The sequence below is a fragment of the Variovorax sp. Soil_C_26 genome, from assembly GCF_057657075.1.
This window is the reverse complement of the sequence record NZ_JBDGJC010000009.1, coordinates 1-115,343: the sequence shown is the minus strand read 5'-3', so window position 1 is coordinate 115,343 and position 115,343 is coordinate 1. Positions and strand designations below refer to the sequence as shown.

91 protein-coding genes, 2 tRNA genes and 2 riboswitches (1 of these 95 running past the window's edge) are annotated in these 115,343 nt (G+C 67.9%); of the genes, 43 read left to right on the top strand and 50 right to left on the bottom strand.

All coding sequences use genetic code 11. The features are described 5' to 3' along the window. Positions 1 to 3,638, top strand: partial view of a class I SAM-dependent methyltransferase gene (locus AC3A6G_RS22685; protein ID WP_487874622.1) — the 3' portion only. It extends 757 nt beyond the left edge of the window; the window shows 3,638 of its 4,395 coding nt (coding positions 758–4,395); the start codon falls outside the window, past its left edge; it ends in the stop codon at positions 3,636 to 3,638. 27 nt (positions 3,639 to 3,665) lie between these two features. Here the strand turns inward: AC3A6G_RS22685 and argB are convergent, their stop codons facing one another. Together argB and AC3A6G_RS22675 are read right to left on the bottom strand one after the other, a co-directional pair. Continuing rightward, on the bottom strand, positions 3,666 to 4,559 hold the full coding sequence (gene argB, locus AC3A6G_RS22680) for an acetylglutamate kinase (RefSeq protein WP_487861807.1): 894 nt from the start codon (positions 4,557 to 4,559) through the stop codon (positions 3,666 to 3,668). A 101-nt stretch (positions 4,560 to 4,660) separates the two neighbouring features. After that, a complete protein-coding gene (locus AC3A6G_RS22675) occupies positions 4,661 to 5,758 on the bottom strand; it encodes a glycosyltransferase family 4 protein (protein WP_487861808.1) in 1,098 nt (365 codons plus the stop codon). 44 nt (positions 5,759 to 5,802) lie between these two features. Between AC3A6G_RS22675 and AC3A6G_RS22670 the strand changes: the two genes are divergently transcribed. Continuing rightward, positions 5,803 to 6,561: a glycosyltransferase family 2 protein gene (locus tag AC3A6G_RS22670; RefSeq protein WP_487874621.1), complete on the top strand. Its 759-nt coding sequence runs from the start codon at positions 5,803 to 5,805 to the stop codon at positions 6,559 to 6,561. 85 nt (positions 6,562 to 6,646) lie between these two features. Then, entirely contained in the window at positions 6,647 to 8,692 is a 2,046-nt protein-coding gene (locus AC3A6G_RS22665) for an acyltransferase family protein (RefSeq protein ID WP_487861810.1), read from the top strand. Here AC3A6G_RS22665 and AC3A6G_RS22660 read toward each other — a convergent pair. The 3 genes from AC3A6G_RS22660 to AC3A6G_RS22650 form a co-directional block, all read right to left on the bottom strand. Further along, on the bottom strand, positions 8,689 to 9,687 hold the full coding sequence (locus tag AC3A6G_RS22660; protein ID WP_487861896.1) for a glycosyltransferase family 2 protein: 999 nt from the start codon (positions 9,685 to 9,687) through the stop codon (positions 8,689 to 8,691). The two genes, AC3A6G_RS22665 and AC3A6G_RS22660, sit on opposite strands and share 4 nt — an antisense overlap. Before the next feature lie 92 nt (positions 9,688 to 9,779). Further along, positions 9,780 to 10,784, bottom strand: a complete 1,005-nt coding sequence (locus AC3A6G_RS22655) for a glycosyltransferase family 2 protein (protein ID WP_487874620.1) — start codon at positions 10,782 to 10,784, stop codon at positions 9,780 to 9,782. Continuing rightward, positions 10,781 to 12,640, bottom strand: a complete 1,860-nt coding sequence (locus AC3A6G_RS22650) for a glycosyltransferase family 2 protein (RefSeq protein WP_487874619.1) — start codon at positions 12,638 to 12,640, stop codon at positions 10,781 to 10,783. Before AC3A6G_RS22650 ends, AC3A6G_RS22655 begins: the two co-directional genes overlap by 4 nt. 88 nt (positions 12,641 to 12,728) lie before the next feature. Between AC3A6G_RS22650 and AC3A6G_RS22645 the strand changes: the two genes are divergently transcribed. From AC3A6G_RS22645 to AC3A6G_RS22635, 3 genes are read left to right on the top strand one after another with little or no spacing between them, the layout of a single operon-like run. Continuing rightward, positions 12,729 to 14,153 carry a mannose-1-phosphate guanylyltransferase/mannose-6-phosphate isomerase gene (locus AC3A6G_RS22645; protein WP_487874618.1) on the top strand — a complete coding sequence of 475 codons (1,425 nt, stop codon included), beginning with the start codon at positions 12,729 to 12,731 and terminating at the stop codon, positions 14,151 to 14,153. Beyond that, positions 14,150 to 14,953 (top strand): ABC transporter permease, encoded by an 804-nt coding sequence (locus AC3A6G_RS22640; RefSeq protein WP_487874617.1) that lies wholly within the window; start codon positions 14,150 to 14,152, stop codon positions 14,951 to 14,953. Before AC3A6G_RS22645 ends, AC3A6G_RS22640 begins: the two co-directional genes overlap by 4 nt. A 3-nt stretch (positions 14,954 to 14,956) precedes the next feature. Beyond that, positions 14,957 to 15,673 carry an ABC transporter ATP-binding protein gene (locus AC3A6G_RS22635; protein WP_487874616.1) on the top strand — a complete coding sequence of 239 codons (717 nt, stop codon included), beginning with the start codon at positions 14,957 to 14,959 and terminating at the stop codon, positions 15,671 to 15,673. Here AC3A6G_RS22635 and AC3A6G_RS22630 read toward each other — a convergent pair. After that, positions 15,670 to 17,679, bottom strand: a complete 2,010-nt coding sequence (locus AC3A6G_RS22630; protein ID WP_487874615.1) for a glycosyltransferase family 4 protein — start codon at positions 17,677 to 17,679, stop codon at positions 15,670 to 15,672. The two genes, AC3A6G_RS22635 and AC3A6G_RS22630, sit on opposite strands and share 4 nt — an antisense overlap. A 426-nt stretch (positions 17,680 to 18,105) precedes the next feature. Here AC3A6G_RS22630 and AC3A6G_RS22625 point away from each other — a divergent pair, with 426 nt between their 5' ends. The 7 genes from AC3A6G_RS22625 (at position 18,106) to AC3A6G_RS22595 (ending at position 28,743) form a co-directional block, all read left to right on the top strand. Continuing rightward, positions 18,106 to 18,822 carry a class I SAM-dependent methyltransferase gene (locus tag AC3A6G_RS22625; RefSeq protein ID WP_487874614.1) on the top strand — a complete coding sequence of 239 codons (717 nt, stop codon included), beginning with the start codon at positions 18,106 to 18,108 and terminating at the stop codon, positions 18,820 to 18,822. Continuing rightward, complete coding sequence (locus AC3A6G_RS22620; RefSeq protein ID WP_487874613.1) at positions 18,819 to 21,077, top strand: glycosyltransferase; 2,259 nt, start codon at positions 18,819 to 18,821, stop codon at positions 21,075 to 21,077. Before AC3A6G_RS22625 ends, AC3A6G_RS22620 begins: the two co-directional genes overlap by 4 nt. Further along, a complete protein-coding gene (locus AC3A6G_RS22615; RefSeq protein WP_487874612.1) occupies positions 21,074 to 22,198 on the top strand; it encodes a glycosyltransferase family 4 protein in 1,125 nt (374 codons plus the stop codon). Before AC3A6G_RS22620 ends, AC3A6G_RS22615 begins: the two co-directional genes overlap by 4 nt. Before the next feature lie 65 nt (positions 22,199 to 22,263). Beyond that, a complete protein-coding gene (locus AC3A6G_RS22610) occupies positions 22,264 to 23,589 on the top strand; it encodes an FkbM family methyltransferase (protein ID WP_487874611.1) in 1,326 nt (441 codons plus the stop codon). Next, the gene (locus AC3A6G_RS22605; RefSeq protein ID WP_487874610.1) at positions 23,589 to 26,684 is read left to right on the top strand and encodes a glycosyltransferase; all 3,096 of its coding nucleotides are present in this window, start codon (positions 23,589 to 23,591) and stop codon (positions 26,682 to 26,684) included. Before AC3A6G_RS22610 ends, AC3A6G_RS22605 begins: the two co-directional genes overlap by 1 nt. 131 nt (positions 26,685 to 26,815) lie before the next feature. Next, entirely contained in the window at positions 26,816 to 27,856 is a 1,041-nt protein-coding gene (gene gmd, locus AC3A6G_RS22600; protein ID WP_487874609.1) for a GDP-mannose 4,6-dehydratase, read from the top strand. Then, positions 27,853 to 28,743, top strand: a complete 891-nt coding sequence (locus AC3A6G_RS22595) for a GDP-mannose 4,6-dehydratase (RefSeq protein WP_487874608.1) — start codon at positions 27,853 to 27,855, stop codon at positions 28,741 to 28,743. Before gmd ends, AC3A6G_RS22595 begins: the two co-directional genes overlap by 4 nt. Here the strand turns inward: AC3A6G_RS22595 and rfbC are convergent. Genes rfbC through rfbB form a run of 4 tightly spaced genes read right to left on the bottom strand, consistent with a single transcriptional unit; the run spans position 28,736 to position 32,165 of the window. Further along, positions 28,736 to 29,284 carry a dTDP-4-dehydrorhamnose 3,5-epimerase gene (rfbC, locus tag AC3A6G_RS22590; RefSeq protein WP_487861821.1) on the bottom strand — a complete coding sequence of 183 codons (549 nt, stop codon included), beginning with the start codon at positions 29,282 to 29,284 and terminating at the stop codon, positions 28,736 to 28,738. The genes AC3A6G_RS22595 and rfbC overlap by 8 nt on opposite strands. Further along, on the bottom strand, positions 29,281 to 30,177 hold the full coding sequence (gene rfbA / locus AC3A6G_RS22585; RefSeq protein WP_487874607.1) for a glucose-1-phosphate thymidylyltransferase RfbA: 897 nt from the start codon (positions 30,175 to 30,177) through the stop codon (positions 29,281 to 29,283). The genes rfbC and rfbA overlap by 4 nt, the downstream gene beginning before the upstream one ends. A gap of 30 nt (positions 30,178 to 30,207) precedes the next feature. After that, complete coding sequence (rfbD, locus tag AC3A6G_RS22580) at positions 30,208 to 31,098, bottom strand: dTDP-4-dehydrorhamnose reductase (protein ID WP_487874606.1); 891 nt, start codon at positions 31,096 to 31,098, stop codon at positions 30,208 to 30,210. Beyond that, positions 31,095 to 32,165 carry a dTDP-glucose 4,6-dehydratase gene (rfbB, locus tag AC3A6G_RS22575; protein WP_487874605.1) on the bottom strand — a complete coding sequence of 357 codons (1,071 nt, stop codon included), beginning with the start codon at positions 32,163 to 32,165 and terminating at the stop codon, positions 31,095 to 31,097. The genes rfbD and rfbB overlap by 4 nt, the downstream gene beginning before the upstream one ends. A 93-nt stretch (positions 32,166 to 32,258) precedes the next feature. Next, a riboswitch (glycine riboswitch) is annotated at positions 32,259 to 32,355 on the top strand. Positions 32,356 to 32,358: 3 nt separating this feature from the next. Then, positions 32,359 to 32,464: riboswitch (glycine riboswitch) on the top strand. Positions 32,465 to 32,552: 88 nt separating this feature from the next. Between rfbB and AC3A6G_RS22570 the strand changes: the two genes are divergently transcribed. Beyond that, positions 32,553 to 33,869 (top strand): D-amino acid dehydrogenase, encoded by a 1,317-nt coding sequence (locus AC3A6G_RS22570; RefSeq protein WP_487874604.1) that lies wholly within the window; start codon positions 32,553 to 32,555, stop codon positions 33,867 to 33,869. Positions 33,870 to 33,900: 31 nt separating this feature from the next. Here AC3A6G_RS22570 and AC3A6G_RS22565 read toward each other — a convergent pair whose 3' ends face one another. From AC3A6G_RS22565 to AC3A6G_RS22555, 3 genes are all read right to left on the bottom strand, one after another. After that, positions 33,901 to 35,181 (bottom strand): FIST signal transduction protein, encoded by a 1,281-nt coding sequence (locus tag AC3A6G_RS22565; protein ID WP_487865344.1) that lies wholly within the window; start codon positions 35,179 to 35,181, stop codon positions 33,901 to 33,903. Between the two features lie 46 nt (positions 35,182 to 35,227). Beyond that, positions 35,228 to 35,887, bottom strand: a complete 660-nt coding sequence (locus tag AC3A6G_RS22560) for a PhaM family polyhydroxyalkanoate granule multifunctional regulatory protein (RefSeq protein WP_487874603.1) — start codon at positions 35,885 to 35,887, stop codon at positions 35,228 to 35,230. Positions 35,888 to 35,975: 88 nt separating this feature from the next. Beyond that, positions 35,976 to 37,391, bottom strand: coding sequence for an aminotransferase-like domain-containing protein (locus AC3A6G_RS22555; protein ID WP_487861828.1), 1,416 nt, complete (start codon positions 37,389 to 37,391; stop codon positions 35,976 to 35,978). A 101-nt stretch (positions 37,392 to 37,492) separates the two neighbouring features. Here AC3A6G_RS22555 and AC3A6G_RS22550 point away from each other — a divergent pair, with 101 nt between their 5' ends. The 10 genes from AC3A6G_RS22550 to AC3A6G_RS22505 are packed head-to-tail and all read left to right on the top strand — an operon-like array spanning position 37,493 to position 45,588. Next, positions 37,493 to 38,092, top strand: a complete 600-nt coding sequence (locus AC3A6G_RS22550; RefSeq protein ID WP_487865341.1) for a LysE family translocator — start codon at positions 37,493 to 37,495, stop codon at positions 38,090 to 38,092. Next, on the top strand, positions 38,089 to 39,033 hold the full coding sequence (locus AC3A6G_RS22545; protein ID WP_487861830.1) for a DMT family transporter: 945 nt from the start codon (positions 38,089 to 38,091) through the stop codon (positions 39,031 to 39,033). The genes AC3A6G_RS22550 and AC3A6G_RS22545 overlap by 4 nt, the downstream gene beginning before the upstream one ends. A gap of 38 nt (positions 39,034 to 39,071) precedes the next feature. Further along, the gene (locus AC3A6G_RS22540) at positions 39,072 to 40,292 is read left to right on the top strand and encodes an aminotransferase-like domain-containing protein (RefSeq protein WP_487874602.1); all 1,221 of its coding nucleotides are present in this window, start codon (positions 39,072 to 39,074) and stop codon (positions 40,290 to 40,292) included. Between the two features lie 5 nt (positions 40,293 to 40,297). Further along, positions 40,298 to 40,930 carry a DJ-1/PfpI family protein gene (locus AC3A6G_RS22535; RefSeq protein WP_487861832.1) on the top strand — a complete coding sequence of 211 codons (633 nt, stop codon included), beginning with the start codon at positions 40,298 to 40,300 and terminating at the stop codon, positions 40,928 to 40,930. A 25-nt stretch (positions 40,931 to 40,955) separates the two neighbouring features. Beyond that, on the top strand, positions 40,956 to 41,642 hold the full coding sequence (locus AC3A6G_RS22530; protein ID WP_487874601.1) for a LysE family translocator: 687 nt from the start codon (positions 40,956 to 40,958) through the stop codon (positions 41,640 to 41,642). A 5-nt stretch (positions 41,643 to 41,647) separates the two neighbouring features. Beyond that, on the top strand, positions 41,648 to 42,289 hold the full coding sequence (locus AC3A6G_RS22525; protein ID WP_487861834.1) for a glutathione S-transferase family protein: 642 nt from the start codon (positions 41,648 to 41,650) through the stop codon (positions 42,287 to 42,289). A 22-nt stretch (positions 42,290 to 42,311) separates the two neighbouring features. Next, entirely contained in the window at positions 42,312 to 43,253 is a 942-nt protein-coding gene (locus AC3A6G_RS22520; RefSeq protein ID WP_487861835.1) for a PhzF family phenazine biosynthesis protein, read from the top strand. Between the two features lie 14 nt (positions 43,254 to 43,267). Then, positions 43,268 to 43,960 (top strand): VOC family protein, encoded by a 693-nt coding sequence (locus AC3A6G_RS22515; protein ID WP_487874600.1) that lies wholly within the window; start codon positions 43,268 to 43,270, stop codon positions 43,958 to 43,960. Position 43,961: 1 nt separating this feature from the next. Then, positions 43,962 to 44,594, top strand: coding sequence for a LysE family translocator (locus AC3A6G_RS22510; protein WP_487874599.1), 633 nt, complete (start codon positions 43,962 to 43,964; stop codon positions 44,592 to 44,594). 28 nt (positions 44,595 to 44,622) lie between these two features. Then, positions 44,623 to 45,588: a threonine dehydratase gene (locus tag AC3A6G_RS22505; protein ID WP_487874598.1), complete on the top strand. Its 966-nt coding sequence runs from the start codon at positions 44,623 to 44,625 to the stop codon at positions 45,586 to 45,588. On the opposite strand, the gene AC3A6G_RS22500 is transcribed toward AC3A6G_RS22505, so the two are convergent. Next, entirely contained in the window at positions 45,585 to 46,412 is an 828-nt protein-coding gene (locus AC3A6G_RS22500) for a creatininase family protein (protein WP_487874597.1), read from the bottom strand. The genes AC3A6G_RS22505 and AC3A6G_RS22500 overlap by 4 nt on opposite strands. 104 nt (positions 46,413 to 46,516) lie before the next feature. Between AC3A6G_RS22500 and AC3A6G_RS22495 the strand changes: the two genes are divergently transcribed. Next, positions 46,517 to 47,314, top strand: coding sequence for an SDR family oxidoreductase (locus AC3A6G_RS22495; RefSeq protein ID WP_487874596.1), 798 nt, complete (start codon positions 46,517 to 46,519; stop codon positions 47,312 to 47,314). On the opposite strand, the gene AC3A6G_RS22490 is transcribed toward AC3A6G_RS22495, so the two are convergent. Then, positions 47,298 to 48,215 (bottom strand): LysR family transcriptional regulator, encoded by a 918-nt coding sequence (locus AC3A6G_RS22490; protein ID WP_487874595.1) that lies wholly within the window; start codon positions 48,213 to 48,215, stop codon positions 47,298 to 47,300. The two genes, AC3A6G_RS22495 and AC3A6G_RS22490, sit on opposite strands and share 17 nt — an antisense overlap. A gap of 94 nt (positions 48,216 to 48,309) precedes the next feature. On the opposite strand from AC3A6G_RS22490, the gene AC3A6G_RS22485 reads away from it, so the two are divergent. Continuing rightward, entirely contained in the window at positions 48,310 to 49,320 is a 1,011-nt protein-coding gene (locus AC3A6G_RS22485) for a zinc-binding alcohol dehydrogenase family protein (protein WP_487874594.1), read from the top strand. Positions 49,321 to 49,339: 19 nt separating this feature from the next. Continuing rightward, the gene (locus tag AC3A6G_RS22480) at positions 49,340 to 49,918 is read left to right on the top strand and encodes a GNAT family N-acetyltransferase (RefSeq protein WP_487874593.1); all 579 of its coding nucleotides are present in this window, start codon (positions 49,340 to 49,342) and stop codon (positions 49,916 to 49,918) included. Here the strand turns inward: AC3A6G_RS22480 and AC3A6G_RS22475 are convergent. From AC3A6G_RS22475 to AC3A6G_RS22465, 3 genes are all read right to left on the bottom strand, one after another. Further along, on the bottom strand, positions 49,910 to 50,623 hold the full coding sequence (locus AC3A6G_RS22475) for a sulfite exporter TauE/SafE family protein (protein ID WP_487874592.1): 714 nt from the start codon (positions 50,621 to 50,623) through the stop codon (positions 49,910 to 49,912). The two genes, AC3A6G_RS22480 and AC3A6G_RS22475, sit on opposite strands and share 9 nt — an antisense overlap. Continuing rightward, a complete protein-coding gene (locus tag AC3A6G_RS22470) occupies positions 50,620 to 52,044 on the bottom strand; it encodes an amidohydrolase family protein (protein WP_487874591.1) in 1,425 nt (474 codons plus the stop codon). The genes AC3A6G_RS22475 and AC3A6G_RS22470 overlap by 4 nt, the downstream gene beginning before the upstream one ends. Before the next feature lie 141 nt (positions 52,045 to 52,185). Then, entirely contained in the window at positions 52,186 to 53,523 is a 1,338-nt protein-coding gene (locus tag AC3A6G_RS22465; RefSeq protein ID WP_487874650.1) for a uracil-xanthine permease family protein, read from the bottom strand. 223 nt (positions 53,524 to 53,746) lie between these two features. On the opposite strand from AC3A6G_RS22465, the gene AC3A6G_RS22460 reads away from it, so the two are divergent. Next, entirely contained in the window at positions 53,747 to 54,799 is a 1,053-nt protein-coding gene (locus AC3A6G_RS22460; protein WP_487874590.1) for a LacI family DNA-binding transcriptional regulator, read from the top strand. Here AC3A6G_RS22460 and AC3A6G_RS22455 read toward each other — a convergent pair. Next, a complete protein-coding gene (locus tag AC3A6G_RS22455; RefSeq protein WP_487874589.1) occupies positions 54,796 to 56,157 on the bottom strand; it encodes a PQQ-dependent sugar dehydrogenase in 1,362 nt (453 codons plus the stop codon). The two genes, AC3A6G_RS22460 and AC3A6G_RS22455, sit on opposite strands and share 4 nt — an antisense overlap. Positions 56,158 to 56,293: 136 nt before the next feature. Here AC3A6G_RS22455 and AC3A6G_RS22450 point away from each other — a divergent pair, with 136 nt between their 5' ends. The 5 genes from AC3A6G_RS22450 to priA all read left to right on the top strand — a co-directional run bounded on the left by AC3A6G_RS22450 (position 56,294) and on the right by priA (position 63,865). Further along, a complete protein-coding gene (locus AC3A6G_RS22450) occupies positions 56,294 to 57,043 on the top strand; it encodes an alanyl-tRNA editing protein (RefSeq protein ID WP_487874649.1) in 750 nt (249 codons plus the stop codon). Positions 57,044 to 57,109: 66 nt separating this feature from the next. After that, positions 57,110 to 59,359 (top strand): protein-disulfide reductase DsbD family protein, encoded by a 2,250-nt coding sequence (locus AC3A6G_RS22445; RefSeq protein ID WP_487874588.1) that lies wholly within the window; start codon positions 57,110 to 57,112, stop codon positions 59,357 to 59,359. 94 nt (positions 59,360 to 59,453) lie between these two features. Then, positions 59,454 to 60,146: a thioredoxin family protein gene (locus AC3A6G_RS22440; protein WP_487861849.1), complete on the top strand. Its 693-nt coding sequence runs from the start codon at positions 59,454 to 59,456 to the stop codon at positions 60,144 to 60,146. A gap of 46 nt (positions 60,147 to 60,192) precedes the next feature. After that, positions 60,193 to 61,302 (top strand): uroporphyrinogen decarboxylase, encoded by a 1,110-nt coding sequence (gene hemE / locus AC3A6G_RS22435; RefSeq protein WP_487861850.1) that lies wholly within the window; start codon positions 60,193 to 60,195, stop codon positions 61,300 to 61,302. Positions 61,303 to 61,741: 439 nt separating this feature from the next. Beyond that, positions 61,742 to 63,865 carry a replication restart helicase PriA gene (gene priA / locus AC3A6G_RS22430; protein WP_487874587.1) on the top strand — a complete coding sequence of 708 codons (2,124 nt, stop codon included), beginning with the start codon at positions 61,742 to 61,744 and terminating at the stop codon, positions 63,863 to 63,865. A gap of 7 nt (positions 63,866 to 63,872) precedes the next feature. Here priA and AC3A6G_RS22425 read toward each other — a convergent pair whose 3' ends face one another. Together AC3A6G_RS22425 and AC3A6G_RS22420 are read right to left on the bottom strand one after the other, a co-directional pair. Beyond that, positions 63,873 to 64,070 carry a hypothetical protein gene (locus tag AC3A6G_RS22425; RefSeq protein ID WP_487861852.1) on the bottom strand — a complete coding sequence of 66 codons (198 nt, stop codon included), beginning with the start codon at positions 64,068 to 64,070 and terminating at the stop codon, positions 63,873 to 63,875. A gap of 121 nt (positions 64,071 to 64,191) precedes the next feature. Beyond that, on the bottom strand, positions 64,192 to 65,208 hold the full coding sequence (locus AC3A6G_RS22420; protein WP_487874586.1) for an AEC family transporter: 1,017 nt from the start codon (positions 65,206 to 65,208) through the stop codon (positions 64,192 to 64,194). Between the two features lie 126 nt (positions 65,209 to 65,334). Here AC3A6G_RS22420 and AC3A6G_RS22415 point away from each other — a divergent pair, with 126 nt between their 5' ends. Genes AC3A6G_RS22415 through nadE form a run of 4 tightly spaced genes read left to right on the top strand, consistent with a single transcriptional unit; the run spans position 65,335 to position 69,939 of the window. Beyond that, a complete protein-coding gene (locus AC3A6G_RS22415; RefSeq protein WP_487861854.1) occupies positions 65,335 to 67,440 on the top strand; it encodes an ATP-dependent helicase in 2,106 nt (701 codons plus the stop codon). After that, entirely contained in the window at positions 67,437 to 67,880 is a 444-nt protein-coding gene (locus AC3A6G_RS22410) for a hypothetical protein (RefSeq protein WP_487874585.1), read from the top strand. The genes AC3A6G_RS22415 and AC3A6G_RS22410 overlap by 4 nt, the downstream gene beginning before the upstream one ends. Continuing rightward, a complete protein-coding gene (locus AC3A6G_RS22405; protein ID WP_487861856.1) occupies positions 67,877 to 69,058 on the top strand; it encodes a phospholipase A in 1,182 nt (393 codons plus the stop codon). The genes AC3A6G_RS22410 and AC3A6G_RS22405 overlap by 4 nt, the downstream gene beginning before the upstream one ends. A gap of 29 nt (positions 69,059 to 69,087) precedes the next feature. Further along, a complete protein-coding gene (nadE, locus tag AC3A6G_RS22400) occupies positions 69,088 to 69,939 on the top strand; it encodes an NAD(+) synthase (protein WP_487874584.1) in 852 nt (283 codons plus the stop codon). A gap of 6 nt (positions 69,940 to 69,945) precedes the next feature. Here the strand turns inward: nadE and AC3A6G_RS22395 are convergent, their stop codons facing one another. The 4 genes from AC3A6G_RS22395 to AC3A6G_RS22380 all read right to left on the bottom strand — a co-directional run bounded on the left by AC3A6G_RS22395 (position 69,946) and on the right by AC3A6G_RS22380 (position 78,537). Further along, positions 69,946 to 71,874, bottom strand: a complete 1,929-nt coding sequence (locus tag AC3A6G_RS22395) for a hybrid sensor histidine kinase/response regulator (RefSeq protein WP_487874583.1) — start codon at positions 71,872 to 71,874, stop codon at positions 69,946 to 69,948. A gap of 133 nt (positions 71,875 to 72,007) precedes the next feature. After that, positions 72,008 to 74,416: a diguanylate cyclase domain-containing protein gene (locus AC3A6G_RS22390; protein ID WP_487874582.1), complete on the bottom strand. Its 2,409-nt coding sequence runs from the start codon at positions 74,414 to 74,416 to the stop codon at positions 72,008 to 72,010. 33 nt (positions 74,417 to 74,449) lie between these two features. Next, complete coding sequence (locus AC3A6G_RS22385) at positions 74,450 to 77,425, bottom strand: bifunctional diguanylate cyclase/phosphodiesterase (RefSeq protein ID WP_487874581.1); 2,976 nt, start codon at positions 77,423 to 77,425, stop codon at positions 74,450 to 74,452. Continuing rightward, the gene (locus AC3A6G_RS22380) at positions 77,422 to 78,537 is read right to left on the bottom strand and encodes a TRAP transporter substrate-binding protein (RefSeq protein ID WP_487861861.1); all 1,116 of its coding nucleotides are present in this window, start codon (positions 78,535 to 78,537) and stop codon (positions 77,422 to 77,424) included. The genes AC3A6G_RS22385 and AC3A6G_RS22380 overlap by 4 nt, the downstream gene beginning before the upstream one ends. A gap of 184 nt (positions 78,538 to 78,721) precedes the next feature. Between AC3A6G_RS22380 and AC3A6G_RS22375 the strand changes: the two genes are divergently transcribed. Beyond that, entirely contained in the window at positions 78,722 to 79,630 is a 909-nt protein-coding gene (locus tag AC3A6G_RS22375) for a LysR family transcriptional regulator (RefSeq protein WP_487874580.1), read from the top strand. A gap of 79 nt (positions 79,631 to 79,709) precedes the next feature. Here AC3A6G_RS22375 and AC3A6G_RS22370 read toward each other — a convergent pair whose 3' ends face one another. Then, on the bottom strand, positions 79,710 to 80,108 hold the full coding sequence (locus AC3A6G_RS22370) for an HU family DNA-binding protein (RefSeq protein ID WP_487861863.1): 399 nt from the start codon (positions 80,106 to 80,108) through the stop codon (positions 79,710 to 79,712). A gap of 184 nt (positions 80,109 to 80,292) precedes the next feature. On the opposite strand from AC3A6G_RS22370, the gene AC3A6G_RS22365 reads away from it, so the two are divergent. Both AC3A6G_RS22365 and AC3A6G_RS22360 read left to right on the top strand, forming a co-directional pair. Further along, positions 80,293 to 82,491 (top strand): copper-transporting P-type ATPase, encoded by a 2,199-nt coding sequence (locus tag AC3A6G_RS22365; protein WP_487874579.1) that lies wholly within the window; start codon positions 80,293 to 80,295, stop codon positions 82,489 to 82,491. 64 nt (positions 82,492 to 82,555) lie between these two features. After that, positions 82,556 to 82,765, top strand: coding sequence for a hypothetical protein (locus AC3A6G_RS22360; protein ID WP_487861865.1), 210 nt, complete (start codon positions 82,556 to 82,558; stop codon positions 82,763 to 82,765). Positions 82,766 to 82,769: 4 nt separating this feature from the next. Here the strand turns inward: AC3A6G_RS22360 and AC3A6G_RS22355 are convergent, their stop codons facing one another. The 7 genes from AC3A6G_RS22355 to AC3A6G_RS22325 form a co-directional block, all read right to left on the bottom strand. Continuing rightward, positions 82,770 to 82,904, bottom strand: a complete 135-nt coding sequence (locus tag AC3A6G_RS22355) for a DUF2474 domain-containing protein (protein WP_487861866.1) — start codon at positions 82,902 to 82,904, stop codon at positions 82,770 to 82,772. Then, positions 82,891 to 83,898: a cytochrome d ubiquinol oxidase subunit II gene (gene cydB / locus AC3A6G_RS22350; RefSeq protein WP_487861867.1), complete on the bottom strand. Its 1,008-nt coding sequence runs from the start codon at positions 83,896 to 83,898 to the stop codon at positions 82,891 to 82,893. Before cydB ends, AC3A6G_RS22355 begins: the two co-directional genes overlap by 14 nt. Then, positions 83,888 to 85,342 carry a cytochrome ubiquinol oxidase subunit I gene (locus AC3A6G_RS22345; RefSeq protein ID WP_487861868.1) on the bottom strand — a complete coding sequence of 485 codons (1,455 nt, stop codon included), beginning with the start codon at positions 85,340 to 85,342 and terminating at the stop codon, positions 83,888 to 83,890. Before AC3A6G_RS22345 ends, cydB begins: the two co-directional genes overlap by 11 nt. A 172-nt stretch (positions 85,343 to 85,514) precedes the next feature. Then, positions 85,515 to 88,685, bottom strand: coding sequence for an efflux RND transporter permease subunit (locus tag AC3A6G_RS22340; RefSeq protein WP_487874578.1), 3,171 nt, complete (start codon positions 88,683 to 88,685; stop codon positions 85,515 to 85,517). After that, positions 88,682 to 89,992 (bottom strand): efflux RND transporter periplasmic adaptor subunit, encoded by a 1,311-nt coding sequence (locus AC3A6G_RS22335; RefSeq protein ID WP_487861870.1) that lies wholly within the window; start codon positions 89,990 to 89,992, stop codon positions 88,682 to 88,684. Before AC3A6G_RS22335 ends, AC3A6G_RS22340 begins: the two co-directional genes overlap by 4 nt. Then, complete coding sequence (locus tag AC3A6G_RS22330) at positions 89,989 to 91,221, bottom strand: TolC family protein (RefSeq protein WP_487874577.1); 1,233 nt, start codon at positions 91,219 to 91,221, stop codon at positions 89,989 to 89,991. Before AC3A6G_RS22330 ends, AC3A6G_RS22335 begins: the two co-directional genes overlap by 4 nt. A gap of 76 nt (positions 91,222 to 91,297) precedes the next feature. Continuing rightward, positions 91,298 to 91,690 (bottom strand): hypothetical protein, encoded by a 393-nt coding sequence (locus AC3A6G_RS22325; protein WP_487861872.1) that lies wholly within the window; start codon positions 91,688 to 91,690, stop codon positions 91,298 to 91,300. 146 nt (positions 91,691 to 91,836) lie between these two features. Here AC3A6G_RS22325 and AC3A6G_RS22320 point away from each other — a divergent pair, with 146 nt between their 5' ends. Next, positions 91,837 to 93,204 carry a hypothetical protein gene (locus AC3A6G_RS22320; protein ID WP_487874576.1) on the top strand — a complete coding sequence of 456 codons (1,368 nt, stop codon included), beginning with the start codon at positions 91,837 to 91,839 and terminating at the stop codon, positions 93,202 to 93,204. Here the strand turns inward: AC3A6G_RS22320 and AC3A6G_RS22315 are convergent. After that, positions 93,201 to 94,124 carry a LysR substrate-binding domain-containing protein gene (locus tag AC3A6G_RS22315; protein WP_487874575.1) on the bottom strand — a complete coding sequence of 308 codons (924 nt, stop codon included), beginning with the start codon at positions 94,122 to 94,124 and terminating at the stop codon, positions 93,201 to 93,203. The two genes, AC3A6G_RS22320 and AC3A6G_RS22315, sit on opposite strands and share 4 nt — an antisense overlap. A gap of 133 nt (positions 94,125 to 94,257) precedes the next feature. Between AC3A6G_RS22315 and AC3A6G_RS22310 the strand changes: the two genes are divergently transcribed. Then, on the top strand, positions 94,258 to 95,259 hold the full coding sequence (locus AC3A6G_RS22310; protein WP_487874574.1) for a tripartite tricarboxylate transporter substrate binding protein: 1,002 nt from the start codon (positions 94,258 to 94,260) through the stop codon (positions 95,257 to 95,259). A 30-nt stretch (positions 95,260 to 95,289) separates the two neighbouring features. Beyond that, entirely contained in the window at positions 95,290 to 96,723 is a 1,434-nt protein-coding gene (locus AC3A6G_RS22305) for an FAD-dependent oxidoreductase (protein WP_487874573.1), read from the top strand. A gap of 69 nt (positions 96,724 to 96,792) precedes the next feature. On the opposite strand, the gene AC3A6G_RS22300 is transcribed toward AC3A6G_RS22305, so the two are convergent. The 16 genes from AC3A6G_RS22300 to AC3A6G_RS22225 form a co-directional block, all read right to left on the bottom strand. Beyond that, positions 96,793 to 96,868: transfer RNA gene (locus AC3A6G_RS22300), tRNA-Phe, on the bottom strand. An 18-nt stretch (positions 96,869 to 96,886) separates the two neighbouring features. Beyond that, positions 96,887 to 97,588 carry a response regulator gene (locus AC3A6G_RS22295; RefSeq protein ID WP_487861877.1) on the bottom strand — a complete coding sequence of 234 codons (702 nt, stop codon included), beginning with the start codon at positions 97,586 to 97,588 and terminating at the stop codon, positions 96,887 to 96,889. A gap of 102 nt (positions 97,589 to 97,690) precedes the next feature. After that, positions 97,691 to 100,027: a sensor histidine kinase gene (locus tag AC3A6G_RS22290; RefSeq protein ID WP_487874572.1), complete on the bottom strand. Its 2,337-nt coding sequence runs from the start codon at positions 100,025 to 100,027 to the stop codon at positions 97,691 to 97,693. Then, positions 100,024 to 100,683, bottom strand: a complete 660-nt coding sequence (locus tag AC3A6G_RS22285; protein WP_487861879.1) for a DUF4390 domain-containing protein — start codon at positions 100,681 to 100,683, stop codon at positions 100,024 to 100,026. The genes AC3A6G_RS22290 and AC3A6G_RS22285 overlap by 4 nt, the downstream gene beginning before the upstream one ends. Next, positions 100,661 to 102,052, bottom strand: coding sequence for a 16S rRNA (cytosine(967)-C(5))-methyltransferase RsmB (gene rsmB / locus AC3A6G_RS22280; RefSeq protein ID WP_487874571.1), 1,392 nt, complete (start codon positions 102,050 to 102,052; stop codon positions 100,661 to 100,663). The genes AC3A6G_RS22285 and rsmB overlap by 23 nt, the downstream gene beginning before the upstream one ends. A gap of 110 nt (positions 102,053 to 102,162) precedes the next feature. Next, positions 102,163 to 102,819 carry a LemA family protein gene (locus AC3A6G_RS22275; protein WP_487861881.1) on the bottom strand — a complete coding sequence of 219 codons (657 nt, stop codon included), beginning with the start codon at positions 102,817 to 102,819 and terminating at the stop codon, positions 102,163 to 102,165. Positions 102,820 to 102,941: 122 nt separating this feature from the next. After that, on the bottom strand, positions 102,942 to 107,171 hold the full coding sequence (gene rpoC, locus AC3A6G_RS22270) for a DNA-directed RNA polymerase subunit beta' (protein ID WP_487861882.1): 4,230 nt from the start codon (positions 107,169 to 107,171) through the stop codon (positions 102,942 to 102,944). A 20-nt stretch (positions 107,172 to 107,191) separates the two neighbouring features. Further along, positions 107,192 to 111,316: a DNA-directed RNA polymerase subunit beta gene (rpoB, locus tag AC3A6G_RS22265; RefSeq protein ID WP_487861883.1), complete on the bottom strand. Its 4,125-nt coding sequence runs from the start codon at positions 111,314 to 111,316 to the stop codon at positions 107,192 to 107,194. A 249-nt stretch (positions 111,317 to 111,565) separates the two neighbouring features. Further along, the gene (gene rplL / locus AC3A6G_RS22260) at positions 111,566 to 111,943 is read right to left on the bottom strand and encodes a 50S ribosomal protein L7/L12 (protein WP_487861884.1); all 378 of its coding nucleotides are present in this window, start codon (positions 111,941 to 111,943) and stop codon (positions 111,566 to 111,568) included. Positions 111,944 to 111,986: 43 nt separating this feature from the next. After that, positions 111,987 to 112,523, bottom strand: a complete 537-nt coding sequence (rplJ, locus tag AC3A6G_RS22255) for a 50S ribosomal protein L10 (RefSeq protein WP_487861885.1) — start codon at positions 112,521 to 112,523, stop codon at positions 111,987 to 111,989. Positions 112,524 to 112,772: 249 nt separating this feature from the next. Then, complete coding sequence (gene rplA / locus AC3A6G_RS22250; RefSeq protein ID WP_487861886.1) at positions 112,773 to 113,471, bottom strand: 50S ribosomal protein L1; 699 nt, start codon at positions 113,469 to 113,471, stop codon at positions 112,773 to 112,775. Next, positions 113,471 to 113,902, bottom strand: coding sequence for a 50S ribosomal protein L11 (gene rplK, locus AC3A6G_RS22245; protein ID WP_213958619.1), 432 nt, complete (start codon positions 113,900 to 113,902; stop codon positions 113,471 to 113,473). The genes rplA and rplK overlap by 1 nt, the downstream gene beginning before the upstream one ends. Before the next feature lie 139 nt (positions 113,903 to 114,041). Continuing rightward, positions 114,042 to 114,656: a transcription termination/antitermination protein NusG gene (gene nusG, locus AC3A6G_RS22240; RefSeq protein WP_487861887.1), complete on the bottom strand. Its 615-nt coding sequence runs from the start codon at positions 114,654 to 114,656 to the stop codon at positions 114,042 to 114,044. Further along, on the bottom strand, positions 114,657 to 115,040 hold the full coding sequence (gene secE / locus AC3A6G_RS22235; RefSeq protein ID WP_487861888.1) for a preprotein translocase subunit SecE: 384 nt from the start codon (positions 115,038 to 115,040) through the stop codon (positions 114,657 to 114,659). It abuts the gene before it with no gap. Positions 115,041 to 115,174: 134 nt separating this feature from the next. Continuing rightward, positions 115,175 to 115,250 (bottom strand) — tRNA-Trp (locus AC3A6G_RS22230). A 21-nt stretch (positions 115,251 to 115,271) separates the two neighbouring features. After that, positions 115,272 to 115,343: EF-Tu C-terminal domain-related protein (locus AC3A6G_RS22225; protein WP_487861899.1), on the bottom strand; the 72-nt coding region annotated here is incomplete at its 5' end.

Below are 115,343 nucleotides of genomic sequence, written 5' to 3'. Positions count from 1 at the left end.
GTTCGGCCGAACTGCATCAGCGCCTGCATGAGGCCAATGCCCAGCGCGCGCCGATCGAAGCGGAGTTGGCCCAGGTGGCGGCTGCCCGTCTCGCCGAGGCCGAAGCCCGCGCCAGCGCCGAAGGCCGGCTGGACGCCCTGTCCCAGGAAGTCGCAGACAAGGCCGCGCGGCTGGAGGCCCTGAACAGGCAGGCCAGCGACGCGGAGGCGAAGGCCGCCCAGGCGGAAGCCGCCGCCCGCGCGACGGGCTTCGCGCACGAGCAGGCGAACCGGCGCGTGGCCGAGTTGCGGAACCTCGTGGCGCAATTGGCGAGCGAGCTGAAGGAAAGCAGCGAAGCAAAGAGCCTGCAGCAGCGCACCGCCCTGGCCTGGAAGCACCTCGCCGACCTGAAGGAAGACCGGATCGAATCGCTGACGAGGCATTTCGCCCGCCTGCGGGGCGACCCCGCACTGAGCGTGAAGGCCAAGATGCGCAGGCGCCTGCGGTTGCTGGCCCGCCGACTTTCGGGCCGACCCGTCGATCTCGGCGCGGTGGAAATCATCCGGTTCTCGCCCTACTTCGACCGGGACTGGTACCTGCAGACCTACCCCGATGTCGCATCGGCCGGCACCGACCCCGCGGAGCACTACGCGACCCACGGCGCGGCCGAAGGGCGCAACCCCGGCCCGTGGTTCTCGGGCACTGAATACGCGGCCCGTTACCCGGACGCCGCAGGTTTCAATCCGCTGCTCCACTACACGCTGGTCGGTGCAAAGGAGGGGCGGCGTGCCGGTCTGCTCGGCGTCGAAGAAGCCGAGCCGGCGCGTGCGCCGCTGCCCAGCCGGGTGTTCTCGATCTTCTATGTGTCGGGTGAGGCGGACACGCCCGGGCACCTGTACCGCGTCGCGCGGCATGTCGATGCGGCACGCATGAACGGGGTCCCGGCCGAGTGGGTCCGGCAGGATGAGCTCGCGTCGCGGCTCGAGCTGACCTCGCGGCACGACGTGATGATCCTCTGGCGCACCCCGTGGAGCCCCGCCCTCGAGAAAGCCGTCGAGCTGATGCACGCCCAAGGCAAGAAGGTGGTGTTCGACATCGACGACCTGATGATCGAACCGGACCTGGCCGACACCAAGGTAATCGACGGCATCCGGTCGAACGCCCATCCGGAAGCCGCGGTGCGCGAGCTTTTTGCAAGCGTGCGCCGGGCCATGCTCGCGGCCGACGTGTGCACGGCGAGCACCCAGGAATTGGCTTACCACATGCGCTGGGCCGGCAAGACCACCCATGTGCTGGCCAACGGTTTCGATGACCAGACCCTGGCGCTGTCCCGGCGCAGCGCACGGCAGTGGCGCAGCGCACGGATCGACGATCTGGTGCGGATCGGCTATGCCGGCGGATCGCGAACGCACCAGCGCGACCTGGGGCTGGCCATCGAGGCCATTGCACGCGTGCTGCGGGAGAACGAACGGTGCCGCCTGGTGCTCTTCCAGACCGCTTCGGGCATGCGCCTGGTCGACGTGGAGGAATACCCCGCGATGGTGGGCCTCGAGCACCGCATCGAATGGCGACCTTTCCAGACGCTGGAAACGCTGCCGTGCGAGATCGCGCGCTTCGACATCAACATCGCGCCGCTGGAGTTCGGCAACCCGTTCTGCGAAGCCAAGAGCGAACTGAAATTCTTCGAGGCGGCGCTGGTCGATGTTCCGACCATCGCATCGCCGACCGGGCCCTTCAGGCGAGCGATCGAACACGGCGCGACGGGCTTCCTGGCTGCCACCGCCGACGATTGGTACCACTGCCTCTCGACCCTGGTTTCAGACGAAGCGCTGCGCGCCAAGGTGAGCTCGGCGGCCTTCCTGCGGGCCATGGCCTCGTACGGACCGCTGCAGCGCGCCGCACAGTTCGGCCGCGTGCTCGACCAGCTGCAGGGCGATGCGCTGGCCGCGCGGGCCTTCGCGCTCGATGCGCACCTTCGCTCCACGCCAGTTCGCCGGCCCGTGCTGATGCCGCTCGACGTGGTGTTCGAGCACAGGGCCGACGAGATCGAGACTTCCGAGGTCTCAGTCGTCATTCCGCTCTACAACTACGCGCAGTTCATCGTCGAGGCGCTGGAGTCCGTCCGGGCCCAGACGCTGGCCGTGCTGGACCTGGTGGTGGTGGACGACTGTTCGACCGACGATTCGCTGCAAATCGCGCTGGCATGGGTCCGGCAGCACGCTGCGCGCTTCAACCGCGTGGTGGTCGCCCGGCATGCATCGAACAGCGGCCTGGGGCTGACGCGCAATGCGGCCTTTCAACTGGCGGACAGCCCCTACGTGCTGCCGCTGGACGCCGACAACCGGCTGCGGCCCAAATGCTGCGAGGAACTGCGCCGCGCCATCCGCGCCGAGCGGGTCGCGTTCGTCTATCCGACGATCCAGCATTTCGGCGCCTCCAGCGCGTTGCTCGGTGACGCCAGCTACGAACCGCAGCGCTTCGTGGCCGGCAACTATGTCGATGCGATGGCGCTCGTCTCGAAGGAAGCCTGGGCGATCGTCGGTGGCTACAACCACGTTCGCCATGGGTGGGAGGACTACGACTTCTGGTGCCGGCTCGCAGAGCAGGGCCAGCGTGGGTTCTGGGAGCCGCAGACGCTCGCGGACTACCGCGTGCATGCGGGCTCGATGCTCCGGGCCGAGACGACGGTCCCGCAGAACTACCAGCGGCTGATCGAGAACTTCAAGGCCGAGCATCCCTGGGTGTCGCTGATCGACGAGCGGCTTGCGCGCAAACCACCGGCGCTGCAGGTGGCGCTGAGCGACGACGCCGCGAAGACGCGGCTTCAAACGCTGTTGCCGATCCTTCGCTGTCCCAAGACGGGGCTCAAGCTGGCCCTCGACGCCGGACAAGGCGCACTGGTGACCGTGGACGGCTGGAGGACCTGGCCCATCGTCGAGGGGCGTCCGGTTCTGTGCGAAGAGATCGGCGAGCCCGAGGTGAAGCCTGCGGACCATGTCAGCAACGCGTTGCCAAGCGAGGCCTTGGCGCTGGCAAAAAACACCCGGGGCTGGGTCCTGAACCTGAGCGGCGGAGGTTCGCAGAACAAGCTCGGCAACGTGGTCGAGGTCGAATACAGCCTGTTCAGGCACACGGACGTGGTGGCAGACGCCCATGCGCTGCCGTTCGACGACGAGGTCTTCGACGCTGCCATCGTCATGAACGCCTTCGAGCACTACCGCGAGCCGCAGAAGGTGGCCGCGGAACTCCTGCGCGTGTTGAAGCCGGGCGGCCAAGTGCTGGTTCGCACCGCGTTCATGCAGCCGCTGCACGAAAGACCGTGGCACTTCTTCAACTGCACCCGCTATGGACTGGCGCAGTGGTTCCAGGCGTTCGAGGCCGAACGGATCAAGGTGTCGGAGAATTTCTGCCCCAACCATTCGATCAGCTGGCTGGCCTCGGAATGCGAGCAGGCGCTGCGCGCCAACCTGTCCGACGAAGCCGCCGAGCGCTTCCGCAGCGCCCCCGCGGGCGAGCTGGTGGACCTGTGGCGCGACCCGTCGCGGCGCGAGACGCCGCTCTGGACCGACTTCGAGAAGCTTCCGCAGTCGGCCCAGGAGGTGGGCGCCGCAGGCTTCGAGTTCTTGGGCCGCAAGCCCGCCGCTGCTGCCGGGGCCTGAACGGCCGGCAGCGGGCGCGCACGCGGATCAGCGTGCGCGGATCATCGTGCCGTAGGCTTGGTCGGTCAGGATCTCGAGCAGCATCGCGTGCGGCACGCGACCGTCGATGATGTGCACCGCGTTCACGCCGCTCTTGGCGGCATCGAGCGCGCCTTCGATCTTGGGCAGCATGCCGCCCGAGATGGTGCCGTCGGCAAACAGCTCGTCGATCTCGCGCGCGCTCAGGTTGGTGAGCAGCTTGCCATTCTTGTCGAGCACGCCGGGCGTGTTGGTCAGCAGCATGAGCTTCTCGGCCTTGAGCACGATGGCGAGCTTGCCGGCGACGACGTCGGCGTTGATGTTGTAGCTCTCGTTCTCCTCGCCGAAACCGATCGGGCTCACGACCGGAATGAAAGCATCGTCCTGCAGCGCCTTGACCACGCTGGGGTCGATCGCGACGATGTCGCCGACCTGGCCCACGTCATGCTGCAGGTTGGGATCGGTGCGGTCGGCCATCTTGAGCTTCTGCGCGCGGATCATGCCGCCGTCGCGCCCGGTGAGGCCCACGGCCTTGCCGCCGGCCTGGTTGATCAGGCCCACGATGTCCTGCTGCACCTCGCCGGCCAGCACCCACTCGACCACTTCCATGGTCTCGGCATCGGTCACGCGCATGCCCTGGATGAAGCTGCCCTTCTTGCCCAGGCGGTTGAGCGCCGCCTCGATCTGCGGCCCACCGCCATGCACCACCACCGGGTTCATGCCCACCAGCTTCAGCAGCACCACGTCCTCGGCGAAATCGGCCTGCAGCGCGGGGTCGGTCATGGCGTTGCCGCCGTACTTGATGACGATGGTCTTGCCGTGGAACTTGCGGATGTACGGCAGCGCCTGCGCCAGGATCTCCGCCTTGTCGCGCGGGGGGATGTTGAGGACGGGATCGGTCATGGGCGGGCAGGCTCCAAAACGGGGGTCGATGAAGAAGAGGAAGACGAAGAGGTTTCAAATTCTCGCGCAAACCGGCGCGCCGCTGGCCGCGGCCGCTTCGCTCACGGCCTGAGCCAGCGCGGCACCTTGAATCGCACGATCATGAGGTACGCACCCACGTAGGTGGTGACGAACAGCAGGCAGAACGCCATCAGCACGACCGTGTTGTTCCAGAACAGCACCGCCGGCACCACCGAGAGCGCGGCGAACATCCACAGGTACGGTGAGGTGCGGTTGTTGCGGGCGAGCAGCTGCCGGGCCTCGTCGTCGGCGAAGGCCACGCGCACGATGCGGCGGAAGATCAGCTGGTGGAAATGCAGCGCATCGGCGGTGCCGGGCGACTGGCCGCGCGCGAGCTTGCGGTAGATCGAGAACAGCGTCTCCCACACCGGATAGATGAGCAGCAACATCGGGAACCATGGCGAGACGACGGGGTGGCGCTGCACCAGCGTCACGCAGGCCACGGCGATCACCATGCCCCAGACGTAGGCGCCGCCGTCGCCGGCGAATATCTTGCCGCGCGGATAGTTCCAGATCAGGAAGCCGAAGGTCGCGCCGACGAGGCAGATCACCATGGCCGCGAGCTGCCTGTCCCCCACCTGCAGCGCCACGTGCGAGATGGCCAGGCACACCAGCACCGCCACCGTGCCTGCGAGCCCGTTGTAGCCGTCGATGATGTTGAAGGCATGCGGCAGCCCGCCGATGGCCAGCGCCGCGAACAGCACCGCACCGTACGGCACCAGCGCGAGCCCCTGGTCGACGGCCTCGATGCCGGTGCGCGCCAGGCCCAGACCCAGCACCCAGCAGGCCAGCAGCGCGGACCCGATGGTGAGCGCGAGCCGGTAGCGCACCTTCACGTTCTGCGTGACGTCCTCGACGATGCCGCCGATGACCGCGGGCAGGATGCACAGCAGCGTCAGCATCGAGACCTTGACGGGCCAGGCGACGTTGAACGGATCGGTTCCGGTGATGCCTGCGGCCAGCCATGCCACGCCCATGCCGAACAGGATGCCCGCGCCACCGAGCCGCGGGACATGGCCCTTGTGGAAGCGCTGGGGCATGTCGGCGCCATACAGCCGCGCATGCCGGCGCGCGCGGCGCATGAACAGCTGGACCGCGATGGCGGAGACGAAGAAACTGATGACGATCAGGGCAATCATGGGGGTGTGGAGGGAACCCTAGAATTCCCGAGCGAAATTAGACCATGCCAGCGCCCTCCTCCCCCTCCCCCCCGATCACCATTTCGATCGTCAGCCACGGCCAGCTCGCGCTGGTGCGTCCGCTGCTCGACCAGCTCGACCGCTTCAGCCAGGGCTCGATTGCCAAGGTGGTGCTCACGCTCAACATCCCCGAGCCCGACCTGCTCGCGGGGCTGGACTGGGGATTTCCGCTCGAGCGCATCGAGAATGCGCAACGGCTGGGCTTCGGCGCCAACCACAACCAGGCCTTCGAACGCTGCCGAACGCCCTGGTTCCTGGTGCTCAACCCCGACATCCGCTTCGACGCCGATGTGCTCGCGCCGCTGCTCGCGCAGGCCGCGCCCGACGCCGGCCTCCTGACGCCGCGCATCCTCGAGCCCGGCAACGACACCCCGGAGCAGCACCGCGCGATCATCACACCGCGCGAGATCCTCACGCGGCGCCGCCCGGGCTACGTGCGACCGGCGGTGCCGGCGTGGATTCCGGGCCTGTTCATGCTGTTCCGCAGCGACGCCTACCGGCAGATCGGCGGTTTCGACGAGCGCTTCTTCATGTACGGGGAAGATTTCGACATCTGCGCACGCACCCAGCTGGCCGGCTGGCGGTTGCAGGTCGGGGAAGACCTGCTCGCGCGCCACGAAGCGCAGCGCGCGAGCCGCCGCAGCAGGAAGCACCTCTACTGGCACGTGACCAGCCTGCTCAAGGTCTGGACCTCGGCGGCGTTCTGGCGCTACCTGCTGCGCACCCGGCCGCGCCAGGGCTGACAAAAAAACACATCTCGCGTTTGCGAAGACAATCCGGGGCAGGAAAGCCCCGATCCGTGGCGCTTCTCCCTCCCACCGACCGACGATGACGACCACGAGCAGCCCGACTTTCCCGCAGGCGCAACCGCACCTGCTGCATCCCAAATACCGGCCCGACATCGACGGCCTGCGCGCCGTAGCAGTGCTCTCGGTGCTCGGCTACCACGCGTTCCCGCAGTGGATCAAGGGCGGCTTCATCGGCGTCGACATCTTCTTCGTCATCTCGGGCTTCCTGATCACGACGATCATCCTGGGCAGCTTCGAGGGCGAGGGCTTCAGCTACCGCGAGTTCTATGCCCGGCGCGTGAAGCGCATCTTCCCGGCGCTGGTGCTGGTGCTGGCGGCCAGCTTCGCCTTCGGCTGGTATTCGCTGCTGCCGCACGAGTGGGAGCAGCTCGGCAAGCACGTGGCCGCGGGCGCGGGCTTCGTGTCGAACTTCGCGTTCTGGAGCGAGGCCGGCTACTTCGACAACGCGGCCGAGACCAAGCCGCTCTTGCACCTGTGGTCGCTCGCGATCGAGGAGCAGTTCTACATCTTCTGGCCTGTGCTGCTGGGCCTGGCCTGGAAGCGCAAATGGCGCGTGCTCTGGGTCGTGGGCGCGGTGGCGGCGGCGTCGTTCCTGCTGAACGTCACGACCATCCACAGCCACCGCACGGCCGCGTTCTATTCGCCGCTGTCGCGCTTCTGGGAACTGATGATCGGCGGCATGCTCGCCTACATGCGCCTGCACCGGCCACCGCCGAAACCGGGCTGGGGCCGGCATGCTCAGTCGATCGCCGGCGTGGTGCTGATCGTGCTGGGGCTCGTCTACATCCGCGGCGGCAAGGCGTTTCCAGGCTTCTGGGCGATCCTGCCGACGCTGGGCGCCTTCTATTGCATCGCGGCCGGGCCGACGGGCGTGCTCAACCGCTACGTGCTCGCCTCCAGGCCGATGGTGTGGATCGGCCTCATCAGCTATCCGCTCTACCTGTGGCATTGGCCACTCTTGGCCTACGCGCGCATTCTCGAAGGCAAGCTGCCGTCCGACGGCATCCGCGCGCTCATGCTGGTGGCGTCCTTCGTGCTGGCCTGGCTGACCTACCGCTTCGTCGAGCGCCACACCCGCAAGACCGAGAACCCGGTGGTGACCGCCGCCCTGGTCGCCGCAATGGCGGGCTTCGTGGTGCTCGGCCTGCTTGCCACCACGCGCTACTACGTCGGACGGCACAGTGACCCCTACTTCAACAAGACCGCGGCGGCGGCGAAGGACTGGGCCTATCCGGACGGCCTCAGCCCGATCAAGGTCGACGGCGAGGTGCTGCAGCAGATCGGCAGCGGCAAGCGCCGCGTGCTGCTGTTCGGCGACAGCCACATCGAGCAATACGGGCCGCGCGCGGTGGCGCTCAGCAAGATGGCGCCGGAGACGCTGGATTCGCTGTCGTTCATGACATGGGGTGCATGCCCGCCGATCCCGAACGTCATCGACGAGCAGAACAAGCTCTGCGCCGAGCGTCGCGACGGCGGCATGCGCCTGGCCATCAGCGACAGGTTCGACGCGGTCGTCTTCGGCGGCTGCTGGAACTGCTATTTCTCGGAAACCGGAAAGCCGAATGCGGCGAACGCCGAGGCCGACCGCTACTACTACTTCGACGGCACGACCAAGCGCCGCTTCATGGGCGGCGGCGGCGCGGACTTTGCGCTCAACATGCTCGAGGCGGTGATGACGAACCTGGCCAAGCACAAGCAGGTGTACCTGGTGCTGGACAACCCTGTCGGCGAAGGCTTCGGTCCCGAGGAGTTCATCCAGGGCGGCCGGCTCGGCAGCATGCGCGTGGGACGCATGACGCCCACTGCGCCATGGGTCTCGGCCCAGAAAGCGCTGCACGAACGAATGCGCCAGATGGCGCTGCGCGCCGGCGCGACCGTGATCGACCCTATCCCGACGCTTTGCCAGAAGGACTGGTGTACGCGGGCGGATGCCGATGCGACGCCGATCTACAAGGACGCGGGCCATCTGCGGGCCGAGTATGTGCGCCGGTTTGCGACCTACATCGATCCGGCGATAACGACGCCCCCCAAGCCGAGCCCCGCGGCAACGGCCCCGGCCCGCTAGGCGTACAGGCGCCGCAGGCTGCGAATGACCGGCAGGCGCGTGACGGCGCCGACAAGGCGCACTGCGGCGGGCGGGCAGTGCGCAAGCAGGAACAGCGTGAGCCGCAGCCGCAGCTTCTTCTTGCGCCCGACGTAGGGATTGGCCAGCACCATCGCGCCGTACTCGTTGAGGATCGCGCTCATTTCCTCTCGGTACTGGTCGTCGTTCTTGATCGATTCGATCGCATGGTTGACGAAGTACGGCTGGAATCTCGGGATCAGGAAGTCGCGGAAGTAGTAGCGGCCGCGCTGGTGCTCGTCGGGAAACATCGCGACAAGCTTCTTGAAGTACTTGAAGCGGCTGCGGATCATCCGGATGCCGAAGGACGTGCTCGCGGTATGGATGCACCACACGGTGACCGCCTTGTCGACGAAATAGTTGCTGTAGCCGGCGCGGAAGATGCGAAGAAACAGATCGTCGTCCTCGAACCCCATGAACTGCGGGTCGAACCCCTCCACCGCCTCGAAGGCCTTGCGACTCACCAGCGTAGCCGATGGAAGCACGAACATGTCATGGCGCAGCAAGTCATTGATGTTGCGCTTCGGATGCGTCGCGTGCTCCTTGACCACGCCCGTGCGGATCACGTTCCCGTCGGCATCGGCCTCGTAAAGGTCGGCATAGACGAAGCCAAACAGCCGGTCGCCAGGCGGGATCGACGACGCCAGTGTCTCGATGTGGTTGGGCAGGTAGAAATCGTCTTGATCAAGGAAGCAGATGTAGTCGGAAGTCGAGGCTTGGACTCCCGCGTTCCGGGCCGAGCCCTGGCCACCGTTTTCCTTGTCGATGATGCGGAACGGGTAGCGCAACGCGAGCCCGTCCAGCACCGCGCGTTCCTCCGGCCGGGACCCGTCGTTGACGACGATGACTTCGTTCGCAGGGACCGATTGCTCGAAGACGCTTCGGACCGAGCGTTCGATGAAGTCGGCGCCGTTGTAGAACGGGATGACCACCACCACAGTGGGCAAAGTGGCCTGGCCGCTAGCGGTTGGAGTGGGAGAAGGGTTCGTGGGAGTCATTGTTTTTGCGACTGACGCGGTCTTGATGGCGGCTATACGGATTCGAAAAGGTCGCGCACCACGCCACGCACGCCGCGGCCGAACTTGTCGTACCGCCCGGTCATGGCTTCGCGGAAGATCGGACCGCAGCGGGCCAGCCGCGAAGCCGGCAGCGCGGCGCGAAAGCGCTGATGCACGATCTTGCCGCGTACCTTCTCGATGATCTCGGGGGGAATGCGGTCACCGAACTGCAGCAGTCGCGCCAGCAAAAGTTCGGCCTTGACCGCCCGCTCGACATGAAGAGTGCCCCTGGAGCCCAGCGCCTTGCGGACCTTCTCCGCGAAGGTATCGCGGCGCGCACCGATCTGGTTGGATTCGTGCTGGCGGTACTCGATGAGCGGCTGCTCGAGCAGCTCGACGCGTCCCGTGGCCGAGGCGATGATACCCAGCCATTCATCGTGCACCCATTCCACCGGCAGCGGCAGCGCGTCGGCCAGCAGCGAACGGCGAAAGACGGTGGTGGCGCCGGTCACGAGGTTGCGCCGCAGCAGCACGTCGAAGGCGCGGCCGGTGTGCACGCCCTCGATCTCCGAGGGCGTGACCTCGAGCGCATGGAAAAGCGTCTGGCCGAGGTCGCGGCGTTGCGAATCGACGAGGCGCGCATCGGTGTGCAGCAGCACCAGGCGCTCGTCCTGCGCGAAGCTGGCGGCCATCTGCGCCAGCCGGTCGGGCACCCAGACGTCGTCCTGGTCGCTCAGTGCGATCAGGTCGCCGGTGCAAGCACCGATCGCCTGCTCGAAGTTCTTCACGACGCGCAGCGCGGGTCGGTTCTCGAAGATCCGCAGCACCACAGGCTGGCCGGGGCGTTCGGCGGCGCATTCGGCCACTGCCGCGCGCACCACGTCCACCGAACCATCGGTCGAGGCATCGTCGGACAGCACGATTTCCACCGGTGGCAGGGTCTGAAGGCAGATGCTGCGCACCTGCTCGCGCAGGAAGCGCGCGCCGTTGTAGGTGCACAGCGCGACGGAAACGGAGAGCGGAGCGGGCACTGTCATGGGCTGGTCGGCAGCATATCGTTCCGTGGAGGCCATGCGAGGTCGAAGTCCTCCGTATCGAGGGACAGGTTGGGGTTGTAGGCCGGATCGGCGGCAATGAGCGCGGGCCACCGCGAGCGCATCCACGTCGATTCCCGCGCGAGCCGCTCCTGCGAGGCGGCGGATTCGAGCCCCCGCGTTGCAGACTCGTGGTGCAGCAGTTCTGCATATGGCGTCCAGACGTTTCGGTAACCCGCCTCTTGCAGACGAAGGCAGAAGTCGACGTCGTTGTAAGCGACGCCGAGATTCCGTTCGTCAAGGCCGCCCAACTGCTCATAGAGCGCCTTGCGCACCACCATGCAGGCGGCGGTGACCGCGGAGAAAGCCTGCGCGAGCTGCGCCCGGCCGCCGTGACCGGGCACCGTTGAAGGCAAATGCTTGTGCGCATGACCCGCGATGCCGCCAACGCCCAGCACGATGCCGCCATGCTGGATCGTCAGGTCCGGGTAGAGCAGCTTTGCGCCTACCGCCCCCACACCGGGCTGCATGGCCAGAGACGCCATTTCATGCAGCCAGTGTGGCGATATGACCTCGATGTCGTTGTTGAGCAGCGCGACCAGATCCCCGCGGGCATGCGCAACCGCAGCGTTGTTGAGCGCCGAATAGTTGAACGGCCGCTCGTCACGGATCACCGTGAAGCCCGGCTGGCTCGCGAGTTGGGCGAAGTAGGCGAGCGCCTCGGCATCGTCCGAGCCGTTGTCGACCAGCAAAATCTCGTAGTTGGGATAAGCCGTCTCGAGCACGATGCTCTCGACGCACTGGCGCACCAGCGCCACCGCATTGCGCGTGGGAACAATGATCGAAACGAGCGGCGCTGGCACGGGCAGCGTGTAGCGCGTGCGCAAGCCGTGCGGCGTGGGCTCTGCGACGGCCGCGATGCCGGTGCGCGCGAGGAACGCGGCGAGCGGCGCCACGTCGGGCGGCACGTAAGGCGCGGCCGAATGGCTCAGGATGCGCGGAATGTGGCGAATCTGGGCCGGCACGATGCGCTCGACGCAACGCAGCGCCAAGTCGAACGCATGCACCGCATCGAGCTTGTCGGTGATGCCGCCGGCCTCCTCGAACAAGGCTGCGTCGACCGCGCCCATCGGCGAGAGCAGGTTGCGCGCGAGGAACAGGTCGGTATTCCAGTCGGGCTTGAATTCGGGTCGGCTTCGCTCCCGGGTACCGAGATCGATGGCGTCGGCATCGGCATAGCGCAAGCGTACGTCGGGATGCGCGCAGATGTCGCTTGCCAGGCAGAACAACGCATGCGGCGGCAACACACAACCGGGCTCGAGCCAGACGATCCAGTCGCTGCCGGCGGGCGCGCCCGGCTTGAAGCGAGAGGAGGAGATGGCAAGCATCTGCGCTTCTTCGCCGACGGGGGCAGGCGAAACCAGGTGCCAATCCCACGCGGGATACACCTGCGCGTCCAGGGAGCCCAAGGTGGCGCGCAGCATGGCCGTGTCGCCCGGGCTGTGGCCGACCAGCACTGCCAGGCGTGGCTGCATCGACAACGATGCCACCTGCGCGGACATCCGCACTGTGTTGGGGGTGTCGTAGCGGGCGATCCAGTCGGCGTAGGTTCCACGCTGCACGGGCGGCGCATCCGCCTGCCCCCGCATGCGCCGACGAAGGCCGCCGAGCCACCGCAACGGAGCGGTGAGGCGCCAGCTCGTCGACCGCCGCATGGCCTGCAACTCGTCCTCGAGGGCCGTGGCCTTCACCTCCAGCAAGCCGATCTGCCGTTGCAGCTGGGCATTGCTCGACGCCGCGGCAGCCTCACCTCGCCGTTGACGGGACGGCGCCGAAGGCAGCACGGGCTTACTGGGCATGACGGGCGATCAACGGCTTCCAAAGGTTACGAGGGCTCCAGGACGGGGCCGGTAAAATTATCGCTTCTTCACACCCCACCAAGAACAAATGCGCGTCCTTTCCGTTGTGCTCTCAGGGGGAGCGGGCTCCCGGCTCTGGCCGGCGTCGCGACAGACGTTCCCGAAGCCCTTCATGCAGTTGGGCGGATCGACGCTGCTGCAGCAAGCGATCGAGCGAGGGCAGGCCTGCGGCACCGGTGACTTGATGATCGTCACCAACAAGGATCATCTCTTTCTCACGAAGGACGTTCTGCGGCAGATGCCGGACCCACCCGAGGCCACCCTGCTGCTCGAGCCGAAGGGGCGCAACACAGGCCCGGCGATCGCGCTGGCAGCACTGCGATGCATCGAGCAATTCGGTGGCGATACCGTGATGCTGGTGCTCTCGGCCGATCACCTCGTCCCCGACGTCGAGGCCTTCGTCGCCAGCGCCCGCCAGGCATTCCGCCTGGCCACCCAGGGCGCGCTGGTGGTTTTCGGCATCAGCCCGACCGCACCGGAAACCGGCTTCGGCTACGTCGAGGTGGCGAAGGTTTCCCGAGAGAGCCAGCCAGCCAAACGCTTTGTAGAGAAGCCGGACCTCGCCACGGCGCAGGAGTACCTCGCCACGGGCCGGTACTACTGGAATAGTGGAATGTTCTGCTTCACCGCGGACGCGATCGTCTCGGCTTTCGAGCGACATGCCCCCGAATTGCTTGCAGCGGCCCGGAACGCGTTGAAATCCTCAACCTCCAGCGCCGAGCGCACGATCGACTTCGATCTGCACGCCTTCGGCCTGCAGCCGGACATCAGCATCGATTACGCCGTCATGGAACCCGCGGACAATGTCCACGTGGTGCCGGCCAAGTTCGGCTGGAGCGATGTCGGCTCTTGGCCGGCAGTGGCCCTGGCCCACACGCCGGACGCGAACGGCAACACGTTCCTGCCTGACGACGTGGTAGCCATCGACACCACCGGCACCCACGTGCAAGTAGACAGCCACATTCCCAAGCTGGTCGCCACCTTGGGCGTGCGCGATCTCGTGATCGTCGACACCCCCGATGCACTGCTGGTTGCTCACAAGAACAGCGCGCAGGATGTCAAGCGAGCCGTCGACATCCTCAAGTCGCGCGGCCATGAGTCCGTGCAGCTGCCCGCGGTTGTTCATCGCCCGTGGGGCACCTTTGCCTCGCTGAAGGAAGAGGACGGTTACAAGGTTAAGCGGATCACCGTCAAGCCGGGAGAGTCGCTCTCCTTGCAGTACCATCATCACCGTGCGGAGCACTGGGTTGTCGTGCAGGGGCGCGGCATCGTGCAGATCGGCGACGCCGAGCATGTGACGCTTCCCGGCCAGTACCGCTACATCCCATTGAAAGAAAAGCACCGCCTCATCAACGATGGCGACGAAGAGCTCGTGCTCATCGAAGTCCAGTGCGGTGCCTATCTTGGCGAGGACGACATCGTGCGCCTCGCAGATACCTACGGACGCGCATGAGTCAAGTTCAATCCAATCTGCATCGCAGCGCTTTCTCCGACTGGTGGGAAGGTACCCGCCGCACCGACATCTGGTGGACCTTGGCATGGTTCGACATCGTGCTGCGCTACCGCCGCTCGATGCTCGGGCCGCTCTGGCTGACGCTAAGCATGGGCGCCATGATCGGCGGCATGGGGCCGCTGTACAGCTCACTTTTCGGCACCGAACTGTCCAAGTTCTTTCCCCACCTGGCGCTCGGCATCATCTTCTGGAGCTTTTTCTCGAGCATGGTCACGGATGCGTGCAACGCCTTCGTGGGCTCCTCGAATTACTTGAAGCAGGGCTACTTCCCGATCAGCCTCTTCGTCTGGCGCAGCATTGCGCGCAACCTGATCCAGTTCGCGCATCAAATCGTTCTCTACATCCCGGTCGCAATCTGGGCCGGCGTCTCGCTGACATGGTCGGCACTGCTGGTGCTGCCGGCGTTCGCCATCCTGATCCTCAATGCGCATGCCCTCGGCTTGTTGCTCGGGCTGATCTGCACGCGATACCGGGATGTCACGCAGATTGTGACGAGCGTGATGCAGATGCTGATGTTCCTGACGCCGGTGTTCTGGCTACCCGAGAGCCTGCCGGATCGCGCCCAATATATTCTCTGGAATCCTTTTGCCCAGATGCTCGATCTGGTGCGCACTCCACTGATGGGCGGAACGGCCTCGCTGCACAGCTGGCTCGGGATCGTGGCGTGGACGGCCGTCTGCATCGCCGGCTCCATCACTCTGTTCGCCAAATACCGCCGCCGCGTTGTCTACTGGCTCTGATCCATGGCATTCATCTCTCTCAAAAACGTCGCAGTCAACTTTCCAATCTACGGTGCGGGTGCAGCGTCGCTCAAGAAGACCCTTGCTGCCTCGGTCACCGGAGGACGCTTCGGCAAGGAGACCGGCGTTACCGTGGTGCAGGCGCTCAGTGGGATCAACCTCGAACTCAAGAGCGGGGATCGCCTGGGCCTGGTCGGACACAACGGCGCGGGGAAGTCGACCTTGCTGCGCATGCTCGCGGGCGTCTACGAGCCTTCCGCTGGAGAGTTCACACGCAAGGGCTCGGTCGCGAGCCTGATCGATCCCGCGTTGGGCATCGAGATGGACGCAACCGGCATCGAGAACATCATGCTTCGTGGCCTCGTCATGGGCATGAGCAAGAGCCAGATCGACCGGCTCACCGCGGACATCTGCGAGTTCAGCGGCCTGGGCGAATACGTCAATATGCCGGTTCGCACTTACTCTACCGGCATGCTGATGCGCCTGGCGTTCTCGATCTCGACCAGCGTCGAGGCAGACATCCTGCTGATGGACGAATGGCTGTCGGTCGGTGACGCCGAATTCACGGAGAAAGCTGAGAAGCGCATGCGAGACGTGGTGGCGAAATCCGGCATCCTGGTGCTCGCATCGCACTCCTCCGAGCTGATTGCGAAAGAGTGCAACCGAGTCATCCACCTTGAGCACGGGCGTATCGTGGACGAGAAGTCTGCTCAGGCCTAAGCCGGTCGCTGCAGGGCTCGGATCTCTTCGAGCCGTTTCACGATTCTTCTGCCCGCTACTTCTAACGAGAGATTCGCTTCAGCATTCACCTTGGCTCTTTGGCCCAGCTCGCGTGCCCATTCCTGGTTCTCGTACACGCGTCGCATGAGTTGCGCAGCATGCTCGACTGACGGCTCAGCCCACTCCAGGTCGGCATCATAAGGAGGGACAGGCTCCTTCAGGCGAACCAACTCGTAAGAAACGAGCAGGCTGTTGCTGTCGTCCATGAAATCGACGTTTCCGGAGAACTTCGTCGCGATAACGGGCTTGCCCATAAGCATCGCTTCCGCCATCGTCAAACCAAGCCCTTCGCTGCGATGTAACGAAACATATGCATCGCAAGCATCCATCAGCGACAGGACTTCGTCGGGACTGTAGATTTCGTCGATCAACGCGATGTGTCGGCCTACGGCTGCACTTTGCAGCATTGCGAATTGCTCGGGGTGCCGGTCGCCGAAAGAAGTCTTGAGCACGAGGGTGACCGGCTCATCCTTGGAGAAAGCACGCTGAAAGGCCTGAATGAGTCCCAGTGGATTCTTCCGCTCCATCACGCTCATCATGTGGAAGGTGAAGAGGAATGTGAATCGTCCGGATTCCAATCCGAAGGCAGTCCGGTTTCGGCGCTGGTACGGCGCAAGGCGCACTCCGGGGAACAACGTTCTGACGGGAACCGGCAGACGCTCGCGCAGCCCCACCGCGACGAACTCCGTCGCCGTCCAGACTTCGTCAACGTCCTGTGCTTGCGCCTGCCAAGACAAGGGAATTGAGTCGAACTCCCAGTACCAGTATGCGATGCGGTAGGTTCTCGGCTCACGGGCGCCGAGGTCGGCCCGCGCATAAGCTTGATCGAAGAACGGCTCGGGCTGGGTGTGCACGACAGTGATGTCGTGGCACTCGCTTGCATGGAACTCTATATGACGAGGCTCGTCGCTCATATCAGTGCGCACATCGCGAAGGGCGGTATGCACGCCAGCGCACCTCATTGCCTCCACAATGGACTCCGCCGAAACGCGCAGGCCCGAGGGATAGCAAAAATGCCCGACGATGTTGACACCCAATGCTGCCAGTTGCTCTGCCTCGGCCGCGGCATCCAGTTGCGAGACCCAGCTCGCCGCCTCCGGAGAAAGCGCCGCCTCCGGCAGTTGCAGCCACGCGATGAAGGCGCGCGCAGCCGCCACATCCTGCATGGCTCGCGGATGGAGCTCGCGCCATTGCGGCCTTGCCCCATAGGCGTTGCGCAATTGCTCATGCGCGGGAGCAAAGAAATCCGTCCAGGGCTGCCTGTCAAGCCAGGCGGCCTTCATTCCGTAGGCCTTGCTGCACCAAGCCAAGAACGCTTTGAGCCCGAAATGCGTCATGCCGTCCGGAAAGAGTTCCTGCCATGATGGCGTGAACCAATAAGCCCGCGCAAGTTCGCGTGCGGCCTGTTCACTGGCGACCAGAAACAGCCACCAGATTTCCTCGAGCCGCAGTCCTTGCTGTTCCCGACCGAATTGCATGAACCACGCGAACAATGCGCGATGTCCCGCGGGGGTCAAACCGTGCGGCATCGCGCGCCGGAGTTCGTCGTGATCCAGAAAAACCCGACGGGCCCGCGCATCCACGTCAGAAGCGAAAGCTGCTTCGAGCTGCATCATTCCCTCGGCGGTCAGCCCGAATTCCGAGGGGCCAACCGTCCTCAACCAGACCAGGAATGCCCCGCCCGCGCCGTCGCTCAGCGCCGTTGGAAACTGCGCGTACACCTCCTTGCGCGTTCGCAGCAGGTCCACGCAGAACCGCACCGCAGCCCATTTCGAATCGATGGTCGCTCCCTGTTGGCGCGACCACAGGACGTCTTCCAGCGCGAGACCCGATGCCTCAGCCACATCGTCGTCATCGAACCAGTCGATCTCCCTTGGAGGTTCGACGGCAATGCCTCTCACCCGTTGTTCCACAAGAGTGCGTTCTCGCTCCAACAGTCGCAGCAATGCCGCGTTCCTTCGCGCCTCGCGTGAGCGTTCGCGTATGAATCGCAAGCGGTCTGGCAGACGCCACGGCGTAACCAGCCACCACGCGGCCTTAGCAAATCTTCTTACATGCGAGCGCGCCATCGAAAAAACATTCTTACTGCTGTCACTATTAGATTCATCAAGGCAAGCGGATTGTCGGGCTCCATACGGCTTAACAAACTCGTAGACAATCGTCGTCCCGCATTCTGCACCTCCTTGTCCTTACGCTCGAGCCGACTGGGATCGACGGCGCCAAACCAGAACACCTTAAAAATTGAGCAAATGAAGCAACTACTTAGACGCGCTGCACGTTGGCTGGCCTCGAAGCCCGGCATTGGCCGGCTCGTGAGAATCGGAATCGCTGTCCTGCGTCTCCCGGCGCATGTTGATCGTCAGCAAGTCTTCATGACGCAGCAGCTGCCGCAGCTGCTCGAAACTTTGTCGGAACTCAATCATCGCCAGGCCAATTCCGATCGCGACCAGGCTGCGCTCACTAAATCGGCACCGATCGTGTTTCGCAAGTTGACGCGCGACGTATGGACGCTTGGCAAGGAGCTCGAGGCACTGAAGCGAAGGAGTGTCCAGGATGCAGGAAGTTCGCTCGGCCATCCATCGATCGGCAGCGACGGGCAGCGCATCACGGTGGAAAGCGGCCACGCACCACGCAAGGGACGCATCGTCGTCGATCACCCCTTGCCACAGTCCGGCCCCGTCGCCGCGCTCGACGACCTGCCGCTAGGCAATGCGCAGGTCAACGACATCTACGCCTCTCACGTCTTCGAGTTTTTCTCCTCGGAGCAGCTGAGCCAATCGCTATTGCCCCGCCTTATTTCATTGCTCGCGCCCGGCGGCCGGCTTCATGTGACAGCACTGGACGCCGAAGCAATGATGCGCGCGGTCTTGCGGGGTACGGTCTCGCACAATGATCTCGGCAAGACCCTGCTCGACCTGCGCGCCGCGGACCGCGACACCCCTCGGCGCCAACTGCTCACGGTGCAGACGTTGACGCAATTGCTCCAGGAAGCGAGTTTCGCCCACATCGAATTGGTCGGCGAAGCGCGTCCCAACGAGGGCAGACTCGAGTTCGAGTTGGTTGCGCACAAGGAGAAGGCGCTCCAATGACGGTTCAAAAAAAACGCGTTCCGACAGTTTCCGTTGTCATCAACACCCTCAACCGGGGGCCGAGCCTCGACAAGACCCTCGAGAGCTTTCGATGGCTTCGGTACAGTGGCGAGTTCGAAGTCATCGTCGTCAACGGTCCTTCGACGGACGACTCGGAAGAGGTTATTGCCCGCTGGGCGGGACGCGTCCGCGCCGCGCGTTGCCCCGTGGCCAATCTCTCCGTCTCCCGCAACATCGGCATCTGCCTGGCGCGCGGCGAGATCGTGGCATTCATCGACGACGATGCGATACCCGAACCGGAGTGGCTGGAGCAATTGGCGGCAGCCTACGACGATCCGCAGGTGGGTGCCGCAGGCGGCTTCGTGTTCGATCACACCGGCTACGATTTTCAAGCCCGGTACTGCGTGATCGATCGCTTCGGCCATGGCGACGCGACGGTGCGGGTACCGATGCCGCACCTGTCCTATCCGAAGAGCCTGCGCTTCCCTCACCTGCTGGGCGCGAACTCTTCCTTCAAGACCGCTGCCCTGCTCGAGATCGGGGGGTTCGACGAGGAGTTCGAGTATTTCCTCGACGAAACGGACGTCTGCGCACGCATCGTCGACGCGGGCTACCTGATCGCCCAGCTTCCCAACGCGTATGTCCATCACAAGTTTGCGCCGAGCAACATCCGCGGGACGAACAGGATTCCCCGGCATCGTTATCCGATAATCAAGAACAAGATCTATTTCATCCTGAAGCACGCGCGAGAGTTCTATGCACCCGAGGTCTTGATGCGTGAGCAGGCCGCTTTCGTTGCCTACCAGCGCGAGGAGATGTCGTCGGCCCATGAAGCGGGCCTGGTTTCTGCTGAAGACCTCCAAACTTTCAGTTGCGACGTCGAGCGTGCGATAGAGGTCGGATTGCGCCGCGGCGCGGAAGGGCCCAAGCCGGACGCGATGATCGACGAGAAAAAGCGCGAGGCGTGGACCGGCGACTTCCTCGCGTTCGAGCCCCTGCCAGACACCGATCGATGCACACTCGTTCTGGTGTCGAAGGGCTACCCGCCGGATCACAGCCACGGCATCGCGACCTTCAGCCGCGACCTGGCGGAAGCCTATGCCGCGCGCGGCAATATCGTCCACGTCATTGCGCAGAGCCCCGACATCGACCGGGTCGATTTCGAGGGCGGCGTCTGGGTTCATCGCATCGTCCCGAAACACCATCCGCATTCGGTGCAGTCCGCGAATACCGGTCTGCCTGCGGAGATGTGGAACTGGTCTGCCAGCGCCCATGCTGAAACGATGCGAATCGCCACGCATCGCAAGGTTGACGTCGTCGAGGCACCGATCTGGGATTGCGAAGGCGCGGCTTTCCTGTTCGACCGCCAGTGGCCACTCGTCACCAGCCTCCACACGACGCATCATTTCTGGCTCGATTCGCACCCGGAGCACCGCCAGGATCCCGAGTGGATGGCGCGGTTCAGCACGCCGGTGCTGAAGACCGAGCGCATGCTCATGGAGGGCTCCGACGCCATCCGGGCGAACAGCCGGGCAATCCGCACCGAAATCGAGCAGGCCTACGGCTTCCAGTTCGATGACGGCAAGGTGCAGGTGATTCCGCACGGCTTGAAACCGATGCCGAACAGCCATGCCGTAGCACCCAGGTCTCGCACCGACGGCGCCCCCGTCGTTCTCTTCGTCGGCCGGCTCGAAGCCCGCAAGGGCATCGACGTGCTGCTCGATGCGATCCCACGGGTGCTCGAACAGGTCCCTTTGGCGGTCTTCAGAATCATCGGGGACAAGAGCCAGGCTTCGCCCTCGGGCAAGACCTACGCCGAGGAGTTTCTTTCCTCCGATGCAGGCAGGCGCTTCGCGTCGCAGGTGCGCTTCGAAGGTCATGTCGATGCGGCAACGCTCGGCGAAGCCTATGCAGGTTGCGACCTCTTCGTCGCGCCGAGCCGCTTCGAATCGTTCGGCCTGGTCTTCCTCGAAGCCATGCGGGCAGGAAAACCGGTCATCGGATGCTCGGCAGGCGGCATGCCGGAAGTGATCGAGGACGGCGTGTGCGGCCTGTTGGTGCCCCCGGGCAACGCCGAAGCGCTCGCAGCCGCAATCCTGCGTTTGCTGCTGTCGGAGCAGCTCCGGCAGGCATACGGCGACGCAGGCTTCGCGAGATTCCAAACCCATTTCTCCGTCGCCCGGATGGCGGCCGAAAGTGCCGCGCTGTATCGGACAGCGCGAGGGATTCTCCCCACCCGCGAAGACGGACGATGAAGATATCGTACGTAAACAGCGTGTGCGTCCGCAACGACGCCATCTCTAATGCGATCGTGGACGAGTTCGGCTTCCTGGCCGGCGCAGGCTACACCGACACGCGGCTGTTCGCCTTCCAGTGCGACCACCCCGAGATGCCGTTCACACCCTGCCAGAGCATCACGGACATCGCGAGCCACCCGCACTTCCTGGAGAGCGACCTCGTCGTTTTTCATTTCGGCATCTACTACTCGCTGTTTAACCTCTTTCCCGTCGTTCCCATGCGGGCGCGGAAGATTGTCGTTTTTCACAACATCACCCCGCGCGCCCTGGTACCCGAGGACAGTCGCTGGCTCATCGACAAATCGTTCGCGCAACTCGACAACATTCGCTGGGCCGATCATGTGATCTGCGTCAGCGACACGAACCTCGGTGTATTGCGATCGCATGGGTTGACCGGTCCCGCGTCGGTGGTTCCGCTGGCCGTCCATTCGAAGATCGCTGCCCCCGAGCGAAAGCCGGGGTTCTCCGATCACATCACGCGCATTGTCTTCATCGGACGATTCACCCGTTCAAAGGGACCCCATGAATTGCTCGCGGCGGTCGACCAGGCTGTAACGAGCGGCCAACCCGAGGCTTCCGTGCAGTTGGACCTCATCGGTAATCTTGCCTTTTCCGACCACGGCATGATTGCCGTCATGGAGAAAATGATCGCCGATATCCATCGGCGACATGGCGCGCGCCTGACCGTTCGAATCCATGGAAGCGCGTCGGACGAAACCAAGCACCGCCTTCTCGGCGAAGCCGACATCTTCGCCCTGCCGACCTACCACGAGGGGTTCTGCGTTCCCATCATCGAAGCGATCGCGAGCGGTTGTCGGGTGGTTGTCTACGACAACTCGAACACTTCCGACGTCGCAGGCGCTTTCGGCACGATGGTCCAGACCGGCGACATCAACGGGTTCGCGAGGGCGCTGCAGGCGGCGGCGCGGCAGGTGCGGTCTGCAGACTGGCAGGAAGGTCGAGGGCCGGCAAGCTATGCCGCATACGCCGATGCCGGCCGAGCGTATGTGCGTCGCTTTTCGCCCGAACATATCGGTCAGAGTTACTTGCGCACGCTTCATCGCATCATGCTCAGGTAAGGTCATCGCAGTTCCGGTGCGCGCCCGTCCTCGGCCTTTCCCTCCCCTTAGATGAGTTGGAACGCATGACCATCACTTCCTACGCCCAGAATTTCGAGGATGTCATTCTTTGGCGCGCGCTCGGGCACATTCCCAACGGCACGTATGTCGACGTGGGCGCTCAGCATCCGGTTGTGGATTCGGTCAGCAAGGCCTTCTACGAACACGGCTGGCGCGGTGTTCACATCGAACCCGTCCCCGCCTATGCGGCCTTGCTGCGGGAAGACCGACCCGATGAAACAGTGCTTCAGTTGGCGCTCTCCGACCGGCCGGGCCTACTTGATCTCAACGTGATCGCCGGAACCGGGCTGAGCACGGGCGTGAAGGCGTATGCCAGCACGCATTCGTCCGAGCACGGCTTTGCGACCGAGGTGGTCAAGGTTCCGATGCTCCCGATGTCGGTGGCGCTCGCCTCTTTGAACGGGCAGCAGGTGCACTGGCTGAAGATCGATGTCGAAGGACTGGAAGAGCAAGTGCTTCTGGGTTGGGACAGCAAGGTCCTTCGCCCGTGGGTCATTGTGATTGAGGCCACCGTACCGCTGTCGCAGGAACTCAGCTACGCCCAGGCGGACCGCGTGCTGGTCGATGCCGGCTACGAGTTCGCCTACTTCGACGGCCTGAACCGTTTCTATACCGCCGCCGAGCACAGGGATCTCGCCGAGAAGCTGCGCTTGCCCCCCAACGTTTTCGATGCGGCGGAGCTCAGCGGCACCGCATCGAACGTCTGGTGCAGGGGCCTTGTCGAGCGGCATCGCCAGACAGAGGAGACGCTCAAAGAGGAACTTGCCGTGTTGCGCACGCGAATCGCGGATCTGGAGGCCCAGCTTCGCCGCGCCGTCGCTGCGGAGGAACAATCGCGCACTCTGGCTGTCGCCCGGGAGCACCAGATCGCCCGGGTGGAAGCGCGTCTCGCGCAGGAAGGCGCCCGGGCCGCGCTTGCGGAAGCGCAGCTGGCGCTTGCTCGACAGTCCAACGAAGCCGTCCTGAACAGCACGTCATGGCGTATCACGGCCCCCGCGCGTGTTGCTGGCGGGCTCGTCCGGCGCGGCAGATCGGCCATCCACGAGGGGCGGCTTTCCAGTGGCATCAAGCGGCGCATCAAGACATTCGTGCGCGCCGCAGCGAACGTGTCGGCGCGCTTTCCCTCTTTCAGGCGCGCAGCCACTCGAGGGTTCGCGCTGGTTCCGCCGATTGATCGGCGGTTGAGGGCGATCGTTGGCGCCGCTCCCGTGGCGCCCCCCGCAATGAATGGAGAGCACGAATCGCTTGCCGGCACAGCGCCGCTTTCTCCGGACGCGAGCGTTCTCTTTCGCCAACTGTCGCGCCAGCAAGAGTGCGGGAAAGTCCTTTGATGCGCATCGTCATCGATCTTCAGGGTGCCCAGTCTTCCGGAAACAGGACGCGCGGCATCGGGCGCTATTCGTCGTCACTGGCACTGGCGATGGCCCGACGCGCACGCAGTCACGAGATCGTCCTGGCGCTGAACGGGCGCTTCCCCGACGCCATCGATGAAATTCGCTCTGTCTTCGATGGGGTCGTGGAACCGCAGAACTTTCGCGTCTGGCATCCTCCGGGCCATTCGGCCCAGGCAAGCCCCGGCAGCCTCAGGGCGAGGGAAAAGCTCAACGAGGCATTTCTCGCCTCGCTTCAGCCGGATGTCGTGCATGTGTCGAGTCTGTTCGAGGGGCCCGGGGATGCGGCCATCACGAGCATCGGGAACTTCGTCCGCCAGCCGACTGCGGTCACGCTCTACGACCTGATTCCGCTAATCAATGCCCGGTCCTACCTGGCAGACGACCTCATCCGTGCCTGGTACATGCGAAAGATCGATTCGCTGCGCCGCGCCGACATGTGGCTCGCCATCTCCGAGTCGTCGCGTCGGGAAGGAATCGACCACCTCGGGTTGCCCGCGGACCGCTGCATCAACATCTCTACGGCCGCCTACGATCATTTCAAGCCGGCAACGCCGCCCCCCGAGCGGGAGCAGGAACTGCGCAGCCGCTACGGCCTGTACCAGCCGTTCGTGATGTACACGGGCGGAATCGACGTGCGAAAGAACCTCGAAGGCCTGGTGAGGGCCTTCGCCCTTCTTCCGCCCGAACTCGTGGCGGGCCACCAATTGGCGATCGTCTGTTCCGCACGTCCCGAGGACCGCCGAGCGCTGCAGGCCCTGGCCGAGCAATCCGGATTGCCAGACGGCAAGCTGGCCGTCACCGGTTTCGTGCCGGAGCAGGACCTCGTCGATCTCTACAACCTGTGCCGTTTGTTCGTCTTTCCATCGTGGCACGAGGGATTCGGCCTGCCGGCGCTGGAGGCCATGCAGTGCGGCGCCGTGGTGATCGCAGCCAATACGTCGAGCCTTCCGGAGGTCGTCGGCCGGAACGATGCATTGTTCGAAGCCAGGAGCGATCAGGCCATGGCGACAAAGATGACGCAGGGCCTGGCCGACGAAGATTTCCGCTCGGCGCTCAAAGCGCACGGGCAGGTCCAGGCAGCGAAGTTCACCTGGGACGAGACGGCGCGGCGCGCGCTCGACGGCCTCGAGTCGCTCTGCCGGTCGGCTGGCCACGAACCGCAACGACTGTCCGCACCGCGGCGATCACGACCGCGGCTGGCCTTTCTCTCCCCGCTGCCTCCGCAGCCCAGCGGCATTGCCGACTACAGCGCAGAACTGCTTCCGGCACTCGCGCAGCACTACGACATCGATCTGGTGACCGGCTCGGACGCCACGACCGACACCTACCTGACCGCCTCCTTCCCTCTGCGCTCGCTCGAGTGGTTTCGCTCGCACGCCGAGCTTTTCGACAGTGTGCTGTATCACTTCGGCAACTCGGAGTTCCATGTGCACATGCTGCCGCTTCTCGAAGAGATACCTGGCGTGGTCGTCTTGCACGACCTTTACCTTGGCGGCGTTCAGGCATTCAGAGAATTCGGAACCGGGCATCGACATGCCTGGCCCCGTTCCCTCTATGGCTCCCACGGCTATCCCGCGGTGATCCAGCACTTCCGCACCCAGGACATCCCCGACACCATCAACAGGTATCCCTGCAGCCTCGACGTTCTGCGGCAGGCACAAGGCGTCATTGTTCACTCGCCGCACGCCATCGACCTTGCGCGAAAGTGGTACGGGTCGATCGCCGACGACCTGGAGATGGTTCCTCTGCTGCGCGCGCCGTCGCCCCCCTCGGACGCGGACGAACGGCAGCGGGCACGCGACGAACTGGGTTTGGGCCCCGACGATTTTCTGGTGTGCAGCTTCGGGCTGCTGGGGCCGACGAAACTGGTCCACCGGCTGCTCCAGGCGTGGCGGGCGTCCAGACTCGCCACGGATTCACGATGCAAGCTACGCTTCGTGGGAGAGAACGCTTCCGACGCATACGGTGCCGAACTGCTGCGGCAGATCGAGCGTGACCCAGGTGGCGTGGAGATCACGGGAAGGGCCTCCTCCGAGACCTATCGCCGCTATCTCGCCGCGGCCGATCTGGCAGTGCAGCTTCGCACAAAATCACGTGGAGAGACCTCGGCGGCGGTGCTGGACACGATGAGCCGCGGCATCCCGACCATCGTCAACGCCCATGGCTCGATGGCCTTCCTGCCGCGCGATGCCGTCGACATGATCGACGACGAGTTCGATGACGCGCAGTTGATCGAAGCCATTGAAACCCTATGGAACGACGCTCCGGCACGGATTGCCCTGGGGGCCAAGGGGCGACACATGGTCGAAACGCTGCACGCGCCGGAGGCCTGCGCGGCGCTCTATGCCGACCTGATCGAGCGCTTCGGCCAGCGCCATCGCTCCAGCCGCACAGGGCTGGTGCGCGCCATCGGCGCGGAAAATCCGTTGGATCCAGCCGGGCGCGGCCCCGGCGAAGCGATCGAACTGGCGTGCGCGATCGCGGAAAGCCTCCCACTTGCAACATCGCGGCGGCAACTGCTCATCGACGTTTCGGCATGGGTTCGACAAGACGACGGCGCGCGAACAGCGCAACCGCTGGAGCGCTGGATCGAGGCGTCGCTGGAAGTCGAGATCGACGGCTACAGGGTCGAGCCTGTGCGCTTGGAGAACGGCCCCCAAAGCTCCCGGGGGTACCGATATGCCAGGCGTTATGCGCTCGGGCTGCGGGGGCTGCCAGCCGATGTACTCGTCGACGAGCCAATCGACTTTCGCCCGGGGGATGTTCTTGCTGTGATGCTCACGCCGTCGAATTCGGAAGGCGGGCACACGGAAGCCATCCGCAAATTGCGTCACTCGGGTGTGTGCGTCCGATTCTTCCAAGCCACCACCGCCGCTGCCGACCTGGCTCTCCACCCCGTCGTCCACGAGGCGGGGATTCATCGGCTGGAGCTGGACGCGCAGGGCGCTTCGGAAGATCCTCCCGGCGAACACGCAGCAAGAGGGTTCCTGCAGTCGTTGATCGATGCCGGAGCGCGTCCCCGATCCCTTTGAAGCGAGCACTGAACGACCGCCAGCGGCAGATGCACTTGGTGGAGAATATTGGCCCAAGAGGTTGCCCTGGAGCGCCGGCCTTGAACTGCAATCACATCGAATTTCCAGCCCACGCCTAAGTGAAAGATCCCATGAAAAAGAAATGCGCCGTTGTCACAGGTATTACCGGCCAGGACGGCGCTTACCTGGCCGAACTGTTGCTCTCTAAGGGGTACATCGTTCACGGCACCTACCGACGCACGAGCTCGGTGAACTTCTGGCGGATCGAAGAGCTAGGCATCCAGGCGCATCCAGACCTCCATCTCGTCGAATACGACCTGACCGATCTCGGGAGCTCCTTGAGCCTGGTTCGCGACACCGAGCCCGACGAGATCTACAACCTCGCGGCGCAGAGCTTCGTCGGCGTCAGCTTCAATCAGCCGGTTGCCACGGCGCAAATCACTGGCGTGGGCGCATTGCATCTGCTGGAGGCCATTCGCTTGGTCAACCCAAAAATTCGCTTCTACCAGGCATCGACCTCCGAAATGTTCGGCAAGGTCCAGGCCATTCCGCAGGTCGAGGAAACGCCTTTCTATCCACGCAGCCCCTACGGCGTTGCCAAGCTGTACGCACACTGGATGACGATCAACTACCGCGAGAGCTACGACATCTTCGGCTGCAGCGGCATTCTGTTCAACCACGAAAGCCCGCTGCGCGGACGAGAGTTCGTGACGCGCAAGATCACCGACAGCGTAGCGAAGATCAAGCTCGGCAAACTCGACGTGCTCGAACTGGGCAACCTCGACGCCAAGCGCGATTGGGGTTTTGCCAAGGAATACGTCGAAGGCATGTGGCGCATGCTGCAGATCGACGAACCCGACACCTACGTGCTCGCCACCAATCGCACCGAGACGGTTCGGGACTTCGTGCAGATGGCGTTCAAGGGCGCAGGTATCACGGTGGAATTCAAGGGTAGCGGGGAAGCCGAGACGGCCGTTGATCTCTCCACGGGCAAGACCGTGATGCGCATCAATCCCAAGTTCTATCGCCCGGCCGAAGTGGAACTGCTGATCGGCAACCCCGCCAAGGCGAAGGCCAAACTCGGATGGGAGCCGGCCACCACGCTCGAGCAACTCTGCCAGATGATGGTCGAGGCCGACATCCGCCGCAACACCCAGGGCTTCTCGTTTTGAGAATCCTGCTGACCGGCGCCCACGGATTCACCGGCCGCCTTTTTGCCGAACGGGCCGTTGCAGCGGGCCACACGATCTGCCCTCTGGAATCCGACCTGACGCAGAGTGACTCCGTGCTTGAGGAAGTGCTGCAGATTGCGCCCGAAGCCGTCGTGCATATGGCCGCCATCAGCTTCGTCGGGCACGCCAACGATGCCGCCTTCTACGCGGTCAATGTCGTCGGCACCACCAACTTGTTGAATGCGCTGGTGCAGTTGCCGGCACCTCCGACCCGGGTTCTTCTGGCCAGCAGTGCCAACATCTACGGCAACACGGCGCAGTCGCCCATTCGCGAAGAGCAGTTGCCGGCGCCGGTGAACCACTATGGCACGAGCAAGCTGGCCATGGAGTGCATGGCGAGGACGTATCGTGATCGCCTGAATCTGGTGATCACGCGCCCCTTCAACTACACCGGCCCCGGACAAGACGACCACTTCCTGATCCCGAAGCTGGCACTGCACTTTGCCGCACGCTCGCCGTCGATCGCACTGGGCAATCTCGATGTGGAGCGCGAGTTCAACGACGTACAGATGGTCTGCGACGCCTACTTGCTGCTGATCGCTTACGGTGAGCCGGGGGAGGCCTACAACATCTGCTCCGGTCGCCCACATTCTCTGCGGCAGGTGGTCGAGACCTTTGCCCGGATGACTTCGCACAATCCCCGTCTCGAGGTCAATCCAGCGTTCGTCAGAGCCAACGAAGTCCACCGCCTTTGCGGCGACCCTTCCAAACTGCAAGCTTTGCTGGCCCGACACGGGGCTTCTCTGGAAGAGCCGGAACTCGAAGAAACGCTCGCGCGAATGCTCCTGGCGGCAAAGGCCAGCGCGGCAAACGCTGTCGTCAGCTGAAGACTTCGGCCCGCTCGAACCTCGATGCGGCCTGATCCTTGGCCGAAAGTTGTGGGGCAAGGCCGACGTCGGGCCACTCGATTGCCAGGTCCGGATCGTTCCAGACGATCGCACGCTCATGCGCCGGTGCGTAGTAATCCGTGGTCTTGTACAAAAACTCCGCCGTCTCGCTCAGCACCAGGAACCCGTGTGCGAACCCCTCAGGCACCCACAACTGCCTGTGATTGTCTTCGCTGAGTTCCACACCCACCCACTTGCCGAAGGTCGGCGACGACTTGCGGATGTCCACCGCCACGTCGAACACCGCGCCCCGAACCACACGCACCAGCTTTCCCTGCGGCTGCTGGATCTGGTAGTGCAACCCGCGCAGCACCCCCTTGGCCGAGCGCGAATGGTTGTCCTGGACGAACTCGACGTGCCGCCCGACGGCCTCGTCGAACGCCTTGCCGTTGAAGCTCTCGTAGAAGAAGCCGCGCGCATCGCCGAACACCTTCGGCTCGATGACCAGCACCTCCGGAATCGCGGTGGGCGTTGCCTTCACGAGCGCACCTCCTCGGCCAACAGGTGGTTCAGGTATTTGCCGTAGCCATTCTTCTGCAGCGGCGCTGCGAGTCGCGCGAGCTGCTCGCGGTCGATGAACCCGTTGCGCCAGGCGATCTCTTCGGGGCACGCGATCTTCAACCCCTGCCGATGCTCGAGCGTCGCGATGAACTGCCCCGCCTCCAGCAAGCTCTCGTGCGTGCCGGTATCGAGCCAGGCATAGCCGCGCTGCATGATCTGCACGTTGAGCTGGCCAATGTCGAGGTAGGCCTGGTTGACCGCCGTGATCTCCAGCTCGCCGCGCGCGCTCGGCTTCACGGCCTTGGCGATGTCGACCACCTGGTTGTCGTAGAAGTACAGGCCCGTCACGGCGTAGCTGCTCTTGGGCTTGGCCGGCTTCTCTTCGATGCTGCTGGCCTTGCCCTCGGCGTCGAAGGCCACCACGCCGTAGCGCTCCGGATCCTGCACGTGATAGGCGAAGACGGTCGCGCCTTGGTCCTTGGCATCGGCACCCGAGAGCAGATGCGCGAGGTCATGCCCGTAGAAGATGTTGTCGCCCAGCACCAGCGCGCTCGCCTCGTTGGCCACGAACTTCTCGCCGATGATGAACGCCTGCGCCAGACCATCGGGGCTGGGCTGCACCGCGTATTGCAGGTTCAGGCCCCATTGGCTGCCGTCGCCCAGCAACTGCTGGAAACGAGGCGTGTCCTGCGGCGTGCTGATGATCAGGATGTCACGCATGCCGCCGAGCATCAGCGTGCTCAGCGGGTAGTAGATCATCGGCTTGTCGTACACCGGCAGCAGCTGCTTGCTCATCGCGAGCGTGGCGGGATGCAGGCGGGTGCCGGAGCCGCCGGCCAGGATGATGCCCTTGCGTTTTGTCGTCGTGGTCATTGTTGGGTCTTCTTTCCCTTTTTGTTGTCTTCAGAGCGTCTCGCGCAGCATGCGTGCCACGCCGTCCTGCCATGGCGGCAGCCGCAGGCCGAAGGTCGATTGCAGCTTCGTGGTGTCGAGGCGCGAGTTGTGCGGACGCCTGGCGGGCGTGGGGAAGGCGCTCGTAGGCACGGGGTCGACCGCATCGGGCCCCGCCTTCAGCTCGACGCCGGCCGTCTTCGCTTGCTCGATGACGAAACGCGCATAGCCATGCCAGGTGGTGACGCCACCAGCCACCGCGTGATAGAGGCCCGCCTTGGCGGGGTCCTGCAAGGTCGCGCGGATCGCATGCGCGGTCAGGTCGGCCAGCAGCTCTGCGCCGGTCGGCGCGCCGAACTGGTCATCGATGACGGTCAGCTTGTCGCGCTCCTTGGCCAGGCGCAGCATGGTCTTGGCGAAGTTGCCGCCGCGCGCCGCATACACCCAACTGGTGCGGAAGATCAGGTGCCTCGCGCAGTGTGTGGCCACCAGCTGCTCGCCCTCGAGCTTGGTGCTGCCATACACGCTCAAGGGGCCGGTCGCATCGTCTTCCTTCCAGGGCGTGCTGCCGCTGCCGTCGAAGACGTAGTCGGTCGAGTAATGCACCATCAGCGCCCCGACCTGTTGCGCCGCCTCAGCCACCACGCCCGGCGAGGTGGCGTTGAGCTTGCGCGCGAACTCGGGCTCGCTTTCGGCCTTGTCGACGGCCGTGTGCGCCGCCGCATTCACGATGACATCGGGTCGCACCTTGCGCACCGTCTCGGCGAGTTGTTCGGGTCGGCTGAAGTCGGCGTGAAGCTCTGTGCTGTCGAAGTCGAGCGCGACGAGTTCGCCCAGCGGCGCGAGGCTGCGCTGCAGCTCCCAGCCGACCTGTCCGCCCTTGCCCAGCAGCAGCAGCTTCATGCGGCGTCCTTCGTGTCGTACTGCTTCTCGACCCATTCGCGGTAGGCGCCGCTTTGCACGTTGCGCACCCATTCGCCGTTGGCCAGGTACCACTCGACGGTCTTGCGGATGCCGGTGTCGAAGGTCTCGGCCGGCTTCCAGCCGAGCTCGCGCTCGAGCTTGCGCGCGTCGATGGCGTAGCGCCGGTCATGGCCGGGACGGTCGGTGACGTAGCTGATCTGCTCCTTGTAGGGCTTGCCGTCGGCGCGCGGGCGCAGCTCGTCGAGCAGCGCACACACCGTGTTGACGATCTCGATGTTGGGCTTCTCGTTCCAGCCGCCTACGTTGTAGGTCTCGCCGAGTCGGCCGGCTTCGAGCACGCGGCGGATGGCGCTGCAGTGGTCCTTCACGTAGAGCCAGTCGCGTACCTGCATGCCGTCGCCATACACCGGCAGCGGCTTGCCGGCGAGTGCATTGACGATCATCAGCGGGATCAGCTTCTCGGGAAAGTGGAACGGCCCGTAGTTGTTCGAGCAGTTGGTGGTGACCACCGGCAGGCCGTAGGTATGGTGCCAGGCGCGCACAAGGTGGTCGCTCGCGGCCTTGCTGGCCGAATACGGGCTGTTGGGCTCGTACTTGTTGTCTTCGGCGAAGGCGGGATCGGTCTTCGAGAGCGAGCCATAGACCTCGTCGGTCGACACGTGCAGGAAGCGGAACGCGGCCTTCTGGTCGGCCGGCAGCGCGTTCCAATGGCCGCGCACCGACTCGAGCAGCCGGAAGGTGCCGAGCACGTTGGTCTGCACGAAGTCCTCGGGGCCGTGGATCGAGCGGTCCACATGCGATTCGGCGGCGAAGTTGACCACCGCGCGGACCTTGTGTTCGGCCAGCAGGCGATCGAGGAGCGCGCTGTCGCCGATGTCGCCCTGCACGAAGATGTGCCGGGCATCGCCCTTGAGGGAGGCGAGCGTCTCGAGGTTGCCCGCGTAGGTCAGCTTGTCGAGGTTGACGACCGGTTCATCGCTCTGCGCGAGCCAGTCGAGTACGAAATTGGCGCCGATGAAGCCGGCGCCGCCGGTTACCAGGATCATGGAGTCCCCTGCTGAAATGGAACGATCGCCACCCGGCGATTGAACAGGCGATTATCCCATCGGGCCAGGGCGATCATGTCGCCCGCATACAATCGCGCCACTGCAGGAGAGCGGACAACATGCGTTGTCCCACCGAAGGCGCAAACTCCCATAAACGCTCAGGTCGGCCGAAGAGGCCTGTACTGCACCAACTGACACGCCGTCTGGAGAGACGTCACCCCGCGTGACGCGCCGAAGGAGCAAACCCGCTGCGGGCGCAGCGGGTGAATCTCTCAGGTACCGAGGACAGGGGGAGCGGCAACTTGGACGGCGATCGTCCGGTTGCTCGCTATGCAAAGCACAGCGACCCCGCCGCCATCCAAGCGCACCTCGAAAGAAGTACCTGAAATGCGCGTGATCGTTCTTGGCGCCGGCCTGCTCGGCGTGACCTCGGCCTATTACCTTCAACAGCTCGGCCACGATGTGACCGTGATCGACCGGCAAGCCACGCCGGCCGCAGAAACCAGCTTCGCCAATGGCGGGCAGATCTCCGTCAGCCATGCCGAACCGTGGGCCAATCCGGGCGCCCCGCTCAAGGTGCTGCAGTGGCTCGGCAAGGAAGACGCACCGCTGCTGTTCCGCGTGCGCGCCGACATGCGCCAGTGGCTCTGGGGCCTGCAGTTTCTGCGCGAATGCACACCGGCGCGCACCCGGCACAACATCGAGCAGATCGTGCGGCTGGGCACCTACAGCCGCGAGGTGCTGCAGCAGCTGCGCCGCGACACCAGTCTGGCGTACGACCAGCGCACGCAAGGCATCCTGCACTTCTACACGACCCAGAAGGAGTTCGATGCCGCCCTCGCGCCGGCCGAGCAGATGCGCGCGCTGGGCTGCGAGCGGCAGGTGATCTCGGCCGACGAGGCCGTGGCCATCGAGCCCGCGCTCGCGCACATCCGGCCGAAGCTGGCCGGCGCCACCTACACCGCAGAAGACGAGTCGGGCGATGCGAACCTCTTTGCGCGCGAACTCGCCAGGCTCGCCGCAGCGGCCGGGGTGAAGTTCCTCATGAGCCACACGGTGACCGCGCTGCGCGAGGCCGGCGGCCGGCTCGACCATGTCGAGGCGACCGACCCCGAAGGCCGCTTCCAGCGCATCGGCGGCGATGCGTTCGTGCTCGCGATGGGCTCGCTGAGCCCGCTCGTCGCGGCGCCGCTCGGCATCCGCTTGCCGATCTATCCGGCCAAGGGCTACTCGGTGACGCTGCCGGTCAAGGACGCCTCGAAGGCGCACCAGGTCTCGCTCACCGACGACGAATTCAAGCTCGTGTTCTCGCGCTACACCTCGCCGGGCGCCGAGGGGGGCGACCGCCTGCGCATTGCGGGCACGGCCGAACTCAACGGCTACGACCGCGACCTGAACCGCGTGCGCTGCGAGGCCATCGTGCGCCGCGTCGAAGAACTGTTCCCCGGCGCGGGCGACACCACACAAGCGCAGTTCTGGACCGGCCTGCGCCCCGCGACGCCGAGCAACGTACCGATGATCGGCAAGACGAAGCTGCCGAACCTGTACCTCAACACCGGCCACGGCACGCTGGGCTGGACGCATGCCTGCGGATCGGGCAAATCGATCGCGCGCATCGTGACCGGGCTCGCGCCCGAAGTCGATTTCGCATTCACGGGAATGCCGCGGCCGGCGCACGGGGTCATGGCGGCGGCCGTGGGCTGAGCCAGGGCCGACTGAACACGGACTTCGGCGTTCAGTCGGCGGCCGCAAACACCGTCAGCACGCCGGTGTACCCATACAGCCGGTGCCGCGCGATCTCGCCGGCCGCGAAGAAACCGACCAGCGGCACGTCGCCGAGCGCATGCCGCACGATCTGCAGTTCGGCGCCGGGTGCGCCGAAATGCGGACCGCCGCGCCCCGAGCAGCTCACGTATACCGCGCCGGCGATGCGGCGTGCCGGATGCGGCGCGGCCTCGGCCTCCCCGGCCGCCACGGCGCGCGCGGTGGCCAGCGTCTGCTCCTCGGGCTCGAGCTCTTCGCGGATCTCGGCGCAGATGCGCATCAGGTCCGCACGCGCGGCCTGCGCGTTGCGGCGGCAGAAGCTCAGCCGCATGCCGGCTTCGGCCACGTCGGCGATCGCCACGCCGCGGCGCGTCGGATCGAGCCCGATGATGTGACGTACCAGCACGTCGGCGCCCAGGTCGCCGGTACGGCGGATGCCGTCGCTGCCCGCATCGGCCAGGCCCACCAGCGTGTTGCGCACCGCGTCGATGGCCTCCTGCGGCCGTTCGAGCGACACCTGCAGCTCCGCCAGCAGCACGTCGAGCGCCGGCTCGCCGTCGAGTTTGAGCAGCAGGTTGCCGTCGGCCTCGGTGATCACGCGCTCGCGCCCGGCCCCCGCGCGCAGCGGCTGGCAGCCCTGCGTGACGCGCGACACCAGCCGCACGCCCTCGCCGAACACCACGCCCGACATCCCGCCCGAGAACACGCCGCCCGCGGCGCCATGGCCGCGGATGTTGCCGTTGCCGCCGACCGCGAACTGCAGCGCGCCGGCCCGGCCCGACGACAGCCCGCCGAACAGGTAGCCGGTGTCGGTGCGGCCCGCCATTTCACCGATCAGTTCGGGCAGGTCGGGTGTCGCGGGGTCTGCATGCACGAGCGCGGTATGGGCCTCGAAACCGCTCATTTCCGAGCTGCCGAGCGGCGCGACGCCCGAGAACACGCGGTACTGGTCGCTCGGCAGCGCGCACAGCATGAGGCTCAGGCCGGGCTCGTCGAAGTACTCGGCGTTGTTGGCCGCCACGCCGACGCCGACCGTGCCCGACCAGTCGGTCACTTCGGGCAGCTCGGCGCTCAGGTGATCGAGGATCTCCTGCGCGTCCGAGGCGTAGTGATCGGTGATGTAGAGCAGGCCGAGCGTCGGCGACGGGGCGTATTCGGGCAGCGCCATCTGCGCGCGCAGCTGCGCCAGCACGAGGCCGGCGGCCATGCGCCATTGCGGATGGGTGGCGTGGCCGGAAGGAAACAGTTTCATGGTGCGTGCCTTCCGTTCTTTTTCTCGAAGGAGAGCATGTAAGAGATCAACGCCCGCCGGTGGTTCGCTTGCGCGTGGCGGTGGGCGTCTTTTTGGGTGGGGTTTTCTTCGCAGTGGCCGTCCTGGCGGCGGGTTTCTGCGTTGTTGCGGACGGGCTGCCGCGCATGGCCTTGCCGACCGCATCGGCCATCGGTTGCGCCATGGCGGGCACCTTGAGCTGGGCCGCGTCCTGCAGCGCCGAGTTCGCGATCTGCTGGAACTGCTCGGTCAGCGAGCCCCACCACTGCATCGGATCGACCACGCCGGGCGCCGGCGCTTCATCGGCCCCCGCCGCAGGCTCTGCCGCTACCGACCGGGGCACGGCGGCAGCGGGTTCCGCGGCCGCCTGTTTCGAGAAGGCGCTCGCGATGTCCTCCATGCGCACGTTCATGCCGCGCAGAGTCGAGAGCGTCATCTTCTGCACCTCCAGCGCCTGGACCGTGGCCTTCAGCGCATGGCCGTTCTGCTCGAGCCAGTACTGCACCGTCTTGAGTTCCTGGATGCGCTTGTCGAGTTCTTCCACGCTCAGCGTGGGCGCCACCCAGCTCGCCAGGCTCGGCAGCCCGGGGGCGGCCGCCGGGTTTGCGCCGCCCCCGGCGAGGTTCTTCAGAAAGTCGAACCCGGGGACGAACTGGCTGAAATCGAAGGGCTGGCTGGCGTTGCTCATGAGGCGGTCTCCGAAGGGGTTGTCCTGTGGTGCCAGCTTACTCCAACGCACGGCCTTTTCGCCCGCGCGGACAAGCGTTGCGCACGGGTCAAAGCTCCGCGCGCACCTTGCTGAACACCTTCCAGAAGGCCGCATCCTGCGAGGTCGCGAAATTGATGCGCATCAGCGTGCTCGGGGGACGCCGCGCATGGAACAGCGAACCCGGCGCCAGCAGGTAGCCTTGGTCGAGCATGCGCTGCGTGAGCGCGTCGGTGTCGACGCCCGTGTCGACCCAGCCGAACAGCCCCGCGGGCTCCGACGCGAAGCGGCAGCCGTGCGCCATCGCAAGCTTCACCGCGCGCCCCCGCGCGCCGTCGAGACGGATGCGCACGCGCTCCGAATGCCGACGCAGCTGGCCCTGGTCGATGCACCACGACAAGGCCCGCTCGAACAGCGTGGGCGTGGTCAGCGTGGCCAGCAGCTTGGTCTCGAGCAGCCGATCCTTCAGCTCGGCCGAGGCCGCGAGATAGCCGATGCGCCAGTTGGGCGCGAGGATCTTCGCGAAGCCGCTGACGTAGATGGTGCGCTGCAACCCGTCTAGCGCGCAGAGCCGCGTCGCATGCTCGGGCGCTAGGTGGCTGTAGGTGTCGTCCTCGACGATGTGGAAGTCGTGCTCGTTGGCGAGCTTCAGAATCCGGTGCGCGCTGCCCGGCGTGAGGCTGTAGCCGGTCGGGTTGTGCAGCACGCTCACGCTCACGAAGAGCTTGGGGCTGTGCAGCGCGCAGTACTGGGCCATCACCTCGAGGTCGGGCCCGTCGGCGCGGCGCGGTACCGGAAGAATGCGCATGCCCATCGCCTCGAGCCGCGCAAACTCGAGCGCCCATCCGGGCTCCTCGACCATCACCGGATCGCCCGCGCGCAGCAGCGTGCGGCTCACGATGTCGAGCGCATGCGTGGCGCCCACCGTCGTCACGATCTGGTCGGGCGCCGCGGGCACGTTGATGCCGACGAGCCGGTTCGACAGGCTGCGTCGCAGCGCGGCATCGCCCGAAGGTTCGCCGTATTGCAGCGAGAGTTCCTGCAGCGCCGCGGTGTTGGTCATGCGGCGCACTGCCGTCGGCATGAAGGTCGAGGCCATCCAGTCGGGCGGAAACACGCCCATGCCGGGCTGCGGCTTGTCGCTCGGCCGGTGGAACATGCTGCGGATCAGCGAACTCGCGTCGGCCGGCACGCGCGATCCCATCATCTGCATGACCCTCGGCGCCACGCTGGCCGAGCGGGCGTCCTGGGCGGGCGCCGCATCGCGCACATAGAAGCCGCGCTGGCGGCGCGCCTCGATCAGGCCCTGCGCCAGCAGCTGGTCGTAGGCAGCGACCACGGTGTAGGGGCTCACGCCCTGCTGGCGCGCGCATTCGCGCACCGAAGGCAGGCGCGCACCGGGCGGCAGCAGCCGCGTGCGGATGCGCTCCGCCAGCCGGTCGGCCAATTGCCCTGTCAGCGACTGGGTGGGGGTTCGTGTCAACATCTGCGCGGCGCCTGTGTCGATGGGAAGGCCAATACAGTGTCAGCGCATGTGTGCATAACTGTATTGGAACTGTAATGGTCCCAAAGTTTAGAGTGTAAGAAATGAACTGGCAAGAATTCACCGCATTGCTGGTGCTGGCCACCGCGATGAGTTTTTCGCCGGGGCCCAACACCACGCTCTCCACCGCGCTCGCAGCCAACGGCGGCCTGCCGCGCGCCATGCGCTTCGTGATCGCGGTGCCGGTCGGCTGGACGCTGCTGCTGGTGCTGTCGGCAGCCGGCATCGGCGCGCTGGTGGTCGCGGTGCCGTCACTGCGGCTCGCCATCAAGGCGCTCGGCATCGGCTACCTGCTGTGGCTCGCCTACAAGCTCAGCGGCAGCGCCACCCTCGGCAAGGCCGACGGCCAGAGCCTGTCGATCGGCTTCGGCCAGGGCGTGATGCTGCAGTTCGTCAACATCAAGGCCTGGTTGCTCGCGCTCACGCTCGTGGCCGGCTGGATCGCGGGCCAGCCCGATCCGCTCGGCCGCTTCGCGATCGTGGCGCCGGTGATGGTGGTCTACGCCTTCGCCAGCAACTTCGTCTATGCGCTCGCCGGTGCGCTGCTGCGCGGCTGGCTGGCCAAAGGCCGGCGCCTGCTGTGGTTCAACCGCGCGATGGCGCTGGTGCTGGTGCTCACCGCCGGGTGGATGCTCGGCGTATGAAGCGGCTCGCCATCAAGGACGAGACGCTCGGCATGTGGCTCGGCGTGATCGGCGTGGCGCTGTTCGCGGTCACGCTGCCGATGACGCGGCTCGCCACCGGCACGCAGGAGGCGCCGCAGCTGTCGCCCTGGTTCGTCACGCTCGGGCGGGCCGCGCTCGCGGGCCTGCTCTCGACGGTGTTCCTGCTTGCCACGCGCTCGCCGCGGCCGGCGCCGCACCAGTGGAAGCCGCTCGGCATGGCCGTGCTCGGCAACGTGATCGGCTATCCGCTGCTGCTGGGCTATGCGCTGCGCGTGGTCACGGCCAGCCACGCGGCGGTGGTCACGGCGCTGCTGCCGCTCGTGACCGCGGCCGTCGCGGCCTGGGTGCTGCACCAGCGCGCACGGCTGGGCTTCTGGCTCTGCGCCATCGCTGGCAGCGTCCTGGTGGTGCTGTTCTCGCTGCTGCGTGCAGCCCAGCAGGGCCACGGCTTCGGCTTCGAATGGGCCGACCTGCTGCTGGTGGGCGCCGTCATCGCGGCATCGGTCGGCTACATCTACGGCGCCCAGGTGACGCCCTCGCTCGGCGCCGAGCGCGTGATCTGCTGGGTCTGCGTGATGGCGCTGCCGGTCACGCTGCCGGCCACGCTGGTGCTGTGGCCGCAGACCCCGATCGCCGCGTCGTCCTGGGCCGGCTTCGTCTACGTCGGCGTGTTCTCGATGTGGATCGGCTTCTTCGCCTGGTACCGCGGGCTCGCGCTCGGCGGCGCGCTGCGCGTGAGCCAGACCCAGCTGCTGCAGCCCTTCCTCTCGATCCTCGCGGCCATCCCGCTCTTGGGCGAACCGCTCGACGTGGTCACCCTCGGCTTCGCCGCCGCCGTGGTCTGCACCGTCGTGCTCGGCAAGCGGCTGTCGCAGCCGCAGCCCGCCATCGCCAGCCCGGCGCGCACCGCCACACCCTGAATCCGCACCGCATACCCTCTGCCTGAAAGAAGAACCCCATGGACTGGAAACTCGCCGCCCGCGCCGCCAAGATGAACCCCTCGGTGCTGCGTGAAATCCTCAAGGTCACCGAGCGCCCCGGCATCATCAGCCTGGCCGGCGGCCTGCCTTCGCCCAAGACCTTCCCGATCCAGGCCTTTGCCGATGCCTGCGCCGAGGTGCTGCACAACGACGGCCAGGCGGCGCTGCAATATGCCGCGAGCGAAGGCTATGCGCCGCTGCGCCAGGCGGTGGCCGACATGCTGCCGTGGAACGTCGATCCCGCGCAGGTGCTCATCACCACCGGTTCGCAGCAGGGCCTCGACCTGGTGGCCAAGGCGCTCATCGACCCGGGCAGCCGCGTGCTGGTGGAAACGCCCACCTACCTCGGTGCGCTGCAGGCCTTCGGCCCGATGGAGCCGACGCCGGTGAGCGTGGCGAGCGACGACGACGGCGTAGTGGTCGACGACCTGATCGCCAAAGCGCGCCCGGGTGCCGACGATGCGGCGCGCTTCGTCTACCTGCTGCCCAACTTCCAGAACCCGACGGGTCGCACCATGACCGAGGCGCGGCGTGCGGCCGTGTCGGCCGCGGCTGCCGCGGCGGGCTTGCCGATCGTCGAAGACAACCCTTATGGCGAACTCTGGTTCGACGAGGCGCCGCCGCTGCCGCTGACCGCGCGCAATCCCGAAGGCTGCATCTACCTCGGCTCGTTCTCGAAGGTGCTCGCGCCCGGGCTGCGGCTCGGCTTTTTGGTGGCACCGAAGGCCATCTACCCGAAGCTGCTGCAGGCCAAGCAGGCGGTCGACCTGCACACGCCGATCTTCACGCAGCGCATGGTCTGCGAAGTGATGAAGGATGGTTTTCTCGATCGCCACGTGCCGACCATCCGCGCACTCTACAAGCGCCAGCGCGATGCGATGCTGGCCGCGCTCACGCGCGAGATGGCGGGGTTGGATGTGAAGTTCAACGCCCCGCTCGGCGGCATGTTCCTCTGGGCCCGCATGCCCGAGGGCATCGACACCGTGGCGCTGCTGCCCAAGGCGGTGGAGCGCAACGTGGCCTTCGTGCCGGGCGCGCCGTTCTATGCGGGCCAGGGCGATCCGCGCACGCTGCGGCTGTCGTTCGTGACCGCGAGCGTCGAGGAGATCGACACCGCGATCGCCGCGCTCGCTGCCGTGCTGCGCGAAGAAATCGCCGCGCTCGGCACCCAACGCACGCTGGCGCCCGAACCGGTCTGAGAGCCATGCACATCGCCATCCTGACCTTCGACGGCTTCAACGAACTCGACTCGCTGATCGCGCTTGGCGTGCTCAACCGCGTGAAGCGCCCGGGCTGGCGTGTGACGCTGGCCTCCCCCTCGGCCACGGTCACCTCGATGAACGGCGTGACGCTGCACGCGACCTCGACACTCGAGGCCGCCTGCGAGGCCGAGGCGGTGCTCGTCGGCAGCGGCATCCGCACGCGCGAAATCGCCGCCGATCCCGCCATCATGGGCGTGCTGCGCCGGCTCGACACCACGCGGCAGCTGATCGGCGCGCAGTGCTCGGGCACGTTGCTGCTCGCCAAGCTGGGGCTGCTGGGCACGGTGCCTGCCTGCACCGACCTCACGACCAAGCCATGGGTGCAGGAAGCTGGCGTCGAGGTGCTCAACCAGCCTTTCTTTGCGAGCGGCAACGTGGCAACCGCGGGCGGATGCCTGTCGGCGCCCTACCTCGCGGCCTGGCTCATCGCGCGCAGCGAAGGCGTCGAGGCGGCAAGAAGCGCGTTGCACTATGTCGCCCCGGTGGGCGAGAAGGACGACTACGTGGCGCAGGCCATGCGCAACATCGAGCCGTACCTGCCGCAGGCTGCGACAACCGCAGCCGCAGCGGCCTGAGAGACGCATTGCTGCAGGTCACGCCATGATCAGCCTCGCCACGCTCGCGCTCTTCCTCCTGGCCGTGCTCGCGCTGTTCCTGTCGCCCGGGCCGAACATGGCCTTCGTGCTCTCGCACGGCGTGGCGCACGGGCCGCGCGGCGGATTTGCGGCGGCGCTCGGCATTTCGTCGGCCGATCTGCTGCACACGCTCTTTGCCGCCACCGGCGTCACCGCGCTGGTGGCGGCATGGCCGCCTTCGTTCGACCTGCTGCGCTATGCGGGTGTGCTGTACCTGTTGTGGCTGGCGCTGCAGTCGCTGCGCAGCAGCAGCAACAACAGCAACGGCGGATTGCCCGCCGGCACGCGCGCGCGGACCTCCGCCTTCGCACGCATCGTGCGCATGGCCTTTTTCAACAACCTGGTCAATCCGAAGGCGCTGCTGTTCTTCATGGTGTTCCTGCCGCAGTTCGTCGACCCGGCGCGCGGCAGCGTGTCCTTGCAACTGGTGCAGCTCGGCGTCATGCTCTCGGCTGCCGCGCTCGCATTCAACACGCTGCTCGGCGCCTGCAGCGGGCAGATTGGCCGATGGCTGCAGCGCCGTCCGGGGGCTGAAAGATTCCAGCGCATCCTGCTCGCGCTCGTGATGGTCGGACTCGCAATTCGCCTGCTGCTGCTCGACCGTCCGTCCATGCCCTCCGCCCTGTCCGCCACACCTGTCCAAGGAAGCTGAACACCATGCTCAATATCTGGGGCCGCATCAGTTCGATCAACGTGCGCAAAGTCGTCTGGTGCGCACAGGAGCTCGGGCTCGACTTCCAGCGCACCGAGGCCGGTGGCCTGTCCGGCGTGGTGCAGACGCCCGAATACCTCGCACTCAATCCCAATGCCACGGTGCCCACCATCGACGACGGCGAGGGTGCCGAGCGCGTGACGCTCTGGGAATCGAACGTCATCGTGCGCTATCTCTGCGCCAAGCACTCGCACGGCACGCTCTACCCCAGCGAACTGCCGGCGCGCTTCGACGCCGAACGCTGGATGGACTGGCAGCAGACCATGCTCAACCGCGCGAGCCGCGATGCCTTCGTGCAATGGGTGCGTACGCCGCCGGCAGAGCGCGACCCGGCGCTGATCGCGGCCTCGGTGTACGCGAGCGAGGCGCTGTTCGCGCGGCTCGACGCGCACCTGGCGCGCCAGCCCTACATGACGGGCGAGCGCTTCACCATGGCCGACATCCCGATCGGCTGCGAGGCCCACCGCTGGTTCGGCCTGCCGCCGCTCGACTACCAGCGGCCGGCCTGGCCGAACCTCGAACGCTGGTACGGCGAATTGCTCTCCCGGCCAGGCGCGCGCGGCGTGCTCGACCTGGGCCTCGAATGACATGCCCCCTTCGGATCCGACGATGAAATCCCGCCCCTTCAAGCAAGTCGACGTCTTCACGGCAAAGCCCTTGCGCGGCAACCCCCTTGCGGTGGTGCTCGACGGCAGCGGCCTGGACGACGCCGCGATGCAGCGCTTCGCGCAGTGGACGAACCTGTCCGAAACCACCTTCCTGCTGCCGCCCACCGAGCCCACGGCCGACTACCGCGTGCGCATCTTCACGCCCGGCGGCGAGCTGCCGTTCGCGGGCCATCCCACCATCGGCAGTTGCCACGCCTGGCTGCAGGCCGGTGGCAAGCCGCGCGCGGCGGGGCGCATCGTGCAGCAATGCGCGGTGGGCCTGGTGCCGCTGCGCCACGAGGGCGAGCGCCTGGCCTTCGCGGCGCCGCCGCTGGCGCGCAGCGCGCCGAGCCCGAGCCTTCTGGCCAAGGTGGCGGGGGCGCTCGGCCTGAAGGCACAGCAGATCGTGGCGGCCCAGGTGCTCGACAACGGGCCGGTCTGGTTCGGCCTGCTGCTCAACGACGCCGACACCGTGCTCGGCCTCGCGCCCGACCACCGCCTGCTCAAGGAGCTGGGCGTGAAGGTCGGCGTGGCGGGCGTGCCTGCCGGGCAAGAGGAGGCCATGCTGATCGGCCGCTCCAACCGCGAGGCACGTGCCTTCGGCGGCCGTCGCGATGCGGGGCAACCGGCGCGGGCTGATGCGGACGACGGCGCGAAGATCGATCTCGAGGTGCGCGCCTTCGCCGCGCCCCTCGGCGTGGAAGAAGACCCGGTGACCGGCAGCCTCAACGCGGGCCTGGCCGAATGGCTGATCGCCGACGGCCTCATGCCCGCGCGCTACCTCGCCGCGCAGGGGCAGTGCCTGGGCCGCGCGGGCCGCGTGCACATCGAGCGCGACGCCGACGGCACGGTGTGGGTCGGCGGCGACGCCGTGACCTGCATCGACGGGCAGGTCACGCTCTAGAAGCGATCGACACCATGCAAGCCCGCCTCGACCATCTCGTGATCGCCGCCGCCTCGCTGGCCGAGGGCGTGGCCTGGTGCGAAGCGACGCTCGGCGTCACGCCCGGGCCGGGCGGTTCGCACCCGCTCATGGGCACGCACAACCGGCTGCTGAACATCGCGAGCGACGCTTTCCCGCGGGCCTACCTCGAGATCATCGCCATCGAGCCCGGCAAGAAGCCCTCGCGGCGCGGCACGCGGCGCTGGTTCGACCTCGATGATCCGGTGCAGCAGGCCGCGCTGGTGCAGCACGGGCCGCGGCTCGTGCACTTCGTCGCGAGCGTGCCCGACGCACGCCTCGCCGTGCAGGCGCTGGCCCACAACGAGCGCCTGCCGATCGATCGCGGCCCGCTGCTCGCGGCCTCGCGCGACACGCCCGCCGGGCGGCTCGAATGGCAGATCACCGTGCGCGACGACGGCCAGCGGCTCTTCTACGGCGCGCTGCCCACGCTGATCGAGTGGGGGCCGGTTCACCCCACCGACGCGATGCCCGCTTCAGGCCTGGCGATGCGCTCGCTCGCGGCCACGCATCCGCGCGCGGCCGATCTTGCCGCGGCGCTCGCGGCCATCGGCATGCAAGGGTTCGCCGTGCAGCCCGGCGCGCCTGACCTGGTGGCCGTGCTCGACACCCCGCGTGGCGCGGTCACGCTTCGATCGGAAGGAACCTGAGATGCTGACCTTGACCGAAATCGCCTGGTTCGCACTGGCCTCGATGGTGCTGGCGCTCACGCCCGGGCCGAACATGATCTATTGCGTGTCGCGCACGCTCGTGCAGGGCCGCCGCGCCGGGTTGGTCTCGCTCGGCGGCGTGCTGATGGCGTTCCTCGTGCACCTGTTCGCCGCCGCGCTCGGCCTCACCGCGCTGCTGCTCGCGGTGCCGCTCGCATTCGACGCGATCCGCCTCGCGGGCGCGGCCTACCTGCTGTGGCTCGCATGGCAAGCCGTCAGGCCCGGCGGCCATGCGCCCTTCGCGGCGCGCGCGCTGCCGGCCGATCCGCCGGGCAAGCTGTTCCGCATGGGTTTTCTCACCAACCTGCTGAACCCGAAGGTGGCGATGTTCTACCTCTCGTTCTTTCCGCAGTTCCTCCATCCCGAGCGCGGCTCGGTGCTGCTGCAGAGCCTGCAGCTCGGCGCGGCGCAAATCGCGAGCAGCGCGGTGGTCAACACGCTCGTGATCCTCGGCGCCGCGGGCATCACGGCCGTGCTGTCGCAAAGCGCGGGCTGGCTGCGAGCGCAGCGCTACATCATGGGCAGCGTGCTGGCGGCCATGGCCGTGCGCGTGGCGCTGACCGAACGCAAGTAGCCGAAAAGAAAGAAAGACTGTCCGCACGATGAGGTTCACCCGCGAAGAGATCGAGGCCGCGCTCGGCACCGTGCGCACCGCCATGCCACCCACGCCGCAGTACGCCTGGCCGCTGCTCGCCGAGCGCCTCGGCTGCACCGTCTGGGCCAAGCACGAGAACCACACGCCGGCCGGCGCCTTCAAGATCCGCGGCGGCCTCACCTACTTCGAGACCCTCGCGCGCGAGCAGCCCGACGTGCGCCATGCGATCAGCGCCACGCGCGGCAACCACGGCCAGTCGGTCGGCTTCGCCGCGCGGCGCCATGGCATCGCCGCCACCATCGTGGTGCCGCACGGCAACTCGCGCGAGAAGAACGCCGCCATGCGCGCGCTCGGCGTGCAGCTGGTCGAGCACGGCGACGACTTCCAGGCCGCGGCCGAACACGCGGCCCTGCTCGCCGAGCGCGACCGCCTGCACCGCGTGCCCTCGTTCCACCGCGAGCTGGTGCGCGGCGTCGCGACCGCGTACGTCGAATTCTTCAGCGCGCTGGCCGATGCGCCGCCCGACGTGCTGTTCGTGCCCATCGGCCTCGGCTCGGGCTTTGCGGGGGCGGCTGCGGCGCGGGCCCACTGCGGCGTGCCGACCAAGCTCATCGGCGTGGTGTCCGCGCATGCCTCGGCCTACCGCGACTCGTTCCGCGCGGGCCGGCCGCTCGAGTCGCCGGTGACGACGCGGCTGGCCGACGGCATGGCCTGCCGCACGCCCGTGCCCGAGTCCGTCGACGTGATCCTGCGCGAAGCCGACGACGTGATCACCGTGACCGACGACGAAGTCGCCGCGGCGATGCGCATCCTCTTCAGCGATACGCACAACGTGGCCGAGGGCGCGGGCGCCGCGGCGCTCGCGGGCGCACTGCAGCAGCAAGAACGCTGGCGCGGCAAAAGGGTGGGGATCTGCCTGACCGGCGGCAATGTCGACTCGGACATGTTCGCCGAGGTGCTGCAGGCGCGCTAAGGCAGCGGCCCCGTGTTCGCGGTGTCCAGCGACAGCCGCGACACCTCCGCGAGCAGCAAGGCCAACTGCTGCGCGGCCGCTTCGACCACCTGCTGCCCCTTGGCCGCCGTGGCCGCGGCGGCATTGCCCGCCGCGCCCTCGGCGTTGTAGTCTTCCATCGCCCAACCGAGCTTGGCGCTCTTGCCGTTGCCCAGGATCGCGTAGCCCGCGGCGCGCTCGGCCGATGTGGAGCCGAAGTCCTTCGCCTCGTCCATGCGCACCGACTGCGGCGCGAGCGCCAGCATCATCGAGGTTTCGATCTCGCCGGCATGCACGCCGAAGCGATGCTCCGCGGCACTGAACTGCGCGCCCGCATCGCCGAGCGGCAGGTTGAACCAGCTCACGCTGTAGACGATGAGGCCATGCGCAGCGCGCAGCTCGCGTGCCACCATGTCCATCGCGCCGACGTGGCCGCCGTGCGCGTTGAACAGCACCAGCTTCTTCACGCCGGCGCGCGCCACGCCGGCGCCGATTTCGTTCCACACCCGGATCAGCGTTTCGGCCGAGAGCGTGAGCGTGCCCGCGAAGCGGGCGTGCTCGGGGCTCAGGCCGACCTGCTGCGTCGGCAGGAACAGCACCGGCAGCGCCGGCGCCAGCAGCGGCAGCGCCGCTGCCACGATGCCGTCGGCCAGCACGGTGTCCACGCCCAGCGGCAGGTGGGGGCCGTGCTGCTCGGTCGCGCCGAGCGGCAGCACGGCGACCGTGGACGCCGCATCGAGCGCCGCGAAGTCGCGCGTGGTGAGCTGGGCCCAGAAGCGGGGCAGGGAAACGGTGGAAGCGTTCATGCCGCGATCTTAGGCCGGGCCGGTGCCGAGCCGCGGGCCTGCAGGAATCTCGCGGTGGTGATTCAATCGCCCGGCATTCCTCGCAATTCTCAAGGACTGACGCCATGGATCTCCAGCTACAGGACCAGCACGTTCTCATCACCGGCGGCAGCAAGGGCATCGGCCTGGCCTGCGCACTGGGCTTCCTGCGCGAGGGGGCGCGCGTGAGCCTGGTGTCGCGCGACCCGCAGAATCTCGAACAGGGCCGCAGGACGCTGGGCGACGGCTTCGCGCAGGCCGAGGGCCGCATCTCGGTGCATGCGGCCGACCTCAAGGACCCGCAAGGCGCCATGGCCGCGCTCGACGCCGCCGAGCAGGCCTTCGGTCCGGTCGACGTGCTCGTCAACTCGGCCGGGGCCGCGCGCCGCACGCCGCCCGACGAGCTCGACGCCGACGCATGGCATGCCGCGATGGACGCCAAGTACTTCACCTACATCCACATGATCGACCCCGTGGTGAAGCGCATGGGCCGGCGCGGCCGCGGTGCGATCGTCAACGTGATCGGCCAGGGCGGCAAGGTCGCCAGCCCCGTGCACATGGCCGGCGGCGCGGCGAACGCGGCGCTGATGCTCGTGAGCGCCGGCATGGCTGCGGCCTACGCGGCCAAGGGCGTGCGCGTGAATGCGGTGAACCCCGGCATGACGCTGACCGAGCGCCTGCAGGAGGGCATGAAGGCCGACGCCAGGCTGCAGGGCATCGACAGCGACGAAGCGCTGCAGCGCGCCACGGGCCGGCTGCCGCTCGGCCGCATCGCGACGCCCGAGGAGATCGCCAACGCGGTGGTCTTTCTCGCTTCGCCGAAGGCGAGCTACATCACGGGCGCGATCCTCGCGATGGACGGGGCCGTCACGCCGATGATCTGACGGGCGGCAGCGCCTCGAACTTCAGCGCGAGAAAGTCGACCAGCGCCCGCACGCGCGCCGGCACGAAGCGCCCGCTCGGCAGCAGCGCATGCAGCGGATAGGGCTCGGTGCCCCAGTCGGGCAGCAGGTGCACCAGCCGGCCGCTTGCGATGTCGTCACGCACGTCGAGCGCCGACTTCAGCGTGATTCCGCGCCCCGCCACGGCCCATTCGCGCGCGAGCGAGGCATCGTCGGCGCTGCGGTCGCCCTTCACGCGCACCTCGGTCCACTGCCCGTTCTGCACGAAGCGCCAGATCCGATGGCGGCGCCCGCCGCGGTCGAAGGTCAGGCAGTTGTGGTGCACCAGGTCGTGCGGCGTCGCCGGCGCGCCATGGCGCCGAAGGTAGTCGGGCGAAGCGGTCAGCAGCGGGCTGGTCTGGGCGAAGGGCCGCGCCACCAGCCGCGAATCGGCCAGCGTGCCGTAGCGCAGCGCCACGTCGACCTCGTCGCGCATCACGTCGAGCAGCCGGTCGCCGACCGACAGCGAGAGCTGCAGCCCCGGGTGCAGCGCAAGGAATTCGTCGAACCAGGCCAGCAGCGTGCTGCGCGTGAGGTCGGACGGCGCGGCCACGCGCAACGTGCCGACCAGCTCGCCGCGGTCGGCCGTGACCAGCGACTCGCCCTCGTCGAGCAGCTCGAAGGCGCGCACCGCATAGTCGAGCAGCGTCTGGCCCTGCGGCGTGAGCCGCATGGCGCGCGTCGAGCGCTCGAACAGGCGCGCACCGAGCTGCGTCTCGAGCCGCTTGAGCGTGGCGCTGGCCGCCGCGGGCGTCATGCCGAGCGCATGGGCGGCGGCGGTGAGCGTGCCGCCGCGCGCGGTCTGCACGAGCACCTGCAAGTCCGACAGATTTTCAATCTTCATTTGAAAGTGTTGGTGGTTCGACACTGCTTATCAAAGCAGGATTGCGATCCTACAGTCGAGGCATCGTTTGTTCACGCACAAAAAAGGTCCTCCCATGAAAGCCATCGGCTACCGCGAACCCCTTCCCATCGACCATCCCGACGCCCTGCAGGACATCGAACTGCCCGCACCCGTGCCGGGCCCGCGCGACCTGCTGGTGCGCGTGGCGGCCGTGTCGGTCAACCCCGTTGACACCAAGGTCCGCAAGAACAGCGCGCCCGAGGCAGGCCAGGCCAAAGTGCTCGGCTGGGACGCCGCCGGCACCGTCGAGGCCGTCGGCGCGCAGGTGAAGAACTTCCAGCCCGGCGACCGCGTGTATTACGCGGGCTCGATCGTGCGGCCCGGCGCCAATTCGGAGCTGCACACGGTGGACGAACGCATCGTCGCCCTCGCGCCGAAGAGCCTCGACGACGCCCAGGCCGCCGCGTTGCCGCTGACCACCATCACCGCCTACGAACTGCTGTTCGACCGCCTGCGCGTGCCCAGGGGCGGCGGTGCCGGCCAGACGCTGCTGGTCACGGGCGGCGCCGGCGGCGTGGGGTCGATCCTGATCCAGCTGGCGCGCCAGCTGACGCAGCTGCGCGTGGTCGCCACCGCCTCGCGCACCGAGACCCGCGCCTGGTGCCTGGCGCTCGGCGCCCATGCCGTCATCGACCATTCGAAGCCGCTCGCCGCGGAGCTGCAGGCCGCGGGCATCGGCCAGGTCGACATGGTCGCGAGCCTGACCCAGACCGAGCAGCACTACGCGCAGATCATCGAAAGCCTCAAGCCCCAGGGCCAGCTCGCGGTGATCGACGACATGAAGCTGCTCGACGCGATGCCGCTCAAGACCAAGTCGATCTCGCTGCACTGGGAAATGATGTTCGCGCGCTCGCGCTTCGAGACGCCCGACATGGCCGCGCAAGGCGCACTGCTGGCCGAGGTGGCCGCGCTGGTCGACGCGGGCCGCATCCGCACCACGGCGAATGCGAGCTTCGGCACCATCAACGCGGCCAACCTGAAGAAGGCGCATGCGCTGATCGAAAGCGGCAAGGCGCAGGGCAAGGTGGTGCTGGCCGGGTTCTGATCTGCGCACAATCGGCCGCATGGCCGAGCTCACCCAACAACCCATCATCGAATTCGACACCGAGCGGCTGCGGCTGCGCCAATGGCGGGAGAGCGACCTCGCACCGTTCGCCGCCATGGCGGCCCACCCGCAGGTGATGGCCTTCCTGTTGCCGCTGCCCACGCGCGCCGACAGCGATGCGATGGCTGCTCGCATCGCGGCACGCATCGCCGAGCAGGGCTGGGGCTTCTGGGCGGTCGAACAAAAAGCCACGGGCGAATTCATCGGCTTCACCGGCCTCAACCAGCCGCTGGCGACGCTGCCCTTCTCGCCCTGCGTCGAGATCGGCTGGCGGCTCGCGCGCCATGCCTGGGGCCAGGGCTTCGCGACCGAAGCCGCGCGCGGCGCACTGCAGGTGGGCTTCGATCGCCTGGGCTTCGACGAGATCGTCGCGTTCACGGCCGCCGGCAATGTCCGCTCGGCCGCGGTGATGGAGCGCATCGGCATGCACGAGGACCGGGTCGGCGCCTTCGACCACCCCGGCGTGCCCGAAGGCCATGCGCTGCGCCGCCACCGGCTCTACCGCATCGCGCGTGTCGCGCGCATCGCGTCAGATTGAATGCAGCAGCAGCGCGGCGCCCGAGACGATCGCGAACACCTGCACGAAGATCCGCAGCACGCGGCCATTGATCCGCCGGTGCACCATGCGGCTGAGCACCGCGCCGACGACGAGTGCGGGCAACAGCAGCGCCGCCGCCTCGAGCTGCGCACCGTCGATGCGGTCCATCGCCATCAGCGTGGCCAGCGACACCAGTTCGCCGACCAAGAAGCACAGCGCGATGGTCGATCGCATCGTGGGCGGCGGCTGGTGCTGGTAGACCAGCGCCAGTGGCGGGCCGCCGATGCCGGTCGCGGTCTCGGTCACGCCGGTGATGAGGCCCGCCGACACGAAAGCGGTGCGGCCCGGCGAGAAGGCCGGCATCATCAAGGTGACCAGTGCCGCCGCGATGGTCGAGATGCCGACGAAGAGCGACAGGTGCGTCGCGCTCAGCGCCGCCAGCACCCAGAGCCCGCCGGCCGTGCCGACCACGCGCCCGCCGCTGATCCAGCCCGCGCCGATGCGGTCGACGGCGCCGCGCTCGCGCCACAGCACGTAGAGGTTGAGCGGCAGCATCAGCACCAGCACGCACACGGGCAGCAGGTCGGGCCGCACGATGCCGATCACCGGCGCGGCGATCAACGCAAAGCCCACGCCGGTCGCGCCCTGCACGAAGGCGGCGAACAGCACGGCAAGCGAAACGAGGACGAGATGCTGCGTGCTCACTGTGGATTCCGTCCCATGCCGGCAGCCGCCGCCAGGCGCCGGTGCTCGGCCGCCGGCGGATGCAGGCGCACGATGGGCGCGCGGTCCATGGCCGCATGGGCCACGCGCGCCAGCTCCCGCTGCAGCGCGCGCGCGTCCCAGTCGGGCGGCCAGCCTTGCCACAGGCGCAGGCGCCCGTCGACGAACACGGCCGTGATCTGGTCGCGGTTGCCCAGGCGCACGAGGTCCCAGGTCAGGTCGACGGAGGTGCACATCTCGGGCGTGTCGACATCGACGACCAGGAAATCGGCCGCCTTGCCGACGGCGATCTCGCCGGTCAGGTGGCCCAGGCCGACTGCGCGCGCGCCTTCGTGCGTCGCATGGTCGAACCAGGTCCAGCCACCGCCGCTCGACGCATCGCCGATCGCCATGCCGAACGCCAGCTTCTGCGCCGCCTCGGCCGCGTCCATCAGCCGGAAGGCGTCGCTGCGCGTGGCATCGGTGCCCAGCCCGAAGCGGATGCCCAGGGCGGCCATCAGGTTGGCCGGTGCCACGGCGTTGCCCTTCCACTGGCTCGCGACCGGGTTGTAGCTCACGGCGGTGTCGGTGTCGCGCAGCAGCATGAGCTCGGCGGGCGTGACCAGCGTGCCGTGCGCGATGAGCACCTGCGGCCCGAGCGCGCCCAACGGCGCCAGCAGTTCGAGGGGGCGCCGGCCGCGCTGCACCACCGAGCGCTCGACCGAGGCGAGGTGTTCGTTCACGTGGGTCTGGAACACGGTGCTGGCTTCGGCGCACAGGGCCGACACCGCCACCAGCATCTCGTCGGAGGCGGCCTCGGGCACCGAGATCGCGAGCGAGGGATGCACCAGCGGCGCATCGGACCAGCGCTGCAGGAACTGCGCGGCCTGCGCGCGGATCGCCTGCCGGTCGGCCGCGCTGCTGTCGTTGCCGCCGTCGTTGCAGATCAGGCCCAGCACGCAGCGCAGCCCGGCCTCCTGCACGGCAGTGGCCACGGCGCCGATATCGCCCGGCGCGCGCGTGCCCGCATCGCACACGGTGGTGAAGCCGCCGCGCAGCGACTCGAGCGCCGCGAGCTTGGACGCCATGTAGACGAACTCGTCGTCCAGGCTGGCCTCGAGCGGCACCCACACGCGCCGGAAGATCTCGGACGGCTCGCCATAGGCCAGTGACTTGCCGAAGGACTGCGTGAGATGGTGGTGTGCGTCGATCATGCCGGGCATCAGCAGCTTGCCGGGCAGGCGCAGCGGCGTGAGCTGCGGGTGGCGCGCGATGAGCGCGTCGGCGGGGCCGACGTCGCGGAAGCGGCCGCCTTCGATGCGCACGGCATGGCCGGTCGTCGGGCCCTCGCGCAGCATCAGGTGGTCGGGAACGAGCAACAGCTCGTCGGCCGCGAAGAGCGCGGCATCGAGTTCAGGAGACATGGTGGGGAAGAGGCAGTAACGGAAAAATTAAAAGGCCCGATGCCAGGGCACCCGTGGAACCGGCTCTGCCGGGCCGCCGGGTGCGCCCCTTGAGGGGGAGTCGAGCGACACGAAGTGCGCGAGGGACGGGGTGGGTTCATCTCAGCGCGGCGCGGGCGCTTCCGCGGGGCTTTCGGCGCCGTCGGCATGCACGCGGTTGAACACCATGTTGAGCACCACTGCCGTCAGCGAGCCCATCGCCAGGCCATTGCCGAGCACCAGCTGCAGCGTGTCGGGAAAGCGGCTGTACAGGCCCGGCACCAGGATCGGCAGCAGCCCCATGGTCAGCGCGCCGGCCAGCACGAACATGTTGCCGCGCTCGTGCAGGTCGACCTTGCGCAGCATGTCGATGCCCATGGTGCCGATGATCGCGAACACCACCATCGCGGTGCCGCCGACCACGGCCGAGGGAATGGCGGCGGCCAGCCGGCCGAGCGGCGCCGACAGCGCGATGAGGATCAGGATCACGCCCGCAGCCGCCGTCACGTAGCGCGAACGCACGTTGGTGGCGCGCACGATGCCGATGTTCTCGCCGCTGGTGATGATCATCGAGGTGCCGAAGAACCCGCCCGCGAGCGACACCACGGCATCGCCGCGGATGGTGCGCGGCACCACGTCGCGCGCATCGATCTTGCGGCCCACCACGTCGGCCACCGCCACCGTCTGCCCGGTGGCCTCGACCATCGAGATGATGCTGAAGATCAGGAGCGGCACGGCCGCCACGATGTCGAAGCGCGGCATGCCGAACGGCAGCAATGTCGGCGCGCTCCAGATGGGCCCCGTCGCCACGGCGCTGGCATCCATCAGCCCGAAGGCGGCCGCCAGCAGCGTGCCTGCCAAGAGCCCGAGCAGCACCGCGAGCTGGCCGAGCGTGCCCTTGAACACCCGTGCGAACAGCACGGTGAAGCCGATGGTCGCGAGCGCCAGGCCGATGTTCACCGGGTCGGCGAAGGTGGCCGTGCCCGCCTTGCCCGCGATGATGCCGCCGTAGACCTTCACGAGGTTGACCGACACCAGCAGCAGCAAGGTGCCGATCACGATCTTCGGAAAGTAGCGCAGGCAGCGCGCGAACACCGGCAGCACCAGAAAGTAGAACAGCGCCGTGAGGATCACCGCGCCCGAGGCGGTCTGCAGGTCGCGCTGCTGGGCGATAGTCACGAACATCACGATCGGTGCACCGCCGGGCACCATCACGAAGGGCAGCCGGGCGCCGAACTTCCACGGCCCGAACGACTGCAGCAGCGTGCCGATGCCGCACAGCAGGAAGGTGGCGCTGATCAGGTTCACCGTCAGCGCCGCGTCGAGGCCGAGCGCCTTGGCCACCAGGAACACCGAGGTGATCGGCACGGCCGCCATCACCAGCACGTGCTGCAGGCCGAACAGCAGCAATTGGGACAACGGCAGCATCGCATCCACAGGGGCTGGGGTGGCAGGGACCATGGCGGCCGGAGCGGCCGCGGGCGCGGGCGCGGGCGCGGCGGAAAGCACAGCAGAGGCATCGGGAACACGGGACATGACGGAATCCTTGAACCTGGCCCGCGCCCAAATCGATTTGGGCACACTGGCAAAAAAAGCCGCCGAAGCGGGTGAAGTACATTCCGGTGGCAACGCGCCCCAAAACGATTTGAGAATTGAATCACCGCTTTTTGAAAAGGTCAACGGGATGAATACCCATCCATCGCCGCGCGCCAACATCAAGGACGTGGCGCGCGAAGCGGGCGTGTCGCCGACGACCGTTTCGCACGCACTCAACGCGCGGGGCCAGGTCGACGCGGAAACGCGGGCGCGCGTCGAGCAGGCGGCGCTGAAGCTCGGCTACCGGCCCAACCGCAATGCGCAGCGGCTGCGCACCGGCGAGGCGCACATGATCGTGCTGCTGTCGTCGATGCCGTTCGCGGTGGCGGGCGGGCCGTCGCGGCTCGGCTTTTTGATGGAGGTGGCGGCCGTTGCGGCGGCCGAGGCACTCGACCGCCGGCTGGCGCTGGTGCTGGCACCGCCAATGGAGAACGGGCGCGTGCCGATGGAGCTGCTCGATGTCGACGGCGCACTGGTCATCGAGCCCTCGGCGGGCGACGCGAACCTGGCTTACCTGCAGCGGCGTGGCCTGCCGGTGGTGGCCATCGGCAAGCCGGCCGCCGGCGATGCCGAGGACGACAGCGCGCCGGCGCTGCCCCCGTACGTCGACATCCATTCGGGCCGCACCACGGCGCTGCTGCTCGACCACCTGCACGCGCAGGGCGCACGCAAGGTCGCGATGATCCTGGGTTCGGCGCAGCGCAACTCGTACCTCGAGGGCCGCGCGGCCTACCTGGCGTTCGCCGCCGCGCAGGGGCAGGTGCCGCTGCTGTCGCTGGTCGACGAGGCCGAAGGCGAGAACGGCGGCCGCGAGGCCGCGCTGGCGCTGCTCGCGGCCGATCCCGACATCGATGCCTTCTGCGTGCCGGTGGACGCCTTCGCCACGGGCACGGTCGAGGCGGTATTGGCGTCCGGCCGGCGCATTCCCGACGACGTGATGGTCGCCACGCGCTACGACGGCCTGCGCGCGCGCACCTGCGTGCCGCCGCTCACGGCCGTGGACCTGCACCTGGACCAGGTGGCGCAGCAGGCCATTGCGCTGCTGTTCGACCACCTGCGCGGCGACACCGGCCAGCGCCGCGTCGACGGGCCCGAGGCGCAGCTGGTGCCGCGCCTGTCTTCCGCGCGCCGCCAGCCCTAGTTGGCGGGCGACACGCGCCAGACCGCGTTGCCCACGTCGTCGGCCACCAGCAGCGCGCCGCCCTTGTCGAGCGCCACGCCCACCGGCCGGCCCTGCGCCTTCTCGTCGGCCGACAGAAAGCCCGTGAGCACGTCGACCGGCGGCCCGCTCGGCTTGCCGTCGGCGAACGGCACGAACACCACCTTGTAGCCCGACTTGGGCTTGCGGTTCCAGGAGCCGTGCTCGCCGATGAAGACGCCGCTCGCGAACGCAGGCGGCATGCCGCGCGCGTCGGAGAACACCAGCCCGAGCGGGGCCACGTGCGAACCGAGCGCATAGTCGGGCGCGATGGCCTTGGCGACCATCTCGGGGTTCGGCGGCTCGACGCGCACGTCGACGTTGGCGCCGAAGTAGCTCCACGGCCAGCCGTAGAAGGCGCCCTCCTTCACCGAGGTCAGGTAGTCGGGCACGAGGTCGCTGCCGATCTCGTCGCGCTCGTTGACCACGGTCCACAGCGCCTTCGTCGAAGGCTCCCACGCCAGCCCGTTGGGGTTGCGCAGGCCGGTCGCGAAGAGCCGCTTCTCGCCCGTCTTCGCATCGACCTCCCAGATCGCCGCGCGGCCCTCTTCGGCGTCCAGCCCGTTCTCGCCGATGTTGCTGTTCGAGCCGACCGTGACGTAGAGCTTGGTGCCCTCGGCGTTGGCGATCACGTTCTTGGTCCAGTGGTGGTTGATGCCCGCGGGCAGCGGCGTCACCTCGGTGGGCGTGCCGCCGGCGGCGGTCTGGCCCTCGGTGTAGGGCACCTTCACGAGCGCGTCGGCATTGGCGATGAAGAGTTCACTGCCCACCAGCGCCATGCCGAAGGGCGACTTGAGGTTCGACAAGAACACCTGCCGCACCTCGGCCGCGCCGTCGCCGTCGGCATCGCGCAGCAGCGTGATGCGGTTCGGGCTCAGCACGTTGGCGCCCGCGCGGCCCATGACCTTTCCCATCACCCACTTGCGGATTTTGTCCATCGGGCCCCCGGCATCGCTGCCTTCGGGCTTGGGCGGCTTGTTGCTCTCGGCCACCAGTACGTCGCCGTTGGGCAGCGTGTAGACCCAGCGCGGATGCTCGAGCCCGCGCGCGAACGCGGCGACACGCAGGCCGGCGGCGGGCTTGGGGGCGGCGGTGTCGGTCCAGCCGATCGCCTCGGCCACGTTGACGGTGGGAATCAGCGTCTTGTTGGGCTCCGCCAGCTTCGGCTGCGCGCCGACGGTGGCTTCGGGCGGCAGCTTGGCGGCCTCGCCGCAGCCGGCCAGTGCCAGCACCGCGGCCAGCGAGGCCACGCAGGCGGGGGCGAGGGCGATGTTCTTCGGTAGCTTTTTCGTCATGTGCATACGCGATCCTCGGTTGTCTCGGCACCATGGCCGCATGCCGCCCGATCATGCGGACGACTTCGCCGCCGGCTGTCGGCCGTGGGCGCTTTCTGGCGTGGGCGCACCCCATGCGCGCATCGCCGCTACCATCGGCCGCATGACCGACGACCTGTTCCGCGCCGACGCCTACCTGCGCGCCTGCGACGCCCGCATGCTGCGCATCGACGAGGCCGGCATCGTGCTCGACCGCACCGTGTTCTACCCCCTGGGCGGCGGGCAGGCTGGCGACGCCGGCGTGCTGGTGCTGGCCGACGGCCGCGAACTCGCGATCGCCGACACCCGCAAGGGCAAGGACGCGGAGGGCCAGCCCACGCGCGAGATCGTCCACGTGCCCGCGCCGGAACAGGCCGGCCTGCTGGCCGCGCTGAAGCCCGGCGACACGGTGACCGCCCGCCTCGACTGGGCGCGCCGCCACCGGCTGATGCGCTTCCACACAGCGAGCCACCTGCTCTGCCACCTCGTGCCGGTGCCGGTGAACGGCTGCTCGATCACGCCCGACTACGCGCGCATCGACTTCCACATGACCGCCCCGCTCGACAAGGAAGCGCTGACCACCGGCCTCGCACGGCTCGTGGCCGCGGCGCATCCGCTCGCCGTGGGGGCCATCACCGACGCCGAACTCGACGCCAACCCGGCGCTGGTCAAGAGCATGAGCGTGCAGCCGCCGCGCGGCACCGGCACGGTGCGCACCATCCGCATCGGCGGAGAGGCCGAGGCGCAGATCGATTTCCAGCCCTGCGGCGGCACGCACGTGGCAAACACCGCCGAGATCGGCGCGGTGGTGGTGACCAAGATCGAGAAGAAGAGCGCCAACAGCCGCCGCGTGGTGCTGGGCTGGGCCGCATGACGCTGAAACCGCCACCCGGCGCCGGTCTCCGGAACTTCGCACCCCCGGCCCGCTCCGACTGACGGCATGATCCTTCCCCGTTTCTTCCGTTCCGCTGCATTCCTGATCGCGGCAGCCGCAGCCTGGCTGCCGGCCGCGGCGCAGCTGGCATCCAACCCCGGCCCCGTCGTCACCACCCCGCACGTGCGTGCCGAACTGGTCGCGCATGCGCCCGACGGCGTGTCGCCCGGCGCGCCGGTCTGGGTCGGGCTGCAGATCACGCACCAGCCCGAGTGGCACACCTACTGGAAGAACGCCGGCGATTCGGGCCTGCCCACCGAACTGAACTGGACCTTGCCGGCCGGCGTCTCGGCCGGTGACATCGCCTGGCCGGTGCCGCGCAAGATCCCGATCGGCACGCTGGCCAACTACGGCTACGAAGGCACGGTGTTGCTGCCGGTGCCGCTCGAGGTGGCAAGCACCTTCCAGCCGCCGCTGGCCTTCGGCAGCCAGGCGCAGGCCATGGACATCCGGCTCAAGGCCAGCTGGCTGGTCTGCCGCAAGGAGTGCATTCCCGAGGAAGGCGAGTTCAGCCTGGCGCTGCCGCTGCGCGGCTCGACCGCGCTGAACAAGCCCGCGTTCGATGCCGCCCGCGCCGCCGAGCCGCGGCCTCTGGCCCAACAGGGTGCCGTCGAGGTCCGCGGCAACAGCCTGCAAGTGCGCCTCGAAGGCCTGCCCGCCGCGGTGCGGGGCAAGACGCTGGCGTTCTTTCCCGAGACGCCCGAACTGATCCACACCGCCGCGGTCGAGGGCAAGGACTGGACCCAGCGCTGGCAGGACGACGGCAGCTGGACCGCGACCGTGCCGCTCGCCGAGCAGCGCAGCGCCAGCCCCTCGACGCTGCCACTGGTGGTGGCGCTCGCCGAATCCGACCGCACGGCGGGCCAGCCCGTCGCCTGGCGCACCGAGGCCCCGGTCAGCGGCAGTTGGCCCGCGGCGGTCGCGCCGCGCGCCGAGGTTTCGCCGGCGCTTCAGGCCGCGCTCGCCGCCAACGCGGCCGACGCGGCATCCCGCGGTACGAATACGAGCACGGGCGCCGCACCGGCCGGCCCGGCGCCGCAGCCCGCCGCCACGTTCGCGGTCGCGCTGCTCGGCGCGCTGCTCGGCGGCCTGCTGCTGAACCTCATGCCCTGCGTGTTCCCGATCCTGGCCATCAAGGTGCTGGGCTTCACGCGGCAGGCCGGCAACCGCAGCGCCCACCGCACCGCGGGCCTGGCCTACACCGCGGGCGTGATGCTCTCGTTCCTGGCGCTCGGCGGCGCGATGCTGGCGCTGCGCGCCGCGGGCGCCCAGCTCGGCTGGGGCTTCCAGCTGCAGTCGCCGGCCGTGGTGGCGGCGCTGGCCGCGCTGTTCACGCTGCTCGGGCTCAACCTCGCGGGCGTGTTCGAGTTCGGCCATGTCGCGCCGTCGTCGCTGTGCACGGCCCAGGCCAGGCACCCGGTCATGAACGACTTTCTCTCGGGTGTGCTGGCCGTGGTGATCGCTTCGCCGTGCACCGCGCCCTTCATGGGCGCCTCGCTCGGCTTCGCGATCGGCCTGCCGGCGGCGCAGGCGCTGCTGCTGTTCGCGGTGCTGGGCCTGGGGCTCGCGCTGCCGTACCTGGTGGCGGGTTTCGTGCCGGCCGTGGCGCGCCTGCTGCCGGCGCCCGGCCCCTGGATGGACACGCTGCGCCGGCTGCTCGCGTTTCCGATGTTCGCCACCGTGGCCTGGCTGGTCTGGGTGCTGGGGCAGCAAAGCGGCATCGACGGCGCCGGCACGCTGCTCGCGCTGCTGGTGTGCCTGGCAGCGGTCGTCTGGGCGCTCACGCTGCGCGGCCGCACTCGGATGGTGATCGCCACGGTGCTCGTCGCCCTGACGGCCGCACTCGCCGCGGCGATCGGACCCAACGTGCTGCAGACGTTGGAGCCCGCGAAGCAGTTGGCGTCGGCCGGCGAGGGCCAGCGCTGGCAGCCGTGGTCGGCCGATCGCGTGGCGGCGCTCAACGGGGCGGGCCAGCCGGTGTTCATCGACTTCACTGCCGCATGGTGCGTGACCTGCCAGTACAACAAGAAGACCACGCTCGCAGATACCGAGGTGCTGGCCGACTTCGACCGCCGCAACGTGGCGATGCTGCGCGCCGACTGGACGCGCCGCGACCCCGCCATCACGGCCGCGCTGACCGCGCTCGGGCGCAGCGGCGTGCCGCTCTACGTGTTGCAGGCGCCGGGCCGGCCGCCGGTCATCCTGACCGAGATCCTCGGCAAGGACGAGGTGCGCGCCGCACTCGCCGCACTTTGACCCAGTGCATGACATGGGTTGTCACATGCGCATGAGAAAAGCGCTCTAAGCTGTCGCCGTCGTTTCGTTTTTTCATATGGAGTTCAAGCTGGCCATGTCCCCTTCGCCATCGTCCGACTCTCGCTCCCTGCGCGCCGCGCGCCAGGCCCGTGCCGCATTGAGCCGCGCTTCGCGGCGCGCCGTGGTGGCCGCCGCGGTTGCGCTGGGCGCCACCTTCCTGATGGGCAACCACGCCTTCGCCGCGCCCGCCGTGGGACAGCAGGCGCCCGACTTCGTGGCCGTCGACACCACCGGCAACAAACACAAGCTGTCGGACTTCGCGGGCAAGTTCGTCGTGCTCGAATGGACCAACCCGGGCTGCCCCTTCGTGCGCAAGCACTACGGCAGCGGCAACATGCCCGCCACCCAGAAGTCCGCCACCGACCAGGGCGTGGTCTGGCTGGCCGTGAATTCCACCGAGCGCGCCGCCAGCGACTACCTGCAGCCCGCGGCGCTCGACGCCTGGATGAAGTCGCAGAAGGCCGCGCCGACCGCGGTGCTGATGGACGAGGACGGCGTGATCGGCCAGGCCTACGGTGCGCGCACCACGCCGCACATCTTCATCATCGATCCCAAGGGCATGCTGGTGTATGCGGGCGGCATCGACAGCATCGCGTCGGCACGGCCCGACGACATCAAGACCGCCACGAACTATGTGAACCAGGCGCTCGGCGAGGTCTTCGGCGGCAAGCCGATCTCGACCGCCTCGACGCGGCCCTACGGCTGCTCCGTGAAGTACAAGACCTGATCCGCCCCGGGCGGGCCGGGCCTGCCGCCCCTGCGACAATCGGGGCATGCCTTTCGCCCCATTGCAAAACGATACTTTCCTGCGAGCCTGCTGGCGCCAGGCCACCGACCACACGCCCATCTGGCTCATGCGCCAGGCCGGGCGCTATCTGCCCGAATACGTCGCCACCCGCGCGAAGGCCGGCAGCTTCATGGGGCTGGCGACCAACGTCGACTACGCCACCGAGGTCACGCTGCAGCCGCTCGCGCGCTATCCGCTCGACGCCGCCATCCTTTTTTCGGACATCCTCACCGTGCCCGACGCGATGGGCCTCGGCCTGTCGTTCGAGGCGGGCGAAGGCCCGCGCTTCGCGCGCCCCGTGCGCGACGAAGCCGCCGTGGCGGCGCTCGAGGTGCCCGACCTGCAGAAGCTGCGCTACGTGTTCGATGCCGTGGCCTCGATCCGCAAGGCGCTCGACGGCCGCGTGCCGCTGATCGGCTTCTCGGGCAGCCCCTGGACGCTCGCCTGCTACATGGTCGAGGGCGCGGGCTCGAGCGACTACCGGCTCGTGAAGAGCATGCTCTACGGGCGGCCCGACCTGATGCACCGCGTGCTCGCGGTCAACGCCGACGCCGTGGCCGCCTACCTCAATGCCCAGATCGACGCCGGCGCCCAGGCCGTGATGGTCTTCGACAGCTGGGGCGGCGTGCTCGCCGACGGCGCGTTCCAGGAGTTCAGCCTGGCCTACACCGCGCGCGTGCTCGCCGGGCTGAAGCGCAACGGCGCCGACGGCCAGCCCGTCCCGCGCATCGTCTTCACCAAGGGCGGCGGGCTCTGGCTCGACGCCATGCGCGCGCTCGACTGCGAAGTGCTCGGCGTCGACTGGACCGTCAACCTCTCGGCCGCGCGCCGGCAGGTCGGCGAGGGCAACGACGGCAAGGCCAAGGCCCTGCAGGGCAACATCGACCCCAACGTGCTCTTCGCGCCGCCCGCCCAGATCGAGGCCGAGGTGGCCAAGGTGCTGCAGGCCTTCGGCCAACCGCACGCCGACCGCCGGCAGCCGGGCCCGACGCACATCTTCAACCTGGGCCACGGCATCAGCCAGTTCACGCCGCCCGAGCATGTGTCCGCGCTGGTGCAGGCGGTCCACAGCCAGTCGCGCGCCCTGCGCAAGTAACAATCCCGGAATCACGCGCTCCCAGGCGATGCCGAGGGGCCGCGCGGGACCGCCCGAAAAGCCTGCCCGACGCGGTTTGTCAAGCAAAAAAAGCGGTCGGCGGACCTGACTTATGCACAAAACGCGTGTTGCACTGCGCAAGATTTTTTAGGCCGGCTTCTACTTTGCCTCCAGCGGATAGTGCCTCTAAGTGGTTGATTCATATAGGTTTCGAGTTTTGCTTTTTTTACGGGCATTCCAGCCGGAGCCTTGATCTGCAAGGCTCGGCGACGTGTTGAGCCCGGTTGTCAACAAAGTTATCCACAGAAACTCTGGATGACTGCCAAAGCACTGAAAAATCAATCACTTAAGCAGCATTGCTCCAAGTAGCCTTAACAAACTTACGCAGAGAGAACGGCCTATCTCCAACGCCAGCCCACCCCCGGAGCGGGATTCGACGATGACGACGGCCACGGCGGACGGGCCGCTGCAGTGGCAGGTCGGCGTCGCATTGCAGACGCCGGCGCACAGCGCGCTCGGCGATGTGCTGAGCTACGCCAGCGCCGCGCCGCTCGTGCCCGGCACGCTGGTCCGGGTGCCGCTCGGCCGGCGCGAAGTGCTCGGCGTGGTCTGGGAGGCGGCCGCCGCGCGCGACGGCGACAGCGGCATGGCGCTCAAGTCCGTCGGCGCGGCGCTCGACGGGCTGGCGCCGCTCGGCGATGCCTGGCGCGACCTGGTCGGCTTCGCGGCGCGCTACTACCAGCGCTCGATCGGCGAAATCGCACTGGCGGCGCTGCCGCCGCAGTTGCGCGACCTGAGCACCACGCAGCTGGCCCGCCGGCTCAAGCGCCGGAGCGCGGCCGGCCCGGTGGCCAGCACGGCCGAATCCGCCCACCCGGTCGCGCTGAGCGCCGAGCAGGCGGCGGCGCTGGCCCGCCTCGCGGAAGGCAGCGGCACCTTCCTGCTGGTCGGCAGCACCGGCAGCGGCAAGACCGAGGTCTACCTGCGCTGCGTGGCCGACCTGCTGGCGGCCGACCCCGCCGCGCAGGCGCTGGTGATGGTGCCCGAGATCAACCTCACGCCCCAGCTCGAGGCCCGCTTCAAGGCCCGCTTCGGCGACGAGGCCGTGGTGTCGATGCACAGCGGCATGACGCATCCGCAGCGGCTCGCGAGCTGGCTCGCGGCGCACGGCGGGGCCGCGCGCATCGTGCTCGGCACGCGCATGGCGGTGTTCGCGTCGATGCCCGGCCTGAAGCTCATCGTCGTCGACGAGGAGCACGACCCGAGCTACAAGCAGCAGGAAGGCGCGCGCTACTCGGCGCGCGACCTCGCCGTATGGCGCGGGCAGCGCGAGGGCGCGAAGGTGATCCTCGGCTCGGCCACGCCCTCGCTCGAAAGCTGGCACCAGAGCCGGCCCGCCGCGGCCGACGACCCGGGCGGGCGCTATGTGCGGCTGGCGATGCCGTCGCGCATCGGCACCGGCGAGCTGCCCGCGGTGCGGCTGGTCGACATGAACCTGCAGCCGCCGAAGACCGTGCTCTCGGCCGCGCTGCTCGACGCCATCGGCCAGCGCATTGCGCGCGGCGAGCAGAGCATGGTGTTCCTCAACCGGCGCGGCTATGCGCCGGTGCTGGCCTGCGCCGACTGCGGCTGGAAGAGCGAATGCCCGCACTGCAGCGCCTACCGCGTGTTCCACAAGATCGACCGCACGCTGCGCTGCCACCACTGCGGCTTCACCGAACGCGTGCCGCACGCCTGCCCGTCCTGCGGCAATCCCGACATCGCGCCCGTCGGACGCGGCACCGAGCGGCTCGAGGAGCACCTGGCCGAACTGTTCGCCGCGGTGCGGCGGCCCGACGGCAGCCCTGTCCGCATCGCGCGCATCGACGCCGACAGCACGCGCAAGCAGGGCGCGCTCGAATCGCAGCTCGCGGCCGTGCATGCGGGCGAGGTCGACGTGCTGGTCGGCACGCAGATGATCGCCAAGGGGCACGACTTCCGGCGCATCACGCTGGTGGCGGCCGTGAACCCCGACGGCGCGCTGTTCTCGAGCGATTTCCGCGCGCCCGAGCGGCTGTTCAGCCTGCTGATGCAGTCGGCGGGCCGTGCCGGCCGCGACGCTGCCTACCTCGCGGCGCAGGGCAGCACGGCCGAGATGTGGATCCAGACGCACCATGCGCAGCATCCGCTTTTTGCCGCGCTGCGCCGGCACGATTACGCGGCCTTCGCGGCGCAGCAGCTCGAGGAGCGCGCCGCCGCCGCCATGCCGCCGTTCGCCTTCCAGGCGCTGCTGCGCGCCGACGCGCGCACGCAGGAAGCCGCGCAGGCCTTCCTGAATGCCGCAAACGAAGCCGCCGAGGCGCTAGAGGGCGCCGACCGCGTGGTGCGCTACCCCGCAGTGCCGCTCGCGATACAGCGCGTCGCCAATGTGGAAAGGGCGCAGATGCTGATCGAGAGCCCGTCACGCGCCGCGCTGCAGCGCCTGCTCGCGCAATGGCAGCCGCTGCTGCATGCGCTCAGACGCACGCCGCAGGGCAAGGGCGTGATCCGCTGGCTGGTGGACGTCGATCCGCACAGCATCTGAGCGTCCGCTAGTGCTTTCCCATGTCGACGTAGCGCAGTTCGCCGCCGCCGCGGCGCCGAACGATGCTGCCCGGCCAGGCGAACACCACCAGGCTCAAAGCGCCCAGCGCCAGCGCGGTGCCAGCGCCGAGCACCCCGGCATGCCACGCCCATCCGGCAGCGCCGGCCCAGGCCAGCCAAAGCAGGATTCGAACAAGTACGGCCATGTTGCTACCCATTCATCCATTGATTCGCCACCACTCTATCAGCACATTAGCAAACTCAAGTATTCATCCGAAGTGGTAACAACAGCCCGGCCGAATGGCCGACGCGGCGGCGCGGGGCGGCTCAGCGCAGCAGGCTCACCGCGAGCGGAAAGCTGAAGAAGGTGGCGACCGTCGTCCAGAGAATGATCCGCGCGATGCGGCCGTTGTCGGCGCCGAAGCGCTCGGCCAGCATCGACACGTTGCTCGCGCTCGGCAGCGCCGCCACGAGCACGATCACCATCAGCGCCGGCTGCGAGAGCGGCAACCCGAGCGCGACGGCGCCCTGCGCGACCAGCCAGACCAGCACTGGGTGCACGATCAGCTTGACCAGCACCACCGGCGCCACATCGGCCAGCGGCGCCTCGGCCCGCGGCGCGGACCGCGTGCCCATGGCCGCCGCCACGGCCGCGCTCGCGCCATGCTCGCGCGCCAGCAGCGCCGAGCGCGCCAGCACCGCGCCGATGGTGAAGAGCGCCACCGGCGACGCCGCATCCGCCAGCATGGCCACGGTGCGGTCGACCGGCCCCGGCAGGCGCCACTCCGCGGCCGACAGCAGCACGCCGAGCAGGATCGACCATGGCATCGGATTGACCAGCACCCCGCGCAGCGCCTGCCGCGCCGCCTGCCGGGGTCCGTGGTGCCCGGCACCGGCGCCGTCCAGGCGCGAGAGCGCGATGCACAGCGACGAGGTCACGACCAGGTCGAAGGCGATGGTGATGATCATCGGGCCCGCGGCCTGGGCGCCGAGCAGCGCCACCAGCAGCGGCACGCCCATGAAGCCGGTGTTGGGAAAGGCCGCGACCAGCGCGCCGAAGGAGGCGTCGTTCCAGCCGATGCGGGTGTTGCGGGTGAAGAGCACCACGCCGGCCACCACCGCCAGCGCGCTCACGCCCCAGACCAGTGCCACACTGCCGTCGAGCAATTGCCCGATCGGGGTGTCCGCGCCGAAGCGCAGCAGCATGCACGGCAGGGCGAAATACAGCACGAAGGTGTTGAGGCCTGGAATCGCGTCCAGCGGCAGGATTCTTGCTCGGGCGGCGCCATAGCCTGCCGCGATCAGGGCGAAGAAAGGAAAGGTAACGAGAAAGATCTGCAGCACGGAGGCGATTGTCGCCGCGTCCCGCATGGTGAACTCCGGACGCTGTGGCGGATGGCGCCGGCCCGTATCATTGCCCGCTTTCGCGCCGCCATTCCCGTTGCGGCCTTTCGTCGGTTCCCACGCTCCATGTCCTCCGGTCTCAACCTCGCCCAACAAGAAGCTGTCAACTACATGCACGGCCCCTGCCTCGTGCTGGCGGGGGCGGGCTCGGGCAAGACGCGCGTGATCACGCACAAGATCGGGCGGCTGATCCAGGCCGGGCTCGAACCCAAGCGCATCGCGGCCATCACCTTCACGAACAAGGCTGCGAGCGAAATGCGCGAGCGCGCCAAGGAGCTGATCGGGCGCGACGCGCGGAAGGTGGTGATCTGCACCTTCCACGCGCTCGGCGTGCGCATGATGCGCGAAGACGGCGCCGTGCTCGGGCTGAAGCCGGCGTTCAGCATCCTCGACAGCGACGACGTGACGAAGATCCTCAAGGATGCGGGCGGCACCACCGATGCGGCCACCGCACGCATCTGGCAATGGACCATCAGCAAGTGGAAGAACATGGGCCTGACCGCGGCCCAGGCCGAGGCCGCCGCGGCCGACGACAACGAGCGCATCACCGCGCGCATCATGGGGCGCTACGAAGAGCGGCTCACGGCCTACCAGAGCGTCGACTTCGACGACCTGATCGGCATGCCGCTCAAGCTCCTGCGCGACTTCGATGAAGTGCGCGCCAAGTGGCAGGCCGCGCTGGGCCACATCCTGGTGGACGAATACCAGGACACCAACGCCACGCAGTACGAAGTGCTCAAGGCGCTGGCCGGCGAGCGCGGCCGCTTCACCGCGGTGGGCGACGACGACCAGTCGATCTACGGCTGGCGCGGTGCCACGCTCGACAACCTGCGCCGGCTGCCGGTCGACTACCCGACGCTCAAGGTCATCAAGCTCGAACAGAACTACCGCTCGACCAGCGCGATCCTGCGCGCGGCCAACAACGTGATCGGCCCGAACCCGAAGCTGTTCCCGAAGACGCTGTTCTCCGAGCTCGGCGAAGGCGAGCCGGTGCGCATCGTCGATGCCGACTCCGAGGCGCACGAGGCCGAGCGCGCGGTGGCACGCATCGTGAGCCTGCGCGCGGGCGATGCGACCACGCAGGGCAAGCAGTACAAGGAGTTCCGCGACTTCGCGATCCTCTACCGCGCCAACCACCAGGCACGCGTGCTCGAACAGGCGCTGCGCCGCGCGCAGATCCCCTACAAGGTCTCGGGCGGCCAGAGCTTCTTCGACCGCGCCGAGATCAAGGACCTCTGCGGCTGGTTCCGCCTCTGGGTCAACAACGACGACGACCCGGCGTTCCTGCGCGCCATCACCACGCCCAAGCGCGGCATCGGCCACACCACGCTCGCGAGCCTGGGCACATTCGCGAGCCAGTACAAGCTGAGCCTGTTCGCGGCGCTGTTCAGCCCGTCGCTGCCGAGCGTGGTGCCCAAGCGCGCGCTCGATGGCCTGCACGAGTTCGGCCGCTACATCAACGACCTCGAATACCGCGCGCGCCGCACCATGGGCGCCGAGGACTCGCGCACCTTCATGCTCGAGTGGCTCAAGGAGATCGGCTACGAGCAGCACCTCTACGACGGCGAAGACAGCGAGCAGGCCGCGGCCGCGCGCTGGACCAACGTGATGGAGTTCGTCGACTGGATGTCGCTGCGTGCGGGCGGCACGATCGACGACACCTCGGGCGCCGACAGCAACATCGAGACCGAGCGCAAGAGCCTGCTCGAGGTGGCGCAGACCATCTCGCTGCTGTCGACCATCAGCGAGCGCGAGCAGGACCAGAACGTGGTCACGCTCTCGACGCTGCACGCCTCCAAGGGCCTCGAATGGCCGCACGTGATGCTGATCGGCGTGACCGAGGGGCTGCTGCCGTTCAAGCTCGAGGACGACAACGGCCGCCAGCTGAAGGTCAGCGACGAGACACTGCAGCGGCTGCAGGAAGAGCGCCGCCTCATGTACGTGGGCATCACGCGCGCGCAGCGCAGCCTGGCGGTAAGCTGGACCAAGAAGCGCAAGCAGGGCCGCGAGATGGTGCCCTGCGTGCCGAGCCGCTTCATCGCCGAGATGGGCCTGGACAAGGCCACCACGCGCGAGGACCCGCGCGAGAAGCTCAAGGCACTGCGCGCCGAGTTCGCGCGCAAGGCCCAGGACAGCGCAGCGGCCGCCGCGGCCGCTGCCGCCGCGCCATGAAGCCGCAGCGGATGCTTGCGCTGCTGGCTGCGGCCGCACTCGCAGCGGGCTGCGCCGCGCCAGGTGCGCCGCCCGGCTGCCCCGCGACCGCGCGCGAAATGCCGGTCGACGCCCTCTACGGCGACTGGCAGGCCCGCTTCGACGGCCAGGCCGGCACGGCCTCGGTGCGGCTCGACCGCCATCCCGAATACGCCGGCGTGCGCGGCACCGTCACGCGCGCCGACGCCTCGGTGGCCCAGCTCGCGGGCGACGTCGACGACGAAGGCACGCTCGCGATCGACGAATCGCGCGACGGCCGGCGCATCACGGGCGTCTGGTCGGGCACGCTCCGGCCAGCCTCGTGCGGCCGCGAGTTCACCGGCACATGGCGCAACGCCGACGACGACAGCACCCATCCCTTCACGCTCACCAAGACGGAACGGACCGCAGAGAAAAAATGAAACCCCTCCCCCATCGCCACCGCCCCCCCTTCACCGCCGGCCTGCTGCTGGTGCCCGGCCTCTTCGCGGCAACGCTTGCCGGCGCGCAGGCCGTCGACAAGCCGGCGAGCCCGCTCGCCGATGCGCAGCTGACCTGGCAGCAGTGCACCGCGCTCGGCACCAACAACGAGGCGCGCCTGGCCTGCTTCGACCGCTGGGCGCAGCAGCAGACGCTGCCGGCGGTGTCGGTGCCGGTGGCACCGCCGGTGCTGGCCAGCACCCAGCCGGGAACCCCGGTGGATGCCTCGATGCCCGCGACGCGCGTGGTCTCGGTCGCCACCAGCGAGGGCTGCCGCGACCGCCAGTACTCGATCCTGTCGCGCTTCTGGGAGCTCGAGACCGGCAGCGATTGCGGCACCTTCGTGTTCCGCGGCTACCGCCCGCTCAACGTGTCCGCCTCGGCCGCCACCAGCAAGCCCGACGTGCCCACCTCGCCGTCCGAAGGCCACACCGGCACGCCCGTGGCCTACCAGGCCCACGAGATGCGCATCGGCCTGTCGGTGCGCACCAAGCTCGCGCAGGGCCTGCTCACGCAGAACGACCCGGCCCGGAAGGACTCGCTGTGGTTCGCCTACTCGCAGCAGTCGACCTGGCAGCTCTTCAACGGCGAGCTCTCGCGCCCGTTCCGCACCACCGACCACGAACCCGAGCTGATGTACGTGTACCCGCTCGACTTCGCCTTGCCCGGCGGCTGGCGCTGGCGCTATGCGGGCGTGGGCCTGGTGCACCAGTCGAACGGCCAGAGCCTGCCGCTGTCGCGCAGCTGGAACCGCGTCTACCTGATGGGCGGCGCCGAGCTCGGCGACCGCTTCAACATCACGGGACGCATCTGGCAGCGTCTCTCCGAGGGTGCCGAGAAGGACGACAACCCCGACATCTCGAGCTACATCGGCCGCGCCGAGGTCACGGGCCGCTGGAACCTCGACCGCGACAACACGCTCGGCATCACCGTGCGCCACAACCTGCGCGACAGCGGCCGCGGCTCGGTGCGGCTCGAATGGCTCAAGGCCATCGGCGACCCGACCAAGAGCAACCTGCGCTTCCACACGCAGCTGTTCCACGGCTACGGCGATACGCTGGTGGACTACAACCGCCGGCGCACCGTGCTGAGCATCGGCCTGAGCCTGGTGGATTTCTAATCGCTTGCACACAGACGAAGGAGCAGATCATGAGTGATGGCGAACTTGCTGCCGTGGACGCCAGGCAGCGCGAGATCATCGCGGCGCTGAACGTGGCGCCGGTGTTCGATGCCGCGGCCGAAGTCGAGCGGCGCGTGACGTTTCTGGCCGACTACCTGCGCGGCACGGGCCTGAAGGCGCTGGTGCTCGGCATCAGCGGCGGCGTCGATTCGCTGGTCGCGGGCTGCCTCGCACAGCGCGCGGTCGAGCGCCTGCGCACCGAGGGCCATGCGGCCACGTTCATCGCGATGCGCCTGCCCTACGGCGTGCAGAAGGACGAAGCCGAGGCGCAGCGCTCGCTCGCGGTGATCGCGCCCGACCGCACGCTCACGGTCGACATCCGGCCCGCGGCCGACGCCATGCTCGCGGCGGTGAAGGCCGGCGAGCTCGGGTTCCGCGACCCCGGGCACGAGGACTTCGTGCTCGGCAACATCAAGGCACGCCAGCGCATGATCGCGCAGTTCGCGGTGGCCGGCGCGCACGACGGCATCGTCGTCGGCACCGACCACGCGGCCGAGGCGCTGATGGGCTTCTTCACCAAGTTCGGCGACGGCGCGGCCGACGTGACGCCGCTCAGCGGGCTCAACAAGCGCCGCGTGCGCGCGCTCGCGCAGCAGCTCGGTGCGCCGCAGGAACTGGTCTTCAAGGTGCCCACGGCCGACCTCGAATCGCTGGTGCCGCAGAAGCCCGACGAAGACGCTTTCGGCGTCAGCTACGAGCAGATCGACGATTTCCTCGAAGGCAAGCCCGTGGCGGCCGCGGCGCGCGACATCATCCTGGCCACGCACCGCAAGAGCGCACACAAGCGCGCACTGCCGGTCGAGCCGCCGCACGCGGGCTGAGCCCGGCTACCCGCCCGCGCCGCCTGCCTTGGGCGCCAGCAGGCGCTCGAGCAGCGCCGAAAGCCGGTCGACGTCGACCGGCTTCGTCATGTGGGCCTTGAAGCCCACCTCGAGGCTGGTGTCGCGGTCGCTCGCCTGCCCATAGCCGGTGATCGCGATCAGCGCCGGCGGATTGACCAGCTCGGCGCGCAGCCGCCGCGCCACTTCATGGCCGCTCAGGTCGGGCAGGCCGATGTCCAGCAGCACCACGTCGGGGTCCTGCGCCTTCACCGCTTCGATGGCGCTGAGCCCATCGTGCGCGATGCTCGACCGGTAGCCCAGTGCCTCCAGCAGCAGCGCCATGGTCTCCGCGGCGTCCTTGTTGTCGTCCACCACCAGCACCCGCTGCTCGCCCACGGGCCGCGGCTCGGATTCGAGCGTGGTCGCCGGAGCGGGCGTGGCGGGGAACTGCACCACGAACTCGCTGCCCTCGCCGGCCCGGCCGGTGCTGAACGCGCTGACGCGCCCGCCGTGCAGCGTGACCAGCTGCTGCACCAGGCTGAGCCCCAGGCCCAGGCCGCCCTGCGACCGGGCCATGTCCTGCTCGCCCTGCACGAACAGGTCGAAGATGCGCTGCAGGTCCTTGGGCTGGATGCCCGGGCCGTCGTCGCGCACGCTGAGGTCGGCATCGCTCCCGGCCTGGGTCAGCGACACATGGATGTTGCCGCCGCCCTGGGTGAACTTGGCCGCGTTGTGGATCAGGTTGCTCACGATCTGGATGACGCGCGCGCTGTCGCCGGCGATCCACGGGTCGGCGTCGCCCAGAGGAGGATGCAGGGTCTGCGACTTGCTCGTGATCAGTGGCCGAACCGCCTCGATGGCCTGCGCGACAGCGTCGCGCAGCCGGATCGGCTTGCTTTCGAGATGGACCTTGCCGCTGGTGATGCGCCCCACGTCGAGCAGGTCGTCGACGAGGCGGGTCATCTGGCGCAGCTGCCGCCCGATGATGTCGCGGGTGTGGAGCACCACGGCCGATTCGGTCTTCTCGCGCTTGAGCAGTTCGAGCGCGTTCGAGATCGGCGCGAGCGGGTTGCGCAGTTCGTGCCCGAGCATCGCGAGAAAGTTCGTGACGCGCCGCCCTTCATCCTCGAGCGCGGTCACGCGGCGCCGCTCGGTCAGGTCGCGCGTGACCTTGGCGAAGCCGCGATGCCGGCCGCTCGCGTCGTGCAGCGCGGTGATCACCACGCTGGCCCAGAAGCGGCTGCCGTCCTTGCGCACGCGCCAGCCCTCGTCCTCGAAGCGGCCGTCGCGCAGCGCATTTCGCAATTCGAGTTCGGGCCAACCGGTGGCAGCGACTTCGGGCGGATAGAACTTCGAGAAATGCTGGCCGATGATCTCCCCGGCCTCGTAGCCCTTGTTCTTCTGCGCGCCGAGGTTCCAGCTCACCACGTGGCCGCCCGGGTCGAGCATGAAGATCGCATAGTCCTTCACGCCCTCCACCAGCAGCCGAAAGCGCTCCTCGCTCAGGCGCAGCATCTCGTCCTGCCGGCGGCGCTCGCTCAGGTCGCGGCAGATCAACGAGAAGCCGCGCACCTCGCCGTTGCGGCCGTTCATGCGCGTGATGACGACGCTGGCCCAGAAGCGCGTGCCGTCCTTGCGCAGGCGCCAGCCTTCCTGCTCGACGCGGCCGGCCTCGCGCGCGGTCTCGAGTTCTTGCTCGGGCAGATTCTGGTCGAGCATCTCGCTCGGGTAGATGAGCGAGAAATGGCGTCCGAGCACCTCGGGCGCCTCGTAGCCGTTAAGCAGGCGGGCGCCGTCGTTCCAGCTGATGACGATGCCGCCGGGGTCCAGCACGGCGATGGCATAGTCGACGACCGTATCGACCATCAGCCGGAAGTCGGCGTCGGTCAGAGTGCGTTGGCTCAAGGGGGCACTCCCGCCGCCGAAATCCGTCATTGCGCTTTCTCCTCCAGGGTCCGTGCGTCGGGGCGACAGGCATCCTGCTCGCCATCGTGCAACGGTGGCGTCAATTTAGGCAGGCACCGATGCTTTCGGCGTAGGACAAGGCGCAAATCGCTCTCCACGCGCTTCATGCGCCCGTCGACTCCTGGCGCGGCCACCGTGGGGTGCCGTCGGGCGAAGGCGACCGGGGCGCGGCCAGCATGAAGCGGTTGCGCCCTTCTTTCTTGGCCACATACAGCGCCGTGTCGGCGCGCGCCAGCAGCGAGACGAAGTCTTCCTCGGGCTCCGACACCGCGATGCCGATGCTGGTCGTGACCTGCAGGCTTCGGCTCGGCAGCTCGAACGCCGGCCGCATCGCCGCCAGCACCTTGCCCGCCACGAGTGGCCCGTCGGCCGGATCGGATACCGCCTCGAGCAGAATCACGAACTCGTCGCCCGCATAGCGCGCCGCCATGTCGGTCTCGCGCACGCTCTGGCGCAGTCGCCGGCCGAACTCCTTCAGCACCGCGTCGCCGGCTGCATGGCCCAGCGAATCGTTGATGGTCTTGAAGTAGTCGACGTCGAGGAACAGCAGGCAGACCGGCAGCCCCGAGCGCCGCGAGCGCGCAATGGCATCGCGCAGGTGCTCCTCGAACGAGCGGCGGTTCGGCAGCGCCGTGAGCGCATCCTCGCGCGCCAGTGCGTCGAGCTGCATCTGCTGGCGCTTGAGTTCGGTCACGTCGTTGGCCAGGATGTACAGGCCGACCACCGCGCCTTCGGCGTCCATGTGCGGCAGGTAGGTGGTCTGCAGGATGCGCTCGCCGATCAGCAGGCTGGCGGGCTGCTCGAAGCTCACCACCTCGCCCGCGAAGGCGCGTGCTAGGAACGGCTTGCGCTGCAGGTACTGCGCCTCGCCGAGCGCATCGCGCAAGGGGCGGCCCACCTGCGCGTCGGGCTCCACGCCGAGCCAGGTCCGGTACCTGCCGTTGCAGAACACCACGCGCTCGTCGCGGTCGACTTCGGTCAGCAGCGCCGGAACGCCGTCGGTGAGGCCGCGCAGGCGCCGCTCGCTTTCGGCGCTGCGCATCTCGGCCAGCTTGCGTTGCGTGACGTCGAAGGTCATCACGTAGTAGCCGGCGAGTTCGCCGCCGTCGCGCAGGTCGGGCACCAGGTGGCATTCGAAGAAGCCCTCCCTGCCACGCCGCTCGTAGGTGCCCTCGGTGCGCGACGGGGTGCCCTGGAGCACTTTCGCGATCTGCGGCTCGAGCTGGCGGTAGACCGCGTCGGGCAGCGCATCGCGCATCGTCATGCGGCCGATGTCGGCGTGCGTGCGGCCGCGCATCGCGAGCCCGGCCGCATTGGCGAACAGGCAGCGGTCATCGCGGTCGAAGTAGGCCACCACCGCCGGCAGGTGGTCGGTCACGTCGCGCAGGAAGCGCTCGCTCTCGGCCAGCTTCTGCTGCGAGGCCTGGCGCTCCTGCATCAGCAGGTCGAAGGTGCGCGACAGGTCGCCGACCTCGTCCTTCGGCGGCGCGTCCTTCATCGGCGCGTAGTCGTCGGCGGTGCGCGAGACCTGCATGTGCTGGCGCAGCCGCGCGAGAGGCGCAAGCTGCGCGCGCGAGGCGGCGAACGCGAAACCGCCGGCCAGCAGCGTCAGCAGGAAGGTGCCGAGCCAGGCGAAGCGCTCGACCTGCGCAATGCGAGAGAACGCCTCCTCGCGCGGATACATCGCGCCGAGCACCCAGTCGGTCTCGCGGATGCGCTTGAAGGCATAGAGCCCGGGTGTACCGCCGCGGTCGGGCGCCTCGAAGGTGCCCTCGAAGCCCGCGAGCGCGCGCCCGAGCGCCTCGCTGTTGGCGCCGCCGTCCACCGCATGCTGCAGGAGCCGGGACTCGTCGGGGTCGTCGATGACGATGCCGTCGAGGCTCGTGATGAACATGTAGCCGCTGCCGCCGAAGCGCACGTTCGCGAGCTCGCCGAGGAAGTTCGTCGCGCTGAGGTTGACGAAGGCCGAGATGACGAAGGCCACCTCGCCCGCCGCGTCGAGCACGGGCTCGGTCATCGCGATCTGCGGCAGGCCGCTGATGCGGTTGCGAAAGGGCTTCGAGATCACGCCGGCCTTGGTCGCCACGGTGCGCTCGAAGTACTCGCGGTCGGCGACGTTGGCCTTGCCGATCTGTTGCGCGCCGTTGAAGTTGGCCACGATCTCCCCCGCGCGGTCGGCGATCGCGATGTTGTCGAAGGCCTCCTTCAGCGCCCTGTGCTGCACGAGGAGATCCTGCAGCCCTGCGGCGCCCTGGAGGCGGTGGGTCTCGATGCTGTCGCCGAAGGTCTTCAGCAGGGTGCGCCGGGCGCGGAACTTCTGGTCCACTGCATCGGCGATCTGCGAGATGCGCTCGAACTCCTCGTCGACGATGGCAGCCTGCATGCTGCGCTTGACCAGGTACAGCGCCGCCGCGGTGACCCCCACCGCCGTGAGGAAGACGAACGCCGCCACGCCCGCCGACATGCGCGCGCGCAGGCTGAGCCGGGGCAGGTGGAAGCGGCGGGCGGGCATGGTCGGGGCTCCGATGTGCTGGGGCGGCGGCCTTCAGCCCGCCATCTCGACGTCGAGCAGCGCTTCGAACTGCGCGAGCGGCACCGGCCTGCTGAACAGGTAGCCCTGGCACAACATCTCGACATGCGCAGCCTGAAGGAACGCAAACTGCGCCTCGGTCTCGACGCCTTCCGCGACGATCTCGAGGTCGAGGTTGCGCGCCATGCCGATGATGGCCTGGATGATCATCTGCACCTTCGGGTCGACGCCGACCTTCTGCACGAAGAACTTGTCGATCTTGATCTGGTTGAGCGGCAGCTGCGTCATGTACGAGAGCGACGAATAGCCGGTGCCAAAGTCGTCCATCGAGAAGCGCACGCCCAGCGCCGCGAGCGCCTGCATCTTCTCGATGGTGTCGGCCACCTTCTCCTGCAGCAGGGTCTCGGTGAGCTCGAGCTCCAGCCGCGTCGGGTCGGCGCCGGTGCGGTGCAGCACGTCGCGCACGCGGTCGACGAAATCGTCGGTGCGGAACTGGCGCGCGCTCACGTTCACCGCGAGCCGCAGGTGGCTGCGCTTGGGGTCGTGGCGCCAGCACTCGAGCTGCCTGCAGGCGGTCTCGAGCACCCACATGCCGATCGGCACGATGAGGCCGGTCTCCTCCGCGAGTTCGATGAACCCGCCGGGCTGCACCAGGCCGCGTGCCGGATGCTCCCAGCGGATCAGCACCTCGGCGCCCACGATGCGGCCGTCGGCCGCGACCTGGCTCTGGTAGTGCAGCACGAACTGCTCGCCCTCGATGGCTGCATGCAGCTCGCTCTCGAGCGTCGCGCGCGCGGTGATTGCCGTCTGCATCGCCGTCTCGAAGAAGCGCAGCGCATTGCCGCCCGCGGACTTGGCGTAGTACATCGCGATGTCGGCCTGCTTGAGCAGGTCTTCGAGCGACTGGCTCGCGCCGCTGAAGACCACGGCGCCGATGCTGCAGGTGCTGTGGTACTGGTGGTCGTCGAGCTGGAACATGCGGTTGATGCTCGCGAGCACGGCCTCGCCGACCGCATTGGCCTGCATGGCCGCCACGGCGCCATCGTCGCTCAGGTTCTCGAGCAGCACCACGAACTCGTCGCCGCCGAGCCGCGCGACCGTGCCGCCTTCGCTCAGGCAGTCCTGCAGCCGCACGGCCACCTGCTTGAGCAGCGCATCGCCGGTGGCGTGGCCGAGCGCATCGTTGAGCGTCTTGAAGTCGTCCAGGTCGAGGAACAGCAGCGCACCATGGCGCGACCGCCGGACGTTCGCGTCGACCGTGGACTGCAGCCTGTGCAGCAGCAACCGGCGGTTGGGCAGGCCGGTGAGAATGTCGTAGAAGGCCAGGTGCTCTATCTCGCGTGCGGCCAGCTTGGCCTCGGTGATGTCGCGCAGGATGACGATGAAACGCGCGGCGGCGCCCTCGCCGATCAGCTTGCGCGAGACCGAAATCTCGAACCAGGTGGTGCCGCGTGCCGCGCGGTTCTCGAACTGCCGCCCCGACGAGAAGCCGGTTTCGAAGGCATCGCGCAGCGCCACCATCACTTCGGCGGCGGCATTCTTCGGCAGCAGGTCCGACAACAGCTTGCCCACCGGCTCGCGCACCTTGATCGACGGCTTGGGGCGGCGCGGCGAATGGAAGCGATAGCAGCGCCCGTCGATCCCGGCTTCGAGCAGCACGTCGGGCAGCGCGTCGAGCGTGGCCTGCAGCTGCGCCTTGCCCTCGAGGATGTCGGCGACGTGGCGCTTCTTCTCGGTGACGTCGCGGTAGACGCACACCATGCCGCCGTCGGGCGTGGGGCTCTTCACCTCAAGAATCACCTGGCCGTTGAGCATCGTGAGCTCCTGATCGTTCTGCGCGAGCAGGTGGCGGGCGTTCTCCTCGTCGAGGCGTTCGAATGGCACGAGCGGCGCGAGCAGGGGCTCGACCCACGGGAAGTAGTCGACGAAACGGCGATTCCAGGTGACGACGCGGTCCTGCGGGTCGAGCAGCACGAAGCCGTCCACCATCGATTCCAGGGCCTGGTCGAGCGTGGCCTTGGAGCGCACCAGTTCCGTGCGGGCGCGCCACTGGCGCCGCAGCTGCGTCATGGCGAAATAGCCGATGCCGAGGATCAGCAGCGCAAAGGCCATCGCCGCGCTCATGATCACGTTGCGCTCCCGGCGCCAGCCTTCGAGCGCCGCATCGATCGGAATGCTCGCGACGATCACCAGGTTCCGGTAGAGCCCGGGCCGCGCCGCCACGATGGCCGGCTTGCCGCCGAGCCGCGACATCATGCGCCGGGGGTGCCCGTCGCTCGCCTGCTCGGTGAGGATCGGCATCAGGGTCCGGCCGGCCAGGTCGTCGCGCGGCGGAATACTGGCGAGCAGCCGGCCGCCCTCGCGCTCCAGCGTGACCTCGAGCCCCCGGATGCTGGCGCCCTGCGCAAGCACGGTGGTGAGCATGGAGACCTGCACCTCGGCCACCGCGACCAGCCTGCTGCCGTCGTCCAGGCGAAGCACGCGCGCAAAGAACAGCACCTGCTGCGAGGTCGTCGGGCTCACCGTGGGCGTGCTGATGGCGAGCATCGAGCCGGGCCGGTCTAGGATCTCCTTCAGAAAGCGCTCCGGCAGATGCACGGTCAACCCCGCGCCCCGGCGGTCGGACGAACCCACCACCGAGCCCTCCGGCGTCAGAAAAGCGACGTACCGCACCAGCAGGCTCTGGCGCACCACGTTCTCGATCAGCTGCGCAGTTTCCGGCTGGGCGATGTCGCGCGCCACGGTGGCCTCATTCGACTTGCGCAGGAACTGCCCGAATCCCGCGAGCAGCACGTCCACCCCGAGCAGCCCGCGATTGAGCGCCGCTTCCGAGGCGTTGATGAACTGCACCGCATGCGCCTCTGCCTCGCCGATCGCCCTTTCGCGCAGCTGCCAGGTCATGAAGCCCGCCACCGCTACGACGGCCGTGAGGAACAGCCCCGCCACGCCGACGACGAAACTGGTGATGCGGCTGGGCAGCGGCTTGTTCACTGGCCGACTGGCGCCTTGATGCCGACCAGGGGGCCGATGGTCTGCTGCCAGACCTCGACGCAGGTCCCGCCACAGCGCTGCAGCCATTTCGGCAGCACGGTGCCGGCAAAGATCTCGCGCCGACGCTTGTCGTCCTCGGCCGACGGGCGGGCCTCGACCATCGCCCCCTTGCTGCCCGAGGTGCAGGCGTCCGCGCCCGTGTTGCAGGCGATGCCGTGGCCGGTGTCGCGCTCCGACTCGCGCCAGACTTCCGCCTCGAGCTTCGGCAGTTCTCGCCGCAGCAGCGCCTGCAGCTCGGGCGGCAGCGTGCTCCATGCATCGGCGTTGGCGCCGAACACCGCGATGCCCCAGCTGAGGGGCATGGTGTAGAGCGACTGGGTCACCTTGTGCAGCCCCAGCGCATTGCCTGACATCGCGCCCGTGATGGCGCACTGGGTGTTCTCCGACTGGATGTTGGCGATGACCTCGGTGAATTCGGTGAACACCGGCACCGCACCGAGCGCGCGGACGAAGTCGGCCTGGGTGTTGCCCGAGACGCGCACGCGCCGTCCCGCCAGGTCGGACAGCTGCTTCACGGGCTGCCTGCAGAAGATCACCTGGGCCGGATAGGCGTACACGGCCAGCAACTCGACGCCGTGCCGTTCGCGCAGCGTGCGTTCGAGGTACGGCCGGAAAGCAGCGACGACCCGGCGCAGCGTGCCCATGTCGGGATTCAGGCCCGCGATGTCGGGTGCGCCCAGTTCGGGGTACTCGTTGCTGACCTGACTCAGCAGCGCGGTGCCGAACGGGATCACACCGATCCGGATGAGATTGAGCATCTCCTGCCCCGGGACGCCGGCCTGGTTGAACGCAACGATGGACGCGTCGTATTTGCCGTTGCTCAGCCGCCGCAGGTCCTCGTTCCAGAAGCGCGCCTCGTGGCGCGTGTACTGGTTCAGGCCGCCCAAGCCGCCGACGATGCGCAGCCGCACAGGGGCGGACGCGGATGCCGGCACAGGCGCGGGCGCAGACGGCTGCGCCCCGCTGCTCGTCGCCGCGATAGCCAGAAAGAGAGCGGCAACATGCACCCCGAGGGTATGCCGCCAGGCCAGAGGTGCTGCGCCGGACTTCATCGCCCGGATCATGATGCCGAAAAGTGCTTCAAGTCACAATTTTTTTACAGAATCACCGATTTTCCGCCAGCGGCGGTCGGCATGCACAAATGCATGTTGCGTCCAGGGCACGGGCCTACCATCGACAGGCCTGAATTTCCGTTGCGCACCGCCCCCCTTCCGATCCCCGCACGCACGCACGCCGATGTCCGCGCCCGACCTTTCTTCCCGCCAGCTGCGCGCCTTCATGGCGCTGGCCGATCAGCGCAACTTCACGCGCGCGGCGCAGACCTGCCATCTGTCGCAGCCTGCGTTCAGCGCCCTGATCCGCACGCTCGAGCAAACCCTGGGCGCGCGCCTGTTCGACCGCGACACCCGCAGCGTGCAGCTCACGCCCGAGGGCCGCCTGTTCGAGCCCTCGGCGCGCCGGTTGCTCGACGACATGCAGGGCGCGATCGGCGACCTGGCCGACCATGCCGAGCGGCGCAAGGGCCGCGTGAGCATCGCGGCCCTGCCCTCGCTCGCGGCGGGCTGGCTGCCGGCCGTGCTGTCGGAGTTCATGCAGGCCTGGCCGGGCATCACGGTCGAGTTGCACGATGCGCTGTCGGACGCCTGCATCGCCCAATTGCGCAACCACCAGGCCGACTTCGCGCTCGCCGCCACCGGTGCCGGCGCGGCCGCGGCGAGCGACCTGCGCGGGCGCAAGCTCTGCGACGACCGCTTCCACCTGGTGTGCCGCAAGGACCATCCGCTCGCCACGGTGTCGCGGCTCACCGCCAGGCAGCTGGCGCCGTGGCCCTTCATCCAGATGGCACGCAACAGCAGCGTGCGCCAGTCGCTCGATGCCGCGCTGCATCCGCTCAGGCTCAACGCGGTGTTCGAGGTCGAGCACCTGGCCACCGTCATGGGCCTGGTGGAGGCCGGCATCGGCATCAGCGTGGTGCCTGCGCTCACGCTGTTCCACTTCCGGCGCGACACGCTCGTGACCCGGCCGCTGCCGCTGCCCGGCCTGACGCGGACCATCTACCTCGTGCAGCGCCGCGAAGGCAGCCTGTCGGTGGCGGCGCAGACGCTGCACGACCTGATCCTCGCGCGCATGTCCAGCCTCGGCTGAGGCGCGGCCAAAAAAAGAAAACGGCCCCGAGGGGCCGTTTTCTTTGGCGCGCAGCCAGCAGCGGCTGCGTTCGTGCCAATTACTTCTTGGCCTTCTTGGCGGGCGCGGCAGCCTTCTTGGCCGGTGCGACAGCCTTCTTGGCCGGTGCGGCCTTCTTGGCGACGGGCTTGGCCGCAGCCTTCTCGGCCTTGCGCTTCGCAGCCTTCGGGTCGATCGCGGCCTTGAAGGCAGCGCCCGGCACGAACTTCGGCACCTTTTGCGCGGCGATCTTGATCTTGGCGCCGGCTTGCGGGTTGAAGCCGGTGCGTGCGGCACGGGCCACTTGCTTGAAGGTGCCGAAGCCGATGAGCTGCACGGGGTCGCCCTTCTTCACGGCGGCGATGATGGAACCGGTGACGGTCTCCAGGATGCGGGCGGCTTCTGCCTTGCTGACGTTGTGGGCGGTGGCGATCTTTTCGACCAGTTCGATACGGTTCACTTGAAATTTCCTTTGGTTTGTTCTCGTCATGTTGCCAATGACGGCGCAGCGCTGGACACGGCTGCAAGCGGCGCGGAGTGTAGCGCACGCGCGCTGCGGACCTCGCGCGGAGGCCCTTCGGGCGCTTGACATTCACACCATGTCAAGGTGGAGACTGGCGTTCTTCCGCAGCAGGAGCACTCGAATGAACGGTACGCACCACCACGATCATCGCCACCACGGCCCGCAGGCACACCGCGAAGCGCCGGCCGAGGCCGCGGCCGAGGGGACGGTCTACACCTGCCCCATGCACCCCGAGGTCCGCCAGGATCACCCGGGCAACTGCCCAAAGTGCGGCATGACGCTCGAACCCGAGATGCCGAGCCTGGACGAGGACGGCGACGGCAAGGGCGACCCGGAACTGCGCGACTTCCAGCGCCGCTTCTTCTGGACGCTGCCGCTCACGGTCGCGGTGGCGGTGCTCGCGATGGCCGGGCACCGCCTGCAGTGGTTCGACATGGCCACGCAGAGCTGGATCGAGCTGGTGCTCTCGGTGCCGATCGTGCTGTGGGCGGGTTGGCCCTTCTTCGTGCGGGCCGCGCAGTCGGTGGCGCACCGCAGCCCCAACATGTGGACGCTCATCGGCCTGGGTACCGCTGCGGCCTTCGCCTACAGCGTGGTGGCCACGATGGCGCCGCAGGTGTTTCCCGCGTCGTTCATGTCGATGGGCCGTGTGGCGGTGTACTTCGAGGCAGCGGCGGTGATCGTCTCGCTCACGCTGCTGGGCCAGATCCTCGAACTCAAGGCGCGCTCGCAGACCTCGGCCGCAATCAAGTCGCTGCTCGGGCTCGCACCCCGTACGGCGCGGCGCATCGGTGCCGACGGCACCGAGGAAGACATCCCGATCGCGCATGTGCATGTCGGCGACCGCCTGCGCGTTCGCCCCGGCGAGAAGGTGCCGGTGGACGGCGTGGTGGTCGAGGGCGAGAGCGCGGTCGACGAATCGATGCTGACCGGCGAACCGCTGCCGGTGGGCAAGCGCGCCGGCGACAAGCTCATCGGCGCCACGCTCAACACCCACGGCGCGCTCGTGATGCAGACGGAAAAGGTCGGCTCGCAGACGGTGCTCGCGGGCATCGTGCAGATGGTGGCGCAGGCCCAGCGCTCGCGCGCGCCAATGCAGCGCATGGCCGACCACGTGGCGGGCTGGTTCGTGATGGCCGTGATCGGCATCGCGGTGGCGACCTTCTTCGCCTGGGGCTTCCTCGGGCCGGCGCCGAGCTGGACCCACGGGCTCATCAATGCGGTGGCGGTGCTCATCATCGCCTGCCCCTGCGCGCTCGGCCTGGCCACGCCGATGTCGATCATGGTGGCCACGGGCAAGGCGGCCACCCGTGGCGTGCTGTTCCGCGACGCGGCCGCGATCGAGAACTTCCGCCGGGTCGATGTGCTCATCGTCGACAAGACCGGCACGCTGACCGAAGGCCGGCCGCGCTTCGAACGCACGGCGGCGGCTGCCGGCTTCGGCGACGACGAGGTGCTGCACCTCGCGGCCAGCCTCGACCAGGGCAGCGAGCATCCGCTTGCGCATGCCATCGTGGCGGCGGCGCGCGAGCGCGGCCTGCGGCTCACCGCGCCCGACGGCTTCGATTCCGAAAGCGGCATCGGCGTGAGCGGCAGCGTCGAGGGCCGCCGGCTCGCGCTCGGCAACACGGCGCTGATGGACCGGCTGGGGGTGGCGGTCGATGCGCTCGAGCCGCAGGCCGAAACGCTGCGCCGCGAAGGCGCGAGCGTGATGTTCCTCGCGGTCGACGATCGCCTCGCCGGCCTGCTCGCGGTGTCCGACCCGGTCAAGGCCACCACCGCGGAGGCGCTCGCGGCGCTGCAGGCCTCGGGGCTGCGCGTGATCATGGCCACCGGCGACGGGCTCACCACGGCGCGCGCGGTGGCGTCGAAGCTGGGCATCGGCGAGGTGCACGGCGAAGTCAAGCCGGCCGACAAGCTGGCGCTGGTCGAGCGGCTGCAGCGCGAGGGACGCATCGTCGCGATGGCGGGCGACGGCATCAACGATGCGCCCGCGCTCGCCCGGGCCGACGTCGGCGTGGCCATGGGCACCGGCACCGACGTGGCGATGAACAGCGCCCAGGTCACGCTGGTCAAGGGCGACCTGCGCGGCATCGCCGAGGCGCGCAGCATCTCGGAGCAGACCATCGCCAACATGAAGCAGAACCTCGGCTTCGCGTTCCTCTACAACGCGCTCGGCATTCCGCTGGCCGCGGGCGTGCTGTTTCCGTTCACGGGCTGGCTTCTGTCACCGATGGTGGCGGCGCTTGCGATGAGCCTGAGTTCGGCCTCGGTGATCGCGAACGCGCTGCGCCTGCGCGGTGCGAGGCGTCCAGGGTGACCGCGCACGCAGCCGTCGAACCCGGCCTACAGACAGGGGGCGCCGTTCGGTGCATGTTGACGCCATGACACAGCCCATCGAACTCATCGTCGAGGAGCCGGCTGTCGGTTCCTATGTCTGGCGCCTGCTCGAAACGGATGCGAACGGAGGCAACCCCCGGGTGCTCCGCGACGCCTTCGATCCCGCGGACACCTACGAAGCCGCGCTCGCCGCGGGACAGCGCGCACTGCAGAGCGAGATCCGTCGCCGCACCGCGCCAGCTCACTCCGGCTAGGCGGCTACGCCGTCAACCCGACGGCGCGCATCACCCAGCGAAAGGCCAGCGCGACGAGCGCGAGGCTGCCCACGCTCGCGAGCCAGATCGCGAACAGCCAACCGAAGCGGCGCAGCCAGCGGCGCTCAGTGGTAGCCATCGCCGTGGCGCACCTTGCCGCGGAACACCCAATAGCTCCACGCGGTGTACATCAGGATCACGGGAATGATCAGCAAGGCGCCGACCAATGCGAAGCCCAGGCTCTGCGGTGGGCCCGCGGCCTGCCAGATGCTGATGTCGGGCGGGATCACGTTGGGCCACAGGCTGATGCCGAGCCCGGTGTAGCCGAGGAACAGCAGCGCCAGCGTGAGCACGAACGGCGCCGCATGGCCCTCGCCACGCAGTGTGCGCAGCAACTGCCATGTGACGAGCGCCACCAGCGTCGGCACCGGCGCGAACCACAGCAGGTTCGGAAAGCTGAACCAGCGCGCCGCGATCGCCTCGTGCGCGAGCGGGGTCCAGATGCTGATCGCGACGATCACGGCCAGCATGAGCCAGGCCAGCGGCCGCGCGAGCGTGCGCATGCGCGTCTGCAGCCGGCCCTCGGTCTTCATCACGAGCCAGGTCGCGCCGAGCAGCGCATAGGCCGCCACCAGCGCGGCGCCGGTGAAGAACGAGAACGGCGAGACCCAATCGAACGGACCGCCCGCATAGTTGCCGTCGACCACCGGCAGCCCGTCGAGGAAGGCGCCGAGCGTCACGCCCTGGAAGAAGGCCGCGGTGACCGAGCCGCCGATGAAGGCATGGTCCCACCAGCGCCGCCGCCCGGGGCGCGCCTTGAAGCGGAACTCGAAGGCCACGCCGCGGAACACCAGCCCGACGAGCATCAGGATCAGCGGCAGGTAGAAGGCGCTGAGGATCACCGCGTACGCGAGCGGAAAGGCCGCCAGCAGCCCCGCGCCGCCGAGCACGAGCCAGGTCTCGTTGCCGTCCCAGACCGGCGCCACGGTGTTCATCAGAACGTCGCGGTCTTCCTTGGCGGGCAGGAACGGAAAGAGGATGCCGATGCCGAGGTCGAAGCCGTCCATCACGACGTACATCATGATGCCGAACAGGATGATGACGGCCCAGATGAGGGGGAGATCAATGCCCATGGCGGCCGTCCTCGGTGTGGTGCGCCGCGCTGGCGGCGGCGTGGTCTTCTTCCTCGGCTGCGGCCGACAGCGGTCGCGCGGGGGTGCGCGGTGCGCCCGGTCCGCCGCGCGGCGGTCGCTCGGCCTCGTCGCCGGCGGGGCCCTTGGCGATCAGCCGCAGGCCGTAGGCCGTGCCCGCGCCGAACACCACGAAGTAGACGACCACGAACAGCAGCAGCGTGAAGCCGACCTGCGCCGTCGAATGCTGCGGCGACACCGCATCGGCCGTGCGCATCAGGCCGTAGACGATCCAGGGCTGACGCCCGATCTCGGTCGTGTACCAGCCCGCGAGGATCGCCACCAGCCCGGCCGGCGACAGCGCGAGCGCGAAGCGAAGGAAGCCCCGCTTTGCATAGACGCGCGCGCCGCGCCGCAGCCAGAGGCCCCAGAACGCGAGCGCGATCATCAGCACGCCCAGGCCGACCATGACGCGGAAGGTCCAGAACACGATGGTGGAGTTGGGCCGGTCCTCGGGCGCGAAGTCTTTCAGCGCGGGAATCTGCCCGTCCCAGCTGTGCGCGAGCAGCAGGCTGCCCGCGCGCGGTATCTCGATCGCGTAGCGCGTGGTCTCGGCCGCCATGTCGGGCCAGCCGAAGAGGATCAGCGGCACGCCCTCGCCTTCGGGCGTGCGCTCCCAATGCCCCTCGATGGCGGCCAGCTTGGCGGGCTGGTACTCGAGCGTGTTGAGCCCATGCTGGTCGCCGATGACCGCCTGCAGTGGCGCCGCGGCGAGCAGCATCCACAGCGCCATCGACAGCATGGTGCGCACGCGCGTGTTGTCGTTGCCGCGCAGCAGGTGCCAGGCCGCGGCGCCCGCCACCATGAGCGCGGTCGCGATGTACGAGGCGACCACCGTGTGCGCGAGCCGGTACGGGAACGAGGGATTGAAGATCACCATGAACCAGTCGACCGGCACCACGCGCCCGTCGATGATCTCGTGGCCCTGGGGCGTGTGCATCCAGCTGTTGGAGGCCAGGATCCAGGTCGCGGAGACCAGCGTGCCGACCGCCACCGCGAGCGTGGAGACGAAGTGCAGCGCCGGCCCCACGCGCTCGCGCCCGAACAGCATCACGCCGAGGAAGCCCGCTTCGAGGAAGAAGGCCGTGAGCACCTCGTAGGCGAGCAGCGGCCCGGTGACGCCGCCTGCAAAGCGCGAGAAGTTGCTCCAGTTGGTGCCGAACTGGTAGGCCATCACCAGCCCCGACACCACGCCCATGCCGAAGGCCACGGCGAAGACCTTGATCCAGAACTGGTAGAGGTCGATGTAGACCTCGCGCTTGGTGCGCAGCCACAACGCCTCGAGCACCGCCAGGTAGCTGGCCAGCCCGATGGTGAGCGCCGGAAAGATGATGTGGAACGAGATCGTGAAACCGAACTGGATCCGCGCGAGCAGGAGGGCATCCATGCAGCTGTACCTTTCCGTGAACCCCGACGGCCGCCACGACAACAACATCGCACGCGGCCGCGCAGGGCGAGGGTTCACCGGAAGGCGGCGTAGGCGAATGTCGCGTCCGCTCCGACCCCGGATGGGCGCGATTCTTAGCCCCCTGCGCAGATCGCGCAAGGGACAAATCGACTCACTCCATGCCGGGCGCATGCAGTTGCAAGGCGCGGTCCAGGCGTGCGGCACGCAGGCCGCGGCAGCGCATGAGGTACCACGCCGCCGGCACCACGAGCATGCTCAGCAGCGGCGCGGTGACCATGCCGCCCACCATCGGCGCCGCGATGCGCGTCATCACCTCGGAGCCGGTGCCGCTGCCCCAGAGGATCGGCAGCAGCCCCGCCATCACCACCGCAACCGTCATCGCCTTGGGCCGCACGCGCTGCACGGCGCCCTCGCGGATCGCCTCGAGCAGCGTGTCGCGGTTCATCGGTTCGCCGGCCTCGAGGCGCCGCGCGAGCGCGTTCTGCAGGTAGACCAGCATCACCACGCCGAACTCGGCCGCCACGCCCGCGAGCGCGATGAAGCCCACCGCCGTGGCCACCGAGACCGCGTGGCCCATGGCCCACACCAGCCAGAAGCCGCCGACCAGCGAGAACGGCACTGCCGCCATCACGAGCGCGGCATCGCCGAACGAGCGGAACAGCAGGTAGAGCAGCACGAAGATCACCGCGAGCGTCAGGGGAATGACGAGCTGGAGCCGCTCGGTCGCGCGCTCGAGGTACTCGAACTGGCCCGACCACGACACCGAATAGCCCGCGGGCAATAGCACCGCCTTGTCGACCGCGGCCTGCATCGCGCCGACGGCGGAGCGCAGGTCGCGGCCGCGCACGTCCACATACACCCAGCCCGAGAGCCGCGCGTTCTCGCTGCGCAGCATCGGCGGGCCCTGCGTGACCTCGATCTTCGCGACGTCGCCGAGCAGCAGCTGCGCGCCGCGCGGCGTCACGAAGGGCAGGTCGCGCAGGCGCTCGAGCGAATCGCGGAATTCGCGCGGGTAGCGCACGTTGATCGGATAGCGCTCGCGCCCCTGCACGACCTCGCCGACGTTGTCGCCGCCGACGGCGGTGGCGACCACGGCCTGCACGTCGGCCACCGAGAGCCCGTGGCGCGCGGCCGCGAGCCGGTCGACCTCGACGTCGATGTAGCGCCCGCCGGTGAGCCGCTCGGCCAGCGCCGACGAGACACCGGGCACGTCCTTCACCGCGGCCTCGATCTGCGTGGCGATCGCGTCGATGGTGGCCAGGTCGGTGCCCGCCACCTTGATGCCGACGGGGCTCTTGATGCCGGTGGCCAGCATGTCGATGCGGTTGCGGATCGGCGGCACCCAGACGTTTGTGAGCCCCGGCACCTTCACCGCACGGTCGAGCTCTTCCACCAGCCGCTCGGGCGTCATGCCTGCGCGCCATTCCGAGCGCGGCTTGAAGCGGATCGTGGTCTCGAACATCTCGAGCGGCGCCGGGTCGGTGGCGGTGTCGGCGCGGCCGGCCTTGCCGAACACGCGCTCGACCTCGGGCACGGTCTTGATGAGCCGGTCGGTCTGCTGCAGCAGCGTGGCCGCCTTCGAGACCGACAGCCCCGGCAGCGCCGACGGCATGTAGAGCAGGTCGCCCTCATCGAGCGGCGGCATGAACTCGCCGCCGAGCCGCGACAGCGGCACCGCCGTCGAGGCCAGCAGCAGCGCCGCCATCACGAGCGTGCCCTTGGGAAAGCGCAGCACGAGTTCGAGCACGGGCCGGTAGGCGGCCATGAGCACACGGTTCACCGGGTTCGAGGCCTCGTGCGGAATGCGACCGCGCACAAGGTAGCCCATGAGCACCGGGATCAGCGTGACCGACAGGCCCGCGGCCGCCGCCATGGCGTAGGTCTTGGTGAAGGCCAGCGGCGAGAACAGCCGCCCCTCCTGCGCTTCGAGCGAGAACACCGGCACGAACGACAGCGTGATCACCAGCAGCGAGAAGAACAGCGCCGGCCCCACCTCGACCGACGAATCCGCCACCAGCCGCCAACGCTCGGCCGCGTCGGGCACGCGCCCCTCGGTGGCCTCGAAGGCCTCGATGTGCTTGTGCAGGTTCTCGACCATCACGATCGCGCCGTCGACCATGGCGCCGATCGCGATCGCGATGCCGCCGAGCGACATGATGTTGGCATTGACGCCCTGCCAGTGCATGACGATGGCCGCGGCCAGCACGCCGATCGGCAGCGCCACCACCGCCACCAGCGCCGAACGCAGGTGGAACAGGAACACCGCGCAGACCAGCGCGACGACGATGAACTCTTCGACCAGCTTGCCGCGCAGGTTGTCGACGGCACGGTCGATCAGGAGCGAGCGGTCGTAGGTGGTGACGATCTCCACGCCGGGCGGCAGGCCCGGCTTGAGCGCTTCGAGCCGCGCCTTCACGGCCTCGATGGTCGAGCGCGCGTTCTTGCCCGAGCGCATGATCACCACGCCGCCTGCGACTTCGCCCTCGCCGTCGAGCTCGGCGATGCCGCGGCGCATCTCGGGGCCGACCTGCACGCTCGCCACGTCGCGCAGCAGCACCGGCGTGCTGCCGGCCAGTGCGATCGGGATGGTGCGGAAGTCGTCGAGCGAGCGCAGGTAGCCGCGCGAACGCACCATGTACTCGGCCTCGGCCGCCTCCACCACCGAGCCGCCCGCGGCCTGGTTGGCCTTCTGCAGCGCCTCGACCACGGTCTGCTGCGCGATGCCGAACGCGCGCATGCGGTCGGGGTCGAGCACCACCTGGTACTGGCGCACCATGCCGCCGATGCTCGCGACCTCGGCCACGTCGGGCACCGTCTTGAGTTCGAAGCGCAGGAACCAGTCGTTGAGCGCACGCAGCTGGCCGATGTCGCGCGTGCCGCTGCGGTCGACCAGCGCGTACTCGTAGATCCAGCCCACGCCCGTGGCGTCGGGGCCGAGCGCCGCGTTCGCGCCCGCGGGCAGCCGGCTCTGCACCTGGTTCAAATATTCCACCACGCGCGAGCGCGCCCAATAGGGATCGGTGTCGTCGTCGAACAGCACGTAGACGAAGGAGTCTCCGAAGAACGAATAGCCGCGCACCGTCTTGGCGCCGGGCACGCTGAGCATGGTGGTGGTCAGCGGATAGGTGACGAGGTCTTCGACCACCTGCGGTGCCTTGCCGGGGTACGGCGTGCGGATGATCACCTGCGTGTCCGACAGGTCGGGCAGCGCGTCGAGCGGCGTGTGCACCACCGACCACCAGCCGGCTGCGACGAGGAAGGCGGTGGCGATCAGCACCAGGAAGCGGTTGCCGACCGACCAGCGGATCAGGGCCGCGATCATCGCTTCTCTCCCTCGGGCGGCGAAGCGGCGGGCGCCGCCATGTTGCCAAGCACCGAACGCAGCCGCGCCTCGGAGTCGATCAGGAACTGGCCGCTGGCCACCGCCTGATCGCCCTCGGCCAGGCCCGACAGCACCTCGGTGTCATCGCCCGCCTCCATGCCCAGCGTCACCTCGCGCGGCGCGAAGGCGCCGCTCGCATTGCGCACGATCACGACCGCGCGCCGCCCGGTGCGGATCACCGCTTCGGTCGGCACCACGAGCCGGCTGACGGACGGCCCCGACAGCGCAAGCCGCAGCAGCATGCCGGGCACCAGGCGCCCGCTGGTGTTGGCGACCTCGAAGCGCGCTTTCAGGGTGCGCGAGGCCGGCTGGATCTCGGGCAGGATCTCGTCGAGCGTGCCCTCGAAAGACTGCGATGCGTCGGCCTGCAGCGTGGCGGTGGCCTTCTGGCCACGCGCGAGGCGCACCGCCTGCGCTTCGGGAATCTCGGCCACCGCCCACACCTTGCCGAGGCCGGCAATGCGGAACAGCGTCATGCCAGGCGTGACCGCGGCACCTTCACGCACGCCGAGCTCGGCCACCACACCGTCGACCGGCGCGGCGATCACGTAGCGCGCCTGCGCGGTGCCGGCCTTCTCGCTCTGCCGGACCAGGTCGGCCGGGATCGACAGGGCCTGCAGGCGCTCGCGGGCCGCCGCGACCAACTCGGCCGGTGCACCCGCGCGACGCAGCGCGAGCCACTCGTTCTGCGGCGCGAGCCAGTCGGGCGCGAACACCGTCGCGAGCGCCTGGCCCTTTCGCACGCGCTCCATCGGCGCGCGCACCGAAAGCCGCTCGACATAGCCGGCCACCCGGGTCTGCACCGCGGCGACAAGGCGCTCGTCGAACTGCACCGTGCCCACGGCATCGAAGGTCGACGCCTGCTCGACGCGCCGCACCTCGGCCACCCGGATGCCGAGGTTCTGCTGCACGGCGGGGCTGATCTTCACGCCGCCCTCCGCGTCGCCGTTGTCGGCATACATGGGCACCAGCTGCATGTCCATGAACGGCGACGGGCCGGGCTTGTCGAAGCGCGGGCCGGGCACCATCGGGTCGTGCCAATAGAGCACCTTGCGTTCGTCCGGCATGGCAGCGGCTTCGGCCTCGGGCGCTGCGGCAGCGGCCATCGGCGCCTCCGCGGGCGGGGCGGTGCGGCGGCCCAGGTAGAAGGCGCCGCCCGATGCCAGCAGCAGCACGCCGACGAGCGACAGGCCCACGACGCGGTTGCGCTTGCCGTTGGGTTGGTTCTGGTTGTCCTGGGTGTTCATTGCGCCTCCTCGGCATCGATCGGCCGGAAGGCCAGTTGGACCTGGGTTCTCGCGAGTTCGCGCTCGAGCGCAAGCAGCCGGCGCCCGGCCTCGACCTCGGCATGGCGCGCCTCGAACAGCGCCGCGAGGCTGCCCTGGGCGCCCCCGTAGGCCGCGGTGGCCGCGGCGATGCGCTGCTGCGCCGGAGCCAGCGCGGCCGTGCGGTAACGCGCGATGCGCTGCCGCAGGCGCTCGGCATCGGCCTGCAGCGTGCGGTATTCGGTACGCGCCGCGCGCACCGCTTCGGCCAGTTCGGCCTCGGCCTTGCCAGCCAGTGCCAGCTTGGCCGCGGTGTCGCGGTCCTGGCGCTCGGCGGGCGCGAGGCGCAGCGGAATGTTCACGCCCACCGACACCATGTCGGCGCGTCCGGAACGCTGGCCGTAGGCGAGTTCCCAGGTCCAGTTGGGTGCGCGCTCCGAAGCGGTGGCCGCCGCCTTGCGCGCGGCCACCTCGGCCTCGCGCCGCATCGCGGCCACGGCCGGGTGCCGCGCCACATAGGCCTCTTCGGCGAGGGTCGGCCGGACGCCCGGCGCCGCCAGCGCATCGGGCGGCACGCCGGTCCAGCGCTGCAGCGCGATGCGCGCGGCGTCCTGCCGCTGCCGGACTTCGGCCACGCCGTCTTCCGCCCCGCCGCTCGCCACCGCGAGCGCCAGCACCTCCTGGCTGCTTGCCGCGGCCGAGGCGAGGCGCGCGCGCGAGGCCTCGACGGCTTCATGGGCGTGGTGCTGGGCCAGCATCGCGAGCTTCAGCGTCTCGCCGGCATAGAAGGCATCGACATACGCGAGCGCGGTTTGCAGCCGGGTGTCGGCGGCGGCCGCCCGCAACTGCACCCGTTCGCGCCCGACCGAGGCATCGGCGGCAGCCTGCCGCGCGGCGCGCTTGTCGGCGGACACCCACTCCTGGCGGATGCCGATGCGCTTCATCGTCATCGGCTCGCGCGCCGTGTGGAAACGGCTGTCGCCCTCGGTGGGCAGGTTCTGCAGCGACAGGCTCAGCGTGGGATCGGGCATTTGGGCCGCGGCATGCGCGGACTCGGTGGCGCTCTGAAGGCCGGCCTCGGCGGCGCGGGCGGTTTCGGAGCGCCGGCTCGCGAGCTGCAGCGCAGCCTCGAGCGACAAGGGTGCGGCCGGCGCAATGCCCGGCAGCAGCGCCACGGCCAGGGCGGCCGCGCGCGAAAGAGAAAAGGACATGAAAACTCCGTGGACGAACGAGGCATTCGCCGGCGCGCGAACATGCCGCGCCGGCAACGGTCAGTCGACGGAGGTGTCAGACCCGCAGTCTGCGGGTCGCGAGAAAGACGGGGTCGGGCGGTGGATGTTGCGCCTCGGGCCGCGCCTGTGCCGGCAGCGCATCGCCTTCGGCGGCCAGCACGAGCGGCAGCGCCAGCACCTGCACGATGGCCGGCAGCGACGGCGTGGCGACCTTCACCGGTTCGAAGGACAGCGACATGTCGGCGTCGTACTGGTGGCACAGCACCGGCTGCGCCGTGTCGGTGCCCTGGCAGGGTTCGCCCGAGGCCATCGCCAGTTCCATCGCTGCCGCAGCCTCGGCCTCGGTCGGACAGGCATAGCCCGCCAGCGCCAGCTGTGCGAACAGCAGCGAGAACACCATGAGGAGCATGGTGGCCTGGCGATGGAGGAAGGAGCGGCGTGCGCGCATGGGAGGCCGAAGTGTAACCAAAAAGTGTCTGTTTGAAGCAGCAACGGAAAAGCCCCCGCGTTGCCGGGCCCACCGCGCGTGCGATGCTTCCGGTTCCGGGATTTTTTCTTCCCGGCCTGCCAGCCCTCAGCCCTTCCGGACCCATCTTGGAGCAGCCACTCGACACCCTTCTGCTGGCCGCGCTGGCGGCGGCACCGCGCAGGTTCCGCCTGCCGCCGCTGCCGGCCGATGCCGAAGCCGCCGAGGCGGCCGGCCCCGCAACGGCGTTGGCCTTTGCGATTGCGGCCGTGCGCACCGCGAGCGAAAGCCGGCTGCCGTCGCCCGCGCAGGCCGAGGCGCTCTTCACACGCGCGCTGGCCCGCCTCATCGAAGAGGCGCTTGCGCCCGACGGCGGCGACCCGGCGTTCAAGGCAGCGGTGTTGCAGGCGCAGGACCGCGACGTGCGCGACCATGTGCGGCTGTCAGGGCAGCGCGCGGCCGACCTGCGCACGGTGCGCAGCGCCGCGGATGCCGTGGCCCATCCCGGCAAGCTGCAGCGCATGCCGGCCGGTGCCTCGCGCGACGCGCTGGCGCAGTTGCATGCACTGGCCGCCGCGGGCGACTGGGCGCAGCTCGCGCAGGCCATGGCAGCCCTGCCTGCGCCCGATGAGCTCCGGGCAGCGAACGCCGCGCTGCAGCGACTGGTGCGCGGCGACGAACTGCTGCGCGTCGACGCCGTGCAGCGCTACCGTGCGCTGTGCGAGCGGCGCGGCCCGCTGGCCGGCAGCGATGCGGCCGCGGCCCAGGGCCGCGCCTCGGCGCGCGAAGGCGAGATGGCCGAGCATGCCGGCGTGCAGGCGCTGCGCGGCATCGCCGACCTGATGAACCGCCGGGCCGCCATGGCGGGCCACAACGGCGGCAGCTACCGCGTGGTGCGCAGCCTGCGCACGCCGGGCGGCTTTCCGGGCGCAGCGAGCAAGGCCAAGGAAGAATGGGACGCCGCGATCGTGCACAGCGCCGATGCGCAGCAGGGCGCCGCGGAGCTCGTGCTGCTGGCCGAGATCAAGGCCTCGCCGGCGGCCGTCAGCGCCGACCTGCCGCGCCTCTTGCGCGGCTTGCAGCGGCTCGCGCAGGCGGACGCCGGCACCGCCTATGCTTTCGCGTCGGACGATGGCGCGACGCACATCCTCGGCGGCTCGCTGCGCCGTCTCCGTCCGCACGGCCATGCGCTGCCGCCGCACGTGATCTATTGCTGCCCCGCGCCGGCCGAGCCGCAGCCGCAGGCGCTGTTGAGCGCGGCAAGCAAGGCCGTGCTGCTGGGCGAGCCCGCGAGCCTGGCTTTCGCGCAGCGCGTTGCGCGCGGCGAACCGGCGCCGCCGCATGCCTCGCTCGCACCGGTGTGGCAGGCGCTCGCCACCGCACCGCGCCTGCGCGCCACGCTGCACCAGGACGAGACCGCGCGCCTGGCACGCGAGGCGATGCTGCATCCGGACGACCTACTGACCGCTGCGGCCGAGGTCTTGCAGGCCGGTTAGCGCGCCGTGGCGCGCGGTGCCGGCGGCTGCGGCTTGAAGGCCTCGCTCCACACGCGCTCGAACGCGGCGCAGAACGCCGCCTGCACCACCGACATCGGCCGGTAGCGGTTGCGGATGATGCGCACCTCGAGCTTTTCGCTGCTCTTGAACGGGCGCACCGCGAGCCCGCTGAACGACTGGCCCGCCACCGCGGTGCGGTCGACCACGGCGATGCCCGCACCGGCCTGGGCGAACCAGCAGGCCGTGGTGGCGGAGCGCACCTCGATGTCGAGCCGCAGCTGCGGCGCGGACTTGCCGTAGGCCCGGTGCAGGCTCTGGCCATAGGGCGTGCCGGCTGGCGAGGTGATCACGCGATGGCCGCGCAGGTCGGCCGGCGTGATCACCGCCTTGGCGGCAAGCGGATGGTCGTCGCGCATCGCACAGGCCAGGCCGCATTGATAGCTCTTGACCGTCACCAGGTTGGGATGCGCATTGGGCAGCAGCCCGATCGCCAGGTCGGCCGAATGCTCGAGCAGCGCATCAACCATGATCGGCGAGACCAGCACCTCGATGCGGCTCCGGAGCCGCGGAAAGCGCTCGTACAGCAGCGCGACCGCGCGCGGCGCGAGCCACGACGCGAGGCTGGCCGACACCGCGAGGCGCAGCGTTCCCGTCTCGGGTTCGGCCAGCGCGCGCGACACGTCGCGCACGCGCTCCACGCCGCGCCAGAGGCTTTCGATCTCCTGGTAGAGCTGCTGCGCCTCGGGCGTGGGCACGAGCCGGCCCTTGACGCGCTCGAACAGCGTGATCCCCACTTGCCGCGCCGCATGCGCGAGCAGCTTGCTCACCGCAGGCTGCGACACATGCAGCAGCTCGGCCGCGCCGTTGACGCTGCCCGTCAGCATCACGGCGCGAAAGACTTCCATGTGGCGCAGGTTCATTGCAAAGGCTCGTTGAAGGACATAACCGAAGGTTAAGGCCTGGACACGTCTTTTCATTTGTGGCGCGGGAAACGCGGCAGAACAATGGTCTCGCTCGAAGAACAAGCCGGAGACAAGACGAATGGACAGGACAATGAACCCCCGCCACGGCGCGACGCGGCGCAGCCTGCTGCAGGCCGCAGCGATGCTCGCGCTCGCACCCACGCTGCATGCACAGCAGCAGTTACAACCAACCCAGGGATTTCCGAGCAAACCGGTGCGCATCTACCTGCCGCAGCCACCCGGCGGCGCGGCCGACCGGCTGGCGCGCCTGTTCGCCGAGAAGCTCGAGGCGCGCTGGAAGCAGTCGGTGCTGGTCGAGAACAAGCCCGGCGGCGGCGTGGTGATCGGCACCCAGGCAACCGTGCGCGCCGCACCCGACGGCCACACGCTGGGCCTGCTCGGCAGTTCGCTCAGCATCAACGCGGTGCAGCGCAAGGACCTGCCCTACGACAGCGTGCGCGACCTGCAGCCGATTGCGCGCGTGGGCTACTACACCGTGGCGCTCGTCGCCGCGGCGGACTTTCCGGCCAGCAACATCCGCGAGTTGATCGCGCTCGCGAAGAAGTCACCTGCGGATGGCATTTCCTTCGGCTCGAACGGCATCGGCACCTCGGCGCAGCTCGCGGGAGAAATGCTCAACCACATGGCCGGCATCCAGCTGCAGCACGTGCCCTATAACGGCGCGGCCAAGATGTACACCGAAATCATCGGCAAACAGATTCCGATGGGCTTCTCGGTCGCGAGTTCGGCCGACATCTTCATCAAGGCCGGCCAGCTCAAGGTGCTCGGCGTGACCAGCGCGAAGCGCAGCCCGCTCTTCCCCGACTGGCCCACCATCGCCGAGACGCTGCCGGGCTACGAGGCGGTCAACTGGGCCGGCTTCGTCGCGCCGGCCGGCGTGCCGCGCGCCATCGCCGAGCGGCTCGCCAGCGATATCGGCGCGGTGCTCGCGATGCCCGACATCGCAAAGGCGCTCGCCGAAATGGGCATCGACGTCGCGCCCCAGGGACCCGACGCGTTCAAGGCCTTCATCCAGGACGAGATCCGGCGCTTTGCCGCGATCACCAAGCCGCTCGGCGCGCCGGTCAACTGATTTCCTTCCATCCTTTCTTCCTTTTTTTCCATGAACGACAGCAAGACCCATTCCTTTGCCCGCCGCATCCCGGTCGATGACGCCGAGTACGACCTCGTGGTGGCGGGCGGCGGCCCCGCGGGCACCGCAGCCGCCGTGTGCGGCGCGCGGCTCGGCCTGCGCACGCTGCTGGTCGAAGCGACCGGCTGCCTGGGCGGCATGGGCACCTCGGGGTTGGTGGCGTCGTTCGGGCCGGTGGCCGACGGCGAGCGCATGCTGGTCGGCGGCTTCATGAAAGAACTGCTCGAGACCATGTGGACGCAGAAGGCCTTCGGCCCGCACGTGGTGCCGGAGTTCCTGAATGCGCAGCTCAACCGCTGGGTGCCTTTCAAGCCCGAGCACCTCAAGCGCATCCTCGACGACTTCGCGCTGCAGGCCGGCGTGGAGCTGCGCTTCTTCACGCGCGTGGTCGAGGCCGAGATGTACGCTGGTGATGGCGACAGCAGGCGCATCGAAGGCGTGGTGCTCAGCAACGTCGAAGGGCTGCGCTACGTGAAGGCCAAGGCCTTCGTCGATGCCACCGGCGATGCCGCACTCGCCGCGCTTGCGGGTGTCGAATGCAAGGTGGTGCTGCGCGACACCGACTCGGTCGCGCCGAGCACGCTGTGCTCGCTGATCGGCGGCATGCACTGGGACGACCCGGCCTACGGCACCGACTGGCGCGGCATCGACGCGGTGAAGAACCGCACCAAGAGCGAGTTGCTGCCGCAGGCCATCGACGACGGCCAGTTCACGCAGGAAGACCGCTTCATGCCCGGCATGAACAAGATCGGCGAGCGCACCGCCACGCTCAACGCCGGCCATGTCTTCAACCTCAATCCGCTGTCGAACCGCAGCCTGTCGGATGGGATGGTGTTCGGCCGCAAGCTGGCCGTGGAGTACCTCGACTTCTATCGCAAGTACGTGCCGGGCTGCGCCGACATCGAGCTGTTGACCACCGCGCCCGTGATGGGCGTGCGCGACTCGCGCCGCATCGTCGGCGAATTCGAGCTCGGCATCGAGGACTTCCGCAACCGCCGCCAGTTCGCCGACCAGATCGCCGTGTACAACCGCCCGACGGACGTGCATCCGACCGACACCTCGAAGGCCGAGTACGAGCGCTTCATGAAGGACTTTCACGGCAAGGACAACCTCGGCCTCGGCGGCTGCGTCGGCATTCCGTACAGCATCCTCGTGCCGCGCGGCTCGGAGAACCTCTGGGTCGCGGGGCGCTGCCATTCGAGCGACACCAAGGTGCACGGCTCGATCCGCGCCCAATCGGCCGCCTACATGATGGGCCAGGCAGTGGGCACCGCCGCGGCACAGTCGATCGCGACCGGGCAGCCGGCCTGCGACCTCGACACGCGGGTGCTGGTGGAGACCTTGCGCGAGGCCGGGGCGTACCTGCCGCAGGCGGCGCTGTCGGCGAGGATGACGCGGGCGTAGCCTGGGGCCGACGAAGCACCACCAACTGAAAAGCCCCTGATTCCGTTAAGAATCAAGGGCTTAGAAGAGTGGTGGCCTGGGGCGGAATCGAACCACCGACACGCGGATTTTCAATCCGCTGCTCTACCAACTGAGCTACCGGGCCTTGGTGTGCAGCCCTAAATTATACAGCGCTTCTGCGGCCTCTTGAAAGATCGACCCCAAGTTGTTTGAGCTTGCGGTACAGATGGGTGCGCTCGAGGCCGGTCTTCTCGGCGACGCGGGTCATGGAGCCGTTCTCCATCGCGAGATGGAACTCGAAGTACGCCTTCTCGAAGCCGTCGCGCGCGTCGCGCAGCGGGCGGTCGAGGTCGAAGCTCTGGGTCGACTGCGGTCCGGCGTCGGGCACGGGAACCGATGCGAGCGAGGCCATCAGCAGGCTGTCGCCGGTGGTGGTGATCGCGACCGGCTGGCTGGTGCCGCTGGCGGGCGGCACGATGCCGGCGGCCACGCGCCGGGCGTTCTCGCGCGCGAGGCCCTGCTCCACGTTCTTGAGCAGCTTCTGCATGGTGATCGGCTTTTCGAGGAACGCGAAGGCGCCGATACGCGTGGCGTCGACCGCCGTGTCGATGGTGGCGTGGCCGCTCATCATGATGACGGGCATGGTCAGCAGGCCGGCGGCCGACCATTCCTTGAGCAGCGTCACGCCATCGGTGTCGGGCATCCAGATGTCGAGCAGCACCAGGTCGGGCCGGGCACGCTGGCGCGCTGCGCGCGCTTCGGAGGCGTTTTCCGCCAACTCCACGTTGTGGCCCTCGTCATTGAGAATTTCGAAGAGCAGGTCTCTGATGCCCAGCTCGTCGTCGACCACGAGAATGTTTGCCATGAGTGCTGCTTGTTGTCTGCGCCGGTATCTGCAAGGTGTGTCGGTACGCCCGTCGATCGGTTCATCACTCCATCGCCTGCGCGCGGCGGCATTCGCGGGCGCTCAGGTGGCGGAAGAATTCGGATCTTCGGTGTGAGCGACCGCTGTTTGCGAGCCGCTTGCCATTGCGAATGATAGCGAGACTTGGGCCCCCGCTACAGCCCCATCGACAATGCGGTTGGAAAGCTCGATGCGCGCGCCGTGCTCGTCGGCGATCTTCTTGACGACGGCGAGGCCAAGACCTGTACCTTTAGTTTTCGTCGTGACGTAAGGCTCGAAGGCGCGCTTGAGGATGTGCTCGGCAAAACCGGGGCCGCTGTCCTGCACGGTGAGGCGCACGCGCTGGCCCGAATCGCCGACGCGGGTGCGGATGACGACCTCGCCGGCGCGGCCGGTGGTGCTGGCGGCGGACTCGGCGGCGTCCTGCGCGTTCTGCAGCAGGTTGTGGATGACTTGGCGGATCTGCTGTGCGTCGCCGCGAACGGGCGGGCAGCGCTCGTCGAGCTCGGAGTGCAGCGCGACCGAGGCGTTCTCGGCGTGGTACAGCTGGAGCACGTCGACGAGCAGCGCGTTGAGGTCGACCGGCTTGAGGTCGGCCGCCGGCAGACGCGCGTAATCGCGGAACTCGTTGACGAGCCGCTTCATGGCGTCGACCTGGTCGACGATGGTCTTGACCGACTTGACGAGCACGGCCTGCTCGGGCGGCGCGACCTTGCCCGAAAGCTTCATCTCGAGCCGCTCGGCCGAGAGCTGGATCGGGGTGAGGGGGTTCTTGATCTCGTGGGCCAGGCGACGCGCGACCTCGCCCCAGGCCTGGGCGCGCTGGGCCGAGACGATCTCGGAGATGTCGTCGAACACGAGCAGCCGCGCAGCGCCCGGCAGCTCGGCGCCGCGCGCGACGATGTTGATCGCGCTGTCCTGGTGCGGCGGCAGGTCGTTGCCGGAGGCATGCAGCTCGAACGCATGCTGCCAGTGGTCGAGGCCGTGCTGCAGGCGCTCGACCTGGAACTCGTCGAACTGCTGCTGCACGCTCTGGCCGAATTCGGCGAGGCCCGGCACGCCGGCGAGCGGCATGCCTTCATAGGCAGCCAGCGGCGCCCGCAGCACGCGCGTGGCGCCGGGGTTGGTCGACAGGATGGTGCCGCTGGCGTCGAGCACGATGACGCCCGAAGTGAGGTTGTCGAGGATGGTCTGCAGGTTGGCGCGTGCGGCGTCGAGCTGGCCCATGGTTTTCTCGACGGCGCCGCGCGCGTCTGACAGCTGCTGGGTCATGACGGCGAACGAGCGCGTGAGGCCGCCGAGCTCGTCCTTGCCCTGCAGCACGGCGGTGGGGCGCAGGTCGCCGGCGGCCACCTGCCGCACGCCGTCGGCCAGCACGAGCAGCGGCCGCGCGAGCTGGTTGCCGAACAGCACCGCGAGCAGCACGGCGCCGAACACCGCCAGAAAGAGGCTCAGCGTGAGGGTGCCGATGTACATCCGACGCAGGCCCTCGCGCGCGAGCGCACGCTCCTGGTATTCGCGGTTGGCCTCCTGCACGGCGAGCGCATTGGCGACCACCGCGGGCGGCAGCGGCTGCGTGACCTGCAGGAAGCGCGGCGCGGTGTCGAAGTCGAAGCCGGGGCGCTGCACCATCGCAAGCACGCGCACGCTGGCCGGCGGCAGGCTGGCGCCGGGTGCGGCGGTTTCGTCGAGCCCTTCGATGCGCGCGACGACACGGTCGGCGCGCACCTGCCGCAGTTGCTGAATGGTCGGCCGCTCCGGGCTGAGCTGGAAGCGCGAGGTACCGGCGCTGGCCACCAACTGGCCTGTCTGCGTCCAGAGCGCGACGTCGCTGGCCTGGAGTTGGTTGCGGATGCGCTCGAGCGCGAGGCCGGCGCTGGCGTCGGGCACCTCCACCAACTGGGCGCTCGCCACGCGGGTCTTGGCGGCGAGGTCGTCCGAGAGCGAATCGAGCGTGGCGCGCCCGAGGTTGAGGCCGGCATCGAGCGCGCCTTCGACCTTGACGTCGAACCAGCTCTCGATCGAACGCGCGACGAACTGGTAGGACACCACGTAGACCAGTGCGCCCGGCACCACGCCCACGAGCGCGAAGATGGCCGCGAGCTTGATGAGCAGCCGACTGCCGAACTTGCCCTGCTGCAGCCGCCGCAGCAGGCGGAACGCGACCCAGCCGATCACGAGCACCAGCAGCACCGCGACGACGACGTTGATGCCGAACAGCCGCACGTAGTAACGCTCGTAGAGCGCACGGTTGTTGGTGGCCTGCGCGAGCAGGAACATCAGCACGAGCCCGATGGCGGTGACGAGCGCGGCACCGACGCTGACGGCCCAGCGCAGGGCGCGGGAGCGGCGCGCGGCGGGCGTGTCCGCTGCGGCGCTGCGCGGCTTGCCGATGCTCACCGCTGCTTCTCCACCGGCAGCCGGGCGCTGCGCTCGGCCACGATGTTCCAGTCGGCCTGGCCGACCACGCCAATCTGGAACGGACGCGGCAGCTGCGAGGTGTCGAGCCGGAAACGGAACATGACCTGGTGCGCCGCCTCATCGCCGATGTCGGCGACATCGCCGAGCCGCAGGCGGCCGACGCGCTTGACGGCCTCCATGGCGTCGGCGAGGCTGTCGAAGTTCTGGTTCAGCGAGACGCCGAAGCCCGCGGTGCCGTTGATCGGCACAGGCGACACATTGAGCCGCCAGCGGCGCGTGAGCGGCTGGTATGCGAGCCGCATGTGGCGCGTGACCTGGGCGACCTTGCGGTCGGTCCAGTACCAGCGCTCCTGGACGACCTCGGCCTCGGCGAGGAAGTAGATCGCGATGCCCTTGTCGAGCACCTCCTCGACCAGCGCGGGCAGCTCGAACTGCACCGCGGCGGTCAGGTAGACGCCGTCGTCGGCCTGTTCGAGGCGCATCTGCGTGACGGTCGGGGCGGCGCGAACCTGCGCGGCCGCGTCGAGCGGCAACCAGCCCGGCAGCGCCAGCAGCGCCCAGGCCAGGAACAGCGCGGCCAGGGGCGCCAGTGCACGCCGCCGGCCGCGGACTTCAGCGCGGGCGTTGTTTTTCAAGCAGGGCGTAGAAGAAGCCGTCGTGGTCACCTGAGGGATTGTCCGGGACGGCGCGGGCAATCGCCCCGCTTTGGGGGAGCAAATGGCCGGGCGAACCCGCCAATCGGGCGTTGGTGTTGTGCGCAAGGAACGCATCGATTTGTTGCGAACCCTCTTCCCTGAACACCGAACAGGTGCAATAGAGCAGCCGGCCGCCGGGCCGGACGAGGGGCCAGAGCGCGGCAAGCAAGGCAGCCTGCTGCGCAGCGAGCTGCGAGGTGTCGCTCTCGCGGCGCAGCCAGCGCACGTCGGGATGGCGCCGCACGATGCCCGAGGCGGTGCAGGGGGCGTCGAGCAGGATCGCATCGAAGGGCGTGCCGTCCCACCAGGCGGCGGGGCGCGAGGCGTCGGCCACGACGACGTTGGCGCAGAGGCCGAGCCGGCCGAGGGTGTCGTCGATGCGGCGCGCGCGCGCCGCGTCGACCTCGAGCGCGGTGACCTCGACGGCCGCGGGGCCGGCCAGCTCGAGCAGGTGCGCGGTCTTGCCGCCGGGGGCGGCGCAGGCGTCGAGCACGCGCAACGGTGCGGCAGCACTGGAAGCACCGGCCGGGGGCAGCATGCCTTCGAGCAGCAGCGGCGCGGCGAGCTGCGCGGCCGCGTCCTGCACCGAGCATTCGCCAGCAGCAAAGCCCGGCAGCTGGTGCACGGGCCGCGCGCGTGCGAGCTGCAGGCCGGCGGCGCCCACCGGCACGGCCGACAGGCCGACCGCCTCCAGGGCCAGCTGGTACGCGGCCACGCTGGTCTTCAGCAGGTTGACGCGCAAGGTCATCGGCGGCTGCGCGTTGTCGGCCGCGAGCACGCGCTGCCACTCGCGCGGATGGTCGCGCTTGAGACGCTCGATCCACCAGCGCGGATGGTTCCACTGCGCCACGGGCTCATGGTCGGTGGCGGTGACGAGCTCGTCGCGCTCGCGCAGAAAACGCCGCAGGCAGGCATTGATGAAGCTCGCCTGTGCGCGCGTGGCAGGGTTGCGCTTGGCGGCCTCAACGGCCTGGTCGACCAGGGTGAAGGGTTCGTAGGGCGAATGCTGCGCATCCCAGGCCAGCGCCAGCGCGGTGCACAACAGCGCGTCGGGCAACGGCGGCGGTGTGCGCTTGGCCAGATGGCGGCGCAGCGCCTCGGCGCGGCCGAGCCAGCGCAGCACCTGGAAGCCGAGCGCCTGCACGCCCGGGCGCAGGGCCGGCTCGACGGACTCGAACGCGACGGTGCCCGAGCTGCCGGCGCGGATCGACGCGAGCGCGGCTGCGGTCAATTGCAGCTGGCGCCACAGCGGGGGCTGCTGCCCCGGCGGGACCGCATCGGCTGAAAGGTCGGAAGGTAGGTCTGCCAAGTTGGAGCGATCGTAACGGGCGGGCGCACGGCGCTGAAAGCGCTGCGCCCCGCGAATCAATAGAAGAAGGAAAGGATACGGAGTTCCACGCGGTGCGGGCGGCTGCGACCTCAGAGCAGCGGCGCGGCCGGACGCAGCCGCACCATCCAGGCCACGAGCACGGCCGGGAACTGCATGATCGCGGCGTTGTACTGCGCCACCGCCAGGTTGAACTGGCCGCGCGCAATCTCGGCCGCGGCCGACGGCTCGGGCCAGGCCATCGGCTCCGCGGCGGTGACGGAAACCGCGGCCGCGCCGTCCTGCAACAGCGGCACGGGCCGCGAGAGCGTGCCGTCGGCATCGAAGACGGTCACCGCGTCCGGATACTGACGCTGCCAGGCGCCGATCAGCACCTGCAGCGCAGTGCCGAGCGCCGCCATGCCGCCGGGATCGAGCGGCCGCACGCGGGTCGCGCCGAGCAAGGTCGCGAGCTGGGTGGTGGCGGCCTGCAGCGGCGCCACGGCGGCTGAAAAGGCCGGCGGCGCGGAAGAAGAAGGAGAAGACGAAGAAGAGCCCGACGAAGCGCCCGGGTGCGCGCTCTCGTGCGCGCCTTCGGTGATGCGGGCCTGGACGAAGTCGAGCTGCCGGCGCAGCGCCGCATCGAGCGTGGCATAGGCCTGCAGCACGGCCGAGCGCTGGCGCACGAGCCGGTTGTAGGCACCCACGAACCAGAACAGCAGCACAGCGAGCACGACCCAGGCAGCGAATGAATCGGGCAAGAGGCTCATCGACAACGACGCTTCACGACAGCAACAGCAACAACAAGCAAGGTGCTCAACAAATAAAAACGCCCCCCGGCCGGATCGGTCGGGGGGCGTCGGATACCGGTCATGCCGGCGATGCTAACCCGTTATTCGGACGCGGCGCCTTCGCTGGCGTCGGCCGTGGTGGACTCATCGCTCGTCGAACCCGCCAGCTCGGCGGCCTCGGACTCGGCGATGGCACGGCGCTCGGCGTCGTCCATCGCGTCCTTGGCCCGGCGTGCCTGGTGGTAGGCCATGCCGGTGCCTGCGGGAATCAGGCGGCCGACGATGACGTTTTCCTTCAGGCCGCGCAGTTCGTCGCGCTTGCCCATGATCGCGGCCTCGGTCAGCACGCGCGTCGTTTCCTGGAACGACGCAGCCGAGATGAACGAGTCGGTCGAGAGCGACGCCTTCGTGATACCGAGCAGCAGGTTCGTGAACGTCGCGGGGATCTTGCCTTCGGCGCGCAGGGCGTCGTTGGTGTTGAGCATTTCGCTGCGTTCGACCTGTTCGCCGGAGATGTAGCTGGTCTCGCCGATGTTGTCGACCACGACGCGGCGCAGCATCTGGCGAACGATCACCTCGATGTGCTTGTCGTTGATCTTCACACCCTGCAAGCGGTACACATCCTGCACTTCGTCCACGATGTAGCGCGCGAGCTCTTCCGAACCCAAGAGGCGCAGGATGTCCTGCGGGTCCGCCGGACCGTCCACCACGCTCTCGCCCTTGTTCACCACCTGGCCTTCGTGCACGAGGATGTTCTTTTCCTTCGGCACGAGCTCTTCGTAGACGCCGCCTTCGGGGTCGGTGATCTGCAGGCGAATCTTGCCCTTGGTTTCCTTGCCGAACGACACGGTACCGGTCATCTCGGCCAGCATGCCCTTGTCCTTGGGCGAGCGGGCTTCGAACAGCTCGGCAACGCGCGGCAGACCGCCGGTGATGTCGCGCGTCTTCTGGCCTTCGACCGGAATACGCGCCAGCACTTCGCCGGGGCCCACGTCCTGGCCGTCGCGGATCTGCACCAGCGAGCCGATCGGGAAGCCGATCGTCACCGAGTGGTCGGTGCCCGGAATCTTCACTTCGGCGCCGGAGGCGTCGATGAGCTTCACCTGCGGGCGCACGACCTTGGCAGCGCCGCGGCGCTTCGGGTCGATCACGACCAGGGTCGACAGACCGGTCACTTCGTCCACCTGCTTGGCGACCGTGAGGCCTTCCTCGACGTTCTCGAACTGCGTCTTGCCGGCGAACTCGGTGATGATCGGGCGCGTCAGCGGATCCCAGTTGGCGAGCACGTGGCCGGCCTTGATCTGCTGGTCGGCCTTGACGGCCAGGGTCGCGCCGTACGGCACCTTGTGGCGCTCGCGCTCGCGGCCGTGTTCGTCATGGATGACGATCTCGCCCGAACGTGCAATCACCACCAGTTCGTTCTTGCTGTTGGTCACGTAGCGCATCGTGGCGTTGAAGCCGATCACGCCGTTGGACTTGGCTTCGACGCTCGAGGCCACCGCCGCACGCGATGCCGCGCCACCGATGTGGAACGTACGCATCGTCAGCTGCGTGCCCGGTTCGCCGATCGACTGCGCCGCGATCACACCGACGGCTTCGCCGATGTTGATCAGGCCGCCTCGGCCCAGGTCCCGGCCGTAGCAGGTCGCGCAGATGCCGAAGCGGGTTTCGCAGGTCAGCGCGGTACGGACCTTGACTTCGTCGACGCCCTCGGCCTCCAGGACCTCGATGTTGTCTTCGTCGAACATCTCGCCGGCCTTCAGCAGCACCGAACGGTTTTCCGGATGCAGCACATCGTCCGCAGCCGAGCGGCCCAGGATTCGGTCGCGCAGCGACTCGATCACTTCACCGCCTTCGACGATGGCGCGCATCAGGTAGCCGCCGTGCGTGCCGCAGTCCTGCTCGGTGACCACCAGGTCTTGCGTCACGTCGACCAGGCGACGCGTCAGGTAGCCCGAGTTCGCGGTCTTCAGTGCCGTGTCGGCCAGGCCCTTCCGGGCGCCGTGGGTGGAGATGAAGTACTCCAGCACGTTCAGGCCTTCGCGGAAGTTCGCGGTGATGGGCGTCTCGATGATCGAACCGTCGGGCTTGGCCATCAGGCCCCGCATGCCGGCCACCTGTCGGATCTGCGCAGCGGAACCGCGCGCGCCCGAGTCGGCCATCATGTAGATGGAGTTGAAGGACTCCTGCTCGACTTCCTTGCCGTGGCGGTCGATGACCTTCTCTTTCGAGAGCTTGGCCATCATCACCTTCGACACTTCGTCGCCGGCCTTGCCCCAGATGTCCACCACCTTGTTGTAGCGCTCGCCGGAGGTCACCAGGCCCGAGACGTACTGCTGCTCGATCTCCTTCACTTCCTTGGCGGAGCGCTCGATGATGCCGTGCTTCTCGGCAGGCACGAGCATGTCGTCGATGGCGATCGAGATGCCGGCCTTGGTCGCCAGGCGGAAGCCGTTCTGCAGCAGCTTGTCTGCGAACACCACGGTTTCCTTCAGGCCACACTTGCGGAACGAGATGTTGATGAGCTTGGAGATTTCCTTCTTCTTCAACGCCTTGTTGATGTTCGAGAACGGCAGCCCCTTGGGCAGGATCTCGGACAGCAGCGCACGGCCCACCGTGGTGTCCACGAGCGAGGTCGACGGCGTGAATTCGCCGGTTTCCTTGTTCTTGGTGTACTCGGTGATGCGCACAGCGACCTTGGCGGTCAGCTCGACCTCGTTGGCGTCGAGTGCGCGCTGAACTTCACCGATGTCGGAGAAGATCAGGCCCTCGCCCTTGCCGTTGATGCGGTCGCGGGTCGTGTAGTAGAGGCCCAGCACCACGTCCTGCGAAGGCACGATCGAGGGCTCGCCCGAGGCCGGGAACAGCACGTTGTTGGAGGCCAGCATCAGCGTGCGGGCTTCCATCTGCGCTTCCACCGACAGCGGCACGTGAACGGCCATCTGGTCGCCGTCGAAGTCGGCGTTGAACGCCGCGCAAACCAGCGGGTGCAGCTGGATCGCCTTGCCTTCGATCAGGATCGGCTCGAAGGCCTGGATGCCCAGGCGGTGCAGCGTCGGAGCACGGTTCAGCATGACCGGGTGCTCCTTGATGACCTCTTCGAGGATGTCCCAGACCACCGGCGTGCCGGATTCGACTTCCTTCTTTGCCGCCTTGATGGTGGTGGCGATGCCCATGGCTTCGAGGCGCGAGAAGATGAAGGGCTTGAACAGCTCGAGCGCCATCAGCTTGGGCAGGCCGCACTGGTGCAGCTTGAGCGTCGGGCCCACCACGATGACCGAACGGCCCGAGTAGTCGACGCGCTTGCCCAGCAGATTCTGGCGGAAGCGGCCGCTCTTGCCCTTGATCATGTCGGCCAGCGACTTGAGCGCGCGCTTGTTGGCGCCCGTCATGGCCTTGCCACGGCGGCCGTTGTCGAGCAGCGAGTCGACGGCTTCCTGCAGCATCCGCTTTTCGTTGCGCGCGATGATTTCCGGAGCCTTGAGCTCCAGCAGGCGGCGCAGACGCGAGTTGCGGTTGATGACGCGGCGGTACAGGTCGTTCAGGTCGGAGGTCGCGAAGCGGCCGCCGTCCAGCGGCACCAGCGGACGCAGGTCCGGTGGCAGCACGGGCAGCACTTCGAGCACCATCCAGTTGGGCTTGATGCCCGACTTGCGGAAGGCCTCGAGCACCTTCAGGCGCTTGGAGTTCTTCTTGACCTTGACTTCGGAGCCGGTCAGGTCGCCGCGCAGCTTCTCGATCTCGCTGTCGAGCTCGATGCCCTCCAGCAGGTCCTTGATGCCTTCGGCGCCCATTTTGGCGATGAACTCGTCACCGTATTCCTTGCGCTTCGCATCGAAGTCGTCCTCGGACATGATGCTGAACTTCTTCAGCGGGGTCATGCCGGGGTCGGTCACCACGTAGGCTTCGAAGTACAGCACGCGCTCGATGTCGCGCAGCGTCATGTCGAGCACGAGGCCCAGGCGCGACGGCAGCGACTTCAGGAACCAGATGTGCGCGCAGGGCGCGGCCAGGTCGATGTGGCCCATGCGCTCGCGGCGCACCTTGGTCTGCGTGACTTCGACGCCGCACTTCTCGCAGATCACGCCGCGGTGCTTCAGGCGCTTGTACTTGCCGCACAGGCACTCGTAGTCCTTGATGGGGCCGAAGATCTTGGCGCAGAAGAGGCCGTCGCGCTCGGGCTTGAACGTGCGGTAGTTGATCGTCTCGGGCTTCTTCACCTCGCCGAAAGACCACGAACGGATCTTCTCGGGCGAAGCCATGCCGATCTTGATGGCATCGAAATGCTCATCGGGTGTGAACTGCTTGAACAGGTCGAGTAGCGATTTCATGTGACTCTTTCCTCTTCTGATTACGAACGCTCGAGCTCGATGTCGAGGCCCAGCGAACGGATTTCCTTGACCAGCACATTGAACGACTCCGGCATGCCGGCTTCGATGGTGTGCTCGCCCTTGACGATGCTTTCGTACACCTTGGTACGGCCTTGCACGTCGTCGGACTTCACGGTCAGCATTTCCTGCAGCACGTAAGCGGCGCCGTAGGCTTCGAGCGCCCACACTTCCATTTCACCGAAGCGCTGGCCGCCGAACTGCGCCTTGCCGCCGAGCGGCTGCTGCGTGACGAGCGAGTACGGACCGGTCGAGCGCGCGTGCATCTTGTCGTCCACCAGGTGATGCAGCTTCAGGAAGTGCATGTAGCCGATGGTGACGGGACGCTCGAACTGGTCGCCGGAGCGGCCGTCGAACAGGTAGGCCTGCGTGCGCGTGTCGGTCAGGCCCTTGAGCTTGGCGATATCGTCCGGGTAGGCGAGCTTCAGCATGCCGCGGATTTCCTCTTCCGAGGCACCGTCGAACACCGGCGTCGCGAAGGTCGCGCCGGTCTGCAGATTGGCCGCCATCTCCAGCACGTCGCCGTCGCTCAGCTGGCTGAGGTCTTCCTTGCGGCCCGAGCCGTTGTAGAGCTGCTCCATGAACTTGCGCAGCTCGGCCACCTTGGCCTCCTGCTGCAGCATGTCGCCGATGCGCTGGCCGATGCCCTTGCCGGCCCAGCCCAGGTGCACTTCGAGCACCTGGCCCACGTTCATCCGCGAAGGCACGCCCAGCGGATTCAGGCAGATGTCGCACGGCGTGCCGTCGGCCATGTGGGGCATGTCCTCGACCGGAACGATCTTGGAGACAACACCCTTGTTGCCGTGGCGGCCGGCCATCTTGTCGCCGGGCTGCAGGCGGCGCTTGACGGCCAGGTAGACCTTGACCATCTTGAGCACGCCCGCGGGCAGCTCGTCGCCCTGCGTGAGCTTCTTGCGCTTTTCCTCGAAGGCGAGGTCGAAGCTATGGCGCGTCTGCTCGAGCGAGTTCTTGATCGACTCGAGCTGCGACGCCACTTCGTCGTCCGCCGGGCGGATGTCGAACCAGTGGAACTTCTCGACCGACGACAGGTAAGCCTTGTCGAGCTTGGTGCCCTTGGCCAGCTTGTTCGGGCCGCCGTTGGCGACCTTGCCCGTCAGCAGCTTCTCGATACGATCGAACGCGTCGGCTTCGACGATGCGAAGCTGATCGTTCAGGTCGAGGCGGAAGCGCTTGAGTTCGTCGTCGATGATCTGCTGGGCGCGCTTGTCGCGCGTGATGCCTTCGCGGGTGAACACCTGCACGTCGATCACGGTGCCTTGCGAGCCCTGGTCCACACGCAGCGAGGTGTCCTTCACATCGGAAGCCTTCTCGCCGAAGATGGCGCGAAGCAGCTTCTCTTCAGGCGTCAGCGTGGTCTCGCCCTTCGGCGTGACCTTGCCCACGAGCGTGTCGCCCGGTTGCACTTCGGCGCCGACATAGATGATGCCGGACTCGTCGAGGCGGTTGAGCTGCTGCTCGGCCAGGTTCGGGATGTCGCGCGTGATTTCCTCGGCACCGAGCTTGGTGTCGCGCGCCATCACCACCAGTTCCTCGATGTGGATCGAGGTGTAGCGGTCTTCAGCCACGACGCGTTCCGAGATCAGGATCGAGTCTTCGAAGTTGTAGCCGTTCCAGGGCATGAACGCGATCAGCATGTTCTGACCGAGGGCCAGTTCGCCGAGGTCGGTCGATGCGCCGTCGGCGATCACGTCGCCCTTGGCGATCTTGTCGCCGCGCTTGACGATCGGACGCTGGTGGATGTTGGTGTTCTGGTTCGAACGCTGATACTTGATCAGGTTGTAGATGTCCACACCGACTTCACCGGCAGCCGCTTCGGCGTCGTTCACGCGCACCACGACACGGGTCGCATCGACGTAGTCGACGATACCGCCACGGGTTGCCGTGACCACGGTGCCCGAGTCGACCGCGGAGACGCGTTCGATACCGGTACCGACCATCGGCTTTTCGGGGCGCAGCACGGGCACGGCCTGGCGCTGCATGTTGGCGCCCATCAGCGCGCGGTTCGCATCGTCGTGCTCGAGGAACGGCACCAGCGATGCGGCCACCGACACGATCTGCGCGGGCGACACATCCATGTACTGGACGCGCTCTGCACCGACCAGGATCGATTCGCCGGCTTCACGCGCCGACACGAGGTCACCGGTCAGCTTGCCGTCCTTGTCCAGGGCCGCATTGGCCTGGGCGATCACGTACTTGCCTTCCTCGATGGCCGACAGGTAGTCGATCTCGTTGGTGACCTTGCTGTCGGCCACGCGGCGGTACGGCGTCTCGATGAAGCCGTATTCGTTCAGGCGGGCGTACAGGGCCAGCGAGTTGATCAGGCCGATGTTCGGGCCTTCGGGCGTTTCGATCGGGCACACGCGGCCGTAGTGGGTGACGTGCACGTCGCGCACTTCGAAGCCGGCACGCTCGCGCGTCAGACCGCCCGGGCCAAGGGCCGACACGCGGCGCTTGTGGGTGATTTCAGACAGCGGATTCGTCTGGTCCATGAACTGCGACAGCTGCGAGGCGCCGAAGAATTCCTTCAGCGCGGCCGAGATCGGCTTGCTGTTGATCAGATCGTGCGGCATGAGCGGCTCTTGCTCGGCCTGGCCCAGACGTTCCTTGACGGCCTTCTCGATACGCGCGAGGCCGGTGCGGTACTGGTTCTCGGCCAGTTCGCCGACGCAGCGCACGCGGCGGTTGCCGAGGTGGTCGATGTCGTCCACTTCGCCGTTGCCGTTGCGCAGGTCGACGAGGATCTTGACCACGGCCAGGATGTCCTCGTTGGTCAGCACCATCGGGCCGGTCGATTCGTCGCGGCCGACCTTGGCGTTGAACTTCATGCGGCCCACGCGCGACAGGTCGTACGTGTCCGGGTTGTAGAACAGGCGCTGGAACAGGGCCTGCACCGCGTCTTCCGTCGGCGGCTCGCCGGGGCGCATCATGCGGTAGATGGCCACGCGCGCGGCGAATTCGTCGACCGTCTCGTCGATGCGCAGGGTCTGCGAGATGTACGCGCCCTGGTCGAGTTCGTTGGTATAGATCACCTGGATGTCCTGCACGCCGGCCGTGCGCAGCTTCTTCAGCAGCGCTTCGGTCAGTTCGTCGTTGGCCTTGGACAGGATCTCGCCGGAATCGGCGTCGACGATGTTGCGTGCGATCACGCGGCCGATCAGGAAGTCTTCAGGCACGCTGATGTGCGTGGTTTCCGACTGCTCGAGTTCACGCGTGTGGCGCGCGGTGACGCGCTTGTCCTTGGCGACCACGACCTTGCCCGACTTGTCGGTGATGTCGAAGCGCGCGACTTCGCCGCGCAGGCGCTCGGGAACGAATTCCATCTGCGCGCCGCTGTCCATCAGGCGGAAGTTGTCGTTCACGAAGAAGTTCGCGAGGATCGATTCCGGGTTCAGGCCGATGGCCTTCAGCAGGATCGTCACCGGCATCTTGCGGCGGCGGTCGACGCGGAAGTACAGCATGTCCTTCGGGTCGAATTCGAAGTCGAGCCACGAGCCGCGGTAGGGAATCACGCGAGCCGAGAACAGCAGCTTGCCCGAGCTGTGCGTCTTGCCCTTGTCGTGTTCGAAGAACACGCCGGGCGAACGGTGCAGCTGCGAGACGATCACGCGCTCGGTGCCGTTGATGATGAACGAACCCTTGTCGGTCATGAGCGGCACTTCGCCCATGTAGACCTCTTGTTCCTTCACTTCCTTGACCACCTTCGACTGCGAAGTCGACGACTCGCGGTCATAGATGATCAGCTGAACCTTGGCGCGCACGGCCGAGGCGAAGGTCAGGCCGCGGGTCTGGCACTCGCGCACGTCGAAGGCGGGTTTCGCGAGGTTGTACTCGAGGAACTTCATCTCGACAAAACCATTGTGCGAGACGATCGGGAACGCGGCGTCGAACGCGGCCTGCAAGCCTTCGACGGTGCGTTGTTTGGGGGCGATGCCGGCTTGCAGGAACGCGGTGTACGCGTCTTTCTGCATCTGCAGCAGGTAGGGGATTTCGACGACGCTATCGCGGTTACCGAAACTTTTTCGGATGCGCTTGCGTTCGGTGTAACTGTACGCGGACGATTGGGCCATGAGAGCTCCGGAGCTTGAGATCTTCAGCGACTTGTCAGCGGTGCCGAGGCACCACTGCTTGGCGGCTGGCCACTACCAGCCGTTGGCGGACGGCGATGCGTTGCACATCGCCCGAACCAAGGGGTCTTCTGCAGTCGGGGTCAGAAAACACTCAAAAATCGCCTTGAGGGGCGGTTTTTGAGTGCGCTCTGAAAGCGGCAAAGGCTGGAGGGCCTTTCCAGGCGCCTCCAGCCCTCTAGGGGGACTGAATTACTTCAGTTCCACCTTGGCGCCGGCTTCTTCCAGCTTCTTCTTGGCAGCTTCGGCGTCAGCCTTCGACAGGCTTTCCTTGACAGCCTTGGGAGCGGCTTCCACCAGATCCTTGGCTTCCTTGAGGCCCAGGCCGGTGATTTCGCGCACGGCCTTGATGACCGACACCTTGTTCGCGCCGACTTCGGCGAGCACAACGTTGAATTCGGTCTGCTCTTCGGCGGCAGCAGCGGCAGCACCGCCACCCGCGGCGGCCGGAGCGGCCATTGCAGCGGCGCTCACGCCGAACTTCTCTTCGATGGCTTTCACCAGGTCGTTGAGTTCCAGGACCGTCATGCTGTCGAGCGCGGTCAGAAATGCGTCTTTATCGAATGCCATTTTTGTTTCCTAACAATTGGGTTGAATTTTTCAAACGCAAGGCTTACGCCGCTTGCGCTTCTGCCGGTGCATCGGCAACGGGTGCAGCTTCGCCACCACCACGCTTCTCGGCCAGTGCCGCGAGCACGCGGGCGGTCCGGGAAATCGGGGATTGCATCAAGCCCAGCAATTGCGCCAGCAGCACTTCCTTGGAAGGGATGTTGGCCAGTTGCTTCACGCCGTCGACGTCCAGGGCCTTGCCGCCGAATGCGCCACCGCGAATCACCAACTTGTCGTTGGTCTTCGCGAAATCGGCCACCACCTTGGCGGCGGCCACTGCGTCTTCGGAAAAGCCATAGATCAGCGGGCCGGTCATCTGGTCGCCGATGACTTCGAATGCGCTACCAGCGACAGCACGGCGTGCCAGCGTGTTCTTCAACACGCTGAGGGTCACACCCTTGCTGCGAGCTTCGCTGCGCAGTTTGGTCATATCGGCCACCGTGATGCCACGGTATTCCGCCATCACGAGCGTTTGAGCTTTAGCGGCGAGGCTGGTCACGTCACTGACGACCGCTTCTTTCTCACTGCGATTCAGACTCAAGGTCTACTCCTTTTAATGCGACCTTCGGCCGGGGCCTCGGATCGCGCTACATGCAGCGACCAACTGTTTCGGAACAAATCCTTGCAGCGGGATCGCCATCTGCGCTGGCCGCCGGACAAAAGGTCCGGCCATTAAGTGCAGGCACCCTGCACGCCAGCGGTCTTGGATGGCCCACGGCAACCGAAGCCGCCGCGACCCACCACATTCGCCCCGCCCCTCACCGTCAGGCCAGGGGCGGAGCCAATCTCATCAGCTCGCCGAGATGGTCTGCGTGTCCACGCGGACACCCAGGCCCATGGTCGACGACACAGCCACCTTGCGCAGGTACACGCCCTTGCTGGTCGCGGGCTTGGCCTTGACCAGCGCGTCGATCAGCGCTGCAAGGTTGCCTTGCAGCTTGTCGTTGTCGAACGAGCGGCGGCCGATCGTGCCGTGCACGATACCGGCCTTGTCGACGCGGAACTGGACCTGGCCGGCCTTGGCGTTCTTCACGGCCGTGGCGACGTCCGGGGTCACGGTGCCGACCTTCGGGTTGGGCATCAGGCCGCGCGGGCCGAGGATCTGGCCGAGCGTACCGACCACGCGCATCGCGTCAGGCGCGGCGATCACGACGTCGAAAGGCATGTCGCCCGCCTTGACCATCGCAGCCAGGTCGTCCATGCCGACGATGTCGGCGCCGGCGGCCTTGGCTTCGTCGGCCTTGGCGCCCTGGGCGAACACGGCCACGCGCTTGGTCTTGCCGGTGCCGTTGGGCAGCACGACGGCGCCACGCACGACCTGGTCCGACTTCTTCGCGTCGATGCCGAGCTGCACGGCCACATCGATCGATTCGTCGAACTTGGCGGTGGCGGCTTCCTTGACGAGGATGATCGCGTCACCGAACGGGTACAGCTTGGTGCTGTCGACCTTGCCTTCGAGCGACTTCTGCTTCTTGGTGTTCTTGGCCATTACACGCCCTCCACATTCACGCCCATCGAGCGGGCCGTACCGGCGATGGTGCGAACTGCTGCGTCCATGTCGGCCGCGGTCAGGTCTTTCATCTTGGTCGTTGCGATTTCTTCGAGCTGCGCGCGCGTGATCTTGCCGACCTTGTCGGTGTGCGGACGTGCCGAGCCCTTGTCGAGCTTGATCGCCTTCTTGATCAGGACGCCGGCCGGCGGCGACTTGATGATGAAGGTGAAGCTCTTGTCGGCGAAGGCGGTGATGACCACCGGCAGCGCCAGACCCGGCTCGTAGCTCTGGGTCTGCGCGTTGAACGCCTTGCAGAACTCCATGATGTTCAGACCACGCTGGCCCAGTGCGGGACCGATCGGTGGTGACGGGTTGGCCTTACCAGCTGGCACTTGCAGCTTGATGAAGCCGACGATTTTTTTCGCCATGCTTTGCTCCTTGCGGGTGATATCGCCTCGGCATCGGCCGCGGCTCCCCGGGGTTGAACGACTCTTCTGTCAAGGCCGCGCGCCGAGTCGGACAAGCGCGCAGCCGGAAAACGGTTCTGGCCCGCAGGCCAGCAGGGACTCAGGTCTTTTCGACCTGGCTGAATTCGAGCTCCACGGGCGTCGCACGGCCGAAGATCATGACCGACACGCTGACCTTGCTCTTCTCGTAGTTGACGTCTTCGACGGTGCCGTTGAAGTCGGTGAACGGGCCTTCCTTGACGCGCACGAACTCACCCACGGTGAACTCGACCTTGTGGCGCGGCTTCTCGGTGCCCTGCTGCATCTGGCTAACGATGTCCTCGACCTCTTTCTGCGAGATCGGGGCCGGGCGGTTCTTGGCGCCACCGACAAAACCCGTCACCTTGTTGGTGTGCTTCACCAGGTGCCAACTCTCGTCGTCCATGATCATCTCGACCAGCACATAGCCCGGGAAGAAGCGGCGCTCGGTAGTGCGCTTCTGGCCGTTCTTGATCTCGACCACTTCTTCGGTCGGAACCAGGATGCGGCCGAACTTGTCCTGCATGCCGGCGCGGTTGATGCGCTCGGTGATGTTGCGCTCGACGGCCTTTTCCATGCCCGAATAGGCATGCACCACGTACCAACGCAGGTCGGGGTTGGCGGCGGGAGGCAGCAACGAGGCAGGCGCCTCTTCGGCGCCGCCCGGCGTGGTTTCTTCAACTGCGTCGTCTGTCATTTATTTTCTCCAGCCCAGAATGAGGTCGAAAAACACCCATTCGAGCGTCTTGTCGGTGAGCCAGAGGAAGACGGACATGACCGCCACGAAGGCGAACACATAGGCCGTCATCTGTATCGCTTCCTTGCGGGTCGGCCAGACGACCTTCTTGACTTCGCGCCAGGAGTCGCGGCCAAAAGCCCACAGCTGGCGCCCATTCTCCGAACTGCCGAAGGCGCCCACAGCGGCGGCCAGACCGAGCAGCAGCGCGCCCCATTGCACCAGCGAGCCGTGGCGCGCAAGCAGGTAGAACGCAACGATGGCGCCCACTGCCAGCAGCACTGCCGCAGCCAGCTTGGCCTTGTCGGCGCCCGTGCTCACGGTTTCGATTTGAGAAGTGGCCATGTTCGGCTGGTTTCCTGTGGCCCTGCGGCCTTCAATTCAATGCGCCTCTTGAGACGCCGAAGCCCATCGGGTCACGATGGGCTTTTTCGAGCTTCCCACCGGTGTGCGGCAGGCTCTGCGGGATGCCACCTAGGTGGCAGGGGCAGTAGGAATCGAACCTACAACCTTCGGTTTTGGAGACCGACGCTCTGCCAATTGAGCTATACCCCTCCGGAACTCTTTGTGCCCGGCTTAGATGTCGAGGATCTTTGCCACGACGCCCGAACCCACGGTGCGGCCGCCTTCACGGATGGCGAAGCGCAG

Coding starts and splice junctions, on each gene's coding strand:
- argB (WP_487861807.1), bottom strand. CDS start 4,559: ATGACCGATCCCGTCCTCAACATCCCCCCGCGCGACAAGGCGGAGATC.
- AC3A6G_RS22675 (WP_487861808.1), bottom strand. CDS start 5,758: ATGATTGCCCTGATCGTCATCAGTTTCTTCGTCTCCGCCATCGCGGTC.
- AC3A6G_RS22670 (WP_487874621.1), top strand. CDS start 5,803: ATGCCAGCGCCCTCCTCCCCCTCCCCCCCGATCACCATTTCGATCGTC.
- AC3A6G_RS22665 (WP_487861810.1), top strand. CDS start 6,647: ATGACGACCACGAGCAGCCCGACTTTCCCGCAGGCGCAACCGCACCTG.
- AC3A6G_RS22655 (WP_487874620.1), bottom strand. CDS start 10,784: ATGACAGTGCCCGCTCCGCTCTCCGTTTCCGTCGCGCTGTGCACCTAC.
- AC3A6G_RS22650 (WP_487874619.1), bottom strand. CDS start 12,640: ATGCCCAGTAAGCCCGTGCTGCCTTCGGCGCCGTCCCGTCAACGGCGA.
- AC3A6G_RS22645 (WP_487874618.1), top strand. CDS start 12,729: ATGCGCGTCCTTTCCGTTGTGCTCTCAGGGGGAGCGGGCTCCCGGCTC.
- AC3A6G_RS22640 (WP_487874617.1), top strand. CDS start 14,150: ATGAGTCAAGTTCAATCCAATCTGCATCGCAGCGCTTTCTCCGACTGG.
- AC3A6G_RS22635 (WP_487874616.1), top strand. CDS start 14,957: ATGGCATTCATCTCTCTCAAAAACGTCGCAGTCAACTTTCCAATCTAC.
- AC3A6G_RS22625 (WP_487874614.1), top strand. CDS start 18,106: ATGACGCAGCAGCTGCCGCAGCTGCTCGAAACTTTGTCGGAACTCAAT.
- AC3A6G_RS22620 (WP_487874613.1), top strand. CDS start 18,819: ATGACGGTTCAAAAAAAACGCGTTCCGACAGTTTCCGTTGTCATCAAC.
- AC3A6G_RS22615 (WP_487874612.1), top strand. CDS start 21,074: ATGAAGATATCGTACGTAAACAGCGTGTGCGTCCGCAACGACGCCATC.
- AC3A6G_RS22610 (WP_487874611.1), top strand. CDS start 22,264: ATGACCATCACTTCCTACGCCCAGAATTTCGAGGATGTCATTCTTTGG.
- AC3A6G_RS22605 (WP_487874610.1), top strand. CDS start 23,589: ATGCGCATCGTCATCGATCTTCAGGGTGCCCAGTCTTCCGGAAACAGG.
- gmd (WP_487874609.1), top strand. CDS start 26,816: ATGAAAAAGAAATGCGCCGTTGTCACAGGTATTACCGGCCAGGACGGC.
- rfbA (WP_487874607.1), bottom strand. CDS start 30,177: ATGACCACGACGACAAAACGCAAGGGCATCATCCTGGCCGGCGGCTCC.
- rfbD (WP_487874606.1), bottom strand. CDS start 31,098: ATGAAGCTGCTGCTGCTGGGCAAGGGCGGACAGGTCGGCTGGGAGCTG.
- rfbB (WP_487874605.1), bottom strand. CDS start 32,165: ATGATCCTGGTAACCGGCGGCGCCGGCTTCATCGGCGCCAATTTCGTA.
- AC3A6G_RS22570 (WP_487874604.1), top strand. CDS start 32,553: ATGCGCGTGATCGTTCTTGGCGCCGGCCTGCTCGGCGTGACCTCGGCC.
- AC3A6G_RS22565 (WP_487865344.1), bottom strand. CDS start 35,181: ATGAAACTGTTTCCTTCCGGCCACGCCACCCATCCGCAATGGCGCATG.
- AC3A6G_RS22560 (WP_487874603.1), bottom strand. CDS start 35,887: ATGAGCAACGCCAGCCAGCCCTTCGATTTCAGCCAGTTCGTCCCCGGG.
- AC3A6G_RS22555 (WP_487861828.1), bottom strand. CDS start 37,391: ATGTTGACACGAACCCCCACCCAGTCGCTGACAGGGCAATTGGCCGAC.
- AC3A6G_RS22550 (WP_487865341.1), top strand. CDS start 37,493: ATGAACTGGCAAGAATTCACCGCATTGCTGGTGCTGGCCACCGCGATG.
- AC3A6G_RS22545 (WP_487861830.1), top strand. CDS start 38,089: ATGAAGCGGCTCGCCATCAAGGACGAGACGCTCGGCATGTGGCTCGGC.
- AC3A6G_RS22540 (WP_487874602.1), top strand. CDS start 39,072: ATGGACTGGAAACTCGCCGCCCGCGCCGCCAAGATGAACCCCTCGGTG.
- AC3A6G_RS22535 (WP_487861832.1), top strand. CDS start 40,298: ATGCACATCGCCATCCTGACCTTCGACGGCTTCAACGAACTCGACTCG.
- AC3A6G_RS22530 (WP_487874601.1), top strand. CDS start 40,956: ATGATCAGCCTCGCCACGCTCGCGCTCTTCCTCCTGGCCGTGCTCGCG.
- AC3A6G_RS22525 (WP_487861834.1), top strand. CDS start 41,648: ATGCTCAATATCTGGGGCCGCATCAGTTCGATCAACGTGCGCAAAGTC.
- AC3A6G_RS22520 (WP_487861835.1), top strand. CDS start 42,312: ATGAAATCCCGCCCCTTCAAGCAAGTCGACGTCTTCACGGCAAAGCCC.
- AC3A6G_RS22515 (WP_487874600.1), top strand. CDS start 43,268: ATGCAAGCCCGCCTCGACCATCTCGTGATCGCCGCCGCCTCGCTGGCC.
- AC3A6G_RS22510 (WP_487874599.1), top strand. CDS start 43,962: ATGCTGACCTTGACCGAAATCGCCTGGTTCGCACTGGCCTCGATGGTG.
- AC3A6G_RS22505 (WP_487874598.1), top strand. CDS start 44,623: ATGAGGTTCACCCGCGAAGAGATCGAGGCCGCGCTCGGCACCGTGCGC.
- AC3A6G_RS22500 (WP_487874597.1), bottom strand. CDS start 46,412: ATGAACGCTTCCACCGTTTCCCTGCCCCGCTTCTGGGCCCAGCTCACC.
- AC3A6G_RS22495 (WP_487874596.1), top strand. CDS start 46,517: ATGGATCTCCAGCTACAGGACCAGCACGTTCTCATCACCGGCGGCAGC.
- AC3A6G_RS22490 (WP_487874595.1), bottom strand. CDS start 48,215: ATGAAGATTGAAAATCTGTCGGACTTGCAGGTGCTCGTGCAGACCGCG.
- AC3A6G_RS22485 (WP_487874594.1), top strand. CDS start 48,310: ATGAAAGCCATCGGCTACCGCGAACCCCTTCCCATCGACCATCCCGAC.
- AC3A6G_RS22480 (WP_487874593.1), top strand. CDS start 49,340: ATGGCCGAGCTCACCCAACAACCCATCATCGAATTCGACACCGAGCGG.
- AC3A6G_RS22470 (WP_487874591.1), bottom strand. CDS start 52,044: ATGTCTCCTGAACTCGATGCCGCGCTCTTCGCGGCCGACGAGCTGTTG.
- AC3A6G_RS22465 (WP_487874650.1), bottom strand. CDS start 53,523: ATGGTCCCTGCCACCCCAGCCCCTGTGGATGCGATGCTGCCGTTGTCC.
- AC3A6G_RS22460 (WP_487874590.1), top strand. CDS start 53,747: ATGAATACCCATCCATCGCCGCGCGCCAACATCAAGGACGTGGCGCGC.
- AC3A6G_RS22455 (WP_487874589.1), bottom strand. CDS start 56,157: ATGCACATGACGAAAAAGCTACCGAAGAACATCGCCCTCGCCCCCGCC.
- AC3A6G_RS22450 (WP_487874649.1), top strand. CDS start 56,294: ATGACCGACGACCTGTTCCGCGCCGACGCCTACCTGCGCGCCTGCGAC.
- AC3A6G_RS22445 (WP_487874588.1), top strand. CDS start 57,110: ATGATCCTTCCCCGTTTCTTCCGTTCCGCTGCATTCCTGATCGCGGCA.
- AC3A6G_RS22440 (WP_487861849.1), top strand. CDS start 59,454: ATGTCCCCTTCGCCATCGTCCGACTCTCGCTCCCTGCGCGCCGCGCGC.
- hemE (WP_487861850.1), top strand. CDS start 60,193: ATGCCTTTCGCCCCATTGCAAAACGATACTTTCCTGCGAGCCTGCTGG.
- priA (WP_487874587.1), top strand. CDS start 61,742: ATGACGACGGCCACGGCGGACGGGCCGCTGCAGTGGCAGGTCGGCGTC.
- AC3A6G_RS22425 (WP_487861852.1), bottom strand. CDS start 64,070: ATGGCCGTACTTGTTCGAATCCTGCTTTGGCTGGCCTGGGCCGGCGCT.
- AC3A6G_RS22415 (WP_487861854.1), top strand. CDS start 65,335: ATGTCCTCCGGTCTCAACCTCGCCCAACAAGAAGCTGTCAACTACATG.
- AC3A6G_RS22410 (WP_487874585.1), top strand. CDS start 67,437: ATGAAGCCGCAGCGGATGCTTGCGCTGCTGGCTGCGGCCGCACTCGCA.
- AC3A6G_RS22405 (WP_487861856.1), top strand. CDS start 67,877: ATGAAACCCCTCCCCCATCGCCACCGCCCCCCCTTCACCGCCGGCCTG.
- nadE (WP_487874584.1), top strand. CDS start 69,088: ATGAGTGATGGCGAACTTGCTGCCGTGGACGCCAGGCAGCGCGAGATC.
- AC3A6G_RS22395 (WP_487874583.1), bottom strand. CDS start 71,874: ATGACGGATTTCGGCGGCGGGAGTGCCCCCTTGAGCCAACGCACTCTG.
- AC3A6G_RS22390 (WP_487874582.1), bottom strand. CDS start 74,416: ATGCCCGCCCGCCGCTTCCACCTGCCCCGGCTCAGCCTGCGCGCGCGC.
- AC3A6G_RS22380 (WP_487861861.1), bottom strand. CDS start 78,537: ATGAAGTCCGGCGCAGCACCTCTGGCCTGGCGGCATACCCTCGGGGTG.
- AC3A6G_RS22375 (WP_487874580.1), top strand. CDS start 78,722: ATGTCCGCGCCCGACCTTTCTTCCCGCCAGCTGCGCGCCTTCATGGCG.
- AC3A6G_RS22365 (WP_487874579.1), top strand. CDS start 80,293: ATGAACGGTACGCACCACCACGATCATCGCCACCACGGCCCGCAGGCA.
- AC3A6G_RS22360 (WP_487861865.1), top strand. CDS start 82,556: ATGACACAGCCCATCGAACTCATCGTCGAGGAGCCGGCTGTCGGTTCC.
- AC3A6G_RS22355 (WP_487861866.1), bottom strand. CDS start 82,904: ATGGCTACCACTGAGCGCCGCTGGCTGCGCCGCTTCGGTTGGCTGTTC.
- cydB (WP_487861867.1), bottom strand. CDS start 83,898: ATGGGCATTGATCTCCCCCTCATCTGGGCCGTCATCATCCTGTTCGGC.
- AC3A6G_RS22345 (WP_487861868.1), bottom strand. CDS start 85,342: ATGGATGCCCTCCTGCTCGCGCGGATCCAGTTCGGTTTCACGATCTCG.
- AC3A6G_RS22340 (WP_487874578.1), bottom strand. CDS start 88,685: ATGATCGCGGCCCTGATCCGCTGGTCGGTCGGCAACCGCTTCCTGGTG.
- AC3A6G_RS22335 (WP_487861870.1), bottom strand. CDS start 89,992: ATGAACACCCAGGACAACCAGAACCAACCCAACGGCAAGCGCAACCGC.
- AC3A6G_RS22330 (WP_487874577.1), bottom strand. CDS start 91,221: ATGTCCTTTTCTCTTTCGCGCGCGGCCGCCCTGGCCGTGGCGCTGCTG.
- AC3A6G_RS22325 (WP_487861872.1), bottom strand. CDS start 91,690: ATGCGCGCACGCCGCTCCTTCCTCCATCGCCAGGCCACCATGCTCCTC.
- AC3A6G_RS22315 (WP_487874575.1), bottom strand. CDS start 94,124: ATGAACCTGCGCCACATGGAAGTCTTTCGCGCCGTGATGCTGACGGGC.
- AC3A6G_RS22310 (WP_487874574.1), top strand. CDS start 94,258: ATGAACCCCCGCCACGGCGCGACGCGGCGCAGCCTGCTGCAGGCCGCA.
- AC3A6G_RS22305 (WP_487874573.1), top strand. CDS start 95,290: ATGAACGACAGCAAGACCCATTCCTTTGCCCGCCGCATCCCGGTCGAT.
- AC3A6G_RS22295 (WP_487861877.1), bottom strand. CDS start 97,588: ATGGCAAACATTCTCGTGGTCGACGACGAGCTGGGCATCAGAGACCTG.
- AC3A6G_RS22275 (WP_487861881.1), bottom strand. CDS start 102,819: ATGAGCCTCTTGCCCGATTCATTCGCTGCCTGGGTCGTGCTCGCTGTG.
- rpoC (WP_487861882.1), bottom strand. CDS start 107,171: ATGAAATCGCTACTCGACCTGTTCAAGCAGTTCACACCCGATGAGCAT.
- rpoB (WP_487861883.1), bottom strand. CDS start 111,316: ATGGCCCAATCGTCCGCGTACAGTTACACCGAACGCAAGCGCATCCGA.
- rplL (WP_487861884.1), bottom strand. CDS start 111,943: ATGGCATTCGATAAAGACGCATTTCTGACCGCGCTCGACAGCATGACG.
- rplA (WP_487861886.1), bottom strand. CDS start 113,471: ATGGCCAAGAACACCAAGAAGCAGAAGTCGCTCGAAGGCAAGGTCGAC.
- rplK (WP_213958619.1), bottom strand. CDS start 113,902: ATGGCGAAAAAAATCGTCGGCTTCATCAAGCTGCAAGTGCCAGCTGGT.
- nusG (WP_487861887.1), bottom strand. CDS start 114,656: ATGACAGACGACGCAGTTGAAGAAACCACGCCGGGCGGCGCCGAAGAG.
- secE (WP_487861888.1), bottom strand. CDS start 115,040: ATGGCCACTTCTCAAATCGAAACCGTGAGCACGGGCGCCGACAAGGCC.